This is a genomic window from Leclercia sp. 1548, from assembly GCF_050435045.1.
In the GTDB taxonomy this organism is placed as follows: Bacteria; Pseudomonadota; Gammaproteobacteria; order Enterobacterales; family Enterobacteriaceae; genus Enterobacter; species Enterobacter adecarboxylatus.
Map to the genome: position 1 here is coordinate 455,129 of NZ_JBNDJP010000001.1, position 115,343 is coordinate 570,471.

The 115,343-nt window shown below is 55.9% G+C and carries 104 protein-coding genes (1 of these 104 cut by a window edge); 29 read left to right on the plus strand and 75 right to left on the minus strand.

The genetic code is table 11. The annotated features are described in order from the left end of the window. Positions 1-270: 270 nt before the first annotated feature. The 24 genes from ABIE02_RS02280 to ABIE02_RS02395 all read right to left on the minus strand — a co-directional run bounded on the left by ABIE02_RS02280 (position 271) and on the right by ABIE02_RS02395 (position 17,380). A complete protein-coding gene (locus ABIE02_RS02280; RefSeq protein ID WP_059308187.1) occupies positions 271-582 on the minus strand; it encodes a hypothetical protein in 312 nt (103 codons plus the stop codon). 215 nt (positions 583-797) lie between these two features. Further along, positions 798-1,226, minus strand: a complete 429-nt coding sequence (locus ABIE02_RS02285; protein ID WP_336994726.1) for a DNA breaking-rejoining protein — start codon at positions 1,224-1,226, stop codon at positions 798-800. 119 nt (positions 1,227-1,345) lie between these two features. Beyond that, entirely contained in the window at positions 1,346-1,675 is a 330-nt protein-coding gene (locus ABIE02_RS02290) for an HGGxSTG domain-containing protein (RefSeq protein ID WP_336994727.1), read from the minus strand. 64 nt (positions 1,676-1,739) lie between these two features. Next, positions 1,740-4,880, minus strand: coding sequence for a phage tail tape measure protein (locus tag ABIE02_RS02295; protein ID WP_336994728.1), 3,141 nt, complete (start codon positions 4,878-4,880; stop codon positions 1,740-1,742). Between the two features lie 11 nt (positions 4,881-4,891). Further along, the gene (locus ABIE02_RS02300; protein WP_336994729.1) at positions 4,892-5,227 is read right to left on the minus strand and encodes a phage tail assembly chaperone; all 336 of its coding nucleotides are present in this window, start codon (positions 5,225-5,227) and stop codon (positions 4,892-4,894) included. Next, positions 5,215-5,493 carry a hypothetical protein gene (locus tag ABIE02_RS02305; RefSeq protein WP_059308192.1) on the minus strand — a complete coding sequence of 93 codons (279 nt, stop codon included), beginning with the start codon at positions 5,491-5,493 and terminating at the stop codon, positions 5,215-5,217. The genes ABIE02_RS02300 and ABIE02_RS02305 overlap by 13 nt, the downstream gene beginning before the upstream one ends. Then, positions 5,490-5,663: a hypothetical protein gene (locus tag ABIE02_RS02310; protein WP_336994730.1), complete on the minus strand. Its 174-nt coding sequence runs from the start codon at positions 5,661-5,663 to the stop codon at positions 5,490-5,492. Before ABIE02_RS02310 ends, ABIE02_RS02305 begins: the two co-directional genes overlap by 4 nt. Before the next feature lie 134 nt (positions 5,664-5,797). Beyond that, positions 5,798-6,166, minus strand: a complete 369-nt coding sequence (locus ABIE02_RS02315) for a hypothetical protein (RefSeq protein WP_429211239.1) — start codon at positions 6,164-6,166, stop codon at positions 5,798-5,800. 250 nt (positions 6,167-6,416) lie between these two features. Beyond that, positions 6,417-6,653 carry a hypothetical protein gene (locus ABIE02_RS02320; protein WP_082697340.1) on the minus strand — a complete coding sequence of 79 codons (237 nt, stop codon included), beginning with the start codon at positions 6,651-6,653 and terminating at the stop codon, positions 6,417-6,419. Between the two features lie 18 nt (positions 6,654-6,671). Then, on the minus strand, positions 6,672-7,175 hold the full coding sequence (locus ABIE02_RS02325; RefSeq protein ID WP_429211234.1) for a hypothetical protein: 504 nt from the start codon (positions 7,173-7,175) through the stop codon (positions 6,672-6,674). A 6-nt stretch (positions 7,176-7,181) separates the two neighbouring features. After that, the gene (locus ABIE02_RS02330; protein ID WP_336994733.1) at positions 7,182-7,406 is read right to left on the minus strand and encodes a helix-turn-helix domain-containing protein; all 225 of its coding nucleotides are present in this window, start codon (positions 7,404-7,406) and stop codon (positions 7,182-7,184) included. Then, the gene (locus tag ABIE02_RS02335; protein WP_336994734.1) at positions 7,397-7,858 is read right to left on the minus strand and encodes a ProQ/FinO family protein; all 462 of its coding nucleotides are present in this window, start codon (positions 7,856-7,858) and stop codon (positions 7,397-7,399) included. Before ABIE02_RS02335 ends, ABIE02_RS02330 begins: the two co-directional genes overlap by 10 nt. Positions 7,859-7,869: 11 nt before the next feature. Continuing rightward, complete coding sequence (locus ABIE02_RS02340) at positions 7,870-8,319, minus strand: single-stranded DNA-binding protein (protein WP_059308194.1); 450 nt, start codon at positions 8,317-8,319, stop codon at positions 7,870-7,872. A 188-nt stretch (positions 8,320-8,507) separates the two neighbouring features. Beyond that, positions 8,508-11,267, minus strand: a complete 2,760-nt coding sequence (locus ABIE02_RS02345) for a TOPRIM and DUF927 domain-containing protein (protein ID WP_059308195.1) — start codon at positions 11,265-11,267, stop codon at positions 8,508-8,510. Next, on the minus strand, positions 11,260-11,613 hold the full coding sequence (locus ABIE02_RS02350; RefSeq protein ID WP_059308196.1) for a hypothetical protein: 354 nt from the start codon (positions 11,611-11,613) through the stop codon (positions 11,260-11,262). Before ABIE02_RS02350 ends, ABIE02_RS02345 begins: the two co-directional genes overlap by 8 nt. Further along, on the minus strand, positions 11,610-11,819 hold the full coding sequence (locus ABIE02_RS02355) for a hypothetical protein (RefSeq protein WP_336994735.1): 210 nt from the start codon (positions 11,817-11,819) through the stop codon (positions 11,610-11,612). The genes ABIE02_RS02350 and ABIE02_RS02355 overlap by 4 nt, the downstream gene beginning before the upstream one ends. Beyond that, entirely contained in the window at positions 11,816-11,998 is a 183-nt protein-coding gene (locus tag ABIE02_RS02360) for a hypothetical protein (protein WP_059308198.1), read from the minus strand. Before ABIE02_RS02360 ends, ABIE02_RS02355 begins: the two co-directional genes overlap by 4 nt. Further along, positions 11,995-12,546 (minus strand): host cell division inhibitor Icd-like protein, encoded by a 552-nt coding sequence (locus ABIE02_RS02365; RefSeq protein ID WP_336994736.1) that lies wholly within the window; start codon positions 12,544-12,546, stop codon positions 11,995-11,997. The genes ABIE02_RS02360 and ABIE02_RS02365 overlap by 4 nt, the downstream gene beginning before the upstream one ends. Further along, positions 12,539-13,336, minus strand: a complete 798-nt coding sequence (locus ABIE02_RS02370; RefSeq protein ID WP_418000805.1) for an antA/AntB antirepressor family protein — start codon at positions 13,334-13,336, stop codon at positions 12,539-12,541. The genes ABIE02_RS02365 and ABIE02_RS02370 overlap by 8 nt, the downstream gene beginning before the upstream one ends. 8 nt (positions 13,337-13,344) lie before the next feature. Further along, on the minus strand, positions 13,345-13,794 hold the full coding sequence (locus tag ABIE02_RS02375; RefSeq protein ID WP_082697344.1) for a hypothetical protein: 450 nt from the start codon (positions 13,792-13,794) through the stop codon (positions 13,345-13,347). Continuing rightward, complete coding sequence (locus ABIE02_RS02380; RefSeq protein ID WP_059308200.1) at positions 13,794-14,000, minus strand: helix-turn-helix transcriptional regulator; 207 nt, start codon at positions 13,998-14,000, stop codon at positions 13,794-13,796. The genes ABIE02_RS02375 and ABIE02_RS02380 overlap by 1 nt, the downstream gene beginning before the upstream one ends. Before the next feature lie 111 nt (positions 14,001-14,111). Then, complete coding sequence (locus ABIE02_RS02385) at positions 14,112-15,068, minus strand: hypothetical protein (protein ID WP_059308201.1); 957 nt, start codon at positions 15,066-15,068, stop codon at positions 14,112-14,114. A 91-nt stretch (positions 15,069-15,159) separates the two neighbouring features. After that, complete coding sequence (locus ABIE02_RS02390) at positions 15,160-16,413, minus strand: tyrosine-type recombinase/integrase (RefSeq protein WP_336994737.1); 1,254 nt, start codon at positions 16,411-16,413, stop codon at positions 15,160-15,162. A gap of 220 nt (positions 16,414-16,633) precedes the next feature. Continuing rightward, the gene (locus ABIE02_RS02395; protein ID WP_032617683.1) at positions 16,634-17,380 is read right to left on the minus strand and encodes a MipA/OmpV family protein; all 747 of its coding nucleotides are present in this window, start codon (positions 17,378-17,380) and stop codon (positions 16,634-16,636) included. A 433-nt stretch (positions 17,381-17,813) separates the two neighbouring features. Between ABIE02_RS02395 and yeaG the strand changes: the two genes are divergently transcribed. Both yeaG and ABIE02_RS02405 read left to right on the plus strand, forming a co-directional pair. Further along, positions 17,814-19,748, plus strand: coding sequence for a protein kinase YeaG (gene yeaG / locus ABIE02_RS02400; RefSeq protein ID WP_032617681.1), 1,935 nt, complete (start codon positions 17,814-17,816; stop codon positions 19,746-19,748). A 125-nt stretch (positions 19,749-19,873) separates the two neighbouring features. Then, entirely contained in the window at positions 19,874-21,160 is a 1,287-nt protein-coding gene (locus ABIE02_RS02405; protein ID WP_032617680.1) for a YeaH/YhbH family protein, read from the plus strand. Between the two features lie 39 nt (positions 21,161-21,199). On the opposite strand, the gene ABIE02_RS02410 is transcribed toward ABIE02_RS02405, so the two are convergent. Together ABIE02_RS02410 and ABIE02_RS02415 are read right to left on the minus strand one after the other, a co-directional pair. Further along, positions 21,200-23,236 carry a TonB-dependent copper receptor gene (locus tag ABIE02_RS02410; protein ID WP_336994738.1) on the minus strand — a complete coding sequence of 679 codons (2,037 nt, stop codon included), beginning with the start codon at positions 23,234-23,236 and terminating at the stop codon, positions 21,200-21,202. A 248-nt stretch (positions 23,237-23,484) separates the two neighbouring features. Continuing rightward, a complete protein-coding gene (locus tag ABIE02_RS02415) occupies positions 23,485-24,381 on the minus strand; it encodes a diguanylate cyclase (RefSeq protein ID WP_336994739.1) in 897 nt (298 codons plus the stop codon). 347 nt (positions 24,382-24,728) lie between these two features. Between ABIE02_RS02415 and ABIE02_RS02420 the strand changes: the two genes are divergently transcribed. Beyond that, positions 24,729-25,175 carry a DUF441 domain-containing protein gene (locus ABIE02_RS02420; RefSeq protein WP_032617676.1) on the plus strand — a complete coding sequence of 149 codons (447 nt, stop codon included), beginning with the start codon at positions 24,729-24,731 and terminating at the stop codon, positions 25,173-25,175. Here the strand turns inward: ABIE02_RS02420 and ABIE02_RS02425 are convergent. Continuing rightward, a complete protein-coding gene (locus ABIE02_RS02425; RefSeq protein ID WP_059309122.1) occupies positions 25,159-25,947 on the minus strand; it encodes an AraC family transcriptional regulator in 789 nt (262 codons plus the stop codon). The two genes, ABIE02_RS02420 and ABIE02_RS02425, sit on opposite strands and share 17 nt — an antisense overlap. A gap of 99 nt (positions 25,948-26,046) precedes the next feature. Between ABIE02_RS02425 and ABIE02_RS02430 the strand changes: the two genes are divergently transcribed. Continuing rightward, a complete protein-coding gene (locus ABIE02_RS02430; protein ID WP_336994740.1) occupies positions 26,047-27,234 on the plus strand; it encodes a CynX/NimT family MFS transporter in 1,188 nt (395 codons plus the stop codon). An 8-nt stretch (positions 27,235-27,242) separates the two neighbouring features. Here ABIE02_RS02430 and ABIE02_RS02435 read toward each other — a convergent pair whose 3' ends face one another. Further along, positions 27,243-27,953 (minus strand): CTP synthase C-terminal region-related (seleno)protein, encoded by a 711-nt coding sequence (locus ABIE02_RS02435; RefSeq protein WP_032617674.1) that lies wholly within the window; start codon positions 27,951-27,953, stop codon positions 27,243-27,245. Between the two features lie 138 nt (positions 27,954-28,091). On the opposite strand from ABIE02_RS02435, the gene ABIE02_RS02440 reads away from it, so the two are divergent. Continuing rightward, positions 28,092-28,436 carry a DUF488 domain-containing protein gene (locus ABIE02_RS02440; RefSeq protein WP_150870574.1) on the plus strand — a complete coding sequence of 115 codons (345 nt, stop codon included), beginning with the start codon at positions 28,092-28,094 and terminating at the stop codon, positions 28,434-28,436. Between the two features lies 1 nt (position 28,437). Here ABIE02_RS02440 and ABIE02_RS02445 read toward each other — a convergent pair whose 3' ends face one another. Next, positions 28,438-28,743: a hypothetical protein gene (locus ABIE02_RS02445; protein WP_032617672.1), complete on the minus strand. Its 306-nt coding sequence runs from the start codon at positions 28,741-28,743 to the stop codon at positions 28,438-28,440. Positions 28,744-29,097: 354 nt separating this feature from the next. On the opposite strand from ABIE02_RS02445, the gene ABIE02_RS02450 reads away from it, so the two are divergent. Together ABIE02_RS02450 and ABIE02_RS02455 are read left to right on the plus strand one after the other, a co-directional pair. After that, positions 29,098-30,126, plus strand: a complete 1,029-nt coding sequence (locus tag ABIE02_RS02450; RefSeq protein WP_059308207.1) for a sensor domain-containing diguanylate cyclase — start codon at positions 29,098-29,100, stop codon at positions 30,124-30,126. Positions 30,127-30,170: 44 nt separating this feature from the next. After that, entirely contained in the window at positions 30,171-30,269 is a 99-nt protein-coding gene (locus ABIE02_RS02455) for a YoaK family small membrane protein (protein ID WP_032617670.1), read from the plus strand. 127 nt (positions 30,270-30,396) lie between these two features. Here ABIE02_RS02455 and ABIE02_RS02460 read toward each other — a convergent pair whose 3' ends face one another. Then, a complete protein-coding gene (locus ABIE02_RS02460) occupies positions 30,397-30,645 on the minus strand; it encodes a GlsB/YeaQ/YmgE family stress response membrane protein (protein WP_032617669.1) in 249 nt (82 codons plus the stop codon). Positions 30,646-31,006: 361 nt separating this feature from the next. On the opposite strand from ABIE02_RS02460, the gene yncL reads away from it, so the two are divergent. Next, positions 31,007-31,099, plus strand: a complete 93-nt coding sequence (gene yncL, locus ABIE02_RS02465; RefSeq protein WP_071886459.1) for a stress response membrane protein YncL — start codon at positions 31,007-31,009, stop codon at positions 31,097-31,099. Positions 31,100-31,135: 36 nt separating this feature from the next. Here yncL and ABIE02_RS02470 read toward each other — a convergent pair whose 3' ends face one another. The 6 genes from ABIE02_RS02470 to ABIE02_RS02495 form a co-directional block, all read right to left on the minus strand. Beyond that, positions 31,136-31,399, minus strand: a complete 264-nt coding sequence (locus ABIE02_RS02470; RefSeq protein WP_032617668.1) for a hypothetical protein — start codon at positions 31,397-31,399, stop codon at positions 31,136-31,138. A gap of 165 nt (positions 31,400-31,564) precedes the next feature. Then, positions 31,565-34,255: a sulfotransferase gene (locus tag ABIE02_RS02475; RefSeq protein ID WP_336994741.1), complete on the minus strand. Its 2,691-nt coding sequence runs from the start codon at positions 34,253-34,255 to the stop codon at positions 31,565-31,567. Then, positions 34,252-44,610 carry a beta strand repeat-containing protein gene (locus ABIE02_RS02480; protein ID WP_429211235.1) on the minus strand — a complete coding sequence of 3,453 codons (10,359 nt, stop codon included), beginning with the start codon at positions 44,608-44,610 and terminating at the stop codon, positions 34,252-34,254. Before ABIE02_RS02480 ends, ABIE02_RS02475 begins: the two co-directional genes overlap by 4 nt. An 80-nt stretch (positions 44,611-44,690) precedes the next feature. Beyond that, the gene (locus ABIE02_RS02485) at positions 44,691-45,941 is read right to left on the minus strand and encodes an HlyD family efflux transporter periplasmic adaptor subunit (RefSeq protein WP_081921631.1); all 1,251 of its coding nucleotides are present in this window, start codon (positions 45,939-45,941) and stop codon (positions 44,691-44,693) included. Then, positions 45,931-48,156, minus strand: a complete 2,226-nt coding sequence (locus ABIE02_RS02490; RefSeq protein WP_117386074.1) for a peptidase domain-containing ABC transporter — start codon at positions 48,154-48,156, stop codon at positions 45,931-45,933. The genes ABIE02_RS02485 and ABIE02_RS02490 overlap by 11 nt, the downstream gene beginning before the upstream one ends. Then, a complete protein-coding gene (locus ABIE02_RS02495; RefSeq protein ID WP_163603972.1) occupies positions 48,156-49,343 on the minus strand; it encodes a TolC family protein in 1,188 nt (395 codons plus the stop codon). Before ABIE02_RS02495 ends, ABIE02_RS02490 begins: the two co-directional genes overlap by 1 nt. Before the next feature lie 1,631 nt (positions 49,344-50,974). Between ABIE02_RS02495 and ABIE02_RS02500 the strand changes: the two genes are divergently transcribed. Next, positions 50,975-51,175 carry a hypothetical protein gene (locus ABIE02_RS02500; protein WP_032617657.1) on the plus strand — a complete coding sequence of 67 codons (201 nt, stop codon included), beginning with the start codon at positions 50,975-50,977 and terminating at the stop codon, positions 51,173-51,175. Between the two features lie 729 nt (positions 51,176-51,904). On the opposite strand, the gene icd is transcribed toward ABIE02_RS02500, so the two are convergent. Continuing rightward, a complete protein-coding gene (gene icd, locus ABIE02_RS02505; protein WP_077226812.1) occupies positions 51,905-53,155 on the minus strand; it encodes an NADP-dependent isocitrate dehydrogenase in 1,251 nt (416 codons plus the stop codon). A gap of 117 nt (positions 53,156-53,272) precedes the next feature. Here icd and rluE point away from each other — a divergent pair, with 117 nt between their 5' ends. The 8 genes from rluE (at position 53,273) to ABIE02_RS02545 (ending at position 61,080) form a co-directional block, all read left to right on the plus strand. Next, on the plus strand, positions 53,273-53,944 hold the full coding sequence (gene rluE / locus ABIE02_RS02510; RefSeq protein ID WP_200142724.1) for a 23S rRNA pseudouridine(2457) synthase RluE: 672 nt from the start codon (positions 53,273-53,275) through the stop codon (positions 53,942-53,944). After that, positions 53,937-54,410 carry an NUDIX hydrolase gene (locus ABIE02_RS02515; RefSeq protein WP_144837540.1) on the plus strand — a complete coding sequence of 158 codons (474 nt, stop codon included), beginning with the start codon at positions 53,937-53,939 and terminating at the stop codon, positions 54,408-54,410. The genes rluE and ABIE02_RS02515 overlap by 8 nt, the downstream gene beginning before the upstream one ends. Positions 54,411-54,451: 41 nt before the next feature. Next, complete coding sequence (gene mnmA, locus ABIE02_RS02520; RefSeq protein WP_032617591.1) at positions 54,452-55,561, plus strand: tRNA 2-thiouridine(34) synthase MnmA; 1,110 nt, start codon at positions 54,452-54,454, stop codon at positions 55,559-55,561. A 27-nt stretch (positions 55,562-55,588) separates the two neighbouring features. Beyond that, the gene (hflD, locus tag ABIE02_RS02525; protein WP_032617590.1) at positions 55,589-56,218 is read left to right on the plus strand and encodes a high frequency lysogenization protein HflD; all 630 of its coding nucleotides are present in this window, start codon (positions 55,589-55,591) and stop codon (positions 56,216-56,218) included. A 19-nt stretch (positions 56,219-56,237) separates the two neighbouring features. Continuing rightward, a complete protein-coding gene (purB, locus tag ABIE02_RS02530) occupies positions 56,238-57,608 on the plus strand; it encodes an adenylosuccinate lyase (protein ID WP_032617589.1) in 1,371 nt (456 codons plus the stop codon). 125 nt (positions 57,609-57,733) lie between these two features. Beyond that, a complete protein-coding gene (gene phoP / locus ABIE02_RS02535) occupies positions 57,734-58,405 on the plus strand; it encodes a two-component system response regulator PhoP (protein ID WP_032617646.1) in 672 nt (223 codons plus the stop codon). Next, positions 58,406-59,869, plus strand: a complete 1,464-nt coding sequence (phoQ, locus tag ABIE02_RS02540; RefSeq protein ID WP_032617588.1) for a two-component system sensor histidine kinase PhoQ — start codon at positions 58,406-58,408, stop codon at positions 59,867-59,869. It abuts the gene before it with no gap. 89 nt (positions 59,870-59,958) lie between these two features. Beyond that, positions 59,959-61,080, plus strand: coding sequence for a cupin domain-containing protein (locus ABIE02_RS02545; protein ID WP_032617587.1), 1,122 nt, complete (start codon positions 59,959-59,961; stop codon positions 61,078-61,080). Positions 61,081-61,180: 100 nt separating this feature from the next. Here ABIE02_RS02545 and pepT read toward each other — a convergent pair whose 3' ends face one another. Further along, the gene (pepT, locus tag ABIE02_RS02550) at positions 61,181-62,407 is read right to left on the minus strand and encodes a peptidase T (RefSeq protein ID WP_032617586.1); all 1,227 of its coding nucleotides are present in this window, start codon (positions 62,405-62,407) and stop codon (positions 61,181-61,183) included. A 249-nt stretch (positions 62,408-62,656) separates the two neighbouring features. Here pepT and potA point away from each other — a divergent pair, with 249 nt between their 5' ends. The 4 genes from potA to potD are packed head-to-tail and all read left to right on the plus strand — an operon-like array spanning position 62,657 to position 66,453. After that, entirely contained in the window at positions 62,657-63,793 is a 1,137-nt protein-coding gene (gene potA / locus ABIE02_RS02555) for a spermidine/putrescine ABC transporter ATP-binding protein PotA (RefSeq protein ID WP_059308257.1), read from the plus strand. Then, positions 63,777-64,634: a spermidine/putrescine ABC transporter permease PotB gene (gene potB, locus ABIE02_RS02560; RefSeq protein WP_077226815.1), complete on the plus strand. Its 858-nt coding sequence runs from the start codon at positions 63,777-63,779 to the stop codon at positions 64,632-64,634. Before potA ends, potB begins: the two co-directional genes overlap by 17 nt. Then, complete coding sequence (gene potC, locus ABIE02_RS02565; RefSeq protein WP_059308259.1) at positions 64,631-65,422, plus strand: spermidine/putrescine ABC transporter permease PotC; 792 nt, start codon at positions 64,631-64,633, stop codon at positions 65,420-65,422. Before potB ends, potC begins: the two co-directional genes overlap by 4 nt. Then, a complete protein-coding gene (gene potD, locus ABIE02_RS02570) occupies positions 65,419-66,453 on the plus strand; it encodes a spermidine/putrescine ABC transporter substrate-binding protein PotD (protein ID WP_077226816.1) in 1,035 nt (344 codons plus the stop codon). The genes potC and potD overlap by 4 nt, the downstream gene beginning before the upstream one ends. Positions 66,454-66,541: 88 nt before the next feature. Here the strand turns inward: potD and cobB are convergent, their stop codons facing one another. From cobB to lolC, 5 genes are all read right to left on the minus strand, one after another. Next, a complete protein-coding gene (gene cobB, locus ABIE02_RS02575) occupies positions 66,542-67,363 on the minus strand; it encodes a Sir2 family NAD+-dependent deacetylase (RefSeq protein ID WP_032617579.1) in 822 nt (273 codons plus the stop codon). 15 nt (positions 67,364-67,378) lie between these two features. After that, positions 67,379-68,290, minus strand: a complete 912-nt coding sequence (gene nagK, locus ABIE02_RS02580; RefSeq protein ID WP_032617578.1) for an N-acetylglucosamine kinase — start codon at positions 68,288-68,290, stop codon at positions 67,379-67,381. A gap of 177 nt (positions 68,291-68,467) precedes the next feature. Continuing rightward, positions 68,468-69,712 (minus strand): lipoprotein-releasing ABC transporter permease subunit LolE, encoded by a 1,245-nt coding sequence (gene lolE, locus ABIE02_RS02585; RefSeq protein ID WP_032617577.1) that lies wholly within the window; start codon positions 69,710-69,712, stop codon positions 68,468-68,470. Then, positions 69,712-70,413, minus strand: coding sequence for a lipoprotein-releasing ABC transporter ATP-binding protein LolD (gene lolD, locus ABIE02_RS02590; protein WP_032617576.1), 702 nt, complete (start codon positions 70,411-70,413; stop codon positions 69,712-69,714). The genes lolE and lolD overlap by 1 nt, the downstream gene beginning before the upstream one ends. Beyond that, positions 70,406-71,605 carry a lipoprotein-releasing ABC transporter permease subunit LolC gene (lolC, locus tag ABIE02_RS02595; RefSeq protein WP_032617575.1) on the minus strand — a complete coding sequence of 400 codons (1,200 nt, stop codon included), beginning with the start codon at positions 71,603-71,605 and terminating at the stop codon, positions 70,406-70,408. The genes lolD and lolC overlap by 8 nt, the downstream gene beginning before the upstream one ends. A gap of 270 nt (positions 71,606-71,875) precedes the next feature. On the opposite strand from lolC, the gene ABIE02_RS02600 reads away from it, so the two are divergent. The 3 genes from ABIE02_RS02600 (at position 71,876) to ldtC (ending at position 77,625) form a co-directional block, all read left to right on the plus strand. Continuing rightward, on the plus strand, positions 71,876-72,949 hold the full coding sequence (locus ABIE02_RS02600; protein ID WP_059308261.1) for an acyltransferase family protein: 1,074 nt from the start codon (positions 71,876-71,878) through the stop codon (positions 72,947-72,949). Positions 72,950-73,068: 119 nt separating this feature from the next. Then, positions 73,069-76,515, plus strand: coding sequence for a transcription-repair coupling factor (gene mfd, locus ABIE02_RS02605; RefSeq protein ID WP_059308262.1), 3,447 nt, complete (start codon positions 73,069-73,071; stop codon positions 76,513-76,515). Positions 76,516-76,671: 156 nt separating this feature from the next. Beyond that, positions 76,672-77,625 (plus strand): L,D-transpeptidase LdtC, encoded by a 954-nt coding sequence (gene ldtC / locus ABIE02_RS02610; protein ID WP_032617572.1) that lies wholly within the window; start codon positions 76,672-76,674, stop codon positions 77,623-77,625. A 79-nt stretch (positions 77,626-77,704) separates the two neighbouring features. Here ldtC and bhsA read toward each other — a convergent pair whose 3' ends face one another. Beyond that, complete coding sequence (gene bhsA / locus ABIE02_RS02615) at positions 77,705-77,962, minus strand: multiple stress resistance protein BhsA (RefSeq protein WP_032617571.1); 258 nt, start codon at positions 77,960-77,962, stop codon at positions 77,705-77,707. A gap of 240 nt (positions 77,963-78,202) precedes the next feature. Between bhsA and ABIE02_RS02620 the strand changes: the two genes are divergently transcribed. Continuing rightward, positions 78,203-78,838 carry a TetR/AcrR family transcriptional regulator gene (locus ABIE02_RS02620; protein ID WP_032617570.1) on the plus strand — a complete coding sequence of 212 codons (636 nt, stop codon included), beginning with the start codon at positions 78,203-78,205 and terminating at the stop codon, positions 78,836-78,838. A 483-nt stretch (positions 78,839-79,321) separates the two neighbouring features. On the opposite strand, the gene ABIE02_RS02625 is transcribed toward ABIE02_RS02620, so the two are convergent. From ABIE02_RS02625 to hinT, 8 genes are all read right to left on the minus strand, one after another. After that, the gene (locus ABIE02_RS02625; protein WP_032617569.1) at positions 79,322-79,861 is read right to left on the minus strand and encodes a glycine zipper 2TM domain-containing protein; all 540 of its coding nucleotides are present in this window, start codon (positions 79,859-79,861) and stop codon (positions 79,322-79,324) included. A 197-nt stretch (positions 79,862-80,058) separates the two neighbouring features. Next, positions 80,059-81,363 (minus strand): NAD(P)/FAD-dependent oxidoreductase, encoded by a 1,305-nt coding sequence (locus tag ABIE02_RS02630; RefSeq protein ID WP_059308263.1) that lies wholly within the window; start codon positions 81,361-81,363, stop codon positions 80,059-80,061. A 233-nt stretch (positions 81,364-81,596) separates the two neighbouring features. Continuing rightward, positions 81,597-82,139, minus strand: a complete 543-nt coding sequence (gene ycfP / locus ABIE02_RS02635) for an alpha/beta hydrolase YcfP (protein ID WP_032617568.1) — start codon at positions 82,137-82,139, stop codon at positions 81,597-81,599. A gap of 34 nt (positions 82,140-82,173) precedes the next feature. Next, positions 82,174-83,199, minus strand: coding sequence for a beta-N-acetylhexosaminidase (nagZ, locus tag ABIE02_RS02640; protein ID WP_032617566.1), 1,026 nt, complete (start codon positions 83,197-83,199; stop codon positions 82,174-82,176). An 11-nt stretch (positions 83,200-83,210) separates the two neighbouring features. Further along, positions 83,211-84,035, minus strand: a complete 825-nt coding sequence (thiK, locus tag ABIE02_RS02645; RefSeq protein WP_032617565.1) for a thiamine kinase — start codon at positions 84,033-84,035, stop codon at positions 83,211-83,213. Next, positions 84,016-84,666, minus strand: a complete 651-nt coding sequence (gene lpoB, locus ABIE02_RS02650; RefSeq protein ID WP_032617564.1) for a penicillin-binding protein activator LpoB — start codon at positions 84,664-84,666, stop codon at positions 84,016-84,018. The genes thiK and lpoB overlap by 20 nt, the downstream gene beginning before the upstream one ends. Before the next feature lie 10 nt (positions 84,667-84,676). Further along, the gene (locus ABIE02_RS02655) at positions 84,677-85,051 is read right to left on the minus strand and encodes a YcfL family protein (RefSeq protein ID WP_032617563.1); all 375 of its coding nucleotides are present in this window, start codon (positions 85,049-85,051) and stop codon (positions 84,677-84,679) included. Between the two features lies 1 nt (position 85,052). Continuing rightward, positions 85,053-85,412, minus strand: a complete 360-nt coding sequence (gene hinT, locus ABIE02_RS02660; protein ID WP_032617562.1) for a purine nucleoside phosphoramidase — start codon at positions 85,410-85,412, stop codon at positions 85,053-85,055. Between the two features lie 354 nt (positions 85,413-85,766). Here hinT and fhuE point away from each other — a divergent pair, with 354 nt between their 5' ends. After that, positions 85,767-87,953, plus strand: a complete 2,187-nt coding sequence (fhuE, locus tag ABIE02_RS02665; RefSeq protein WP_059308264.1) for a ferric-rhodotorulic acid/ferric-coprogen receptor FhuE — start codon at positions 85,767-85,769, stop codon at positions 87,951-87,953. A 187-nt stretch (positions 87,954-88,140) separates the two neighbouring features. Here fhuE and ptsG read toward each other — a convergent pair whose 3' ends face one another. The 14 genes from ptsG to yceD all read right to left on the minus strand — a co-directional run bounded on the left by ptsG (position 88,141) and on the right by yceD (position 100,489). Then, positions 88,141-89,574 carry a PTS glucose transporter subunit IIBC gene (gene ptsG, locus ABIE02_RS02670; protein WP_032617560.1) on the minus strand — a complete coding sequence of 478 codons (1,434 nt, stop codon included), beginning with the start codon at positions 89,572-89,574 and terminating at the stop codon, positions 88,141-88,143. A 297-nt stretch (positions 89,575-89,871) separates the two neighbouring features. Beyond that, positions 89,872-90,666 (minus strand): metal-dependent hydrolase, encoded by a 795-nt coding sequence (locus tag ABIE02_RS02675; protein WP_032617559.1) that lies wholly within the window; start codon positions 90,664-90,666, stop codon positions 89,872-89,874. A 10-nt stretch (positions 90,667-90,676) separates the two neighbouring features. After that, positions 90,677-91,681: a DNA polymerase III subunit delta' gene (gene holB, locus ABIE02_RS02680; protein ID WP_336994752.1), complete on the minus strand. Its 1,005-nt coding sequence runs from the start codon at positions 91,679-91,681 to the stop codon at positions 90,677-90,679. Then, entirely contained in the window at positions 91,678-92,319 is a 642-nt protein-coding gene (tmk, locus tag ABIE02_RS02685) for a dTMP kinase (protein ID WP_032617556.1), read from the minus strand. Before tmk ends, holB begins: the two co-directional genes overlap by 4 nt. Then, on the minus strand, positions 92,309-93,331 hold the full coding sequence (gene yceG, locus ABIE02_RS02690; RefSeq protein ID WP_130589023.1) for a cell division protein YceG: 1,023 nt from the start codon (positions 93,329-93,331) through the stop codon (positions 92,309-92,311). The genes tmk and yceG overlap by 11 nt, the downstream gene beginning before the upstream one ends. A gap of 2 nt (positions 93,332-93,333) precedes the next feature. Then, positions 93,334-94,143, minus strand: coding sequence for an aminodeoxychorismate lyase (pabC, locus tag ABIE02_RS02695; protein ID WP_336994753.1), 810 nt, complete (start codon positions 94,141-94,143; stop codon positions 93,334-93,336). Positions 94,144-94,285: 142 nt separating this feature from the next. Next, a complete protein-coding gene (fabF, locus tag ABIE02_RS02700) occupies positions 94,286-95,527 on the minus strand; it encodes a beta-ketoacyl-ACP synthase II (RefSeq protein WP_130589025.1) in 1,242 nt (413 codons plus the stop codon). A gap of 92 nt (positions 95,528-95,619) precedes the next feature. Further along, a complete protein-coding gene (acpP, locus tag ABIE02_RS02705) occupies positions 95,620-95,856 on the minus strand; it encodes an acyl carrier protein (RefSeq protein WP_003857954.1) in 237 nt (78 codons plus the stop codon). 154 nt (positions 95,857-96,010) lie between these two features. Continuing rightward, positions 96,011-96,745, minus strand: coding sequence for a 3-oxoacyl-ACP reductase FabG (gene fabG / locus ABIE02_RS02710; protein WP_032617552.1), 735 nt, complete (start codon positions 96,743-96,745; stop codon positions 96,011-96,013). 13 nt (positions 96,746-96,758) lie between these two features. Next, entirely contained in the window at positions 96,759-97,688 is a 930-nt protein-coding gene (gene fabD, locus ABIE02_RS02715) for an ACP S-malonyltransferase (protein WP_032617551.1), read from the minus strand. Between the two features lie 15 nt (positions 97,689-97,703). Then, the gene (locus ABIE02_RS02720; RefSeq protein ID WP_032617550.1) at positions 97,704-98,657 is read right to left on the minus strand and encodes a beta-ketoacyl-ACP synthase III; all 954 of its coding nucleotides are present in this window, start codon (positions 98,655-98,657) and stop codon (positions 97,704-97,706) included. A 6-nt stretch (positions 98,658-98,663) separates the two neighbouring features. Continuing rightward, positions 98,664-99,698 carry a phosphate acyltransferase PlsX gene (gene plsX, locus ABIE02_RS02725; protein WP_071886466.1) on the minus strand — a complete coding sequence of 345 codons (1,035 nt, stop codon included), beginning with the start codon at positions 99,696-99,698 and terminating at the stop codon, positions 98,664-98,666. Between the two features lie 79 nt (positions 99,699-99,777). Further along, the gene (gene rpmF / locus ABIE02_RS02730; protein WP_003857964.1) at positions 99,778-99,951 is read right to left on the minus strand and encodes a 50S ribosomal protein L32; all 174 of its coding nucleotides are present in this window, start codon (positions 99,949-99,951) and stop codon (positions 99,778-99,780) included. Between the two features lie 16 nt (positions 99,952-99,967). Then, a complete protein-coding gene (yceD, locus tag ABIE02_RS02735; RefSeq protein ID WP_032617547.1) occupies positions 99,968-100,489 on the minus strand; it encodes a 23S rRNA accumulation protein YceD in 522 nt (173 codons plus the stop codon). 141 nt (positions 100,490-100,630) lie between these two features. On the opposite strand from yceD, the gene ABIE02_RS02740 reads away from it, so the two are divergent. Beyond that, positions 100,631-101,215, plus strand: coding sequence for a Maf family protein (locus ABIE02_RS02740; RefSeq protein ID WP_032617546.1), 585 nt, complete (start codon positions 100,631-100,633; stop codon positions 101,213-101,215). A 77-nt stretch (positions 101,216-101,292) separates the two neighbouring features. Here ABIE02_RS02740 and rluC read toward each other — a convergent pair whose 3' ends face one another. Next, entirely contained in the window at positions 101,293-102,240 is a 948-nt protein-coding gene (rluC, locus tag ABIE02_RS02745; RefSeq protein WP_059308268.1) for a 23S rRNA pseudouridine(955/2504/2580) synthase RluC, read from the minus strand. 571 nt (positions 102,241-102,811) lie between these two features. Between rluC and rne the strand changes: the two genes are divergently transcribed. Next, positions 102,812-105,988: a ribonuclease E gene (rne, locus tag ABIE02_RS02750; RefSeq protein WP_059308269.1), complete on the plus strand. Its 3,177-nt coding sequence runs from the start codon at positions 102,812-102,814 to the stop codon at positions 105,986-105,988. 40 nt (positions 105,989-106,028) lie between these two features. Here the strand turns inward: rne and ABIE02_RS02755 are convergent, their stop codons facing one another. Beyond that, positions 106,029-106,967: a LysR family transcriptional regulator gene (locus ABIE02_RS02755; protein WP_059308270.1), complete on the minus strand. Its 939-nt coding sequence runs from the start codon at positions 106,965-106,967 to the stop codon at positions 106,029-106,031. A gap of 109 nt (positions 106,968-107,076) precedes the next feature. Between ABIE02_RS02755 and ABIE02_RS02760 the strand changes: the two genes are divergently transcribed. Beyond that, positions 107,077-108,291, plus strand: coding sequence for an MFS transporter (locus ABIE02_RS02760; protein WP_032617542.1), 1,215 nt, complete (start codon positions 107,077-107,079; stop codon positions 108,289-108,291). Positions 108,292-108,369: 78 nt separating this feature from the next. On the opposite strand, the gene flgL is transcribed toward ABIE02_RS02760, so the two are convergent. The 7 genes from flgL to ABIE02_RS02795 all read right to left on the minus strand — a co-directional run. Further along, a complete protein-coding gene (gene flgL, locus ABIE02_RS02765; RefSeq protein ID WP_059308271.1) occupies positions 108,370-109,323 on the minus strand; it encodes a flagellar hook-associated protein FlgL in 954 nt (317 codons plus the stop codon). 14 nt (positions 109,324-109,337) lie between these two features. Next, entirely contained in the window at positions 109,338-110,984 is a 1,647-nt protein-coding gene (gene flgK / locus ABIE02_RS02770; RefSeq protein ID WP_059308272.1) for a flagellar hook-associated protein FlgK, read from the minus strand. 75 nt (positions 110,985-111,059) lie between these two features. Then, positions 111,060-112,013, minus strand: coding sequence for a flagellar assembly peptidoglycan hydrolase FlgJ (gene flgJ, locus ABIE02_RS02775; protein ID WP_032617539.1), 954 nt, complete (start codon positions 112,011-112,013; stop codon positions 111,060-111,062). Continuing rightward, entirely contained in the window at positions 112,013-113,110 is a 1,098-nt protein-coding gene (locus ABIE02_RS02780; RefSeq protein WP_032617538.1) for a flagellar basal body P-ring protein FlgI, read from the minus strand. The genes flgJ and ABIE02_RS02780 overlap by 1 nt, the downstream gene beginning before the upstream one ends. Before the next feature lie 12 nt (positions 113,111-113,122). Beyond that, positions 113,123-113,821, minus strand: coding sequence for a flagellar basal body L-ring protein FlgH (gene flgH / locus ABIE02_RS02785; protein WP_032617537.1), 699 nt, complete (start codon positions 113,819-113,821; stop codon positions 113,123-113,125). Between the two features lie 57 nt (positions 113,822-113,878). Continuing rightward, the gene (gene flgG, locus ABIE02_RS02790; protein ID WP_032617536.1) at positions 113,879-114,661 is read right to left on the minus strand and encodes a flagellar basal-body rod protein FlgG; all 783 of its coding nucleotides are present in this window, start codon (positions 114,659-114,661) and stop codon (positions 113,879-113,881) included. 11 nt (positions 114,662-114,672) lie between these two features. Further along, positions 114,673-115,343: the 3' portion of a flagellar basal body rod protein FlgF gene (locus ABIE02_RS02795; RefSeq protein WP_032617535.1), read on the minus strand. The gene runs 85 nt beyond the window's last position; 671 of the gene's 756 nt are visible here — the last part of the coding sequence; its start codon lies beyond the right edge, outside the window — the gene reads right to left on this strand; its stop codon occupies positions 114,673-114,675.

The following is a 115,343-nucleotide window of genomic DNA, read 5'->3' on the forward strand; positions in this document are numbered from 1 at the left end:
GGGTTACTGCGCAGTGCGCAACTTTGCGCAGATCTGTGCGCAACTTTGCGCAGATCTGTGCGCAGTTTGAGGGGGATCTCTTAGGTGTGGATTCAGGCCACCAGCTCTTACCTGACTTGCGTTTGTAGGCGGTTCTGCACGGAGGCAACAGCATCACGTTGTGCAGTTTGAGCGTGAGGATTCGTTAAGTATTTGCGCAGCTTTAGCATCAAACAAACGGCAGATAGTGTGCAGCTTCCCTCTAAACATGGAGATGGCGATTTTAAGTTATCAATCTGTATCACAATCAATTGTGACATCAATGTTTTCGTCACTTTGAGCAACGATACCAAGATCCATTTCATTAAAGGCATTAAAGCTATCTATAAAACTACTACCATCATTTATGCACTCAACATCAATTAACTCATCCAGAACAAAGGCTACTCCAAGAGGATTTACGGGATTGCTTAACGATGAAACGATTGACTCATTCCGTTCACCTAAATTATCGGAGTTGATATCAGGATGTGAAAAATATGGTCTAATGCGTTGGGTGTTTTCTTTTTTCTTCACACTTTTTTTTCTAAAAATCTTAAACATTTAACATACTCCAGATTGGTTCATGCCTGATTAAACCCTTAAGTTATTTGATAATCAATTATCCTTCAAAGGAAATGTTCGTGTTACATATACCCTTCGCTTAGGGCGGGAGACTTTAGAGAACACAACCTTTTAATTTATTGATTTTATATGATTTCTGTGCAATGGAATAACCTTTGCGATGACAATAAAAAACCGCCCGTAGGCGGTATAGACTATACAGATGCTTTGTTTGTTATGGTGATTGTTAATTTAAAAGAGTGCGTTTCTCCCGCATCCTTTGCATTCCCTTTCTGGTAAATGCGCACAATGTATTTCCCTGACAATGGCAGTCGGCCTGAGAATGAATCGCCATCACTCATACCATCGAAGGTTACAGCTCCGGCAGGGTCGAATACTGTAAAGAACGGATGTGGCCATGCGCTATCCATCTTCACAGCCATTAACTGCCCCTTTCTGGCAGTCAGTGTATAATCAACATTTTTATTCCCGGTGACTCTCCCATTTACTGACGTACCGCTCTTTCCTTTTTGGAAATGAACAGCATGAGTTTCGTCCGCCTTGTAAACAGTATTCGCTAATGAGGGCATGGAAACAGCCATAATTAAAAACATCCCAGAAACAAATTTTTTATTTAAATTCATAATATTAACATCCATAAAGAATATGCATATCTTTATATCATAGGGGATGCCATTAACAAGTCATTCAGGAATTGGTTTTAAATAGTGCGCAGCCATAATGCGCGATTTCGCTGCGTACCTTACTGCGTACCAGTATCAGCCCGGTGCTTTTTCTCCAGCCAGCGGCGATACCCTTCCCGTTGCAGCTCCTTCCCTTCCTCCGTTCTGGCTCCGGTGCTCATACCGCCGTGATACTTACACCGGCCGTTGGCATGGATATCGGTCCGTTTGCAGGGCGTTCCGGCTCTCGTCCTGGCTCCGCACTGGATAGCGTGCAGATCGTCAGGAAACTGCCGTGCCGGCGGTTTGGCGGCATGATTGAAACCAGCAGCCTCCCATGCTTTATGTTCGGTCATACACTGTTCATTGTGCGCATTGAGCTGGGCTAATTTGCGGGTGCGTTCATCCATAGCGGATCCTCAGTTGATAGAGCCACCAGCGCGGCGCTGTGCGTTGCTGGTGGAATACATATAATCAAGTTCTGGGTTTGTCGTTATAAATCTGACCACCGTTTCTCAGCGCCTTGCGGATCCCTTCGCTGACCTCATACTTGATACGATCCCCCAGAGCTTTATCTACGGCAGCAGCGTTCGAGGATGCGGAAGTCTGAGACATCGCATTGCCTTTGTTATCGATATAGATATCCACGTTTATCTGTGGAGAATTTCCGCCGCCGCCCAGGGCACGCACACCCAACCGACCGGCAGAATCGCGGGTAAGCGGCATAATCGCTTCCGGCCCGGCCTCGGCAAATACGCCACCTTTTGCGAATTTGGATGCGCCCTGGAAGGTGAAATACTGAGGGGAGTCGTAGACGCCATTCACATACTTGCTGAGGCCTGAAGATTCGTACACCCCGCCTTTGGCATTGGCGACGGTGCTGCCGAACGCAGAGCCAATAGACGCAATCCAGCCAGTAGAGGAACCTGCCATACCGCTGAAAGCAGCTTTGGCAGCATTCGCGATCAGCAGCTGCATGGTAACCTTCTCGATTATCTTGATAATCGACATGCCCCAGCTTTTCCACGAACTGGCCGAGCCATTCAGCGTATCAACCAGACTGTCTACCGCCCCGCCCATAGTGACGTTAATCACCTCGCCTGCCGCTTTGGACATGTTGGTGGCTTCATCCATCCAGTCTTTCATTGAGCTGGACGCGCCGGACAACCAGTCGCCCTGGCTCTCCTTCAGCTTGTCGTATTTCTCGTCAATCAGATCGAGGGTTTTAAGGTATTCCTGCGTGGATCTCGCGTTTGTATCGCTAAGGTTGCCGCCGCCCCTCTCAAAGTCGATACGCGCCTGCTGGAGTTCGGCAAACTTCTGGCGCTGCATGGACGACATGCCCGCAGTGTCGGTAATATTGCGGATCTGCGCCTGATACTTAAGCTGCTCATCCTGCATGGATTTAGCCAAGCCGTTTGTCTTCTTCTGGGCTTCCAGTTCTTCGTTCTTTTTGTCCACAGCTTTGGCCGCCAGCACAATGGCGGTCTGGTTGGCGAGCTGGGATTTTTCCTGCGCACTGAGAAGGTTGTCCTGGGCATAGGTCGCCAGTTCGATAAAACGTGCGTGAACCTTGCTGTATTCGGTATTGCGCACCTGGACTTCGCCGGATTCCTTCAGCTTGTCGATGGTGTCGCTGAGGATCAGAGACTGGGCTTTGTAATTCAGCAGAGTACGATCGCCAGCAGGCATGGTGATTGCCGGGGTTTTGGTTTTGGCATCCTTGTACATCTCGTCAATGCCTTTGCGCGCCCGGGCTATGTCGGCAGCTGACCAGAGGGTGACCCGCTGGTCTTTCGGTAGGAACTGGGTGGCTTTGGCGGCTTTGGCATTTTCGGCAATGAGTTTGTTGAGGCGAGCCACTGCCTGCGAGCGTTTCTCTGTGGTGGTAGTACCGGCATCAAGGTACTTATTCAGCTCCTGCTGGCCAGCTATCGCAGCCGCATTGATGCTGGTGGCTTTTGCCTGCACAGCGGCATAGCCTTCCTGAGATTTAATAACAAACTCAAGAGCGCTTTGCTGTTGCTTTAACTCTGCTATTTGGCGTGCGTTAGCTCCTCCATCACCAATACTCCCCAGCCCAAAGACGCCTGGCCGAGAGGTATCGCTTAGTGTTTTAATCTGCTGTTTTACCTGCTCAAGGCGATCAGCATCGCTAGTTGTCCGGCCAATACCCATTGCCGCGTCCCAGTATTTACCCCACGCATCAGCAGCCCCACGAAGAATCCGATCAATCAGTCCCATATTGTCCAGGGTAGACTGGGCGCGCTGCTGTTCGGCCTGGCTGTAGGCTTTTGCTGCTGCCTCAGCTGCGCCCTCTTTATCGCCGCGCCGCTCGAGCGAGGAAATATATTCGTACTGGCTGGCCGTCAGGTAGTGCATAGTGGAGTTCAGCTCTTCTGAGGCCTTGGTCGGGCTGGTGTAAAGCTTCTGGAAGTTCTTCACCGTGGCATCAACAGACTGGCCGGTTCCCCGCTCCATTGCCATTGCTGCGCGGGTGACAGATTCGAGCTGCTCCGGTTTGAACGTGCCAGCCCCAGCCACCTGCGCCAGAGCACGCGCCGCCGCTGATACCTTTCCACTGGCCCCGCCAATCTTCATCGCCAAATCTGAAAGCTGTACGGCAGATTGCGCAGAGTACTGCCCGGTAAGGATCAGTTGCTTATTGAACTCTGTCGCATCCTGAGCGCCTTTATACCAGGCGGTAGCCAGCGCCCCGGCACCAACAGCCAGTGAACCAATGCCCAGCACTGCAGGAGTCAGCGCCCCGGCCAGAGTGCGAAGATAACTCCCGACGCCGGATACCGCTCCTTTGACTGAACCGAACTGGTCCTTAATCTGCCCGCCCTGCTGGAGCAGGATTAGGAACGGAGACTGCCCACCAGCCAGCTGGGTAGCAATATCGGTGAACTGTGCCGGGAGAGTACGCAGAGCAGCATTGTATTGCCCGATGGAAATACCGGCCCGCTGGGCCGCCAGCTCCTGCCGGGATAGCGCCTGCGGCATGGAATCTGCGAGGCCGGTCAGTTTACGGCGCGTATCCTCCAGTTGCTGATTGAAGTGCTCGAACTGCGTGCCGTTGATGCGCCCGGCTTCGAAATGGGTCACCAACTGCGCGTACTGCTCATCCAGCGTGTTGAACGCGCGGATCGTCGGATCGATGCTGCCCAGCAGGTTCTTCAGCGCAGCGGATTGCTTGTCTGCCGCCTGGGTGGCCGCCAGTTCAATCTGGGCGCGCGCTGCCGCTTCGCCGGTATCGGTTAATTTCAGGCGGGTTTGATCGAGGAGTTTTTGATAATGCTCGTACTCTTCACTGTCCAGCCAGCCTTTGCTGAATACGGCTTTAAGGTGATCCTGCTTATCTTCCAGCCTTCCAAGCGCGGCCACGGTCGGATCGATGCTCTCCAGCAGCCCTTTGATTTCCTGGTGCTGAGCGCGAAGGGCTTCTGAACCTTCTTTTGCCGCGGGTTTAACCCGTTTATTCGCATCTGCCAGGGCGTCAGCGCCAGCGACGGCACCCGCCGCCGCCTGGCCGAGTTTATCCAGTTCGTTGCTGGCCGTTTGCAGATCGGATACATCGGCCCGGAGAGTGATTGAAGCTATTTGGTCTGTCATCAGACCTCCTGTTAATGATATCGGTCACGAACGCCTGACCAGGCTGCCGGTGATGTTGCTCCGATTCTCTGTCCATGCGCCTGGCTGACCGCCTGCCCCCACGCCTGCAGCACATCATTGAGTGCGCCAGGGTAGTTATTCGCAAACAACCGGGCCGTATCTGCGTTAAATGGCATATCGGCTTCCCAGTCTGCAATCATGAATAGCAGCGCTTCGGCGGTAGTGGGGGTGGGTTGATTCGGGGCAGCCTGGAGTTCGGCCAGGGAGGGGATCTTAAAAGTTAGATTAAGCGGGGCGGGTTCGCCGCCCGGTTTAGTGACGTAGACGGTTTTTTTCACCGTCTCCATGACTGTTGCCCCAGCGTTGTTTTGATCAGGTCGTTCACAGCCTGATTTACAACATCAACATTGGCTGTACTGCTTTTCCCCTGGATATAACTGCGATCCCCCACTGACACGTTGAGGTTTTCCAGTTTCTTGCACAAGACATCCGGTAACTCGCCACCGAAACGGTGATTAATAACCGCCACCAGCTCGGTGCGGAATGCTTCGTTTTTATTAACGCCAAGCCCCTGCCAGAGATGGCGCTGATCCACCTGAATATCTAATTTCATACGTAGCCTTCCTGTTTGAGAATTTTTTCCATCAGCCCGCGCGCAATAGAGTTAAGAGTCGGGGCCACGTTGAGGGGGGATTTACTGCGCTCACCGTCCTGTATGCGCTTGATTACTTCCATCTGCTCTTTGGTAAGCAGGATGGGTTTGAAGTTCGGGTTGTACGCCATAACTGACCTCACTATATATTTATCAGGGTCAATAATATTTCATAAAACGCAACGAAAACACACTATATTGCAGAATTCGGCATGATAAGCACAAAAAAAAGCCACCTACTGGTGGCCTTGTAGAATATAAATGCTTAAAACTTAGACTTTACGGTCTGCCGGAATGAGTCTCTAATCTGCGGGGGTAATTCGTTCGAGAGATTTCGTATCTGGGTTTTGTATTGTTCGTAAATATCCTTGGGGAGTTGGCCCGGGTGTAAGTCAATCAGGGAAATATAAAGCGTATCGATAGCCCCTCGCTCAAGTACCACATCACAGTTATTCAGCTTGAAATAGTTATCAGCTGACCATAAGACTGGATCGGGTTCTTGGCTTTTCGCCCCCGGCTGGATATCACTCCCGCAGTGCTTACACTTGATAGCTTCGCCCTGTATCAATTCGGCGCAGAACGGACACTTCACCAGCCCGGCGGCAGAAGGTGTCCCCTTGCCAAAAATCAGCATCAGAACCCCCACCAGCACGATCAACCCACCAATGATGGTGTGATTTTGCTGTGAAGCAATGAGGCCGATGTTGTTAATCCTGCCATAGCCCGTATCGACGCTGACATCCATATTCAGTGCCACCACAACCCAGAGAACGCCGATCACCAGCGCGAAAAAACCCAGCTTTTTCATTTTGTTTGCCCTGCTGCGAAAGAATACACGCATCATATCAGGGGTGTTTTGCACCCCCTATGCAATTTTTTTCCCGTCAGCTATCCACATCCGCGGTGCCACCCACCAGGTTAAGCAGGATGTCGTCGAGTTCTTCCCTGGCTTCGTGCCGTTCGCTAGCCCGCAGCCATTTCAGCACATCCACGGCCTCGCGCTGGTGGCGGGGCCGGATAATTATCAGCTTTTTATCCAGCCAGTCCTCCCGGTCACTGACCTCCTGCCGGTGCTCCGCACCGTACTGCCAGCCCAGCTCCTTGCTGGCTGTGTGACGCATCTCATACAGCCAGTTCCATTATTCGAACTCGCACACCACGTCAGAAAGGGTGTGCGGATCGGGCAGAACGTCGCAGAATCTGTTGTGCGCTTCGCTGCGGGCATCATCAACCTCCATACCCCGAAACCCGCACAGCTTCCCAGACTCTACCTCTTCCGGTGTCATGCCGAAGTGATCACCCACCAGCAGGGCCGACTGGTCAATCAGCAGTTCGGCGGCCACCGGCTCCAGTGCGGCATCATAGCTACCGTAGTGCGCCCTCACCTGGCGGGCGCTGTCGATATTGCTTCTGGCCCGGTTGAGGAAGTGCTGCAGGTTATCCATGAACATCGTGCAGAATGCCACGTTGAGCAGGTCTGCGCCATTGAGCACCAGCCAGTCACGGTACCGCTTCTCTGCGTCTTTCGGTTTGATGGTCAGCTTACTGAGCGCATCCTCGGCGGCGGCCAGGTGCGCCGGTTCATTCAGCTTGATCACCTCCAGCACCCATAAATAAGCGTCCGTCGGCTTATGCCCGGTCACCGTTTTTTACGGCGGCAGTGGTTTCACCGTCGCCAGCTCGCTGCTGTGTACCGGGGCCGGAATGGTGAACAGCACCGCCTGGGCCGGGTTGTCATCGAACAGGCCGCTGCGTTTGCAGACGGCGCGCACGGTGGTGACCTTGATACCCGTTTCACCGGCAATGCGGCCATAACCCAGGCCCCGGCGTTTAAGGCGGATAATCTTCGCCTTTTGCTCTGTAGTCAGGCGCATCCTGAACCCTCCTTTTTTTTCATGTCTGCCAGGGTATCAAGTGCCCGTTGTTGTTGCTCCGCCGTCACTTCCCTGGCGGGATCCCCGGCAAGGTTAAAGCGCGGCCCACCGGCGGCCAGCGCTTTCAGGTAGGACGTGCGCCGGGTGTACATGGCGATGGCGACCCGCACCCTGCCAGCGCCAGTTATGCCCCGGGAGCGCATGTCTGCGGTTATCAGTTCAGCAACACCCACCACCAGCGGCCGCGGCGCGTCCAGATTGAACAGTGCAGGCCAGTGAGTGATCAGCAGCTCCAGCTTTTTGCGGTTGTACCGGCTGCGCTTTGTGCCTGCTGCTGCGCCAGCGCCTGTATGAGCCGCTTTCTCTGCTGAGTCCATGTTAGGGGGTAGTTTTGCCGCTGCGCCTATTGCGGCGCGTTTCAGGCTCAATACCGGGCGTTTTTGTTCTTCCATTTTCGGCATCCTCAGAAGGGGATCTGATCGTCGTAAGGCTGGCTCTGGTCGTAATCGTCATAGCCCTGCGCTGGTGGCCGCGTCTCCTGCGCGCGGCGCAGCGCGTCGGTTGCCTGCCCCTGCTGGCCCTTCTTCCCGCCCGGGCGCGCCGTTCTGGCGCTGATCACACTGTCGGTGATCACTTGGTACCCGGTCTGTGTGCCGCCGTCGTTACTCGTCCACTGATTCACCTGCATATTGCCCGCCACGCTTACCATGTCGCCCTTCTGGTGCTTCGCCAGTGCTTCGGCCTGTTTGCCGAACGCGGTCACCGCCAGCCAGAAGGTAGCCTCTCCGTTCTCTGCTTTCTGGCATGGCAGCGTCACCGCCATGCGGGTAAATGCCATCGGTTTATCGTTGCTGGTCGTGCGGCTCTGCACATCAGCCACCAGCCGACCATATGCTGAAATTTGTGCTGTCATCGTCTTTTACCTGTCTGTGATGCTGAAATCCGGGGTTTGTGTTGGTTCAAAAAGGGCATTTGTTGGTTCAGTGTTGGTTCAATTTTTGAACGTGAAACCTTAGATAACAGACACATAAAAACATTGAACTAACTGAACCAACTGAACCAACACCTAAACTACACACATGAGAGAGTTACTTACTCTGGCTAGCACCCCTCCGGTTGATACTGGATCACGTAAACATTGATTTGCCGTCCATCAATGCGCGGAGACTTGCGCTGATACCCTCGGCCTGTATTTGGCGGGGTCAGCATCCCGGCATTTTTCAGCACTTCAGCAAACATCTTCGCGTTGAACCCCTGTGCAATCTCTTTTTCAAAAGCTGCGGGGAAGGTGTAAAACACCACCGGGTCAGCTTCATGCCCTCCCTTCTGGCGATACCCTGCCAGGTTGGCAATTGGCAGGCTGCCCGGGTCATACGGGAATGGCGCAAACCGGCTGAGTCCGTGAGCATTGAGGAATGCTTCTGTCTGCTCAATGATCTGCTGATGCTCTTTGTTCCCGGTGCCGAACTCCCGGATCCACGCGTTGAAGCTGTACTGAATAGCATCCCGGCATGTCTGTTCATCCCAGCCGGTGATCACCCTTCCGGCCATGAGCGCAGCCTCAAGAATGGCGAAACGCGCCCCCACTCGATGTACCTGCTCCCCGTAGTCAGCCGGAATGATCCCGCGCCAGCGCGCCTCCGCCTCACGTACCGCTTTAACAGTCTCCTGCTGATGGTCAGCCAGCCACTGAACCCATGCGCGGCCAGCAGCGCCGTGATGGCTCTGATACGCATCTTTCAGCGCATCGGCATGGTGCTTACCGCTTTCATGGCCGTGGAAGCGAATAGCCTTACTGAGCGGAATATTGAGCAGGCGCACCAGTTGCCCGGCCTTTGCCTTACGCCCGGCACCAGCAATGAAAGTCTCCAGATCCACCTCTCCGGTGCTGATGGCTACAGTGCGCCAACGTTTCAGTTCGCGGTTACCGCCCTCTTTGGCTCCCTGGAGTTTCCCGGTACCGTTGAACAATGCATAAGCCGACTTATATACCTCCACCGGATCAGCGCCTTGGCCGATTTCATCCAGGGGCATCAGCGCGTCATTGTGCGCTGCTGCTTCGTTTGCCAGCCCCAGCGCAGTGCCGTACCACGTCAGGCGCAGCACATCAGGATTGCCGTACAGACTGGCCGCCACATTGGCAGTGGTGGTTTTACCGGCGCTCGACTGCTCATAGAAATGGATCCCGAACCCGTCAGCGCCAGCCAGTCCAATCAGCGGGGCCGCCAGCGCCGCCGCAACACCGGTCATCATGGAGTAATTGCCATTAGCCAGATTTGCCACGCTATCACGCCAGCTCTCTGCTGTGCCGCTGGTGGTGTAACCTGATGCGGCAGAACTGCGGCCATTAAACAGCACCGGTATTTCAGGGGTGCCAATAATGTCACCGTCAGGCATCAGGTACGCGCCGCACTGCCAGCCTGTAGCCTGAGCGATGCGCCAGATCTCTCCTTTGTGCGCCTGGCTCTGTAACCAATCAGCCAGCGTCGCGCGCAGGCCGCTTTTAGTGGTGACATACAGGCCGCCAGCTTTGAGTGTGCGCCACCCCTCCCTTTCGCCAATATCAGCCAGGGGGATCGCCTGCGTCGTTTCCTCCTTCGCTCCCATCGCCTGCCAGCGCAACACCAGGTAGCGCGTCTTGTTGTCATCAATACCCACGCCAACTACTTTCAGCGCAGAACAGAGCAGGCTCTCTACTTCGGCGATCTCCCCGCCCTTTTCTTTAGGCTCAACCCAATAAAGACCATTTCGACGGCTATCCACGTAGGGCTTCTGTGCGTTGCGTTTCTGGCTGGCGCTATCTGTCACGGTCACTTCAGGTGACACAAATACATCCTCTCCCTGTGGTTGATACAGTGATTTAGTGAACGCGGCGCGTGTTTGGGCAATGCCGTCATGCTGGCGCAGATCGTCCCAGTCGGCTTTAAATTCGCCTGCAGGCAACGCCACCCACCCGGCAACAGCCTGAGCGGCTTTCTCTGCGCTGATGTGGCCGGTGTTCACCTTAAGTTTCCCCCGGTCATCCGTCTCGCCCGGTACGTGCCAGTCGTTATCTGCGGCAATAACGATCTGTGCATGCGGGTAGTGCTGGCGCATCACCTGCGCTACGGGCAGCAGATTCCCGGCGTCAATCGCCACCACCGCCAGCGCATCAGGGCGCATCAGGTGAACAGACAGAACAGTTGCCAGTCCTTCACCAATAATCACCGTCTGCGGCGATTTAACGGGATTAATGACGTGATATGCCCCCTTTTTCGCCGAACCGGTAAGCAGACGTTTTTCACCATCAGCCGTAATGGTCTGCGCGGCAGCTGTTGCGCCGGATTCATTCACCAGGGTCAGCACCAGGGCCCCATCAGGCAGGATCGGATAGGTAAACCCGGGCAGCCCCTTGCCAGCTAGATAAGCGGATTCACCAGGTTGTGCCTGCGCTGTCAGCGCCGCCAGCCTAGAAGAAAAGCGGGCCGCGCGCGCCGCCTGCTCCTGGGCTTGCTGCTGCGCCAGCGCCGCCCGGCGTTCTGCCTGGTCCTTTTGCTGCCGGGCACCACCCTGGCTGGTGGAATTGCGTATGTCCTGCACGTTCATCCCCAGAGCGTCAGCCACCAGCTGAGCGGCCCGGGTGGCGTCGCAGCTGTTCACTTTTTTCACCAGCTCCAGCCCGTCCCCGGCACCGCAGTTATTGCAGAAGTGCGCACCACGCCCGTCATCATCGAATCGGAAACGGTCTTTACCACCACAGGCAGGGCATGCAACCTGCGCACGGGGCAAGGCGGGAACGTCGATTCCCATGAGCGAAAGAACATCTGGCCAGCGCCCGGCAGCGGCATCGGATACCTGCCGGATCATGTCGATATTACGCATGGAAAATGCCTCCTTTCGACAGGCTGTCGCTCATATCCCGCAGCATATCCAGCCAAATTTCATGACCCCATTGGGTAAGCACACCATTAGCCAGGCAGCTGGTCAGCAGCTCCGAGGCCACAGCCTCCCAGTGAGTGTATTCCTGTTCAATCGGAGAGAGCATCCAGCTATCCACCAGCAGCAGAATCCCGCTTTCACCGTCAGTTACCGCCACGTGGACGATCTGCCCGTTAACCGGCAGGGGAAACCACTCACCGCCATTGTCCTGGCGCAACCGCAGAAGAACAGCAGCAGCAAACTCGTTAACCAGCATGGTCAGGCGCGCATTATGGGCTGTACGCTTCACTTGGTTTGCTCCGGCGGGGTGACGGTATAGCCGCAGCGTCTCAGGAATTGGACCATACCTGCAGGGGTGATCAACACTTCCTCATCAGAAAGTGGACGAGCGGACGCTATGCCGTTATTGGTATAGAGCTGCCAGCGGCCACCAGCCGGGAAGCTGGCGACGGTCGCCGTATCAGCGCGGCGCACGAGATCGTAAATTTCGTTCATTCACCGAACCCCGCATCGTTCAGGTTATCCCAGACGGTATGGGCCAACCGGCGGCTGAGAGAAAGCAACGTTTTGAGGTCGGTTTCATCCACCTTGTCGCTGACCATTTCAGTGGCGATCAGCAGCGCGCACAGCTCCGTGGTAGTTTCGATTGTGTTCTGTCGCTCGGTTCTTTTCACGCTGCCACCTCCTGGCGGATGCGCCCGGCGAAGAAACAGACGTGATCGCGCGCCAGCATGCAGCGTGCTTCGCGTTCAGATACGGCAGGAATATGGTGAAGAACAGGTTTGTTTGTGGGGCAATCGCGCCGAACAGCGGCGATAATCCAGATAAATTGTGGGCGAGTTTGGGTAGGGGTCGTCATCATGATGATGATCTCCTTTGACTTATGTAAGGAGTCACCACCAGAGTTTCCACGCTCGAGGGTGGTGACACTGACAGGGGTGGAAATACCGGCGTCAAAGGGTACCGGCCAGCCTTTCGGCTGCCCTATCAGCGCCACCATAGAAGAATATCGGCACTGCTGGCCAATATAGAAATATGCTGGATCTGCGACAATAAAAAAGACGCTTTCGGCGTCTGTTATCGCCTTTGACTTATTTTCCAGGTTTCCACGCCCGGCACCAGATTTTGCTGGTGCGGGATAACCATACACTTGTCGTATTGACACAGGCAAGCCCTTTTTGTGCATAGGGTGCATATTGTGATTCATGGCGCTTTTACGCATGGTTCACCCCCAGGCGTTTTGCCAACCAGCGCTGAGAGAGGCGCATCAGTTCAACTTTGCGCTGCTGGTAGTCCTGCCCCAGTTCGATCAGCGTGATATTGGTCTGCTCCAGATATGAGAGATGTTCGAGCTGCTCAGTACTCATGGAGTCGCGCGGTTCGCCAGTGATGCTGCCGTTCTCCGCCCACTGCTTAGCAGTCAGGCCACCCAGAACAATGCGCGCCAGCATGTTGGACTCGTTGGCATAATGGCGTTGCTGAGTCTGCTTACCCAGCTCTGCGCGGGCAGCATCCAGCGCCTCACACATAGGCTTAAAGTAATTTGCAGCATTCAGACGAGCCTTAAGCTGACGACGAAAACGGGCGGCCACTTCCGGCGCGCTACGATGGAGCTCCTCTTCACACTGGATGAAATACTGACGAACATCACGGCCCTGCTGGTTGCGCTCAACCATAGCCAGTTCTTTTGCCATGCCGATGGTGATCGCGTAATCCACCTCCGGGCGTCCGGCCCCGTTAATTCCCACCCGTTCCGGTGTTAATTGGTCAAAGTCTGTACCTTTGATAAACCCGTACTGGGATACGCGGCCATTGAACCAGCTGCCAAAAACACGCCTCACACCCAATGTCTGGTGTAATGATTTGGCGCTGACGATATTCGCTTCACGTCCGCCGATCCGCCCGCTAATAACAGGAATGAAGGATGCGAAATCTTTATTGGTAATTCGCTCCTGGCTGGCTTCAGGGTGAGCGAGGCCCTGACCGGCTAAGGTCATATTATTTTTCATCAGGATTTTTCTTATTCAGCGGCGTTGTCCGTGTACAGATTCAGAATGGCTTCAATGTCCAACTGGTTAAGCGGCTGGTGGCCGTTATTAACTGCGCTGGCATTAACCAGGGCGATCACCTTCTGCACCTCGGCGCGCTTAATGAAGCGGTAACGGTAATGGCTGCCAATACCATCAGGGTTAGCTTCGTCGATACGCTCGAACTGCATATCGAGGCGGCGCTCCAGATCCGTGACGTAGTTCCGGCCGGAGGGAAGGCGACATTGCAGCAGGATCTCATTTTCAGTGATACCGGCAGCGCCGGAACGCAGAATTAGCAAACGGGCTTTATGCTTCTTTGGCACTGGCTTTGAATAAAGCGAATGGCTATCATGGCTACCAGCAATATTAATTTGCGCATCAGGATCAGGTTTGTTTTGTTCACTATGACGCTCGGTAGCACGGGCGTTTTTTATTTGCATCAGGCCACCTTCCCGCGGCGTTCTGCAAGCCAGTTATTAATTTCCACAGCGTCGAATGCTGTAACGCTATCGCTGAGCTTAATGGGGCGAGGCAATTTGCCGTTCTTCACCCAGCGGTCGATGGTAGGCATGGATACGCCCAGCAGTTCCGGCATGCGGAATCGACGAATGTAGCCTGTGGTAGGAATTGATGATTGTTCATTCATGTCTCCGTAACTCCTGTTGATAGCGGATGACGTTACGTGAACAAAGTTAGCAATTTGATTTCTGATAGATAAGGCACAGTAACTCTACTGTGCCTGTATAGTTATGACACTCTACTGCTTGCCGTTAGCTGCCGCTCTTAAGTGCTTCAGGATTACTTCTTTGTTGTTAATGGCTAGCGGAGGTATCTCATCCTTTCGATTCAGTACGCAGTCTCGCCATTTCTCAGGGCTTATCTCCAGTTGCTTGCCGCGACATTCATCTGGATATTTAGAAAGCAAAAAGATTGCAGATTTAAACAGTTTCTCTCTATTCGTCGCGTGGTGTTCAGCCAAGTGATTAACATTTTTTACAGCACGAGTTAAATCAAAATTAGCATGAACTCCACACTGGGCATGATTTGGCAATTCACTGTAGTCACCAGCGTGATTGAGTAACTCCCTGATCTGCTCGGAGGTAATCCACAAATCATTTTCCGTTATTTCAATGTCGGGATAAATTTCATCGAGGTATTCATCGTCATCTTCGCTATTACAAAGTTCATCATGATTAAGAGCTATAGGAACTAAGCAAAGAGATGGCGTAGTTTCGTTAGTTCGATAAAGACCTAATGATCCCCACAGAAGGGGAGATTTGCCAAAATTCAAAACCGAATTTATTACCGGTAGCTGGGGTATCCATAACCCAAAAGCTCTACCTTGGTGACTCTCCACTCTCTTACCGGAAGGAGTCTCGTCTACAGCCTGAGTCTGATAAAAAAACGGATTGAAAATAGGTTCATCGTTCCTTTCATCATAAGAAATCCGATCAATTGAGAAAGATGAATGCTTCGATATATCGCGTGCTGTTGCCATGTTGCTGTAGTCATGATCTAAAGATAAATACCATTCAGTAAGTTCATCAGCATCACCTGCAACCCAGAGGACTGATTTTAAACCGTCCAGCCTGACACATAGGGTTATCTTCTCCGACACGGCAAGGCTAAGTAGATCAGCAGTTGTAACACCTAAAAATTCAGCAGCCCTATTTAGGCGGCAGAATGAAAAAGGTATTTTTGTAGTGTCTGACATATGCCACCTTATAGTGTATTAACTTTAAATTAATGAGCCCAACGATAACTCTTCCAGTTAATCACTGCAGGGCTATCCTCTATCTGTTCGGTTAGTTCGCCATTTTTATTTGAATGACGTTGTAATCTTCACCGCTCTCCAGCGCTACCAGAAGGTCGGCCCACATAGAAAGCGCAGCCTTCCGTTCGTTAAAATACTGGTGCCGGTTATAGACACCTTCGACGCCTGGTATTTTGTGGTTAAGGCATCTCTCAGCGATTATCGGATCTACACCAAGGGTTGCCAGATGCGTTCTGGCTGTGCGTCGGAAGTCATGCACACTAAATGATTCAACATCTGGCATGGCGGCCAGTATGTGTGGAAAGGCAGTGTTAAGCACTGAACTGCTGACGTGAGATGTAAGGCGTAGTTTTCTGGCGGGCAATATCCACTTACTACCGCATGATAAGGCTTTCAACTCCTTCAGCCAGCCAATTACCGGCTCGGCCAATGGGATATCTATTTCCTCCCCTGTCTTGGTTCTCTCGCCAGGAAGATGCCAGACTGCGTTATCGAGATCGAACTCATTCGCCAGTGCCGCGCAGAGCTCCATTTTCCTTACACAGAGAGCAAGCAGTAGCTTAACGGTCAATTCATTCTCTCTGGTAAATGCTTTAATGCGGTGCATGGCATCAAACAGGCGCGCCAGTTCAGTGCGAGTCAGGAATCGTTTTCTGCTCTCTTCTTTTCCACCTGCATCCTTTGCCGTGAACGGCATGGCCGGGTTCACTTCAATCAGGCCGCGAACAACTGCGAAGTCAAAAATCTTCTTCATCATGCGCAGCACGTCGTTCGCCACAGTCAAAGCGCCACGGTCACGCACCGATCGTAAAACTTCATCAACATGCCGAGGTTTTACGTCCTCAACTTTCATGCTGCCAATCAGGGTACCAATGTTGAAGTCAGCGACTTTTTTATAAATCTGGGGGTTCTTGAATGAGGGGAGGATATGACGAGCATAGAAGTCATTAATTAGATCCTGCACACGGACAGCGCTCTTATCTGCCTCGATCTTTGCGGCGGCATCAGCCTTGCGCTGCTGCTTTTCTCCGGCGACGTCAAAACCCAAAGCTACACGAGCCGAAAGCTCCTTAGCTGCCTCTCGCGCTTTAGCAAGAGTCAAATCAGCATATGAACCGATAACCATCGCTCGAGCTTTGCCAGCAATCTTGTACCTGAACCGCCATACAGGAACGCGGTCAACTTCGCGGTATCGCAAATAAAGGCCATTGCCATCAGAACGACCCTCGAAACGCTCGCCAGCCCTTACCCAGGCTTTGATCTGCATATCAGTTAACTTTGCCACTTTCACCCCGCCAGCGTGTACCCAATTTTGAAATTTGACCCACAGGCTTATTTGGTTACACCTTTGGGTACACAATAATTATGCGCTTTCTTGATGCTTGTTGATAGCTCGTGAAAAGAAAAAACCCGCACATGGCGGGCTTTAATTGATTCTCTGGGTCCTGATGATTTTTAGTGATCCTTAACTCTATATGCATAAAATGCACAGTAAAAATGCACAATCAGAAACTGTAGGTGACACCCATCGACATTAGTCCGGTCCAGGACTTATCGACCATTGGGCTGTCTTTCACTTCATCGCTAAGACGGTGGTAACGACCTGTGGCATAGACGTTCCAGTCAGCGGCAAACTTATAGCTGGCGGTAAGCTCCAGATACGGGCTCCAGCCATCGTCTGCATCATAGCTGTTCAGGCCGCTGCGTCTTGCTTCCTTACGGGACACGCCGTAATAGTAGTCGTTGTAGTTTTCGCTGCTGTACTCCATACCGATACCCGGGGTGAGCGTCAGCCCGCCGTTGGTGTAACGGTACAACCACGCCAGATCCCAGATATAGCCGTTACTGTTATCCAGCGTATCGCCTGCCAGGGCGGTGCGCAGGAAACCGTATTCGGTGTTATGGACCCAGGAAATCCCTGCCATCATGGTGCTCTTACGTTTATCGAGCTGACGAAGCTGGTAGCTATCGCTGTCGCCTGGCTTGAAGTGCGTCGGGTCGTAATACGCCATGATAGAGAGTTTATCGGTCTGGTCGTTCCACAGATAGTAGCCACCGCCCAGGCCGCGGAACCAGAAATTATCCCCTTCATAGGTAATCACCGGAACCGGATAGATATCACGGTCATATTGCTTATAAGGGCTATTGATTACGCCTACACCAGCACCAACTGACCACTGATTCTCCGCGTATGCTGTACTCACTGAGGTGGCAACAATAATCCCCAGTGCCAGAAGTTTGAGTTTGGTCACAATCCATTCTTTCCTGTAGTCAAATAATCAGCGAATGAAGTGTAACCGTCATTCCCCCCATTTCTCAAAATTTTTTGTTAACTAATCAATTTGATTAACCCGTCATGGTATGTGCCTTACATGACGGAACGCAGTCAGCCAGATTACCGTTCAGTGAAGGAAGTCTCTTTGTCTTGCAAGCGCTGGCTAAATTTCTGGATGAGTTATTGATATGTCATTGAAATTAGATTTTGCGTGCATGCAAGTTTTGCAAATGCCATCTACGCTTAATTTTAAGAAGCTGAATACCGAATCACCCCGCGGTTTTAGCGCCCGACCTGGCACACGGGTTGCTGCTCTTGCAGTGAGGTGCAACGGATCCCGCTTCCGGGAGCCTCTACTATTCATATGAACGGCTCTTTTCCTGTGCTAAAAAACGAAAGGACGGCATGCCATGAATATATTCGATCACTATCGCCAGCGCTATGAAGCTGCCAAGGACGAAGAGTTCACACTGCAGGAGTTTCTTACCATTTGTCGGCAAGATCGCAGTGCCTATGCCAATGCGGCAGAACGACTATTGATGGCTATCGGTGAGCCGAATATGGTTGATACTGCCCAGGAGCCACGGCTTTCCCGTCTGTTTTCGAATCGGGTCGTCGCCCGATATCCTGCGTTTGAAGAATTTTACGGCATGGAAGATGCCATCGAGCAGATTGTTTCTTACCTGAAGCACGCTGCTCAGGGTCTGGAAGAGAAGAAACAGATCCTGTATCTGCTGGGTCCTGTCGGCGGTGGTAAATCCTCGCTGGCCGAGCGGCTGAAAGCCTTGATGCAGCGCGTGCCCATTTACGTGCTCAGCGCCAACGGCGAACGCAGCCCGGTCAACGACCATCCGCTGTGTCTGTTTAACCCGCAGGAAGATGCGCAAATCCTGGATAAAGAGTACGGCATTCCCCGTCGCTATCTCGGCACGATTATGTCGCCGTGGGCGGCGAAACGCCTGCATGAATTTGGCGGTGACATTACCAAATTCCGCGTGGTGAAAGTCTGGCCGTCGATTCTGGAACAGATTGCGATTGCTAAAACCGAACCGGGTGATGAGAACAACCAGGATATCTCTGCGCTGGTCGGTAAAGTCGATATTCGTAAACTGGAAAACCACGCGCAGAACGATCCCGATGCTTACGGTTATTCCGGTGCGCTGTGCCGCGCCAACCAGGGGATTATGGAGTTCGTTGAGATGTTTAAAGCGCCGATCAAGGTGCTGCATCCTCTGCTGACTGCAACCCAGGAAGGTAACTACAACGGTACGGAGGGGATCTCCGCCCTGCCGTTCAACGGTATTATTCTGGCGCACTCCAACGAATCGGAGTGGGTCACTTTCCGTAACAACAAGAACAACGAGGCCTTCCTTGATCGTGTTTACATCGTCAAAGTGCCTTATTGCCTGCGGATCTCCGAAGAGATCAAGATTTACGAAAAACTGCTGAACCACAGTGAGTTGGTTCATGCGCCTTGCGCCCCGGGAACCCTGGAAACGCTGTCGCGCTTCTCGATCCTGTCGCGCCTGAAAGAGCCAGAAAACTCCAGCATCTACTCAAAAATGCGCGTCTATGATGGTGAAAGCCTGAAAGATACCGACCCGAAAGCGAAATCCTACCAGGAGTATCGTGACTACGCCGGTGTTGATGAAGGGATGAACGGTCTTTCCACGCGCTTTGCGTTTAAAATCCTCTCCCGCGTGTTCAACTTTGATCACACCGAAGTGGCGGCTAACCCGGTACACCTGTTCTACGTTCTGGAACAGCAGATTGAGCGTGAGCAGTTCCCGCAGGAGCAGGCTGAACGTTATCTGGAGTTCCTCAAAGGCTATCTGATCCCGAAATACGCCGAGTTTATTGGCAAAGAGATCCAGACCGCCTATCTGGAGTCTTACTCCGAGTACGGGCAGAACATCTTTGACCGTTACGTCACCTATGCCGATTTCTGGATCCAGGATCAGGAGTATCGTGACCCGGATACCGGCCAGCTGTTTGACCGTGAGTCACTGAATGCGGAGCTGGAAAAAATCGAGAAGCCTGCCGGGATCAGTAATCCGAAAGACTTCCGAAATGAGATCGTCAACTTCGTGCTGCGCGCCAGAGCGAACTTCAGCGGACGCAATCCGAACTGGACCAGCTACGAAAAACTGCGCACCGTGATTGAGAAGAAAATGTTCTCCAATACCGAGGAGCTGTTGCCGGTCATTTCGTTTAATGCCAAAACCTCAACTGACGAGCAGAAAAAGCACGACGATTTTGTCGACCGCATGATGGAGAAAGGTTACACCCGCAAACAGGTTCGCCTGCTCTGCGAGTGGTACCTGCGCGTGCGTAAATCGTCCTGATAGCCCGGTGCCCGGCGGCGCGTTGCTGCCGGGCCTACATAAGATGCGAACCGTAGGCCGGATAAGCAGCGCGCATCCGGCCCTGCGCCGCAGCATAAAGTTGGCAAATGCAGTACGGGGGGCATATGACCTGGTTTATTGACCGGCGTCTTAACGGCAAAAACAAGAGCACGGTGAACCGCCAGCGCTTCTTGCGCCGTTATAAAGCGCAAATCAAACAGTCGATCTCCGAGGCCATTAACAAGCGTTCGGTAACCGACGTAGACAGTGGGGAGTCCGTTTCCATTCCAACGGACGACATTAGCGAACCGATGTTTCATCAGGGACGCGGCGGTTTGCGCCATCGCGTTCATCCCGGCAACGACCATTTCATTCAGAACGATCGTATCGAACGCCCGCAGGGTGGTGGCGGTGGCGGCGGCGGCAGTGGTCAGGGCCAGGCCAGCCCGGACGGGGAAGGTCAGGACGAGTTTGTGTTTCAGATCTCCAAGGATGAGTACCTGGACCTGCTGTTTGAAGATTTGGCCCTGCCGAATCTGAAGAAGAATCAGCACCGTCAGTTGAATGAATATAAAACGCACCGGGCTGGCTATACCGCCAACGGCGTACCGGCCAACATCAGTGTGGTGCGTTCATTGCAGAACTCCCTGGCGCGCCGTACCGCCATGACGGCGGGCAAACGACGTCAGCTTCGCGAGCTGGAAGCCGATCTGGATAGCGTGGAGAACAGCGAGCCGGCGCAGCTGCTCGAAGAAGAGCGTTTGCGTAAAGAGATAGCCGAACTGCGCGCCAAAATTGAGCGCGTGCCATTCATCGACACCTTCGACCTGCGTTACAAGAATTACGAAAAACGTGCCGAACCCTCAAGCCAGGCGGTGATGTTCTGCCTGATGGACGTTTCCGGCTCGATGGATCAGGCCACCAAGGATATGGCCAAACGCTTTTATATTCTGCTCTATCTGTTCCTGAGCCGAACCTATAAGAACGTGGAAGTGGTCTATATTCGCCACCACACTCAGGCGAAAGAGGTGGATGAACATGAGTTCTTCTATTCGCAGGAGACGGGGGGGACTATCGTGTCCAGTGCCCTCAAGCTGATGGATGAGGTAGTGAAGGAGCGTTACGACCCTGCGCAGTGGAACATCTATGCAGCCCAGGCCTCAGATGGTGACAACTGGGCAGATGATTCGCCGCTGTGCCATGAAATTCTGGCGAAAAAACTGCTGCCGGTGGTGCGCTACTACAGTTATATCGAGATCACCCGCCGCGCCCACCAGACGCTGTGGCGTGAGTACGAGCATCTGCAAGCGATGTTCGATAACTTCGCGATGCAACACATTCGCGATCAGGACGACATCTACCCGGTCTTCCGGGAGCTGTTCCATAAGCAATCGGCCACCAGCAACAGTTAACTCCACCGCCGGTCACTGACCGGCGGTGTTACGTTAGCCTCAGAAGGTGACGTTCATTTTCGCCCAGACGGTGCGGCCAGGCTCATTCACCGGGGTATCAGAGGAGTAACCAAAGCTGCTGTTCCCCGCCAGGTTTAGATGTTCGCTGTAGTCCTTATCCAGCAGGTTATCCACCCCGCTGCTCAACTTCAGGTACTGATTCACCTTCCAGGATGCGTTGGCAGAGAAGATCGCAAACCCGGCGCTCTGATCGAAATCTTTCCCGACCACGTTACCTTCGTTCATCGCCACCCGATGTTGTGGGCTGACCATACGCAGCAGCCCGGTAGAACTCCAGTCGCCCTTCTCCCATGTCAGGCCAAGACGCGCTTCCAGCGGCGGCATTTGCGGCAGCGGCTGGTGATCGTCGGTGTTCTGGCCCCAGGAGTAGTTAAGGGTCGCGTCGGTTTTCCACCGGTCGCTCAGCTTATACGTAGCCCCCATCTCGCCGCCCATGATGGTAGCATCGACGTTGTCAGCCTGGCTGACGTGGCTGTCGTCCGGGTCGTAGATAAACAGGATATAGTCGTTGATGCGCCCGACGTAGGCCGAGATCCAGCCGGTGGTGCGCTCGCCTTTGTACTGGGCACCGATATCGAGCTGGGTGGTTTTCTCCGGTTTCAGATGATCAAACACGTCCGACGTACCATCTGGCCCGTAGGTGGGTGAAAACAGTTCCCAGTAATCCGGGAAACGATCGGTATAGCCCAGCCCGGCGTAGACCATGCCCGGCATGGTGCCCAGATTATGCTCCACGCGCAAAAAGCCCGCCGGGAGGATATCTTGCCGGCTGTCGCTGCCGATGCCGGTGTAGTTATCCACCTCGACCTTATCGAGACGCGCCCCCCCGATCACTTTGCTTAACTCGGTCGCATTCCACGTCAGCTCGCCAAATGTACCGTAATCGTGGAAGCGGGCATCTTCCTGCCAGCCTTTATCCTCGTCATCGTCGTTACTGCGGTGGGTGTTGGTTTGCATGTCCACCCCGCTCTGCAGCTGGAAATCTGACCACAGCCAGGTGCCCATTATCCTGCCGCCGACGGTACGGCGATCGACCTGTTTCTCCATCGGCATCGACATGTCCATCGACCCCATCGACATCCCGTTCATGGCGTCAGGATCCGGGGTGCCAGGAGAGCGCATGGAGTAGTTATCCATGATGTGGTTGGCGTAGTTGTAGTAGATGCTCGCATCCAGCGAGTCGAAGACTTTACCGATATTCTCTTTCTTAAAGCGCAGGCCCAGACTTTCCCGCTTGAACTGGGAGCCGTCCATACCACGCCCGGCGTAGCTGGCGTCGCCATTGCCCTGCCCGGCGGACAGCTCCAGCAGCGTGTCGGCATCCGGCGTCCAGCCGATGGCGAGATCGGTGTTCCACTTGTCCCACTTCGAGGCCACGCGATCGCCGTTGCCGTCTTTGTAATCACCTGACTTCGATTTATTCCCATTCAGACGCACATAGCCCTGATCGTTACCAAAGCTGACGTCGGCATTCTCATCGAAGCGATCGTTTGAGGCAGCAAGGAAGCTGGCATCGCCCTTAACGCCCGCGCTGTCAAAGCGCGGCGGTTCACGCTCGAAGCGCACCGTCCCGGCAGAGTTGCCCGGCCCCCAGAGTACGGTTTCCGGCCCTTTAGTCACCGTCAGGAGATCGTAGCTTTCCGGCGAGATGTACGAGCTTGGCGCATCCATCCGCGACGGACAGGCACCGAGCATCTCGCTGTCGTTGGTCAGCAGGCGCAAACGCGAGCCGAACATGCCACGAAACACCGGATCGCCGTTGCTGCCGCCGTTACGGATCTGACTGAAGCCGGGAATGGTTTTCAGGTAATCGGAGCCATCGCTGGCCGGTACGGGCTGCCGCGGGGTTTTCGGTGAGGTCACCACGTTAAGCGGAGAGAGCACGGGCGCCGTCACGGTGATCACATCCTGATCGTCTACGGGCGCGCTGGTAGGTTCTGTCGCCATCGCGGAGCCGGAGATCGTCATCAGCAATGACAGGGCCAGCGGATGGGGAGCAAAGCGTACTTTTTTCATTTCTGAGCCTGAGCAAGGGGTTTCGTGGAGTACCGCCGTAAAGTGAATCCTTTCGCTAACGAAAGCAGGTGACGAGCAGGCACGTAAATCAGGGTCAAAATATTGCCGGGCGAAGCGGGAGGGAACAACGCTGGATGAAGAGAATAAGAGGAGCAGAAACAGTTGAAATTTTAAGAATGATGATATGGGCGCAACTCACGCCCTGACGCCATAATTAAGCCAGTTAACCGCTCACTGGCTTATTCTCTCTAATCGCAAAACTTTTGCGTTTGCAATTGCCGGTTAATCAGTTGGGAACAATTTCGGCCGCTTTTCTTGCCGGTATATAACGCAATATCTGCCCGCTCCAGCACTTCCCGGAGCGACTCTCCTTCATGAATGCGCGTTAATCCGCCGGTGAAGGTAACACGAATGAGATGTTCCCCGGCGATAGTTTCAAGCCGGGCAATGTCACGGCGCAGGCGTTCGGCAATGGCCACCGCATCCTGATCGTTGCTGGCATGCAGAACAACAATAAACTCTTCACCTCCATAGCGATACATCGATTCAGAGCGCCGAATATTATTGCTGATATTCAGGGCCAGCGAACGCAGAACAATATCCCCGTTAAGATGGCCGTAATTATCATTCACTTTCTTAAAGTGATCGATATCCAGTAATAATAAATAGAGGCCATCCGCGCCCAAATCTTTATTCATGCTGGCGAAGGACTCATCGAGAATGCGTCGCAGCGGCAGGCCGGTTAGCGCGTCATAACTGGTACGCAGCTGCAGCAGGTGAACTTTATAGTGGGTAAGGGCTTCGGTAAACGCCAGCAAGGATTCTTCGAAAAGGTTAAAAACGTCATTGGTCTGACGATGCTGTTCAATGGCGGAAATAAGATTACGGCACGCCTGATGAACGCGAATATGTTTTTTGTTAATATCCAGTAAAAAATTAGTGTCTTCCCGCTCTTCCAGTAAACAGGTATTCAACCAGTGGCCAAACTCGCAATGCAGGTGGGCTTCGTCACTGCTTATCTCAGGTAAATCGACATTACGACTGTCGATAAATCGTAATATTTTTACTAACCATCTAAAGTGCGCATCTGTGGATTGATTCAAACTGCGAACAGTATCATCAATTTCTTTAAACTTTCTGTTCACAGAACCCTCCATGACAATAAATTAATAACAACCAAAATCATAATTGATTAAAACTCAAAAAATGTCAGCGAATGAAAACATTATATAGCAGCCTACTAATAAAGATATGGAATGATTGTTTCCAATTATCTGTCAACGGGCTTTCACGGTTTAAACGGTTTAAGAGATAAACGAGGTTTAAGGGAGCTAGAGGATTAAGGGCAGCGTAGGCCGGGAAAGGCCATATCGCTCAGCGTCTTCAGGCAATCGCCCAAATCAGACATTTTTTTGTAGAAAAGCCTTTTTACCGGCGTGCCAGGGCGTAAAGTAAGCAGGCTTACTTTTTTTATTTTGGCAAGGAATACAATATGTTTGACCCTACCCTGCTCATTCTTCTGGGCCTGGCGGCGCTGGGATTTGTCAGCCACAACACCACGGTGGCCATCTCTATCCTGGTGCTGATCATCGTCCGCGTAACGCCGCTCAGCAGTTTTTTCCCGTGGATCGAAAAGCAAGGCCTGACCGTCGGGATTATTATCCTCACCATCGGCGTGATGGCACCGATTGCCAGCGGCACCCTGCCGGCCTCCACGCTGATCCACGCCTTTATGAACTGGAAATCGTTAATTGCCATCGCCGTGGGTGTGTTTGTGTCATGGCTGGGCGGGCGCGGCGTCACGCTGATGAGTTCCCAGCCTACACTGGTGGCCGGCCTGCTGGTGGGCACGGTGTTGGGGGTGGCACTGTTCCGCGGTGTGCCGGTCGGCCCGCTGATTGCCGCCGGGCTGGTATCGCTGTTTATCGGGAAGTCGTAGCCAGACTGGCAATATAGCGCGCGGGAGTCTGACCCAGCCCCTTTTTAAACATTGTGATAAACGCGGTGGTGGAGTCATAACCCAGCTCCTGGGCCACCTGCTGCACCGACTGACCGCGGATCAACCCCTGCAGGGCCACGATCAGCTGGAGCTGATGCCGCCAGCGGCGAAAGCTAAGCCCGGTTTCACTCACCACCAGCCGGGCAAGATTGCGCTCACTCATCGCGAAATGGTGCGCCCACTGGTGCAGCGTCTGCCGTTCCGCCGGGGATGCGGCCATGGTATCACTCATCAGGCGAATTTTAGGGTGCGAGGAGACCGGCAGCTGCAGCTGCTCCTCCGGCTGACGGGGCAGTTCATCAAACAGCACCTCCACCAGCCGCCGGGTAGCGGGCTCATGGTGTCCCGGGCTGCGTTCCGCCAGGGTCAGAATCAGCTCCCGCACCAGCGGTGAAATTTTTAGCGTGCAGCAGCGATCCGGCAAGGTGACGGCTCCGGGCTCGATAAATAAAAAACAGAGCCGGGCGCTGGGTGTGGCCTTATTGCTGTGCGGCAATTGCCCGGGGATCCAGACCGCAAACTGCGGCGGCACCATCCACATCGCATTTTCCACCTCGCAGGTGATCGCCCCATGCAGGGCAAGGATCAGCTGCCCTTTCCGGTGTTGATGCAGGGGGATGCGCTGCTCGTCTGCCACCACGCGCACGTGAAACGCCACTGCGGCGTCATGCTGGCTGTCGGGATCGTAGCCTTCAAGGCCCAGGCCTATCATCATGTTGTCCGATATTAGCGATAATCTGTCATTTTAGCTTGATTTCAACCGGCCTGAAAATGCGTATCCTGTGGATTCATTTCGATGTAAGAGAAAACAATGACTATTGCCCTTTCACCTGCCGGTAAACAGCGTGCGCTGCTGATTGCCGGGATCCTGCTGATTGCCACCTCGCTGCGGGTGACTTTTACCGGTGCTGCACCGCTGCTGGATGCCATCCGCACTGATTATGCCCTGACCACTGCCCAGACGGGGCTGCTTACTACGCTCCCGTTGCTGGCCTTTGCGTTGATCTCGCCGCTGGCGGCCGGTCTTGCCCGCCGCATCGGCATGGAGCGCAGCCTGATGATCGCCCTGCTGCTGATCATCGCCGGGATCGCCCTGCGTTCCCTCCCCTCTGCCGCGCTGCTGTTTGGCGGCACCGCGGTGATTGGCTGCGGGATTGCTCTTGGTAACGTGCTGTTGCCGGGGCTGATCAAGCGTGATTTCCCCGGCCAGGTGGCGAAACTGACCGGGGCGTACTCCCTGACGATGGGGGCAGCCGCGGCGCTTGGTTCGGCGCTGGTGGTGCCGTTTGCCCTGAGCGGCGCAGGCTGGCACGGTGCGCTGTTGATGCTGATGGTATTCCCTCTGCTGGCGTTGCTCCTGTGGCTACCGCAGTGGCGCCAGCGCCCTGCCGGATCGCTGAGCGGCTCGCGTGCGCTGCAAAGCCGGGGCATCTGGCGCTCGACGCTGGCCTGGCAGGTGACGCTGTTTCTGGGGATCAACTCGCTGATTTACTACGTGATTATTGGCTGGCTGCCGGCGATCCTGCAAAGCCATGGTTACAGCGAAACCGAAGCCGGTTCCCTGCACGGGCTGCTGCAGCTGGCAACCGCCGCGCCGGGCATTGTGGTGCCGCTGATCCTGCTTCGGCTGAAGGATCAACGTGGCGTAGCCGGACTGTCGGCGATGATGTGTGCGGTGAGCAGTGCGGGGCTGTGGTTTATGCCGGATCTGGCGGTGATGTGGACGCTGATTTTTGGCTTCGGATCCGGGGCCACGATGATCCTCGGCCTGACGTTTATTGGCCTGCGCGCCAGCTCGGCACATCAGGCCGCGGCCCTTTCCGGGATGGCGCAATCGGTGGGCTACCTGCTGGCCGCCTGTGGGCCGCCGCTGATGGGCAAAATCCACGATGCCAACGGTGACTGGCGCATCCCGCTGCTGGCCTGTGGACTGGTATCAGTGGTAATGGCCATCTGTGGGATCCTTGCCGGACGCGATCGGGAGATCACCTCCGGCTAAGCCAGCTTTTAGTACTTCTGTGCGGCGCGAAGCAGAGCCTGCACCAGCGGGGCTGGTCGGCCCGCCAGCGCAGCACGTTCATGCTGGAACAGTGTGGCGACAAAGAACGGGTGCGTCACCAGCTCTACGGCGCGGATCTCACCCTGCGCGTCCCAGCCGGTGACGCGCATATCGCCCTTCTCCAGCGCCTGCGCGAACTCAGGCGAGACGCCGTAATTGCAGTGATAACCCTCTTCGATCTCTTCCTGACCATAGGCTCTGGCAATCAGGGTGTTGGCGCGCAGTTCAATAGCGTCGCTGACTTCGACCAGCGAGCAGGTCAGCGGGGCAATCACCATGCGGCCTTCGGTATCGGTCTCCGCGTGCGCCGCATCCTGCCAGCCCAGGGCGTTACGGGCATACTCAATTAACGCATGCTGGAAGCCACCGCAGGTGCCGAGAAACGGCACGCTGTTTTCGCGGGCATAGCGTGCCGCAATAAACGCGCCTGCAGCATTTTTATAGGGGCTTGCCGGAACCAGCCAGATAGCGTCGTAGCCCACCAGATCTTCCGGGCTGGTTAATTCGGTGGTCGCCAGCCAGTCGTAGTCGGCTGTGATCTCCAGCACCGCTGCGGCATCATCAATGGCCAGCGGGATCGCCTGGTGAGCCAGCACGTCAGGATTGTAGTCACCAACCAGCGCAATTCGGAGGGTATTTTTTACCGCGGAGAGTTCCATAGAGAGATCCTTATGCCAGACAAATATCAAGTAACATAAGGCGCCTCAGACTACCGATCTTCCATTGATATCACAACACCTTAAAATAAGTGGGCGAAAACAGCTTAGCGTTACAGCGACAGGAAAAGGAGCGGGAAAATGATTACATGTAAACGACTGTATGACGAGGCCACTCAAGCGGATGGCTACCGGATCCTGGTGGACCGGCTCTGGCCGCGGGGGGTAAAAAAGGAGGCGTTATCCTGCGACGAGTGGTGTAAGACTCTGGCCCCCTCCAGCGATTTGCGCAAAGCGTTTCACAGCGAGACGATAGACTTTGCCAGCTTCAGCGAGGCCTATCGTCAGGAGCTTGTTCTGCATCAGGATGAAGGACGGCGCATTGCCCGCCTTGCAGACGAACAGACCGTGACGCTGCTATATGGGGCGAAAGACCGGCAGCAGAATCACGCGCAGGTGTTAGCCGACTGGCTGCGTCAGCTTTGAATCAATCCAGCATCAAGGCGTCGAGGGTTTCTGGCGCCTCTTCAGGCGTGAGCGGCATCAGATGTTCAGGGCGTACAAACGCAAAGCCCAGCTGGTTATCAAACGAAAACACATCCCCGGTTACCAGCCACAAGGCCCGCTCTGCGCCTGGCGGCAGTTCTGTCACGATCCCGTTGACGGGGTTCAGAAAACGCTGCCCCGGCTGGCAGAGGCTGAATAACTCAACGGATTTTCCGATATTGCGACGCCCAGCTGGCGTGCGGGCACCGATAATCATCGCCAGGCTGCCCGGGTTTAACTGAAACATATGTCCTCGTAATTGGCTGCTGAATACATAGGAATAATCTTAGTGCGAAGTGTATCTCAGCCAAAACGCCGTGTCACCAGGGTGAAGGGGTGATCCTTTCTCCATTATTTCTTCATCATGAGGCCATGTTTCAATGCCAGAATGGCGCTGTTCTCACCTTGACCAGAGAACATCATTCCTTAATCAAGATGTATTTCCCCGGCCCGTGCCGGGGCTTTTTTTTACCCGCCAGAATTTGCTGTTCCGCGCCTGAATATATGAAATGTTGTTAAATCGTGTTCTACTACCCGCAGTCGAATCTTTCAGCAATACAGACAGGTACAGAGGTCTTCTGTAGGGGAGTTGTGCAGCGTCATGTCGGATATTATTCTTGCCCGTGTTTCAGAAACGCTCAGCACTGAGCAATCGCTTGAGAGCCTGGTGCGTCAGTTGCTCGAAATGCTTGAAGTGGTCACCGACATGGAGTCGACCTACCTTACCAAAATCGATATCAATGCCCGCCTGCAGCATATTCTGTATGCCCGAAACAGCAAAAAGATGGAGATCCCGGAGGGGCTGAGCGTTCCCTGGGGCGAGACCCTGTGTAAGCGGGCGATCGATTCCAACTGTTTCTTCAGCAATAACGTGGCCGAACACTGGGACGACTGTGATGCAGCACACGCGCTGGGCATCACCACCTACATGAGCATACCCATTCATCTGACGGATGGTACCCTGTACGGCACCCTGTGCGCCGCCAGTTCCAGCAAGCATCAACTGAGCGAACGCGGCGAGCACGTCTTAAAGCTTTTCGCCGGACTTATCGCGCAGTACATCGAGAAGGAGTCGCTGGTCAGGCAGCTGCGCGAAGCCAACGCCGCGCTGATCGCTTACTCCTATACCGATGCCCTGACCGGCCTGCCGAACCGCCGCGCCATCTTCGAGAACCTCACTACCCTCTTCTCGCTGGCGCGCCATCTGAACCGCAACGCCATCATCGCCTACATCGATCTGGATGATTTTAAGTTGATTAACGATCGCTTTGGGCATGAGGCGGGCGATCGGTTTCTGGTTGAGGTGGGCAAGCGCCTGAATGATGGACGCGGCGACGATGATATCGTGGGCAGACTCGGCGGCGACGAGTTTCTGGTGGCCTGCCTGAGTCAGGATCGGGAGAGCGCCGAGCAGACCTCATTAACCCTGGTGAGAACGCAGCTGAGCGCGCAAATTGCCGGTGAGTACTGGCTGGGAGATCTGCATCTTGTCTATCCGGGCGCCAGCCTGGGGGTAATTGAGGTGGATCCTGCCGAAATAGATGCCGACAGCGCGCTGCGGGCAGCCGATGCCGCCATGTACAGTGATAAGAAAGGCAAACTCAAAACGCCCTTTCTCAATATTGATTAACCCCGTACACTTGACGGGTTTTGCATTTCAGGACAGGTGGTAGCATGCGGCTTGGTATTCTGTTCCCGATCGTGATTTTTATCACGGCGGTCATCTTTTTAACGTGGTTTTTTGTCGGCGGTTACGCTGCGCCTGGGGGATAAGTGAGAAAAACAACCATTATAATGTTGATTGTCGCCATCGCAGCCGTCGCCGGTAGCCAACTGGGCTGGTGGTAAACGATGCAAAAAGACCGCCACTTTAGGCGGTCTTTTTGTCTGAAGCGTCGGTTTAGCTTCTGACTTTACGGTAGATAAACAGCACAACCAGTGCACCAATCACCGCGACCATGAAGCTGCCGAAGTTGAAACCATCAACTCTGCCGAAACCGAAGAGGGTACTGATCCAGCCGCCCACGACGGCACCGATGATACCCAGTATGACCGTAACGATGAATCCACCGCCATCTTTGCCCGGCATGATCCACTTAGCCAGAATACCCGCGATAAGCCCAAAGATAATCCAGGATATGATTCCCATAGCTGCTTTCCTCTCTGTATGGTTTTTGTCGTCAAATCAAATACACACAAAGCTTAGCACAGGATTCAGAATTGCAAGTTTGTGATACCCATCACGAGAGAAATTTAAGAAAAAAGTGAGAAACCGGCCTTCCGCACAAAAATTGGGGTTGTAATCGTTAATGAGAAACATTATCTTTCTCAACACTGAATAGTTGAGCAAATCACTCAGGTATTCAGTACGACATTGCTCACATTGCTTCCAGTATTTCTTGCCCACTTTATGTGGGCTTTTTTTGCCCTGCCCGCGTGATTTGATCGTTCCGCTATTTGCTATTACGCTTATCAGCACATTTCATTCATAGCCAGAATGGTGTTGAGACATGAACGTTTCCAGTAGATTCGTGATCTGCATTAATCTTGTTTGTGCCAGTTCGTTATTGTTGATTCTTTCTGACAAATTTAACTGGTTTTAACGTGAGCAGGCCCGGCATTCCGCCGGGTACTTCCTTCTAGTCGTCCCCTTCGATCAAAAACCCGGCCCGGCGTATCGCCTCTTTGCAGTCCGTGACGCCTGCGGCGTAGCCCGCTTCGATATCGCACACCGGGCTGGCGCTGGTATAGGGGAGTTTCACTTCCGTCGCTAACCGCTGTTTCAGCCGGGCGTTCTCCTGGCGCAAGGAGAGCAGCTCGGCGGCAAGTTCCGCCAGCGTCGCTGGTGTCAGCGTGGAGACGTCCCCTGCACGCAATCGTTGAAGCCATGCTTCGTCAATCATGGTCTCTCCTCCATGGTCTTGCATCATAGTGCCTATAAAAAAACGGAAGCCTGTTGGCTCCCGTTTTAGTCTAACCCGGAAACCGGATTACCTGTTCGCAGTGATCGCCCCTGCCCTACTTTTAGGGGCGTGGCGGGCACCCGTGACTGCGAATCCCGATGCTCATTAATACGGTGCCGTCGCGGAGGTGCGAATGGAAAAGCCCAGAGGAAGGGCATCCTCCTGGTCAATATCCATTGCGCTCGCCACGCTGTCATCCGTACCAACGCGGCCCGCTCTTAACGCCTGTGCTTTTTCCGGCTGCTCCGCTAATTCGTATGCCTGCGCCAGATCGCGTCGCCAGTTGAGATTCCACGGGCATGCCTCGTATCCCTTTTCCATGTGCACAATACCCTCAGCCAGATGCCCTTTACGCACGTATATCAGGCCCACCATAAACTGCGCGGTAGCGTGTTCGGGCACGTGGTGCAGCAGGCGTTTAAAGAGCATCTCGGCTTCATCAAGCTTCCCCTGACGATAGCGCGCTATACCCTCGCTTTGCATACCCGGCACTGGCAGGCTCACCATCTCAACAGGCTCATGCACGATCTTCGCATTCGTTCCTGCAATCAGCGGCGCCAGAAAGTCCGCGTAACGCCGCCAGCGTTCACGCGCCGTCTGATAGATAGGCTGACGCACTTGCCAGACACTGGCTGTCTTGACCGGCCTGTCCAGTTCAGAGGTATCGAGCACCTGCGGTTCCCATTGCACCCCCACATAATCCAGCATACGACGCGCCTCTCGCTCCGGCTCAGAGACCACGTCCTCATAGCGCACCTCGAGAATGTCACCCGGGAACAGCTGGTTCCAGTGGTGCATCATCAGGTTGTGGTCAGCCAACTGTTCACCGATCCACTGCAGGTCATAGGCGAAGCCCATCCCACCGTGTCTGGCCGCGTAGTCGGTAAAGTAGTTGGAGATAGCGATATCGCGCGGATCACGTCGCACTGAGATTATCCTCGCGTTCGGGAACAGCAGTTTGATAAGACCAATGTTCTCGAAATTGTGCGGTAGCTTATCCACCACATGCCGGATCTCGGCCGCGTTTTCTGGCAAGGTTTCCCGCAGTTCCTTGAGCAGGCTGGCGGTGATACCTGCGACGTCATCCGCAGTCAGATCGTCCACACAGTCCGGGTAATGGCGTCCTGACCCCGTATGACGCTCCCAGCGTTCCAGGCGGGCGATCGTACTGGGGATCACCCCCAGTTCGCCCGCGCCGTGGATTTGGCTGTGTCCCGCCAGAATCTGTTCGACCAGGGTAGTACCGGAACGCGGCATACCCAGTACAAACACGGGCAGCGTTGAATCATTGCCGATGCTGCGTCGGTGCTCGTAGAGCGAACGGCTGAAAGCATGACGGATACGCGCGCTGCCTTGCCGGTGTGCAACCGGGTCGTAGCGTAGCAATGCGCGGCTGGCGGCATTGGCTTCGTTTGCCAGGGTGAAGGCTTTGGTGTAGTCCTTGCGCTTTTCCCAGGCTGCCGCAAGTTGCAGCAGCAATCCAGGCTGCACCGGGCCGAACAGGCCAGGTTGTCGCGCCAGGGTTTCCAGGCGAATCAACGTCTCTTCGTCTTGCGGAAAACGTCGGGCATTGATCAATGCTGCATGACCACGTGCCGGATCGACAGCCAAAACCTGCCCGAACAGCGCGACAGCCTCGTCGATGCGCCCCAGTTGCATATATAACTGCCCCAGCCCCTGTAGCGCGGGCACCAGGTGCGGATGGGCTTGCAGGATGTCGACGTATCGCGCCTCCGCGTCGGTGTAGTGTTGCTCCTGTGCATCCACCCCGGCGAGTGCCACTTGCGCCTGCGCCAGCCACTGGCCGATCTGCGCCGCGTCCATCTCAGGTGATGGCGTCAGCGCCCCGGCCTCCTCGATAGCCTGTTGGGCCATCTTACGTGCCAGCGCCGGATAACCCTGAGTAGCGAGGCTGGCCAGCTTCAGGCGCAACGGAAGCGTCATTTTTTGCTGTTGTCCGGCCAGATGAAGGGCACGGTTCAGTAGCGCCAAGGCCTGAGGCAGGCGCCCCTGTAACTCCGCCAGCTCAGCATGCTGTTGGTACAAATCCGTATGGTCCGGGTAATGCCACAGACCACGGCGCAGCGCATCCTCGGCCTGGGCATGGCGTCCGCGCTCGGCCAGACGCTGAGCATAACCGGTCAGCAGGCCGCAATAATCGTCCTCCGCCAGCTCAGCATGCCGTGCGTCCAGCCAGGCGTCAGCGCTGACGAAGTCATCACGGGCCAGCCACAGTTCCAGACGCAGGCCGCGCAGCTGCTGGTCGTGCAAAGCCGCCTGCGATGCGGGCCAGTGCTCCCTTTCGCCTGCCCAGAAGAGGTCAGCGGCAGCCAGCGTCTCCTCGGCCTGCGGCAACGCCTCACTTTGCAGGTAGAGGCGCAGCAGTGGCTGATAGACGGCGATACGGGGTTGCAGGCGCAGGCTGCATTCATACAGGGGGATGGCCTCCTCCCCCCGTTGATGCTGCACATAACAGGCCGCCAGACGCGCCAGCAGAAGCGCGTGGTCGGGTGCCTCTGGGCGGGTGGCTTCCAGCAACGCCTGTGCCGCGTCACATTCCCCAAGCCGCAGGTGTACGGCGGCCAGGTCGACGCGGGCGTCGACCTCCAGTGTAGCCGGGTCCAGCGCCATCAACGCCTGGCGGGCCGTCTCTGGCTGGCCCAGATGGGCCTGGGCCAGGGCCAGCAGCACCTGTTCTGCCGGTGAAATCACCGGCAGGCTATAACAGGCTTCATGCAGCGCGTCGAACTGCTGCATTTCCACCAGACGGCGTAGCAACGTCAGAGAACCTGTCATGGCATCGCCAGCCCTTGCGAGGTGAGGACGCCAGCAGGCATCGCCTGTAGATACGCCTGAGCAAACCCGTTGTCCTGATTCGGGTTCGCGGCCCAGGAGCCGTTCCAGAGATCCACGTTATTACCATCCCGATAGAATTTGCCGCTTGCGTCAACGCCTGCGACGTTATAAGAGGAAAACGAAATAGAGGATCCCGCCAGCCAATTAATGGAATTCCCACCGCGCATCCCCGACACTGCGTTGCCAAAGTCACCCTTAACTTCGCTGCCCGTGCCCACCAGCACAATCTTGTCGTCTATGCCCAGATTCTGCGCGCCCGACCACATCTCATTGCTATCCAGCCCAACCAGCGAGTGGGAATCGCTGTTGACCCGGATATAGATGGTGTACGCGGTATTGGCATCAAAGACACGCCCGTTGTGATCTGAGCTTTGGCCCGTCGTCAGGTCGAACACCACGATGGACGGATCCGCGGTCGAGGCGGAAACGGTCGTGAAATTCAGCCCCGTAGACGAACTGATACCGGCATAGTCATTGCCCGCCGTGTCGTGCAGCGCAGTGCTGTCGATCTGGACGTGGTAGTTTGCACCTGCCGCCAGGTCCGTTGTCGGGTCGATGGTCACCGTGTTGCCGCTGATGCTGACCTGCGAGCTGTCGGTGATGTCGATGACTTTGTTCTGACTGCTGTCGCTCTCATTAACGAGGGTGATATGGCCGCTGCCGGCCAGCACATCTTCGCTGAAGGTCAGCGTCAGGTTAGCGCCCGTGGCAATGCTGCCGCCATTGTCCTGCGGCGTACTGCTGGTGAGTACAGGTGCAGTGCTGTCGACCGTCAGGCCGGTGCTGTCCGCCGTCGTGGTAGACGTGTGATTCGCCGCAGTGACCGTGACGGCGACGTTGCGACCGGCTACATGGTCAAGGGCACCGGCGGTGACAGTGTATTGAGCGGTAAATTTACCGTCACCTGCGATGGCATCGCCGTGGGTGCCGTCGTCGTAAGCCGTCGCCGAGGTGCTGCCGCCAAACTGGCTGAAATCCATGGTAACGCTGGTCACGGCGCTGGTATTGGCGTCGCCGCTGGCCGAGTTGTCCCACACGGCGGTGACGGTGTCGCCGACCTTGTAGGTCATGCCATCTGCACCACCTGGCGTAGAGGTGATGGCGATGTGGGCATCGGTCACTGTCGGTAACACCGGAGCAGGACCGGCATTCAGGCCGATCTGGTAGATACCGCCCACTGCGTAGCCGCTCTTGCTGCCATCGCTGGTGTCGGCATCAAACAGCACAGAATAGGTGATGTCATAGCCGCCTGCGCCATCGGAAACGATCCGCGGGTTATACAACTGCCCGCCCTGAGGCACCGTGATACCGGTGTCGGTCACGTCACTGGTCAGCTCGCCGGTGGTTTTGGAGATAGTGACCTGGCTCAAGCCGCCGTTACCGTCAGGGAACACAAACACCAGATCGGTGCCGTTGTCGTAGGCCGTGGCCGATGCCGCCACAGAGCCATTGCCGATCCACGCCAGCTCGTCATGGAGCGTTTTGTCCATCGCGCCAACGTCCACGGCGTGATAGCTCTGGGTCCCCATGTTATGGACAGTGTTGCTCTGTATGTTGGTGGTGATCAGCGTGCCGTTGTTGTTGTAAAGCGTGACCTCCCAGGCCGCGGTGCGGTATTCCTGGCTAAAGACGGCAAAACCGCCGTCGAAAGCAATGACGTTAGTCGGCGAGCCCTGCTCGTCATTCCAGTTAACGCGCTGCCAGGTGGTGCCGCTGTCGAAACTGGTCAGCGTGCCGCTGGCGTCGAGCTTGAAGATGAAGGCACCGATAGGCGTGGTTGTCGCCGACTGACCCGGCGTGCCAATCCAGTCGTAGACCTCGGAGGCCAGCACATAGCTGCCATCGCTCAGCGCCGTCAACACACCTGGCGTCAGCTGGAATTTCATCAACTGGACGGCCGGGCTGGCAACGCCGCCGAAGTTTTGACTCGCGTCATTGCCGCCAATCAGGGTCTGCGTTCCCGGTGTAAAGCTGGATCCGCTGCCGTTGTAGTGGAAGACCGAGATGGCCTCCTGCTGGTCGGTCCCGTTGCCCATCGTCTGGTAGGCGATCGCGAAATCACCGCCATTCGCGCTGCTTTGCGCCGCAATGGTAACGCCGGAGCCTGGCGACGCCAGCGTGTCGCTGGATTGCAGGTTACCGCTGTTGTCGTAGATCGCGTAGTGGACGCTAAAGTCAGTCCAGCTAAGGGCATCCACCTGCGACCAGGCCACGACGAAGCCGCCGTTGGCCAGCGCCTTGATCTGCGTATCCAGCATGGTGTAGCCAGCGGGAATGCTGATGTCCAGGGTCTTGACGACGTTGTTGCTTGCGTCCAGCACCCTGACGACGCCGTCGTACAGCGCGCCGGTCGGATCCCAGGTGATATAGTCACCGCCGGTCTGCCGCATGTACTCGACGACCGTGTAACCGTTACTCAGCTTCTCCAGGCCGACGTTGACAATCATCTCGGTGGAGGTGTCAGTGGTGCTGCCCGAGACCATCGGAATGCCATCAAGGTTGTTGCCTGGCGCGACCTCAACGGTGACGGTCTGGCTGTTGTGGTTGCCCGCCGCATCGGTGGCGGTCACGACCAGGTTATAGCTACCGGCGACGGCGGCGCTGTTCAGCGTGACGACACCGGTGGCGGCATTAATGTCGAACCAGGCGAGGCTGTCCTGGTCCAGGCTGTAGGTGATGGCGTGGGCGTCGCTGGCATTGGCGTCGTACACCTGGGTGCCTGCCGCTGCGCCGCTGGTGAGGCTGGTGCCGTTAGCCGTTGCGCCACCGGAGATGACGGGCGCAGTGTTATCCACTGTCACGCTACTGCCGGAGATAGCGGAGACATTGCCGGACGCATCCACGGCATACGCGTGGTAAGTCCCTTCGGCCAGGCCGTTCAGGGCCAGCACGGTGCCGACGTTAGCCGCGACGGCAACGCTGTTCACCAGGTTGTCGGCAGCATTGGTGAGGCTGTTCAGATCCGTCACCGTCACGCTGTCGCTGACCAGGTATACCGTGCCCGCCTCGGAGCTCTGCACGATGACCATCTCACCACTGTTCTCCACGCCGTCCGCGTCGCTGACGAGCATGACGCCCGGCGGCGTGGTATCGACGACGTTGTAGGTGACGGTCTGCGTGGTCTGATTGCCGGCGGCATCGGTGGCGGTGACAATGAATTGCGCACCGCTGGCCTGGCCCGGGCTGGAAATCAGTGTCACCACGCCGGTGCTGGCGTTGATGCGGAAGTGCTGGGTGTCGTTCAGGCTGTAGGTGACGCCGTGCGCGTCGGTGGCGGCAGCGGTATACACGGTATCGCCAGCGACGGTGCTGTCGGTAATGTCGGCGGCTGTGGTCGCGCTGGTAAAGACAGGCACGGTGTTATCCACCACCACGCTGCGGCCGGAAATGACAGAAAGATTACCTGCCGCATCAACAGCCCAGGCGTGATAGGTGCCGTCAGCAAGGTTGGCAGCGGAGATCGATGCACTGGTATTTGCGATCACGGCCGTGCTGGCCCACTGGTCGCTGGCGGCGCCAGTAATGTCGCTGAGCTGACTGACCACGACATTGTCGTTGACCAGATAGACGGTGCCGGTTTCGGTGCTTTGCACGGTGGCCAGGCCGTCATGGTTCAGTACGACCAGGTTGTCGTAAGTGCTGCCGTCGGCATTAAATTTCTGCACGTAGAGGTGGTAACCAGAAACGCCGCTGCCAGGGCTGTAACCGTACCATGTCACCATGTATTCACCGTCTGCACCGACGGCAGTGACCTGTGGATAGAGGTCACTCGCACCGCCGGAAGCTTCCAGTCGCACCATATCGCCTACCGCGACACCGCTGGCATTGAATTTCTGCACATAGATGTCCCAATTCGAGCTGCCAATACTCATCCAGGTGACGGCGTAGCCACCATCCCCCAGCGCCGTGATGCGCGGGAATTGATCACGGTCGTTACTCGTACTGTTGTGCGGAGCGTCCAGTTGCACGGTAGCGCCCACTTTGCTGCCGTCAGCAGAGAACTGTTGTACATAAACCTTGTAATTGTAGTAGCCGTTGGTGTTGTCGTATTCCATCCAGGTGATGGCGTAGCCGCCGTCGGCCAGGGCTGCGACATACGGATAGGTATAGCTGCCACCGTTATTGGCGTTGCTTGAGCCGTCCAGTACGACAATGCCGCCGACCCTGGAGCCTGTGGCATCGAACTGCTGCACATAGGTGCTGTTGTTGTAGTTCGAACCGCTGTAGTTATAGCCGGACCAGGTGACGACATAGCCGCCGTTAGCCAGCGCCGTGATTTGTGGCAGGTTTTCGTAGCTATTACTGGTTCCCGTCGTAGCGTCCAGCATCACAGGCGTGGTGCCGTTGCCTGTGGCGTCGAACTGCTGCACGTAGATGTGATAGTCGCCGGTGGTATAGCCCTGCCAGGTTACCACATAGCTGCCGTTGTCCAGCACGGTGACCTGCGGGCTGGCGTTGCCAGAAGAGCCGGACACAGCCAGTGGCACGGTGTTGCCTACTGCAACGCCAGTGTCGTCAAAGCGCTGCACGTAAATGCCACCGCTGTTGATGGACCAGCTCACGATATAGCCGCCATCGGCAAGCGTCGCGATTTGCGGGGCGAGGTCATGTGCAGAAGCAACCCCATCAAGTTGCGCGACTGCGGATAGTGGAGTGCCGTCAGCGTTGAACGATTGCGCAAAGATGCTGCTGTAACTGCTGGTGCCGTCCTTGCCGATCCAGGCCACGGCGTAAGCCCCTGCATCATTAAGGGCGGTGACGCTGAGGATACTGTCTGAAGAACTCATGACCGTATAGGTTGCGCCTGATGCGAGCTGTACCGGATCGCCCATCGCCACACCCTGCGCGCTAAGGCGCTGGGCATAGATCCCGAGGTTGCCATTGTTGTTGCTTGCCCATGTCACCAGGAAGGTGCCGTCACCCAGCGCGGTAGTGTCATAACCGTTGAGATACGTGTTGAGGGGCGCTGTATTCAACATCACAGGCCCCGTAGAGCTTCCATCGAGTGTGACTGTGGGGGCAATTTCGTCCACATCGGTGACATTGACAGTGACGGTCTGGCGGGTTGTGTGACCGGCTGCGTCAGTGGCGACGACTGCAAAGGTGTATGCAGGCGCGTGGGCACCTTCATAGTCGGGGCTGGACTTAAAGGTGACCGCCCCCGTTACAGCGTCAATGCTGAAATACTGGGCGTCTGCGGCACCATTTTCGTCAGCCAGGCTGTAAGTGACGTGCTCGCCACCGTCGGCGGCGTCATTATCATTCGCCTGCGCAGTATAGATGGCGGTGCTGGCGGCGGTATTCTCGGCCACGTTCACCGTGGCACTGGCATAGCTATCGCTGCTGTTGCCGGTAGTGAAGCTGGGGGCCACTTCATCGAAGTTGTTAATTCCCAGCGTGACCGCCTGGCTGCTGTGGTTACCCGCCGCATCGGTGGCGACCACGGTGAAGCTGTAGCTGGCTTTGTTCTCAAAGTCCGGGTTGCCGGTCAGGGTGACCGCGCCGGTGACCGGATCGATGGTCAGCCCCGCGTCGCTGCCTGCCTGGAGCGAGAAGGTCACCCCGCCGCTGATGTCGGCGTTGTCGGTGGCCGTGGCGGTGTAGATCACCTGGCCCGCCCCGCTGTTCTCGTCGATCGCCGCAGCCGTGGTGCCGCTGGTGATGGTCGGGGCCACTTCGTCGAGGTTGTTAATTTCCAGCGTGACCGCCTGGCTGCTGTGGTTACCCGCCGCGTCGGTGGCGACCACGGTGAAGCTGTAGCTGGCTTTGTTTTCAAAGTCCGGGTTGCCGGTCAGGGTGACCGCGCCGGTGACCGGATCGATGGTCAGCCCGGCATCGCTGCCCGCTTTCAGCGAGAAAGTCACCCCGCCGCTGATGTCTGCGGTGTCGGTGGCCGTGGCGGTGTAGATCACCTGACCCGCCCCGCTGTTCTCGTTAATCGCCGTGGCCGTGGTGCCGCTGGTGATGGCTGGAGCGACTTCATCGAGGTTGTTGACAGCCAGCGTGACCGCCTGGCTGCTGTGGTTGCCCGCTGCATCTGTAGCCACCACGGTGAAGCTGTAGCTGGCTTTGTTTTCAAAGTCCGGGTTGCCGGTCAGGGTGACCGCGCCGGTAACCGGATCGATGGTCAGGCCCGCATCGCGGCCCGGCAGGAGCGAGAAGGTCACCCCGCCGCTGATGTCGGCGTTGTCGGTGGCCGTCGCGGTGTAAACGATCTGGCCTGCGCCGCTGTTCTCGTCGATCGCCGTGGCGATGGTGCCGCTGGTGATGGTCGGAGCCACCTCGTCGAGGTTATTAACAGCCAGCGTGACCGCCTGGCTGCTGTGGTTCCCTGCCGCATCGGCGGCCACCACGGTGAAGCTGTAGCTGGCTTTGCTTTCAAAGTCCGGGTTGCCGGTCAGGGTGACCGCACCGGTAACCGGGTTGATGGTCAGGCCCGCATCGCTGCCCGCTTTCAGCGAGAAGGTGACGCCGCCGCTGATATCCGCCGTGTCGGTGGCCGTGGCGGTATAAATCACCTGGCCTGCGCCGCTGTTCTCGTCGATCGCCGCAGCCGTGGTGCTGCTGGTGATGGTCGGGGCGACTTCATCGAGGTTATTGACAGCCAGCGTGACCGCCTGGCTGCTGTGGTTCCCGGCCGCATCGGTGGCCACCACGGTGAAGCTATAGCTGGCTTTGTTCTCAAAGTCCGGGTTGCCGGTCAGGGTGACCGCGCCAGTGACCGGATCGATGCTCAGCCCGGCATCGCTGCCCACTTTAAGGGAGAAAGTCACCCCGCCGCTGATGTCGGCGGTGTCGGTGGCCGTGGCGGTGTAGATCACCTGGCCCGCCCCGCTGTTCTCGTCGATCGCGGTGGCGATGGTGCCGCTGGTGATGGTCGGAGCCACTTCATCGAGGTTGTTAATTCCCAGCGTGACCGCCTGACTGCTGTGGTTGCCCGCTGCATCGGTGGCCACCACGGTGAAGCTGTAGCTGGCTTTGTTCTCAAAGTCCGGGTTGCCGGTCAGGGTGACCGCGCCGGTGATCGGATCGATGGTCAGGCCCGCATCGCTGCCCGCTTTCAACGAGAAGGTGACGCCGCCGCTGATATCCGCCGTGTCGGTGGCCGTGGCGGTATAAATCACCTGGCCCGCACCGCTGTTCTCGTCGATCGCCGTGGCGATGGTGCCGCTGGTGATGGTTGGCGCCACCTCGTCGAGGTTATTGACAGCCAGCGTGACCGCCTGGCTGCTGTGGTTACCCGCCGCATCGGTAGCCACCACGGTGAAGCTGTAGCTGGCTTTACTTTCAAAGTCCGGGTTGCCGGTCAGGGTGACCGCGCCGGTAACCGGATCGATGGTCAGGCCGGCATCGCTGCCCGGCTGGAGCGAGAAGGTGACGCCGCCGCTGATGTCCGCCGTGTCGGTGGCCGTGGCGGTGTAGATCACCTGGCCCGCGCCGCTGTTCTCGTTAATCGCTGTGGCGGTGGTGCCGCTGGTGATGGTTGGCGCGACTTCATCGAGGTTATTGATCCCCAGCGTAACCGCCTGGCTGCTGTGGTTACCCGCTGCATCGGTAGCCACCACGGTGAAGCTGTAGCTGGCTTTGCTTTCAAAGTCCGGGTTGCCGGTCAGGGTGACCGCGCCAGTGACCGGATCGATGGTCAGGCCCGTGTCGCTGCCCGCTTTCAGCGAGAAAGTCACCCCGCCGCTGATGTCCGCCGTGTCGGTGGCCGTGGCGGTGTAGATCACCTGGCCCGCGCCGCTGTTCTCGTTAATCGCTGTGGCGGTGGTGCCGCTGGTGATGGTTGGCGCGACTTCATCGAGGTTATTGATCCCCAGCGTAACCGCCTGGCTGCTGTGGTTACCCGCTGCATCGGTAGCCACCACGGTGAAGCTGTAGCTGGCTTTGTTCTCAAAGTCCGGGTTGCCGGTCAGGGTGACCGCGCCAGTGACCGGATCGATGGTCAGGCCCGTGTCGCTGCCCGCTTTCAGCGAGAAAGTCACCCCGCCGCTGATGTCCGCCGTGTCGGTGGCCGTGGCGGTGTAGACGATCTGGCCCGCGCCGCTGTTCTCGTCGATCGCCGCAGCCGTGGTGCCGCTGGTGATGGTCGGGGCGACTTCATCGAGGTTGTTGATCCCCAGCGTGACCGCCTGGCTGCTGTGGTTGCCCGCTGCATCGGTAGCCACCACGGTGAAGCTGTAGCTGGCTTTGCTTTCAAAGTCCGGGTTGCCGGTCAGGATGACCGCGCCGGTGACCGGATCGATGGTCAGGCCCGCATCGCTGCCCGCTTTCAGCGAGAAGGTCACCCCGCCGCTGATGTCCGCCGTGTCGGTGGCCGTCGCGGTATAAATCACCTGGCCCGCGCCACTGTTCTCGTTAATCGCTGTGGCGGTGGTGCCGCTGGTGATGGTCGGGGCAACCTCGTCGAGGTTGTTGATCCCCAGCGTGACCGCCTGGCTGCTGTGGTTCCCGGCCGCATCGGTGGCGACCACGGTGAAGCTGTAGCTGGCTTTACTTTCAAAGTCCGGGTTGCCGCTCAGGGTGACCGCGCCGGTAACCGGATCGATGGTCAGGCCCGCGTCGCTGCCCGGCTGGAGCGAGAAGGTGACACCGCCGCTGATGTCCGCCGTGTCGGTGGCCGTGGCGGTATAGATCACCTGGCCCGCGCCGCTGTTCTCGTCGATCGCCGTGGCGGTGGTGCCGCTGGTGATGGTCGGAGCCACCTCGTCGAGGTTATTGACAGCCAGCGTGACCGCCTGGCTGCTGGCATTCCCGGCCGCATCGGTGGCGACCACTGTGAAGCTGTAGCTGGCTTTGTTTTCGAAGTCCGGGTTGCCGATCAGGGTGACCGCGCCGGTGGAGGCATTGATGCTGAACAGCGCGCTATCGCCGGTGGTGCTCAGGCTGTAGGTAAATGGGCTGGGGTCAGTCGCGACAGCAGTCCACACCACCTGGCCTGCCCCGATGTTTTCATCCACACTGGCTGTACTGGAACTGCTGAAAACAGGAGCATGGGTGTCAATAATAAGGCTGAGACCGCTGGACGTGTCAGTAGCGGCCGCTGCGCCTTTAATCAGCAACGACTGCACCCCATCGGACAGACTGCTACTGCTGCCGAGTGTAATTCCGGCAATGACGGTGTCAAGGATGGTCTGGGTGGACGCTCCGGCATTGGCTTCCGCGCCGGAGAATGCCGCCAGCAGGAGGCCATATTTTTCACCGGCACTCAGGCCATCGGTCGCGTCATAACTGCCGCCGTTGGTTGCGATAACCGTGGTGTTCAGAATGTCATCCACACCTAACAGGTTGCTGATGGCAGCGGACGTGTCGACCACCTGCGTCGCGTTCAGGGTCGCAGGGCTGTCAGGCGTGCCGCCCATGGCTTCCTGGGCCTTGGTGTAGGCGAGGGTTGTCAACACGTTAATATTGAGAACGAGGGTGCTGTTGTCTCCGGAGATAACGCCCATGCTCCAGAGCTGAGCAGAGAGATCTTTACCCGCGCCTGTCGCTTCGTCCAGGTAGTCAGCCGCGCCGCCGCTATTGACGAGCTTAACGATAACGACGCCGCTGTAACTGCCAGCAGACACGGTTACTGAGCCGTTTGGCCCCAGCGTTCCCGTGCCAATCAACGTTTTGCCATCGGCCTGATAAATCTCGACATTCAAATCGTTACTGCTGAGCGCCGGGCCGCCGACAAAATTAAGCTGGACGGCGTTCTCTACAGCGGGTTCACCCCCACCGTTGTCGTGCTTGCCGCCATTGTCACCCCCACTGTGACCACTTGCCACGGCAACCCCGACCACGCCACCCAGTCCGAGTGCGCCGGCGAGGTAACCCGCGTAAGAATGCGACTGAGGAAGGTAGGTAATCGGATGGCCCGACCCTGCCGTGCCATTTTGCAGGCCGGATAAGATATGATCCAGCCCCGGGTGGCCTGAGGTCATGCTGGCCAGCGCATCGGGAGAACCGTGCGCATAGAACACATGACTGCCGTCGGCCAAAGCCGCCCCCTCGGTGCTGGCTGGCGTCATCACCTGGGTAGATGTGCCATCAGCAGGCAGGGTTACGCTGGTATCGCTTTGCGTAAACCAGTCCTGCAGGGTCAACGAGGTCCCATCGGCATAGTCCAGTTGCAGATCTTGTCCGTGACGCGAAGCGACTACGTCATCGGCCAGCTTTTCCTGATCATTTTCGCCCTGGCGCTTGAGCACCCGGTAAGTTTCACCCGGCGCAGCCTTGTGAATGTTGGTCTGCCCGGCCTGCAGAGTGATACGGGTTTTACCGGTATTAAGCGTATATTGGCGTGGCTTCATCTGGGTCTCGGAGTTCATTGTGTGTGTTATGTCCAATTGGGGCGAACAGGAAAATCGGGTTGCAACGACCACCTGCGGTGTCATCGCTCCTGGAATGATTCACTGAGTGTTTTACGCAAAGGTTTAAGTAAAAAGTCCATCAACGTGCGATCACCGGTACGGATATCGAGCTGAGAGGTCATGCCCGGCAGGATGTCGAGCTGACGCCCTGTCGTACTGCGCACAAACTGCCCTTCTTCCTGACGGTCTGACTGACCTTCAGCATGGCTTTTCAAACGAACATGGACGCGGTAGTAGATCTCCTCGCCACGTGGTGTGTTTTCCTTAAGGGTGTCGGCCGACACATAAATCACCTCCCCCTGCAAGGCGCCATAAATGGTGTAATCGAAGGGGTCAAGGCGTACGGTGGCCGGGAGTCCAACCTGAACACGGGCAATATCAGCAGGCAGAACCTTAGCTTCAATGATGAGGGCATCATCGGACGGGACGATCTGCATGATCTCATCACCCGCACGTAATACCCCGCCCAGCGTGGTGACGCGGACGTTTTTGACTATCCCAGGCCCCATGGCCGTAAAGACCGTATCGTGCACCTGCTGGCGACGGCCTGCCATCTGTTGCAATGTCTGGCCCAGGTCATCTTCAGCCTTGGTGAGATCGGCTCGTGCGTCGTCCAAAAACTTATTGCGGCGACCCAGCAGGCGGGCACGGGCTTCATTGAGATCGCGCTGCGCGTTAAGCCGCTCACTGGTGCTCACATCGCCAGAGCGTTCCAGTTCGTTCACCAGGTTGAGCTTCTGACTGGCTAAATTCACGGCTGTTTGCAGCGCGGTGATATCTTCCTGCAGGCTCTGACGGCGTTGCAGAAAAAGTGCACGCTCAATGTCTGCCTGCTCGCGCAAGGCCGGGTCAGGATCGGAGGGGAACCTTGGCGCTGACTGCCCCGTTGATTCTGCGCGAAGTCGGGCAATACGCGCCCTGAGACCGATGATACGCGCGTCCACTTCACCCGCCGCTGCTTCAACGCGGGTTGGATCGAGGCGAGCCAGAATCTGCCCCGCCTTAACGTGGTCACCCTCTTTGACATGCAGCTCGGAGAGTACGCCCCCGTCCACGGTCTGGATTATCTGCACCCGACTGCTGGCGATCACTTCGCCGTGTGCCCGTGCGACTTCATCAATGCGAAAATAGCTCGCCCATATGACGAAACCCAGGACCAGTGCGACGCTGCTCCAGATCAGCCCGGCGGAGATGCGGCTGCGGTGGTAGTTTTCCAGCCGATGCACGCGAGCAGCATCAGCGACTTCGTCGTCAAACAGTTCAACGGCCATTAAGAACTCCTGCTGAATTTGATGCTTCTGGCATACGTGTTTTTACGTTCATGACCTCAACGGTGGGCCGCGAGCCGGTGGCGCGCGCCATCAGTCCTGGCAACAACTTGTCTGGAGTACCATCTCGTACGATGGTGCCTTCCTGCACGACCAACACACGGGTTGCAAAATTAATGGCCGCCATCGGACGGTGAGTGGCGACGATGAGGATATCTTCTGGCTGGAGCCTGGCTTGTAATGCTTTCCACACACGGGCCTCCGCTTCGCCATCAAGCGAGGCTGTCGGTTCATCCAGAAGCCAGATACGTGGACGTGCCATCAGCACACGTGCCAGGCCTACCAGCTGGCGTTGACCGCCAGACAGACCCGAGCCACCTTCACTGATAGCCATATCCATACCCAGCGGATTACTGGCAGCCACCTGATCCAGCGCCAGATCGCGGGTAACGTCCGTCAGCGTGGTGTCGCTGACTGCACCTGCGAGCATAAGATTGCTGCGCAGCGTACCTTTGAAGAGCTGCACCGCTTGTGGCAGATAGCCGACCTGAGCACTGACCAACTGGGGATCGATCTCCCACAAATCGACATCGCCCAGACGGACGCGGCCTTCACCGGGGCGATACAGCCCGGCCAGGACCTTCAGCAACGTCGATTTACCGCCGCCAACGGGTCCTAACAGCAGAACGCGTTCACCGGCATGAAAGTGGAGTGCGGGAATATTGAGTTGTTGTACCGGAGACTGCGGAAAGGCGAAGCGCAGCTTTTCCACACTGATATGTTCTGGCAGGCGATCGGGTAACAACAGGGTCTGCCCGGGACGGCGCTCCGTAGGTTTACGCAAGAGGTTGTTCACCATATCCAGCGCCTCTCTGACCTGCTGCCACTGCATCAGGTACTGAACACCCTGACTCACCGGCCCGATGACACGGCCACCCAGAATACTGCACGCTACCATGCCGCCGGTGGTCAAATATCCGGCTTCGACGCCCCAGACCCCGACAACAATCCCCATGACATACGCCAGTGTTGCCAGACTGCCGGTGGTAATAGTGCAGAACTGGCTGAGCGATTTTTGCTGAATGCTGTAGCCAGAGATGGAATGACTGAGCGTCTGCCAGTCTTGTGCAAAACGCCAGCCAGCATGACTGGCGCGCAGCGTCTCGGCCCCGCGAATACTGTCCACTAACAGGCCCAGACGTTCGTTGCTGCGAAGCATCTGTTGGCGCGTGAGACGGCGTAAGCGCAGACGGGTGAACAGGCCAATCGCCAGGGCGACAGGTAACATCCCGAGGTAAACCCAGCCTACAGGCCCACCGATCAAACCAATAAGCCCGATAAACAGCAGTGCAAACGGCAGATCCACGATACCGAAGACCAGACCGGCAGAGACAACCTGCCGTACCGAATCCAGCGCTCCCACCTGAGCGGCCAGCGTGCCCAGACTGCCGGGCTGCTGGTCGAGTTGCAGGTGCAGCAGGTGTTCATAGACATGCTGGGAAAGCCGTTTATCCACACTGCTGGCAACGCTGTCCATGACGCGGGCACGCAGTGTTTTGAGCAGCCAGTCCAGCCCCACCACCAGCACCATCCCCACAACCAGCGTGGTCAGTGTTGCCCAGGCCAGCGTGGGAACCACGCGATCGTAAACCTGCATGGCGAAGAGCGAGGTGGGAATGGCCAGAATGTTTACCAGCAACGTGGCGGCGACGACCCGGGACACCCAGCGGCGGTCGCGCAGCAGCTCTCGCCAGACCAGGCGCATAGCCGGGTTTTCGCTATCAGAGAGATTTTCTGACTGGACGTGCGAAGCCAGGCTGAACCAGAGCACCGCCGTTTCGTCATCCGCAGCCGTACCCGGCGCACCGGTCACAAGGTCGTCTACCGTCAGCGTTCGGGGTTCGACACCTTCCCGGGTTAGCGTGAGGGTATCGGTTTTCCCTTCCTCGCTATAGCGTTCGGCCAGCCACCATGTCTGTTCGTGCCACATCAGTGCCGGTAGATGGCGTGGATCAAAACGCCGCCAGGGAAGTAATGCCAGCCGGACATCTTTCATTCCCGCGTCTGACAATATCTTGCGCACATGATCCTGTGGACGATCTGTCAACGGAGTCACGGTCTGCGCTCGCGCATACGCCTGCGTTAATGCCGCTTTATTCACCGGGGCGCGTAGCTTGTCCAGCAAGGCCAGTAATTCAGAGAGAGGAACAGGTATCATCAGGGATGGCTCGCAGAGGTGTTAGCTAGTGGTGTGCCCGTGGGCAGGGCGCCCGAGGTATCGTCCATACGTCCCGTGCGCGCGGCCAGTCGTAAGCTGTCGACCCGCCATGCCGATCGTACCGATACCAGCGCTTGTTGTTGTTCGGTTAATTCGCGCACAGCGTTGAGAACGTCCAGCCAGCTTTTGTAGCCCGACTCGTACTGACGACGGAACGATGCCAGCGTGTCGCTGAGTTCGACAACAGACTGCTCATAACCCACCAGCAACGTCTGGTTAGCATCACGCTGATCAAGCAACTGGCGCGTCTGAATGTCTTCGCTGTGGCGTTGTTGGGCCAGATCCTGTCGTGCGGACTCCACGCGTTCCAGCGCCGCGTTCTGAAGACCACGGTTCACCAGCCCCAGCCCTTCCATAGTGCCGGTCACCACAATATTGATCGTATTGTTATTTCTCTGGTTGGGGATGCCTGAGTAGTCGTTGCGGGAGGCCTGCAGGGAGACGGTCGGCAGCGATGAGGTGCGCTGACGTTCTACATCAGTTTCGGCAAGCGTAACCCCCGCTTCGCGGGCACGCACGGTCGCACTCTGCGCGAGAACTTGTTCCTGTATCGCCTGATCGGCAGGTAGCTGGAGGATGTTGCCAGGCACCGGCAGATCGCTTGCGATCGGCTCCTGAGTCAGGGATAACAGCGTGGATTCGGCGGTAAGCAGGTCCGATTTGGCCTGTTCGAGCGAGGAACGCGCCTGTAACAACCGGGCCTTCGCCAGGCTGACATCAGCCGAAGAGGCCAGTCCACCCTGCGCGCGGCGCTGGATCTGCTCCTGCAATGCCTGATGGTTATTTACGTTCGATTCAGCAACCGCAAGACGCTCGCGAACCCCCTGCACATTTGCGTAGGCCACTGCGGTCTCTTCCAGCAATTCACGACGTGTAGCCCAGGCCGTGGCTTGTTGAGCAAGGGTGTCATCATCGGCGTAGTCAATCGCGCTGTCGATACGCCCAAAAGCCCATAACGGTTGCGATACGCTTAAGGTGGTCGAAGTGGAATCATTGTAACCCGAAATTTGCCCCGTCCCTGCGCTGGCCCCAAGCGTGGGCAAACGCGCCGCGCGGGCACTGTCGGCATTGGCCTCTTTGGAACGCACAAGCGCCTGCTGACTGGCAAGACCGGGGTGATGGAGCATCGTGCTCCGCAGCGCGGCAAACAAACCGCCCGGCGAGGTGTTGTCAGAAATAGAGTGCGAGGGAGACGAAGACGCCCTCGCCTGAGCCATGGTCACAGAAATGACAAAGGGCAAAGAAAGTATGATTGCAGGAAGAATGCGACAACCGTGTCGACCAGGAAGAATCCTCATCGTCAGAAGAGCCCTTTATGTAAGAAAGATTAAAAGGCCCACCGATCATGATTTTTCTCAGGTTATCCCGACATAACAATGATTTGATAAATGGCATGGCCGGAATAACGAGCAATAAATAAGAATAACCTTATTGCTTTACGTAATAATTACCGATCGGCAACATTCGTGTCAATATGTGTAATCGCGTAATAAAAGCTGTAAATCAGGGGTAATTAAGAAGATAACTTCCTTTAATACAAATACCCGCAGGACAAGGAAAACTTTGTGTGCAGAATATCCGTTAAAGCAGGGGATTATATTTCGCTACCTGAAAGTGGCAGAGGGAGGTGTCGTTCATCCAGTCAGGCGAGAGAGTGCCGTTGCTTCTGAGAAGTGAGGATTTATAGCAAAGCCACAATGTATGCCTACGACATTTGGCGTTGCGCTGCTAAAGATGTTAGCCAGGGCGATATAAAAGCCGACAGCATTCAGGGCGGGATGGATTGTCCTGTTACCCCTACATGTTGGATTTTTGTTCTGGCACCGTTGTCCCGTGGTCAGCGCGATAACAGCGACTAGCGCAGCAGTGCTGTTTGCTATGGCAAAACGTGGTCATACCATCAATCAATACCGGGGGCGTCCTGCGCGTTGCGCCATAGCAGATCATTATTTTTCGCTGGGCCTATACCTTGCGGTTTATGGCTCGCGTGATGCTGATTTTTAGCCTTTCCAGCGCATCTTTAAACGTTATCCGCAAAAACCATCACGATGCGTTTACCTATGCTAAGACTCTTGCTTTTATGCTAACTCAAGAAGATATTATCCATACAATTAATAAGTTAAGGATGATGGAATGAGAAACCTTATATTGGGCTGGTTTATCTTCATTAACATTTATGGCAGCGTCGCGCTTGTAAAGGAAATTAGTACAAATTATATGAATGGTTCACACCTTCCATGGCTTCTTGCTATTCCCATTCTGGTTGTTACTAATTTTATGGCAGGCAGAGTGATGACAAAACCAGCCAGGAAGCAATAAAAAAACCGTCTGAAGGCGGTGAGTTTATGCGAATCACGCTAACGCTGTCTTTTCTTTAACACTATTCGCGCCTTGCTCCCATTAAACGTTATCTCTTCGTAATCTATAAAAAGGGCAGCGTTCAGGTTCACTGCTGCAAAGCATGATGTCGTATCCTGTTAAAGCCGCCACTACAGCCCCCCCCGATAATCCGCGAGTATCAGATGCGGCAGCACCACGATATGCCCAAATACAGACTTCCTGCCTTTTAAGCGGACGCGATAACAAGGCAGCGGATAGCTCTCCTGCCACGATTGACTATGCATTTCCAGGCCGGCCAGCTATCTGGTGTTGATTTTGAGCATTTTTCTGAATGCGGAATGATAGCGCCGACCTTTTTTTGAGCCATACTTGTAACAGTCACATTTTTCTTTTTGTTTCATTAACAGAGGAGGAATGTATGCAGTTAGGCAGTGAGAAGGGTGTCGTGTCTTCCCGGGATTTAGATTTTCTAGCCAGTAGCTTTGCCCGGATGCATTTGCACGGCCGACATCTGTGCACGGATGCAATAACCGGCAACATGGATGAGGATTGCCGGCTGTGGTTCCTTGACCGTTATGACTTTTACGTTGAACACCTAAAAGATAAGGAATTGCAGTAGTAACCCAAGCCGGGTGGTGACAGCTGCCCGGCATTCATTTAAACATCATTGCTTATGAAAGCAGGCATTCACTACGAATTTCATCATTTCGGCATCCCGCTACAGGATGGAATCCCTGAAGGTTCATTCAGTGAAAAAGCAGAATGTATACCGCTGACAACCCGGGTAAATTCAGGGTTCAGTGGCATCGCTTCACGCATGACTCTCCCCTTCACCCTCTTTTGAAAACCGTACCGCACGTCGCTTTTAAGGTAAACAGCCTGTCTGCGGCCATTGAAGGGGAAGAGATTATTCTGGCCCTTACGAGCCAATTGATAGTTACCGGGTCGCGGTGATCAATGACGCGGGAGTGCCCATTGAACTCATCGAAACGACATTGTCAGATGACGAAATCTGGCCCCGTGCCCGCTCCGGTCACGGTGGCCTGTATCGTTCTCATGAAAATAGCGGGTTGGATTAAATCATGGTGCCGGGTGCCTCCCGGTGACTCTGCGCCAGACCACAGAGCCGCGTCATTCACCTGCTCTGACTAGTCGCCCCACCGCTTAGGGGGATTCACCACAGGGGAAGCCTAATCCCCTTCCTTCAATAAAGCGAATGTTATCTTTTATTTTTCACGGCTAACAATAAAGACCTGCGTTGGTCAGCGGGTCAGCGGGTCAGCGGGTCAGTTAATAATAAAAAACGGGAGCCTACAGGCTCCCGTTCTTAGATAACCCGAACAGCGGATTACATGTTCGCGATGATAGCGTCACCAAACTCTGAACATTTCAGCAATTTAGCGCCTTCCATCAGACGTTCAAAATCGTAAGTTACGGTTTTGGCGTTAATCGCGCCTTCCATACCTTTAACGATCAGGTCTGCGGCTTCGAACCATTCCATGTGACGCAGCATCATTTCTGCGGACAGGATGATAGAGCCCGGGTTCACTTTGTCCTGACCTGCGTACTTAGGTGCAGTACCGTGGGTCGCTTCGAACAGAGCGCACTCGTCACCGATGTTCGCGCCTGGTGCGATACCGATACCGCCAACCTGCGCCGCCAGGGCGTCGGAGATGTAGTCACCGTTCAGGTTCATACAGGCGATAACGTCGTACTCAGCTGGACGCAGCAGGATCTGCTGCAGGAACGCATCGGCGATCACATCTTTAATGATGATCTCTTTACCGGTGTTCGGGTTCTTGATCTTCTGCCATGGGCCGCCGTCGATCAGTTCACCACCGAACTCTTCCGTCGCCAACTGGTAGCCCCAGTCTTTGAAGGAACCTTCGGTGAACTTCATGATATTGCCTTTGTGAACGATGGTCACAGAGTCACGGTCGTTGGTGATGGCATAGTCAATCGCTGCACGAACCAGGCGTTTAGTCCCTTCTTCGGAGCACGGTTTGATACCGATACCGCAATGCTCAGGGAAGCGGATTTTCTTCACGCCCATCTCTTCGCGCAGGAATTTGATCACTTTTTCCGCATCGGCAGAGTCGGCTTTCCACTCAATACCCGCGTAGATATCTTCGGAGTTCTCACGGAAGATAACCATGTCGGTCAGTTCTGGGTGTTTAACCGGGCTTGGGGTGCCCTGGTAGTAACGCACCGGACGCAGGCACACGTACAGGTCGAGTTCCTGACGCAGCGCAACGTTCAGAGAGCGAATACCGCCACCGACTGGGGTAGTCAGCGGGCCTTTGATGGCAACGCGGTAGTCACGAATCAGATCCAGCGTCTCAGCTGGCAGCCAGACGTCCTGGCCATAAACGTGGGTAGATTTTTCACCGGTGTAAATTTCCATCCAGGAAATTTTACGCTCGCCTTTGTAGGCTTTCTCAACAGCGGCATCCACCACTTTCAGCATCGCTGGGGTTACGTCAACGCCGATACCGTCACCTTCGATGAACGGGATAATCGGATTGTGTGGAACGTTCAGCTTACCGTCTTGCAGGGTGATCTTTTTACCTTCCGCCGGAACAACTACTTTGCTTTCCATTAACCTCTCCTTCGAGCGCTTCTGGTTGTTACTGATCTTATGTTAATAATTTGTAATGAGCCTATCGATAGTACCTGAATGTCTGGCGCCATGAAAGGCATTCGTTATTAGGCTATAATGCGGCAATTGATAACGTCTGAAAATACCATGCAGAAAACTTCTTTTAGAAATCACCGGGTTGAACGATTCAGCACACGACAAGCCGCCAGGCCGCGCAAGCAACGCGAGCCGACACGCGTCATATTGTTCAATAAACCTTATGATGTGCTGCCGCAATTCACCGACGAAGCCGGGCGCAGCACGTTGAAAGATTATATCCCCGTTCAGGGTGTCTATGCCGCGGGCCGACTCGATCGCGACAGCGAAGGGCTAATGGTGCTCACCAATAATGGCGACCTGCAAGCGAAGCTCACGCAGCCCGGGAAACGCACCGGCAAAATCTACTATGTTCAGGTTGAAGGCATCCCGGACGACGAAGCGCTGGCGGCATTGCGTAACGGCGTCACGCTGAACGACGGCCCTACCCTGCCCGCAGGCATTGAGCTGGTCAGCGAACCTGAATGGCTCTGGTCGCGCAATCCCCCCATCCGCGAGCGCAAATCGATTCCCGTTTCGTGGATCAAAGTCACCCTTTATGAAGGCCGCAACCGCCAGGTGCGTCGTATGACGGCCCATGTCGGGCATCCGACCTTACGCCTGATACGCTACGCGATGGGCAGTTACACGCTGGATTCTCTCGCCAACGGTGAGTGGCGGGACGTTACCGAACAAGGAGAGCATCATGTTTAAGCCGCATGTCACGGTGGCCACCATTGTCCACGCCCAGGGTAAATTTTTAGTGGTGGAAGAGACCATCAACGGTAAAGCGCTGTGGAATCAGCCTGCGGGTCATCTGGAAGCCGACGAAACGCTGGTCCAGGCAGCGCGGCGCGAGCTGTGGGAAGAGACCGGTATTCATGCCGAACCGCAACACTTCATCCGGTTACATCAGTGGATCGCGCCGGATAAAACGCCGTTTTTGCGCTTCCTGTTTGCCGTTGAGCTTAGCGAAACGTGCGCCACTGAGCCGCACGACAGCGATATCGATCGCTGCCTGTGGGTGGATGCCGACACCATTCTGAGCGCGACCAACCTGCGTTCACCACTGGTGGCGGAGAGCATTCGCAGTTATCTCACCGGCAATCGTCTGCCGCTGGAGACCATTGGGGAATTTAACTGGCCGTTTACAGAGGGTGTCAATGCCGGGGGCGCGTGATAGAATACGCCGCCTTGAAGTTCAATGTCGTGAGTATTCCAATGTCTGAAAGCCAAAAAAAAGTGATCGTCGGCATGTCCGGCGGCGTCGATTCTTCCGTATCAGCCTGGCTCCTGCTGCAACAGGGCTATAAGGTTGAAGGCCTGTTCATGAAGAACTGGGAAGAGGACGATGGCGAGGAATACTGTACCGCGGCGGAAGATCTGGCCGATGCGCAGGCGGTCTGCGACAAGCTCGGCATTGAACTGCACACCGTCAACTTTGCCGCAGAGTACTGGGATAACGTGTTCGAGCATTTCCTGGCTGAATACAAGGCTGGCCGCACGCCAAACCCGGATATTCTGTGCAACAAAGAGATCAAATTTAAAGCCTTCCTCGAATTCGCTGCTGAAGATCTGGGCGCTGACTACATCGCTACCGGCCACTACGTGCGCCGCGCCGATGTCAACGGCAAAAGCCAGCTGCTGCGCGGCCTCGACGGCAACAAAGATCAGAGTTACTTCCTTTATACCCTCGGCCACGAACAGATTGCCCAAAGCCTGTTCCCGGTTGGCGAGCTGGAAAAACCGGAAGTGCGTAAAATCGCTGAAGAGCTGGATCTGATCACCGCGAAGAAAAAAGACTCTACCGGTATCTGCTTTATCGGTGAGCGCAAATTCCGTGAGTTCCTTGGCCGCTATCTGCCTGCCCAGCCGGGCAACATCGTTACCGTGGATGGCGATGTCATTGGCGAGCACCAGGGACTGATGTATCACACCTTAGGCCAGCGTAAAGGGCTGGGGATCGGCGGCACCAAAGAGGGTAGCGAAGATCCGTGGTACGTTGTTGATAAAGACGTTGAAAACAACATTCTGATTGTGGCCCAGGGCCATGACCATCCGCGTCTGATGTCCATCGGCCTGATCGCGCAACAGCTGCACTGGGTCGATCGCGAGCCGCTGAAAGGCACGCTGCGCTGCACGGTGAAAACCCGTTACCGTCAGACCGATATCCCCTGCACCATTACCGCGCTGGACGACGAACGCATTGACGTGCGCTTTGACGAGCCGGTTTCTGCCGTAACGCCGGGCCAGTCTGCCGTCTTCTACAGCGGTGAGATCTGCCTTGGCGGCGGTATTATTGAACAACGCCTGCCGCTGACTGCGGTTTAATACGATTACACACAGAAAGGAGCCAGTGTGGCGAAGAACTTTTATGACATCACCCTGGCACTGGCGGGAATTTGCCAGTCTGCCCGTCTGGTGCAACAGCTGGCACATCAGGGTCACTGTGATGCTGATGCCCTGCACGTTTCGCTCAACAGCGTCGTGGATTTGAACCCCAGTTCAACCCTCGGCGTCTTTGGTGGTAGCGAAGCGAATCTTCGCCTCGGTCTGGAAACCTTACTCGGTGTGTTAAATGCCAGTAGCCGTCAGGGGCTGAACGCGGAACTGACGCGCTATACCCTCAGCATGATGGTGCTGGAGCGCAAACTGAACGCCGCCAAAGGGGCCATGGACACCCTGGGCGATCGCATTTCAGGCCTTCAGCGTCAGCTTGATCATTTCGATTTGCAGTCAGAGACGTTACTCAGCGCCATGGCCGGTATTTATGTGGATGTTATCAGTCCACTGGGGCCGCGGATCCAGGTCACCGGATCCCCTGCCGTCCTGCAAAGCCCGCAGGTACAGGCCAAAGTGCGCGCCTCACTGCTGGCCGGTATTCGTGCCGCGGTACTGTGGCAACAGGTTGGCGGTGGCCGCCTGCAGTTAATGTTTTATCGTAATCGCCTGACGACTCAGGCAAAACAAATTCTTGCTCATTGTTAACCTCCCGGAGTTGCGAATTATGGAATTATCCTCACTGACCGCCGTTTCCCCTGTCGATGGACGCTACGGCGATAAAGTCAGCGCGCTGCGCGGGATCTTCAGCGAATATGGTCTGCTGAAATTCCGTGTACAAGTTGAAGTACGCTGGCTGCAAAAGCTGGCTGCACAGGCAGCGATCGCGGAAGTTCCTGCTTTTGACAGCCAGGCAAACGATTACCTCGATAAAATCGTGGCAGAATTCAATGAAGAAGACGCCGCGCGTATCAAAACCATCGAGCGCACCACTAACCACGACGTGAAAGCGGTTGAGTATTTCCTGAAAGAGAAAGTGGCAAACGTCCCGGCGCTGCACGCGGTATCTGAATTTATTCACTTCGCCTGTACTTCAGAAGATATCAACAACCTCTCCCATGCGCTGATGCTCTCTACCGCACGTCAGGAAGTGGTCCTGCCGTACTGGCGCAAAATCATCGACGCGGTAAAAGCCCTGGCGGTGGAATATCGCGATATCCCGCTGCTCTCCCGTACTCACGGTCAGCCAGCCACCCCGTCCACCATCGGTAAAGAGATGGCTAACGTCGCCTACCGTATGGAGCGTCAGTACCGCCAGCTGGAGCAGGTGGAGATCCTCGGCAAAATCAACGGTGCCGTCGGTAACTACAACGCGCACATGGTTGCCTACCCGGAAGTGGACTGGCATCAGTTCAGCGAAGAATTTGTCACCTCTCTGGGCATCCAGTGGAACCCGTACACCACCCAGATCGAACCGCACGACTATATCGCCGAGCTGTTTGACTGCATCGCGCGTTTCAACACCATCCTGATCGACTTCGACCGTGATGTGTGGGGCTACATCGCCCTGAACCACTTCAAGCAGAAGACCATCGCGGGTGAAATCGGCTCGTCCACCATGCCGCATAAGGTTAACCCAATCGACTTCGAAAACTCCGAAGGCAACCTGGGTCTGGCGAACGCCATGCTGCAACACATGGCCAGCAAACTGCCGGTTTCCCGCTGGCAGCGCGACCTGACGGACTCCACCGTGCTGCGTAACCTCGGCGTCGGCATTGGCTACGCGCTGATTGCGTATCAGTCCACCCTGAAGGGCGTAAGCAAGCTGGAAGTGAACCGCGAGCGCCTGCTCGACGAGCTGGATCACAACTGGGAAGTGCTGGCAGAGCCGATCCAGACCGTGATGCGTCGCTATGGCATCGAAAAACCGTACGAGAAACTGAAAGAGCTGACCCGCGGTAAGCGCGTGGACGCCGAAGGCATGAAACAGTTTATCGACGGTCTGGAACTGCCAGAAGACGAGAAAACCCGCCTGAAAGCGATGACCCCGGCCAACTACATCGGTCGCGCCATTGCGATGGTTGATGAGCTGAAATAATGCTTTTTGCCCTCTTTCCGCCCGGAAAGAGGGTTGCTTCCCCTCCGGTTTACGAAATGTTTATCCCCGCCCCAACATAATCAGCGTTAAACTATTCTGACCATTCATATTAGGGAGAAGCGATGATGCGCGTACTGGTTGTTGAGGATAATGCGTTGCTACGTCATCACCTGAAGGTTCAGCTTCAGGAAATGGGGCATCAGGTGGACGATGCCGAAGATGCGAAAGAAGCCGATTACTATCTCAATGAACATTTGCCCGATATCGCCATCGTTGACCTGGGTCTGCCCGATGAAGATGGCCTGTCGCTGATCCGCCGCTGGCGCAGTCACGATGTGTCACTACCGGTGCTGGTCCTGACCGCCCGTGAAGGCTGGCAGGATAAGGTTGAAGTCCTGAGTGCCGGGGCGGATGACTACGTCACCAAACCCTTTCATATCGAAGAAGTTGCCGCCCGTATGCAGGCATTGATGCGCCGCAACAGCGGGCTGGCCTCGCAGGTGATCTCCATTCCGCCGTTTCAGGTCGATCTCTCCCGCCGGGAACTCGCTATCCATGACGAGGTGATTAAGCTTACCGCCTTTGAATACACCATCATGGAGACGTTGATCCGCAACAGCGGCAAAGTGGTGAGCAAAGATTCGTTGATGCTCCAGCTCTATCCCGACGCGGAGCTGCGTGAAAGCCACACCATTGATGTTCTGATGGGTCGCCTGCGCAAGAAAATACAGGCGCAGTACCCGGAGGATGTCATCACCACCGTGCGCGGTCAGGGCTACCTGTTCGAATTACGCTAAATGAAAAAACTCTTTCGTCACTTTCTGCCTCTGTCGCTGCGCTTTCGTTTCCTGCTGGCGACAGCGGTAGTGGTGCTGGTGCTCTCGCTGGCCTACGGGATGGTCGCGCTGGTGGGCTACAGTGTCAGTTTCGACAAAACTACCTTCCGCCTGCTGCGCGGGGAGAGCAATCTGTTCTATACCCTCGCGAAATGGGAAGACAACAAAATCAGCATCGATATGCCGGAGCATCTGGATCACCAGAGTCCAACCATGTCGCTGATTTACAATGAAAAAGGCAAGCTTCTGTGGGCGCAGCGCGATGTGCCCTGGCTGATTAACAGCATCCGCCCGGAGTGGTTAAAGGCCAATGGTTTTCATGAGCTGGAGGCGGATGTGGATGCCACCAGCGCGCTGGTGGGTAACGATCGGAACATGCAGAAAGAGCTGGCTGAGATCCGCGAGGATGACGACAACAGTGAGCTGACCCACTCGGTGGCAGTCAATATTTATCCCGCCACCATCACCATGCCGCAGCTGACGATTGTGGTTATCGACACCATTCCGGTCGAGCTGAAACGCTCTTATATGGTATGGAACTGGTTTGTGTATGTGCTGGCCGCCAACCTGCTACTGGTGATCCCTCTTCTGTGGCTGGCCGCCTGGTGGAGCCTGCGACCCATTGAGTCACTGGCAAAAGAGGTGCGCGAGCTGGAAGAGCATCATCGCGAGAATCTCGACCCGAACACCACGCGGGAGCTGACCAGCCTGGTGAGCAACCTGAACCGGCTGCTGAAAAGCGAGCGTGAGCGTTACGACAAATACCGCACTACCCTGACCGATCTGACGCACAGCCTGAAAACCCCGCTGGCGGTGATGCAAAGTACGATGCGATCCCTGCGCAGCGCGAAGCTCAGCGCCGATGAGGCAGAACCGGTGATGCTTGAGCAGATCAGCCGTATCTCACAGCAGATCGGTTACTACCTGCACCGCGCCAGTATGCGTACTGGCAGTACCCTGCTGAGCCGGGAGCTGCACCCCGTCGCCCCACTGCTGGACAGCCTAACCTCGGCTCTGAATAAGGTCTATCAGCGTAAGGGGGTGAACATTACTCTCGATATCTCGCCTGAGATCAGCTTCGTGGGCGAAAAGAATGACTTTATGGAAGTGATGGGCAATCTGCTCGATAACGCCTGTAAATACTGCCTGGAGTTCGTCGAAGTCTCTGCCCGTCAGGGTGAAGATCAGCTGCACATTATTGTGGAGGACGACGGCCCTGGGATCCCGCAGGGCAAACGCGACCAGGTCTTCGATCGTGGGCAGCGTGCCGACACCTTACGCCCCGGGCAGGGGGTTGGTCTGTCGGTTGCTCGCGATATTGTTGAGCAGTACGGCGGCCGGATCGATACGGGCGACAGTCTGCTGGGCGGCGCGCGGATGGAAGCCATTTTTGCCCGCCAGCACCTGATAAGCGACGAGAGTTAAGCCTTCGGGTGAAAAAAGCGTGATTCTCCCACGCAGCCCGCCAAGCTTCCGTTATAATCCGTGTCAGTAAAAGCCTGCGGAATATAAATATGGATTATCAATTAGCCCTTAACTGGCCCGACTTTATCGAACGTTACTGGCAAAAACGCCCGGTGGTTCTGAAACGCGGCATCACCAATTTCGTCGATCCCATCTCTCCCGATGAACTGGCCGGCCTGGCCATGGAGAGCGAAGTCGACAGCCGCCTCGTCAGCCATAACGAAGGGAAATGGCAGGTCAGCCACGGTCCGTTTGAAAGCTTCGATCATCTGGGCGAGAACAACTGGTCCCTGCTTGTGCAGGCGGTCAACCACTGGCACCAGCCTGCCGCAGCCCTGATGCAGCCGTTCCGCGCCCTGCCCGACTGGCGGATGGACGATCTGATGATCTCCTTCTCCGTGCCAGGAGGCGGCGTTGGTCCGCATCTGGATCAGTACGACGTATTTATCATCCAGGGCACCGGCCGTCGCCGCTGGCGCGTGGGTGAAAAGGTGCCGATGAAACAACACTGCCCGCACCCGGACCTGCTGCAGGTCGATCCTTTTGTCGGCATCATCGACGAAGAGCTGGAGCCGGGCGATATTCTCTATATCCCGCCAGGCTTCCCTCACGAGGGTTACTCCCTCGAGAACTCGATGAACTATTCGGTGGGCTTCCGCGCTCCAAGTGGCCGCGAGATGATCAGCGGGTTTGCCGATTACGTTCTGCAGCGCGAGCTGGGCAGCCATCGCTTCAGCGACCCGGACGTACCATCGCGTGAGCACCCGGCAGATATCCTGCCCGAAGAGCTGGATAAACTGCGCGGCATGATGTTGGATCTGATCAACCAGCCGCAGCATTTCAATCAGTGGTTCGGGGAATTTATCAGTCAGTCCCGTCACGAGCTGGACGTCTCTCTGCCGGAGCCGCCGTATCAGCCAGATGAGATTTACGATGCGCTGCAGCAGGGCGACAAGCTGGTACGTCTGGGTGGCTTGCGCGTGTTACGCATTGGCGAAGAGGTGTACGTCAACGGCGAACAACTCGATTCCCCGCACCGTCCTGCGCTGGAAGCGCTGGCGAGCCACACGGTGCTGACGGCCAACACGTTCGGTGAAGCACTGGAAGATCCTTCGTTCCTCGCTATGCTGGCGGCGCTGGTCAACAGCGGATACTGGTTCTTCGAAGACTGAGTCGAGTTGCCCGGTGGCGCTGCGCTAACCGGGCCTGCAAAACCGTAAGCCGGGTATGGCATCGCTGCCACCCGGCTTTTTTTATCGGTGCGCCCCAGGGTTACTGCTGTTTCGCCGTTAGCTCGGCGATCCGCACAATCACCTGCACCGCTTTTTCCATTCCCTCGAGGGTCACGAATTCATGCTTGCCATGATAGTTGTAGCCACCGGTGAACAGATTCGGGCACGGCAATCCCATAAAGGAGAGCTGTGCGCCGTCAGTGCCGCCACGGATGGGTTTTAGCTGCGGTTCGACGCCACAGTCGCGCATCGCCTGCTGCGCTACCTCAAGAATGTACGGATGCTCGATCACCTTTTCATGCATATTGTAATAGCTGTCCTCAATGATCAGCTCAATGTAGCAATCCGGGTGTAGCCCTTTGCCCACCTTTTTGGCGATGTCCATCATCCTGCGTTTGCGCGCTTCAAAGCCGTCGCGGTTAAAATCACGGATGATGTAGTGCATGTCCGCGCGATCGACCGTTCCTTTGATGCTGGTGAGGTGATAGAACCCCTCATAGCCTTCGGTTTGTTCCGGGCTTTCATCTGCCGGGACTTCGGCATGAATACGGGCTGCCAGCGACAGCGCATTCACCATCACCCCTTTCGCCGTGCCCGGATGGACGTTGTTGCCAACGATGCGGATATTGACCGACGCCGCATTGAAGTTTTCAAACTCCAGTTCGCCCACGCCGCCACCGTCAACGGTATAGGCCCAGCGAGCATCGAACGCTTCAACGTCGAAATGCTTCGCCCCTTTGCCGACCTCTTCATCCGGGGTAAAGGCCACGCGAATATCACCGTGCGGTACATTGTTGTGCTTCAGCACCGCCAGCGCGGTCATGATCTCGGCCACGCCGGCTTTATCATCGGCACCGAGCAGCGTTTTGCCGTCGGTGGTGATGAGCGTCTGCCCGAGCAGCTGGTGTAGCACCGGGAACATAACCGGGGAGAGCACTTCGTCGCCAACCCCCAGCGCAATATCGCCGCCGCGATAGTTCTCAACAATCTGCGGATTCACGTTTTTACCGCTAAAATCCGGTGAGGTATCAACATGGGAAATAAAACCAATCGCCGGAATATCACCGCTGACACTGGCGGGGAGCGTCCCCATCACCGTCCCTTTTTCACTTAACGTGACGTTGACCAGACCTAATTCTTCCAGTTGCGCCTTTAACAGGTGTAACAGTTTCCATTGTCCTTCGGTGCTCGGCACCTGGCGGACACCCGGTTTAGATTGGGTATCCAGCGATACGTACTGTAAAAAACGCTCAAGCAATTTATCCATGCAGTCACCCTCACTTTTTGTGACAACATTATCAGTAAGCATCAAAACCCAAATATTGCGTCAGGTCACTTTTATCCCGTTAACGAGAGTTTTTCCGTTTTGTCGCAGCTATCGCTAATAAATGTAGCTTATCAATGGGTAACAAGGATTGGCGATTACGGAGTATTCCCGTAGAATGTCCGCCCTCATTACGTTTCACCAAGGTGGCTAACCACAAACCCCGCTGCGATAAGTATCTGCAGCGTCGATATGGGACTGAATCAAAAATTGAATACACAACCAGCTTCACTGTCACCGTTGGTGCAATTGGCCGGAATTGGTAAAAGCTTTGACGGAAAAACCGTCATTTCCGACCTCGATTTAACGATCAACAACGGCGAGTTTCTTACGCTGCTTGGCCCGTCGGGCTGCGGTAAAACGACAGTGCTTCGCCTTATCGCCGGGCTGGACAACGTCGATCATGGTTACATCCATCTTGAAGATCAGGACATCACTCAGGTTCCTGCTGAACATCGTCACGTCAATACCGTCTTTCAAAGTTACGCCCTTTTCCCGCATATGACGGTTTTCGAAAACGTCGCCTTTGGCCTGCGGATGCAAAAAACCCCTGCCAGCGAAATCACGCCCCGCGTCACCGAGGCTCTGCGCATGGTGCAGCTGGAGACCTTCGCACAGCGTAAGCCACACCAGCTGTCGGGTGGACAGCAACAGCGCGTCGCCATCGCCCGTGCGGTGGTCAATAAGCCGCGCCTGCTGCTGCTGGATGAGTCGCTCTCCGCGCTGGATTACAAGCTGCGTAAGCAGATGCAGAACGAGTTAAAGGCGCTGCAGCGTAAGCTCGGGATCACCTTTGTCTTTGTCACCCACGATCAGGAAGAGGCCCTGACCATGTCGGATCGCATCGTGGTGATGCGCGACGGCAAAATCGAACAAGACGGCACGCCACGCGAGATATACGAAGAGCCGAAAAACCTGTTTGTCGCCAGCTTTATTGGCGAAATCAATATCTTCAGTGCTACGGTTATTGAACGCCTCGATGACCAGCGGGTGCTGGCCAATGTCGAAGGCCGTGCCTGCAACATCTTCGTCAACTTTGCCGTAGAGCCAGGACAGCAGCTTAACGTTCTGTTGCGCCCGGAAGATCTGCGCGTCGATGAGATCCACGACGAGACCGAAGCCGAGGGCTTGATCGGCTATATCCGCGAGCGCAACTACAAAGGGATGACGCTGGAGTCGGTGGTCGAACTGGAAAACGGCAAGATGGTGATCGTCAGTGAGTTCTTTAACGAGGACGATCCTGATTTCGACCATTCGCTCAATCAGAAAATGGTCATTAACTGGGTAGAAAGCTGGGAGGTTGTGCTGGCTGATGAAGAACACAAGTAAGTTCCAGAATGTGGTGATCGCCACTATCGTCGGTTGGCTTGTGTTGTTTGTCTTTTTACCCAACCTGATGATCATTGCCACCAGCTTTTTGACCCGCGATGACGCCCATTTCGTCTCGCTGGTCTTTACGCTGGAAAACTACGCGCGCCTGCTCGATCCGCTCTATTTCCAGGTGCTGCTCCATTCACTCAATATGGCGCTCATCGCCACCCTGGCCTGCCTGGTGCTGGGCTATCCCTTCGCCTGGTTTCTGGCGAAGCTGCCGCAAAAGGTGCGCCCGCTGCTGCTGTTTCTGCTGATTGTGCCCTTCTGGACCAACTCGCTGATCCGCATTTATGGCCTGAAGATCTTCCTCAGCACCAAAGGTTACCTGAACGCCTTTCTGCTCTGGCTGGGGGTGATCGACACCCCGATCCGCATTATGTTTACCCCCGGAGCGGTGATTATTGGGCTGGTCTATATCCTGCTGCCATTTATGGTGATGCCGCTCTACTCCAGCATCGAGAAGCTGGATAAACCCTTACTGGAAGCGGCGAGAGATCTGGGTGCCAGCAAACTGCAAACCTTTATCCGCATCATCATTCCGCTGACCATGCCGGGGATCATCGCCGGCTGCCTGCTGGTAATGCTGCCGGCGATGGGGCTGTTCTACGTCTCCGACCTGATGGGCGGGGCAAAGAACCTGCTGATTGGCAACGTAATCAAGAGCCAGTTCCTGAACATTCGCGACTGGCCGTTCGGCTCGGCCACCAGCATTACCCTGACGGTGGTCATGGGGCTGATGCTGCTGGTCTACTGGCGTGCTTCGCGCTTGCTTAACAATAAGGGTGAACTCGGATGATCGGTCGACTGCTCCGCGGCGGTTTTATGACCGCCATTTATGCGTATCTCTACATTCCGATCATTATTCTGATCGTCAACTCGTTTAACAGCTCGCGCTTTGGCATTAACTGGCAGGGGTTTACTACCCAGTGGTACAGCCTGCTGATGAATAACGATAGCCTGCTTCAGGCGGCGCAACATTCGCTGACCATGGCCATTATCTCGGCCACCTTCGCCACCCTGATTGGCTCCCTGACCGCGGTGGCGCTTTACCGCTACCGTTTTCGCGGTAAGCCCTTCGTCAGCGGGATGCTGTTTGTGGTGATGATGTCCCCGGACATCGTGATGGCCATTTCCCTGCTGGTGCTGTTTATGCTGCTGGGGGTGCAACTCGGCTTCTGGTCGCTGCTCTTCTCGCACATCACCTTCTGCCTGCCGTTTGTGGTAGTGACGGTCTACTCCCGTCTGAAAGGCTTTGATGTCAGGATGCTGGAAGCGGCAAAAGATTTGGGTGCCAGCGAAATGACCATTCTGCGCAAAATTATTCTGCCGCTGGCGATGCCCGCCGTGGCCGCGGGATGGCTGCTCAGCTTTACCCTGTCGATGGATGACGTGGTGGTTTCGTCGTTCGTCACCGGACCGAGCTATGAAATTCTGCCGTTGAAGATCTATTCAATGGTAAAAGTCGGCGTATCACCGGAGGTGAACGCGCTGGCAACCATTCTGTTGATGTTATCGCTGGTTCTGGTGATTGCCAGCCAGCTTGTTGCTCGTGATACAACAAAATCTCAGGGGACAGTGAAATGAAAAAAATGCTTGCCGCCGCGGCACTGGTGCTCGGAATGGGCGCTGCGCACGCAGACGACAGTAAAACGCTCTACTTCTACAACTGGACCGAGTATGTGCCGCCAGGCCTGCTGGAGCAGTTCACCAAAGAGACGGGCATCAAGGTTATCTATTCCACCTACGAGTCGAATGAAACCATGTATGCCAAGCTCAAAACCTATAAAGACGGCGCTTACGATCTGGTGGTTCCCTCGACCTATTTCGTCGACAAGATGCGCAAAGAGGGCATGATCCAGAAGATCGACAAAACGAAGCTAACCAATTTTTCAAACCTCGATCCTGAGATGCTCAACAAGCCGTTTGACCCGAATAATGACTACTCTATCCCCTACATCTGGGGCGCGACAGCAATCGGCATCAACAGCGAGGAAATGGATCCTAAAACGGTAACCCGCTGGGCAGACCTGTGGAAACCGGAATACAAAGGCGGTTTACTGCTGACCGACGACGCGCGCGAAGTCTTCCAGGTGGCGCTGCGTAAGCTGGGTTACTCCGGCAATACCACCGATCCGAAAGAGATCGAAGCGGCGTATCACGAGTTGCAAAAACTGATGCCAAACGTCGCGGCCTTCAACTCCGATAACCCGGCTAACCCGTATATGGAAGGGGAAGTTAACGTGGGGATGGTGTGGAACGGTTCGGCGTACGTGGCGCGTCAGGCGGGTACACCGCTTGAGGTGGTGTGGCCTGAAGAAGGTGGCATCTTCTGGATGGACAGCCTCTCCATTCCGGCCAATGCCAAAAACGTGGACGGGGCGCTGAAGCTGATTAACTTCCTGCTGCGCCCGGATGTGGCGAAACAGGTGGCAGAAACTATCGGTTACCCGACGCCAAACCTGGCCGCCCGCAAGCTGCTCAGCCCGGCCGTGGCGAACGACAAATCGCTCTACCCGGATGCCGCAACCATCAGTAAAGGCGAGTGGCAGAATGATGTGGGCGATGCCAGCCGTCTGTATGAAGAGTATTACCAGAAGTTGAAGGCGGGTCGTTAAGCCCTGCGCCCTGATGCCCTCTCCCGCAGGGAGAGGGTGATAGCGTTGCAGGCCGGGTAAACGAAGCGTTACCCGGCAAATGTCCGTGTTATAACCCTTTCAGCAGTTTGTCCACAAAGGTCGGCACCACTTCGCTCGCCAGTCCGTAGGTTTTTTCTTCAAATTCGCTGCCGACCTGGCTCGGCTCCAGGTTCAGCTCCACCGTATGCGCCCCGTGCAGCTTCGCCTCGTGGACGAATCCTGCCGCGGGATAGACATGCCCGGAGGTGCCAATGGCGATAAACACATCCGCCATCGCCAGCGCGCTATAGATCTCGTCCATGCCCAGCGGCATTTCGCCAAACCAGACCACGTGCGGGCGCAGCGGGGACGGGAACTGGCAGCAGTGGCATTTGTCATCAAGGGTGACATCGCCGGTCCAGTTAAATACCTGGCCGCTGCCGGAACACCGCACCTTCAGCAGTTCACCGTGCATATGGATCACGTTGCGGTTGCCCGCGCGCTCATGCAGGTTATCGATATTCTGTGTCACCAGCAGAAAACGGTCTCCCAGCGCCTCTTCCAGCTTTGCCAGCGCCAGATGCGCCGCGTTAGGGGCAATTTCCGGCGACTGCAGCTGGCGACGGCGGGCATTGTAGAATTCTTGCACCAGTTGCGGGTTACGGGCGAAGCCTTCAGGCGTCGCCACATCCTCAACGCGATGCTCTTCCCACAGCCCGTCGGTGGCGCGGAAGGTTCGAATGCCCGACTCGGCGGAGATCCCCGCCCCGGTCAGGACCAACACTCTTGGCTTTTCCATCAATTCTGGCAGTACCCTGTCTCTGAAGAAAATCCGCTGACGTAAGCGTTCACGCAAGCGACGTTTGTTTCGACGAAAACGGCTGAGTCGATGTGACCGACGCGACAACATAATAACCTCGTATGGCTAACGGGTGAGATGGAGGAACGCGGCACCGCGCATCCCTCCGGCATCGCCATGGCGCGCGCGCTCAATGCGCGGCACGCGGGCGACCGGCAACAGATGACGCGGCAGCCGACCGGATAACCGCTCGGCGATGGCCGTAAAGTTCGATAATCCCCCGCCGATCACCAGCAGGTCAGGATCGACAATGGTCAGGATGTTACCCAGACACACGGCAAGCAGATCGAGATAGCGTTCCACGTGCTCAATGGCCTGTTCATCACCCTGCTCCCACAGCGTAATGATTTCTGGCGCCTGTCGTTTTTGATGATAGAAGTGTTCATAAAGCCACGCAAATCCCCCGCCTGAGAGATAGTTTTCGATGCAGCCATGCTGGCCGCAGCCGCAGCGGAGCAGCGGGAAATCGCGCCCGACGACCTCCAGCGCATCCACCGGCAGGCGAATATGACCAAATTCGCCGGTGATATAGCTGCGCCCGGTGACCGGTTTACCCTCAACAATGATCCCGCCACCGACGCCGGTACCGAGGATCAACCCCATCACCAGCGGGTACTGCCGGAACTCGTCATCCCAGGCTTCAGAAAGGGCAAAACAGTTGGCGTCGTTGTCGAGGCGCACGTCGCGATCAAGCAGTCGGGTCAGGTCGGCGCGCAGCGGCTTACCGCTGGCAGCAGGGACATTGGCAGCATACAGCTTGCCGTCGTCGGTCTCCGGCATCCCCGGAATGCCAATCCCCACCGACCCCTTCACGCCGAAGCGTTCATCGGCCTGGGCCACCAGTGCGGCAATAGCGGTTAAGAATTCATCGTAACTTTCGCGCGGGGTGGGAACACGGGTTTCCCACTGCAATTTGAGCTGGGTATCGAATACCCCCAGGGCAATTTTGGTGCCGCCAATATCAAATCCATAATACATAGTGCATTCCTCTTTCTGATCTGGCGGCTATACACCTTATCCTTCAGGCTGCTTCTGCGTTGGCGGCGTCTGTTTACCCCAGCCACTTACCGGTGTAAGCGTCCGGGGCTTCACAGACTTGCCATCCTGATGCACCCCGAATGATGCGTGTCTAAGACGACCAGTCATGACGTAAAATTACTGGCCACTTAATACCCTCGCCGGATCGATCTTGCTTGCGCGACGCGCCGGATACCAGCTCGCCAACAGACTCAGCAACAGGGCCGTGACCAGTACATAAACGACGTCCAGCCAGTGTAATTCTGATGGCAGGAAGTCAATAAAATAGATGTCGCCAGACAGGAACTGATGGCCGATAAGGGCCTCAATGCCGTTGATGATTGGCGTCAGCTGGAGCGAAACCACCACGCCGATCACCACGCCGCACAGGCTGCCGAACAGCCCCGCCAGCAGACCATACCAGACGAAAATGGCACGAATAAGACCGTCTTTCGCCCCGAGGGTACGCAGCACCGCGATGTCGCCGCTTTTGTCTTTTACCGCCATCACCAGGGTAGAGACGATGTTGAAGCAGGCCACGCCGATTACCAGCACCATCGCCAGGTACATGATGGCGCGGATCATCTGGATATCACGATACATATAACCGTAAGTGCCGATCCAGCTCTTGATGTAGACATAGCTATTGGTCACTTCCCCGGCGTCGCGCACCAGCTTGTTGGCGTTAAAGACGTCGTTAACCTTCAGCGCGATACCGGTGACGCTGCTGCCCATGTCCAGATACTGGCGCGCGTCTTCCAGCGGCACCATGGCAAAGCTGTGATCCAGCTGGCCGCTCAGTTGCAGAATACCGGTGACGTGCAGGCGTACGCGTTTCGGCTGCTGAAGCTTATGATCGGCGCTGGCGTTGGGGATCATGATCGATACCCAGTCGCCCTGCTTCACTTTCAGCGCATCGGCCACGCCTTTGCCGATAATGATCTGCTGTTCGCCCGCTTTAAAGTTCGCCCAGGCCTCTTTCTGAATAAACTGCGGCAGCGCGCTGAGTTTCTCTTCCTGACGCGGGTTGACCCCTTTAACCTGAATGGCGCGCAGGTTCGCCCCGCTCTCCACCAGCCCGGTAAAATTGATGTACGGTGCGGCAGCAGCAATACCCGGCACCTTTTCTACTTTGTTTAGCGCCTCTTCCCAGTTATTCCAGGGCTGATTCACCGGCTCAATTTCACCGTGTGGAACGACCGCCAGAATACGGTTATTCAGCTCGCGCTCGAAGCCGTTCATGGCGCTGAGACCGACGATCAGCACCGCCACCCCCAGTGCAATGCCGATGGTGGAGATAACGGAGATCAGCGACACCATGCCGCCGCGACGACGGCCCCGGCTAAAACGCAGGCCGATGAGTAACGATAACGGGGAAGCCATCAATCCGCTCCCATCAGGGTCAGCTCAGTATTCAGGTGACCGTCACGCATCTCCAGCTGGCGGGACATCCGTTTTGCCAGTTGCAGGTCGTGGGTCACCACCAGAAATGCGGTGCCCTGCGAGGCGTTCAGCTCCCCGAGCAGCTGGAAAATGCTGTCGGCGTTGCGGGCGTCGAGGTTACCGGTCGGTTCATCCGCCAGCACCAGGCGCGGGTTGTTGACCAGCGCACGGGCAATCGCCACACGCTGACGCTCGCCGCCGGAGAGTTCTGACGGGCGATGATTGCCGCGATGGCCGAGACCTACTGCCTTCAGCATATCGCTGGCGCGGGCGTTGATTTCAGCAGGTTTCTTTTTACCGATCAGCAGCGGCATCGCCACGTTTTCCAGCGCCGTAAAGTCCGGCAGCAGGTGGTGGAACTGATAGATAAAGCCCAGCTCGCGGTTACGCAGATCGGCTTTGGCGCTCGACGACATTGAACTCAGGGGCGTACCGGAAAACACCACATCCCCGGAGGTTGGGGTATCCAGCCCGCCGAGCAGGTGCAGTAAGGTACTTTTCCCGGAGCCGGAGGTGCCGACAATCGCCATCATCTCCCCTTCCCCGACGCTGAAGCTGACATTGTGCAGGACATCCGTCTGCACCGTGCCTTCCTGATAGCGTTTGCACAGGTTGTCGCATTGCAACAGGATCTTATTCATAACGTAAAGCCTCAGCGGGTTGGGTGGCGGCAGCGCGCCATGAAGGATAAAGCGTGGAAAGTAAGGCAATGACCATCGCCACCAGGGCGATACCAACGACTTGCAGCGGCTCAATGGCCACCGGCAGTGCCGCACCATCAAGAAACGCGCCGATGATCGGCATCAGATTGTTCAGCTGGCTGGCGAGCAGCGTACCGAGTACCGCCCCCAGTAACGCGCCAACAATCCCGGCGCTGGCACCCTGCACCATAAACACGGCCATGATCTGTCGCGGCGTCAGCCCCTGGGTTTGTAAAATCGCCACTTCGCCCTGCTTCTCCATCACCATCAGGCCAAGCGAGGTAATAATGTTAAACGCAGCGACCGCCACAATCAGGCTCAGCAGCAGGCCCATCATGTTCTTTTCCATCCGCACAGCCTGGAACAGCTCGCCCTTACGTTCGCGCCAGTCCTGCCATTTGGTGCCTTCCGGCAGGGTTTGCTGGCTCAGGACATCGACTTTCAGCGGCTCGTTAAGCCACAGACGCCAGCCGGTAATATTGCCGAGCGGGTAGCGCATCAGGCGCGAGGCGTCCTGAATATTGACCAGCATCTGATAGCCGTCCACTTCGCTATTAGCAGCAAACGTGCCGATGACGTTAAACAGGCGCTGGCTTGGCAGACGCCCCATCGGGGTGAACTGGCTGGCGGAAGGGACCATCACCCGCAGCTGATCGCCGCGGTTGACGCCAAGCTGGCCGGCCAGCTGTTCGCCAAGGATCACATTGTACTGGCCGGGAGCGAGATCGCTTTGTTTAACATTAACCAGAAACGGCGTCAGGGGGTCCTTTTGCGCCGGGTCGATACCGAGCATCACCCCGACCGCCACGCTGCGCGCGCTCTGCAGCACCACATCACCGGAGGTGATCGGCGCCACCCGGCTCACGCCCTGCAGTTTTACGGCGCTTTCTGGCAGCTTTTGTGGGTCCACCGAACCGCTGCTGGATGAGAGAATGGCCTGCGGCATCAGCCCCAGAATATTATTTTGCAGCTCGCGCTCGAAGCCGTTCATGACGGACATTACCGTCACCAGCGCCATCACGCCAAGCGTAATGCCGATGGTTGAAAGCCAGGAGACAAAGCGACCGAAACGGTCCGCGGCGCGCCCACGCATATAACGTAAGCCTATGAAAAGTGCGACAGGTTGGTACATGAAATCCGTCTGTTTGCTGGTAGCAGACCCACGAGTATATAAGCGAATCCGCTAAGGGTAAATGACTGATACCCGAAGCTTTGATAATCAATTATCCGAAAAATCTGGCTAAATCAAGGCAGTAACCGCTACCTGCCCCTCCGCTTCCTCACCCTTACTTTGCAGTTTTTCTGAAAATCGTCCGCTTACAGACTCTTACCCGTTACATCCCGCCAGCGTCTGAACACACTTACCCGTTCGATGACGATGAAAAACAGGACCCGGTAAGCGATGAAACAAAAAGCACTATGGATTAACCAGATAAAGGGGTTATGCATCTGCCTGGTGGTTATTTACCACTCGGTGATCACCTTTTATCCCCACCTTGAGGCCCTGCACGCTCCGCTTTCGGTGCTGCTCGCCAAATGTTGGGTGACGTTTAATCTTTATCTCGCCCCCTTCCGTATGCCGGTGTTCTTCTTTATCTCAGGGTATCTGGTGCGGCGCTACATTGACGAGGTGGACTGGAAAACCTGCGTGGATAAACGGCTCTGGAGCATTATCTGGGTTCTGGCACTGTGGGGTGTGTTGCAGTGGCAGGCATTGACCCATCTGAATGCGTGGCTGGCACCGGATCGGGATCTCAATACCGCGTCGAACGCTGCCTATGCCGACTCGCTGAGTGGCTTTATCACCGGAATGCTCACCGCCAGCACTAGCCTGTGGTACCTCTATGCGCTGGTGGTCTATTTCACCCTCTGCAAGCTGCTGAGCCGCTGGAAGCTGCCGCTCATTGGACTGTTGGCGCTGGTCAGCATCGCGATTAATTTTCTGCCACTGCCGTGGTGGGGCATGAACAGCGTGGTGCGCAATATGATCTACTACAGCCTCGGGGCCTGGTATGGGGTGCAGCTGATGGCGTGGATGCAGGCCCGGGTATGGCGGCGTGACGCGCTGGCGGTAGCGGCGTTTGGCGTGGTCTCCGTGGTGCTGTGGTTCGTCGGGGTTCCCCTGCCGCTGTCGCTGCTGTCGATTCTGCTGATCATGGCCCTTTTCTACCGCTTTGAGCAGCGTTTTTCCGTCAGCCCTGACAACCTGCTGAACGTGGTTGGCTCGAACACCATTGCGATCTACACCACCCACCGCATTCTGATCGAAGGGGTCAGCCTGTTTATGATCCACCAGCTGAACAGCGGAACCTGGCCGGTGTGGGCGGAGTTGACGGTGGTGCTGTTGTATCCCTTTGCCAGCCTTCTGGTCTGCACCCTCGTGGGACTGGGAGCGCGTAAACTCTCCACTGCGCTAACCGGAGATTTCTTCTTTAGCCCGCCTACCCGTCTGACGCCGGTTGAGGCCACGCGCTAGCGCCCTTGCGGGGGCGTCTTCACGCTGCGTGCGGTTACGATTTGCTAATGTAAAACGATCAAGGATAATAAAGACATTGTGTATCAGTGATATGCCCACTAAGAGATCCTGACAAAGCCATGCCTGAACAATATCGTTTTTCCCTGCCCGGCAAAGCGGGCGACCAACGCCAGTTGGGTGAACTGACCGGCGCAGCCTGCGCCACGCTGGTTGCGGAAATTGCAGAGCGTCATCAGGGGCCAGTGGTGCTGGTCGCGCCGGATATGCAAAACGCCCTGCGCCTGCATGATGAGATCCGCCAGTTTACCGATCAGCTGGTTACCAGTCTTGCCGACTGGGAGACCCTGCCCTACGACAGCTTCTCGCCGCATCAGGAGATTATCTCCTCGCGCCTGTCCACGCTCTATCAGCTGCCCACGATGCAGCGCGGCGTGCTGATTGTGCCGGTCAATACCCTGATGCAGCGCGTCTGCCCGCACAGCTACTTGCACGGCCATGCGCTGGTGATGAAAAAGGGCCAGCGTCTGTCGCGGGATGCACTGCGCGTCCAGCTCGACAGCGCAGGCTATCGTCATGTGGATCAGGTGATGGAGCACGGGGAGTACGCCACCCGCGGCGCCCTGCTCGATCTCTTCCCGATGGGTAGCGCGCTGCCGTATCGCCTGGATTTCTTCGATGATGAGATCGACAGCCTGCGCCTGTTTGACGCTGACACCCAGCGTACGCTGGAGGAAGTGGAGGCCATCAACCTGCTGCCAGCGCACGAGTTCCCGACCGACAAAGCCGCCATCGAACTGTTCCGCAGCCAGTGGCGCGATAAGTTTGAGGTCAAGCGCGATGCCGAGCATATCTATCAACAGGTGAGCAAAGGCACCCTGCCGACGGGGATCGAGTACTGGCAGCCGCTGTTCTTCAGCGAGCCGCTGCCCGCCCTGTTCAGCTATTTCCCGGCCAATACGCTGGTGCTCAACACCGGCGATCTGGAAGCCAGCGCCAACCGTTTTGAGAGTGAAACCCGTGCCCGCTTTGAAAACCGCGGCGTGGACCCGATGCGCCCGCTGCTCGAGCCGGAGCTGCTGTGGCTGCGCACTGACGAACTCTTCAGCGAGCTGAAGCGCTGGCCGCGCGTGCAGCTTAAAACGGACAGCCTGCCGGACAAAGCCGCCAACACCAATCTGGCCTATCAACCACTGCCGGACCTCGCGGTGCAGGCGCAGAATAAATCCCCGCTGGATAACCTGCGCAAGTTCCTCGAAGCCTTTACCGGCCCGGTGATCTTCTCGGTTGAAAGCGAAGGGCGTCGTGAAGCGCTGGGCGAACTGCTCAGCCGCATCAAAGTGGCGCCGAAGCGCATCCTGCGTCTGGACGAAGCCAGCGGTACCGGGCGCTATCTGATGATCGGTGCTGCTGAACACGGGTTTATTGATACGCTCAATAACCTGGCGCTGATCTGCGAAAGCGATCTGCTGGGTGAGCGTGTGGCCCGCCGTCGCCAGGACAGCCGCCGCACCATCAACCCCGACACGCTGATCCGTAACCTGGCAGAGCTGCATCCTGGCCAGCCGATTGTCCATCTCGAACATGGCGTGGGCCGTTATGCGGGGATGACGACGCTGGAAGCCGGTGGCATCAAGGGCGAATACCTGATGCTGATGTACGCCAACGACGCCAAACTCTATGTCCCGGTGTCATCCCTGCACCTGATCAGCCGCTACGCAGGCGGCGCAGAAGAGAATGCCCCCCTGCATAAACTCGGCGGTGACGCCTGGGCGCGGGCGCGGCAGAAAGCGGCGGAAAAAGTTCGCGACGTGGCGGCAGAGTTGCTGGATATCTACGCCCAGCGTGCGGCGAAGTCTGGCTACGCCTTTAAACACGATAAAGAGCAGTACCAGCTGTTCTGCGACAGCTTCCCGTTTGAAACTACCCCGGATCAGGCCCAGGCAATCAATGCCGTGCTGAGCGACATGTGTCAGCCGCTGGCGATGGACCGGCTGGTGTGCGGCGACGTGGGCTTCGGGAAAACCGAAGTGGCCATGCGTGCCACCTTCCTCGCGGTAGAGAATAACAAGCAGGTGGCGGTCCTGGTGCCGACCACGCTGCTGGCGCAGCAGCACTACGATAACTTCCGCGACCGCTTTGCCAACTGGCCGGTGCGCATTGAGATGATGTCGCGTTTCCGCAGCGCTAAAGAGCAGGCACAGATCCTGGAGCAGGCCAGCGAAGGCAAAATCGATATTCTGATCGGTACCCATAAGCTGCTGCAGAGCGATGTGAAGTGGAAAGATCTGGGGCTATTGATTGTCGATGAAGAGCACCGCTTTGGTGTGCGCCATAAAGAGCGCATTAAAGCGATGCGCGCCGATGTCGATATCCTCACCCTGACGGCCACGCCGATCCCGCGCACGTTGAACATGGCGATGAGCGGGATGCGCGATCTGTCGATTATCGCCACCCCACCGGCCCGTCGTCTTGCCGTAAAAACCTTTGTGCGTGAATACGATAATCTGGTGGTACGCGAGGCGATCCTGCGTGAAGTCCTGCGCGGCGGCCAGGTCTACTATCTCTATAACGACGTGGAAAATATCCAGAAAGCGGCCGACCGGCTGGCGGAACTGGTACCGGAGGCGCGGATCGCCATCGGCCACGGGCAGATGCGCGAGCGCGAGCTGGAACGGGTGATGAACGACTTCCACCACCAGCGGTTCAACGTGCTGGTGTGTACCACCATCATTGAAACCGGGATCGACATTCCTACCGCCAATACCATCATCATTGAGCGGGCGGATCACTTTGGTCTGGCGCAGCTTCACCAGCTGCGTGGTCGTGTCGGGCGTTCGCACCATCAGGCCTATGCCTGGCTGATGACCCCGCATCCGAAGGCAATGACCACCGATGCGCAAAAACGTCTTGAAGCTATCGCCTCGCTGGAAGATCTGGGGGCTGGCTTTGCGCTGGCGACGCACGACCTCGAGATCCGCGGCGCGGGTGAACTGCTTGGTGAAGATCAGAGCGGATCGATGGAGACCATCGGGTTCCAGCTGTATATGGAGCTGCTGGAGAACGCCGTCGATGCCCTCAAGGCAGGCCGTGAGCCATCACTGGAAGATCTCACCAGCCAGCAAACAGAAGTTGAACTGCGGATGCCCGCCCTGCTGCCGGATGACTTTATCCCGGACGTTAATACCCGTCTGTCATTCTATAAACGCATTGCCAGCGCCAAAGACGAAGCGAGCCTCGACGAGATCAAGGTGGAGCTGATCGACCGCTTTGGTCTGCTGCCGGATGCGGCGCGTAACCTGTTGGATATCGCCCGGTTACGTCAGCAGGCGCAAAAACTTGGGATCCGCAAACTGGAAGGGAACGATAAAGGCGGCATGATTGAGTTTGCCGAGAAGAACCATGTCGATCCTATGTGGCTGATTAGCCTGCTGCAAAAGCAGCCTCAGCACTATCGCCTGGACGGCCCAACGCGTCTGAAATTCACCCAGGATCTGGCGGAACGGAAAACCCGCATGGAATGGGTGCGTAACTTTATGCGTCAGCTCGAAGAGAACGCCGTCGCCTGACCCACTGCCGGGCGACCCTAAGATCGCCCGGCCTGATATTTCCCCGCGCAATTTACAACTCTTTGCAATACGCCTGGATTTCCCGACACGTCCATTCGCCATAATTATCAATTAACTTTCAGATAACAATAATCTTTATTGCTATGGATTCTGGTGATGATGACAACTCCGCGTTTTACCCGTTGGATATCGTTGGTTGCGCTGCTCTCGACCCTGGCCTTTGCTCTGCCGGCCCGGGCCAATACCTGGCCCTTGCCCCCGTCAGGCAGCCGTCTCGTGGGCGAGAACCGCTTTCATGTGGTGGAAAATGACGGCGGCTCGCTGGAAGCGATTGCCAAAAAATATAATGTCGGCTTTCTGGCCCTGCTCCAGGCTAACCCTGGGGTGGACCCCTATGTTCCCCGCGCGGGCAGCGTGCTGACCATCCCATTACAGACCCTGCTCCCCGACGCGCCCCGGGAAGGGATAGTGATCAACCTGGCCGAACTGCGTCTCTATTATTACCCGCCGGGTAAAAATGAGGTCACGGTCTATCCCATTGGCATTGGCCAGCTGGGAGGCGATACCCTGACGCCAACCATGGTGACCACGGTATCGGACAAACGCGCCAACCCTACCTGGACCCCGACCGCCAATATCCGCGCCCGTTATAAAGCCCAGGGCATCGATCTGCCTGCGGTCGTGCCTGCCGGGCCGGAAAACCCGATGGGACATCATGCGATTCGCCTCGCCGCCTACGGTGGTGTCTACCTGTTGCACGGCACTAACGCCGATTTCGGGATTGGCATGCGCGTCAGCTCCGGCTGTATCCGCCTGCGTGATAATGACATCGAGACGCTGTTCCGCGTCATTCAGCCCGGCACCAAAGTGAATATCATGAATACGCCGGTTAAGGTGTCAGAAGAGCCAGGCGGCGTGCGGCTGGTGGAAGTGCATCAACCGCTCTCGAAGCAGCTGAATGACGATCCCCAGACCCTGCCGATTGTGTTGAATAGTGCCCAGCAGAGCTTCAAAGCCAGTGCAGATGAAACAGTGATGGAGCGTGCAATGGAGGCCCGCTCGGGAATGCCGGTGGATGTTACCCGCCATGCTGAGGTTCAGGCCCTGTAGCCAGATAGCCAAATAAAAAACGCTCTGCAATTGCAGAGCGTTTTTTTTCGCAGTGGCATTAATGAGGGTTAAGCCATGCTTATTTGTAGATCACCGCAGTACCGTGCAGGTTATTTGGACCGGTAACAGAGGTGATACGGAAAGATTTTGCACCCATCTCATCGGCTTTTTGCGCCAACTGGCTTTCCAGTGAACCCAGGTTAGGCCCGCCATTTGCGGCAATCGTGCCCACTTTTTGTTGATCCGCAGGGGTAGACTGAACCTGCACAGCAGCGAAGCTGGCAAAAGAGAGTGAGCTTAGTACGGCTGCGGCGATCAGTGTTTTTACGTTTTTCATAATGAGAACCTTATGCAAGTGATGGGATGTCGTAAGCATTAACTTAACGATCGATAACTAAATGATAAATGTGATCCCCATCACGGTCAAACTATTTTTATAACGATCGTTAAAATAAAATTAAAAGCGTTTAAATTCATGTTGATATGAAGATATTTATTTTATGAATTCAGCGCTGGCTGCCAGAAGGGATTATTTTTATAATGGTCATTCAACAAACCAATTGAGGTACAACGGCTCATGACAACCGATGACACGCGTTGCGCTAAGAAAAGCCGTGGCCGACCAAAAGTGTTCGACAGGGAAGCGGCGCTGGACAAGGCCATGACATTGTTCTGGCAGCATGGGTATGAAGCCACATCGCTGGCTGACCTGGTCGCAGCGACCGGGGCCAAAGCGCCTACGCTGTACGCAGAATTTACCAATAAAGAAGGACTGTTCCGCGCGGTGCTGGATCGCTATATCAGCCGATTCGCTGCCCGCCATGAAGCGCAGCTGTTTTGCGAAGAGAAGCGCGTTGAAGACGCGCTGGAAGACTACTTCACCGCAGTGGCGACCTGCTTTACCAGCAAAGACACGCCCGCAGGCTGTTTTATGATTAACACGTCAGCGACGCTGGCGGCGTCGTCAGAAGAGATTGCCCATACGGTTAAATCTCGCCATGCGATGCAGGAAGAGACGCTGTGCCGGTTTTTACAGCAACGTCAGCAGCGCGGTGAGATCCCCGCCCAGTGCGATCCGCAAAAACTGGCGCAGTATCTGAGCTGCATTCTGCAGGGAATGTCAATCAGCGCCCGGGAGGGTGCCAGCCTGGAAAAACTGCAGACTATCACGCAAACCACCTTGCGCCTGTGGCCTGAACTCCTGAAATCCTGATCAAAAAAGGGCGGTTTACCGCCCTGCTTCTGCCCCACTTTCAGACAAATCTGTTTAAAGATAGGTAAAAACTATCACCACATGTCTGCCGCTTGCTATCCTTAACGGGTGATTATTGACGTGCTAATGATTAGACGCGTGGTCATAAGGGAGATGTTCTGGCTATTCACATTCAGAAGGAGAATAAAAATGATTTTGCTATTACCATTTTTCAAGGTGTTAATGGTCATTACATTGTTATTCGGTCTCTGGGTTTTATGTGGTGGGTCAGTTTTATTTGCATTCCTTTCCGTACTGATAACAGGATTTATGTTACTGCGCCAGGATAACGAATTTGACCTGTAACCACGGTTAACCCTGCTTTATCCTTAAGAAAGACCTTATTCCTTACGCATCGCTGCGGGGGTTGAGGTCTTTTTTATGAATAAAAAAAAGCTCCCCAGCCTGAGCGAATGAGGAGCTAAACGCAGAGAACAGATTTTTTTATGCTTTGTTATTCAGTACCAGCTGCCCATCACCGTTGAGAGGGATTTGCGTGCCGGGATCTTTATCCATGCGAATTTTGCCCTGCTGATCGCCAATTTTGTACGTCACATCATAGCCGAGCATTTTTTCCGATTTGTCGTAAACGGTTTTACAACGCTGCTGCGTCGTGGTGTAAGTATCCCGCTCCTGGAGTGCTCCCTGAGCCTGGTTACCGGCATAACCGCCGCCCAGCGCACCCACAACAGTCGCGACATCTTTACCGCGCCCGCCACCAAACTGATGACCAATCACGCCGCCCGCCACTGCACCCAGTACAGATCCGGCAATCCGGTTTTCATCCTGCACCGGACGACGATGCGTTACGGTTACATTACGGCACTCCTGACGCGGTGTTTTCACCGTCTCTTTAATGGGTGTCGCCGAAACAACCTGCGCGTATTGTGGGCCACGTTCAAAGACATTAAGACTGGCAACTGCCGCCACGCCTAACGCGGCAACCACGCCAATCCCTATACCTGCCACCATGGATTTATTCATGGGACGTTCTCCTTTTCGTTGCTATTGGTAACAATTCTGCAACTAAAGAGGTGTGTCCGCAAATCAGAGAAAGGATTAAAAATGTGGGGATAAACACAAAAAAGGTCTGTTTAGGAGGACTCTTAGACCCCAGGGGCGAGATACACAGAATAATATGCTGAAAAAGCCCCTCCAGCGAGTGCGGAGGGGCATGGGTCTTAGTGCAGTTTCAGTCGCGGTCGGATCACGCGGTTGATGCTGCCAACCAGCATCATCAGTCCGGTTTTGAAGTAACCGTGCAGCGCCACCTGGTGCATACGGTACAGCGAGATATAGACGAAGCGCGCAATGCGCCCTTCTACCATCATCGAGCCGCGCATCAGGTTACCCATCAGACTACCCACTGTAGAGAAGTTTGAGAGCGACACCAGAGAACCGTGGTCTTTGTAGACGTAATTCTTCAGGGTTTTGCCTTTCGCCTGCGCCAGGATGTTATGCAGCGCCAGACTAGCCATCTGGTGAGCGGCCTGGGCGCGAGGAGGAACAAACCCGCCTTCCGGGCGTGCGCAGGAGGCGCAGTCACCAATGGCGTAAATGTCAGGGTCGCGGGTGGTTTGCAGCGTTGGCTCTACCACCAGTTGGTTGATGCGGTTTGTTTCCAGGCCGCCAATCTCTTTCATGAAATCAGGCGCCTTGATACCTGCCGCCCAGACCATCAGATCGGCTTTGATGTATTCGCCATCTTTGGTGTGCAGGCCATGCTCATCGGCACTGGTGACCATAGTCTGAGTCAGGACACGCACGCCCATCTTGGTCAGCTCGTTGTGAGCAGCGCCAGAGATACGTGGCGGCAGCGCAGGCAGAATACGCTCGCCCGCTTCCACCAGAGTCACGTTCAGGGCGTCGTTGGTTAACCCTTTGTAGCCGTAGCTGTGCAGCTGTTTCACCGCGTTATGCAGCTCCGCAGAAAGCTCAACGCCGGTAGCACCGCCGCCCACGATGGCGATATTAACCTTGCCATTTGCGCCGAGGTTATTGGAGTATTTCAGGAACAGGTTCAGCATCTCCTGATGGAAACGACGCGCCTGGTGCGGGTTGTCGAGGAAGATGCAATGCTCTTTAACGCCCGGGGTGTTGAAGTCGTTAGAGGTGCTGCCCAGCGCCATAACCAGCGTGTCATACGCCAGCTTGCGCTCCGGTACCAGCAACTCGCCCTTCTCATCACGCAGCTCTGCCAGGGTAATGGTTTTGCTTTCGCGGTTGATATCCATCACCGAACCCAGCTGGAACTGGAAACCGTGGTTGCGCGCATGTGCCAGATAGCTCAGCGCGTCAACGCCCTCATCCAGAGAACCGGTAGCAACTTCGTGCAATAGCGGTTTCCACAGGTGGCTGTGGTTACGATCGACGAGTGTTACTTTGGCCTTTTTACCGCGACCAAGCTTCTTTCCTAACTGCGTAGCCAGTTCCAGACCGCCAGCACCACCACCCACAATCACTATCTTTTTCAATGGTGTAGTCAACGTGACCCCCTAAATTATTAACCAATTGTTAACTAAAAGTTATGAAAATAACCTTTAATTAACAACAGGTTACAGCACTGAAACCATTCAACTGTCATGAGAATAACATGTTCGGTGCATTGGTCATACCAAAATTGATATGCATCAAGTTTTGCCGCTTAAAATTTACACAAGCTTAGCAAAAAGAAAACCCGGCTCACGTTACGTGGCCGGGCTTAGGCTGTAATCAGGAATTAACCTAATGTCTTGAACGCTTTGATACGTTGCAGATGGGGGGCAATATTCTTGAACTTATGCGTCTGCTCTTCATCCCAGACAATTTCGTAGTAGTGGTGCAGCAGCTCCGCGGCACGTGGGCTGTTCAGTGCCTCATCGTTGCGGGAGAGGATCACCAGACAGCGATCGCGGTTCTTTTCGCGAAAGTTGCTTACGCACTTGGTGGCAATATCGACATACTCTTCCGGCCTGTCGATCTTGCCTTCCATGTTCTCGTTCGGGAACAGGTTTGGATTGAACACCACCTGGCGAATATCGCACAAGAACCCGATGCGCTCCGCCCAGTATCCCCCGAGGCCGACGCCACAGATCAACGGGCGATCGTCAACGTTCAACTGCAACATTTTGTCCACTTCTTTCAGCAGATGCTGCATATCATGCTTCGGATGGCGTGTGCTATAGCTAATCAGCCGTACATCCGGGTCGATAAACTGCAACTGCAGGACTTTCTCGTGATTACCGGGACTGTTCGAATCAAAACCGTGCAAATAGATGATCATCGTATCCTCGCCACACTACGCTTGCCAGGAGGGGTTATTGCCCCGCTTTATGCGCTTCCCAGCGCTCATGAAGCGCCTCAAGCTGCGCATTCACCGTTTTCCAGCGTGCTGTATCCCGCAGATCCTGACGGCTAAAAGAACCTTTATGATACAATTGTGTAACACGTTCAGCCTTGATCGGCGACAGGTTATCTAACACGCTGACTGCGCCTTTACGATTATTGCAGACCAGGATCATATCGCAACCCGCGTCCAGCGATGCCTGGCCGCGTTCGGCGTAGCTGCCCATGATCGCCGCCCCTTCCATCGACAGATCGTCAGAGAAAATCACACCGTTGAAGCCCAGCTCCTGGCGCAGGACCGTTTTCAGCCAGTGCGGCGAGCCGCTGGCCGGACGCGGATCGACATCGGGGTAGATCACATGCGCGGGCATGATGGCATCGAGCTTGTTGTCGCTGATCAGCGATTTGAAAATCGACATATCCCGGGCGCGGATCTCCGCCTGCGGGCGTGGGTCACGCGGGGTCTCTTTATGGGAATCCGCCGTCACGGCGCCGTGCCCAGGGAAATGTTTGCCGGTGGTTTTCATTCCGGCCTCGTGCATCCCGTCGATAACGCGGGTGGCGATCTGTAGCGCCTTCTGCGGATCCTCGTGATACGCGCGCTCCCCGATGGCGGCACTGATATGGCCTACGTCCAGCACCGGTGCAAAGCTGATATCAATGTCCATGGCGATCATTTCGCTGGCCATCAGCCAGCCGGCCTCCTGCGCCAGTTTGCCGCCCTCTTCAAGCCCGAGTAACGCCGCAAATGACTGGGCCGCAGGCAGACGGGTAAAGCCCTCGCGAAAACGCTGCACGCGGCCGCCTTCCTGATCGACTGCCACCACCAGACGGTGATGGGAGGCCTCACGGATCTGACGCACCAACTCCCGCAGCTGCGCCGGATCGTGATAATTGCGCATAAACAGGATCAGACCACCCACCAGCGGATGCGCCAGAATCTCGCGCTCCTCCGCATCCAGTTCATAACCTTCCACATCCAACATGACCGGACCCACACGAACCTCTCTTATTCTGTTGTTTCTAACTGGCGCCAGATCTCATCGGCCAGCGTAATAAAATGTTTGTCTTGTGATTGTTGCCAGCGCAGCTCAAACCAGCCTGCCATCAGCATCAGCACCCACGGGCGCCAGCGATTCACCTGGCGTTGCAGCAGGAAGCGGTCAAGCTGCGCGATCTCACTGTACGCGGCGAGCAGCAGCTGACGCTGGGCGTCGCTCTCAGACCAGACGCTGGCCAGCTCGAGGGCAATGTCGCCGTCTCCGGCGTATTCCCAGTCCAGCAGCCGACAGCCGGTCTCTGTATGCACGATATTACCCGCATGAACATCCATATGCAGCGGCGCCAGGCGGAGCGGACGCGGCTCGCCCCGTTTTTGCAGCCGCTTATGCCATCGTAGCCATAACGGCGTGCGCCGGGACGGCGAGGCCTGCAACCAGTACTGCTCCAGCAGTGGGGCCAGGGTGATACGCCAGCCAAACCTGGGCTGTTGATGCAGATGATACAGCATTGCGGCAAGCGCAGGTGCGGCAGGTAACCCGGTTTTGATCTCGCCGGACAGATAATCGACGGCTATCCAGTCGGGGCTGTAAAACCGCGGCTGAGGAGCAATGTCGGCGGAAAGATGGCGGAGCGCATGATACTGGCGACGAAAATGAGCTGGCGTAGCCAGTGCAGCGTGATACTGGCGCAACACCAGCCGCTGTCCGGCATGCTCAATAATGCAACTCGCGCCGCTCAACCCGGTATGGGTCTGCGGCGCGATAAGACGATATTGCGGGAAAAAGCGCGACAGCAGTGTGTCGCGCGTCAGATTACTGTTGCTGAACTGCACCTTTGCCCGACCAGATAATTTCACCTGTCTGAACCAGCATCAGCTGCATTTGCAGCGCTGGTGAGTTGACGTTGCCGGTCGCGCTGGAGTAGAGCACATACTGCGCGCCTACGTTGCGGGCAATGCCGATGGCTTTACTGCGTGAGCCAAGGCTGTCCTGTGGAGAGAGGCCTAACTGCTGCTTGGCCACGGCCAGCTGCTGCGCCGACACGAGGGTAAATTTGCCGTTGTTGGCCAGGGCATTGCGCAGCGTTTCGGTGGCTTCCCCGGCATTCAGGCTTCCGTTGGTCCGGTTGTTGACGCTGTCCACCAGCAGTACGCTGCCTGCGTTGACGCCCTGCGCCTGCAACATTTTGCCGACCATTGGCTGCATCGCGCCGTTCCAGTCGTAATGACGCTCACGCGGCGCAGGCTGCGCGGGCTCTTCCTGATGTTCTATCGGGCCTGGTTGCTCAGGTACGGACGGCACAGTAGGCACGGTTGGCACAGGCTGGGTCGGTTGAACCGGCTGCTCAACACCCGGTTTCACCTCTTCCACCGGTGCGGGTGGTTGCTCAGTGCGGCTAATACAGCCTGACAGGAACAGTGCAAAAGCCGTGACAAGCGTGTAACGACTGATGTTTTTAATCAAAATTCACCCCTTAGAGATATAGATAAAGTCTGACCTTATGCGCGCCCAGGTAATTTGCGCCGCCGTAAAGTTTAACCGACGAATTCGCCGGGATCGTTACGCTACGCGGTGCTTCAAGTGGATGCATTTCCAGGCCACGGGCGTCATACCAGAAAAATCGGTAATGGACGGTAACCGCCTCATCTCTTTCATTAAATAGCACAGAGGAAGCGGATGGTTGAATTTCGCTGATCGTTAGAGAAGGCTTGTCGGCGGTGATACCTGCCGCCAGCACTGATGATTCCATTACCAGCGATTGTTCATCATTGACGGGTATCGCTGGCTGAGATTTACATCCCGCCAGCACCATCATGATGAACAGTATCGCAATCCGTCCTGCAGGCATCTTAGAGACCTTTATGCGCCAGCATCGGTCCCAGCGGGCGACCGCCGAGCAGATGCATATGAATATGATAAACTTCCTGACCACCGTGGCGGTTGCAGTTCATGATCAAACGGTATCCGTCTTCGGCCACGCCTTCCTGTTCAGCAATTTTCGCGGCTACTGTCAGCATACGGCCTAATGCCAGTTCATGCTCAGTTTTCACGTCATTTACCGTCGGAATCAGAATATTAGGAATAATGAGGATGTGCGTAGGAGCCTGCGGAGAAATATCGCGAAAAGCGGTAACCAGATCGTCCTGATAGACGATATCCGCCGGGATCTCGCGACGGATAATTTTACTGAAAATAGTTTCTTCAGCCATGAGATTTTCCTTGTTCATTTAATCTGCCGACGTGCCCGGAGATAACCCCCCGTCGCAGGCGCACTATTATGTGACACGACTCAAGAGTATGAGCGACTTTCTCCAATCCTTTCAACCTTATCCCTCGAATTCTTTCCTTATAGCGCAATTTATACGCTGTCGCCCACTGCACCCTCCCCTTAAATCTTAAAACAGAATTTCAGATACGGCTGAAACGTCTGTTTACAGGGTTAATCACAATGCGTATATTTCGCATTTGCATTTACATGCGCATTTCAAAAACCGATAACGATCTCAGTCTGTACTTACGGAACTGAGGCATAACATTCACACTTCACTCAGAAAGGTTTATTGATGTCTTTCATGAATTATACCAGGGACGGGCAGCGCCAGCCTGTCGCTAAACCTTCGCTGCTCGCAGCCTGTATTGCCTTCGCGTTGACCCCAGTGGCCACCTTCGCCGCTCCGGCCGAAGAGACCGTTATTGTTGATGGTTCAACGGCGTCGGACACCGCGGATGAAAGCCAGGACTACAGCGTAAAAACCACGACCGTAGGCACCAAAATGCAGATGGTGCAGCGTGACATTCCGCAGTCGGTCACCATCGTCAGCGAACAACGCATGGAAGATCAGCAGCTGCAAACCCTGGGCGACGTGATGGATAACACGATGGGGATCAGCAAAAGCACCACTGACTCCGATCGCAGCAACTTTTATTCCCGTGGTTTTGAAATCGACAACTATATGGTCGATGGCATCCCAACCTATTTCGAGTCACGCTGGAATCTGGGCGATTCGCAGTCAGACACGGCTCTGTTTGAGCGGGTCGAAGTGGTTCGCGGCGCTAACGGTCTGATGACCGGTACAGGCAACCCGTCTGCGGCGATCAATATGGTGCGTAAACATGCCACCAGCCGCGAATTTAAGGCCAATCTGTCGGCTGAATACGGCAGCTGGAACAAACAGCGTTACGTGATGGATATGCAAAGCCCGCTGACGGAAGACGGCAATCTGCGCAGCCGCATCGTAGCGGGTTATCAGGACAGTGATTCCTGGCTCGACAATTACAATCAGAAGCGAACCTTCTTCTCCGGGATTCTGGACGCCGACCTGGGCACCAGCACCTCGCTGTCCGCCGGCTACGAATACCAGCGTATCGACATCAATAACCAGACCTGGGGCGGTTTGCCGCGCTGGAACACCGACGGCAGCACCAAACATTACGACCGCGCGCACAGCACGTCGCCAGACTGGGCCTACAACGACAAAGAGTTCAATAAGGTCTTCTTCACCCTGAAGCAGCGCTTTGCCGATGACTGGCAGGCCACGCTGAATGCGACCCATACCGAAGCGAAGTTCGACAGTAAAGCGATGTACATCGATGCCTTTGTGAATAAGAGCACTGGCATGCTGGAAGGCCCCTATTCGAACTATGGCCCAGGCTACGATTACATTGGCGGCACCGGCTGGAACAGCGGTAAGCGTAAAGTGGATGCGGTGGATCTGTTCGCTGACGGTGGCTATGAACTGTTAGGCCGCCAGCACACCATGATGATTGGCGGCAGCTTCAGCCGTCAGACGAACCGTTACACTAACTCGTGGGCTAACGTCTACCCGGATGAGTTCGGCAGTTTCTACGACTATAACGGTTACTTCCCGGAAACCAATTGGGGATCGCAGTCGCTGGCTCAGGATGACACCACCAATATGAAATCGCTGTACGCCGCGACGCGCATTTCACTGGCCGATCCTCTGCATTTAATTCTTGGTGCCCGGTATACCAACTGGAGTGTAGACACCCTGACCTACGGCATGGAGAAAAACCACACCACGCCTTATGCGGGTCTGGTTTACGACATCAATGACAACTGGTCTGCCTACGCCAGCTATACCTCTATCTTCCAGCCGCAGAACTACCGCGACAGCTCCGGCAAATATCTTGACCCGATCACCGGTAATAACTACGAAGCGGGCCTGAAATCTGACTGGATGAACAGCCGACTGACCACCACGCTGTCCGTGTTCCGTATTGAGCAGGATAACCTGGGCCAAAGCACCGGCCGGACCATTCAGGGCTCCACCGATGTGGCTTACGAGAGCGTTGACGGTACGGTAAGTAAAGGCGTTGAGTTTGAAATCAACGGTGCGCTGACCGATAACTGGCAGATGACCTTTGGTGCAACGCGTTACGTTGCGGAAGATAATCAGGGCAAGGCGGTGAACCCGCAGCTGCCGCGCACGACCGTAAAACTGTTTACCAGCTACCGTCTGCCGGCGATGCCTGAGCTGACCGTTGGCGGCGGCGTTAACTGGCAAAACAGCGTGTATACCTATCAGGACACGCCTTATGGCACCTGGCGTGCATCTCAGGGCAGCTACGCGCTGGTGGACCTCTTCACGCGTTACCAGGTGACGAAGAACTTCTCCCTGCAGGGTAACCTGAATAACCTCTTCGATAAGACCTACGACACCAACGTTGAAGGCGAAATTGTGTATGGCGAACCGCGCAACGTGAGCCTGACCGCAAGCTATCAGTTCTGATAATATTCTGTCGTCAAAGGGAGCCTGAAGGCTCCCTTTTTTTATGCGCGCTGTTGGCCGGATGACGGCTGTGCCTTACCCACCTCAGAGCCCTGAATGTTGTGTGCTCAGGAAAGCGCAGCGCCACCAGGCAACAGGCAATAAAAAAGGCAGCCATTCGGCTGCCTTAGTCTCCCCAGGTCACAACTTAGTTGCTGCGGATGTACTCATCCATTTCGGTTTTCAGGTTATCGGATTTAGTACCGAAGATAGCCTGTACACCGGAACCTGCAACAACTACGCCTGCTGCGCCCAGTTTTTTCAGACCCGGCTGGTCAACTTTCGCGATATCAGCAACGCTCACACGCAGACGAGTGATACACGCGTCCAGGTTAGTGATGTTCTCTTTACCGCCGAACGCTGCAACCAGTGCCGGAGCCATTTCGCTGGTCGCGCCAGCTTTAACGTCGTCTGTCGCATCTTCACGACCTGGTGTTTTCAGGTCCAGTGCTTTGATCAGCACGCGGAAGATGGTGTAGTACGCCACCGCGTAGCACGCACCAACGATTGGGAACAGCCACAGTTTGCTGCTGTTACCGGACAGAACGATAAAGTCGATCAGACCGTGCGAGAAGGACGTACCGTCACGCATACCCAGCAGAATACAGATTGGGAACGCCAGGCCAGCCAGAACCGCGTGGATGATGTACAGGATCGGCGCAACGAACATGAAGGAGAACTCGATCGGCTCGGTGATACCGGTCAGGAACGAGGTCAGCGCTGCGGAGATCATGATACCGCCCACTTTTGCACGGTTCTCTGGTTTAGCAGAGTGCCAGATTGCAATCGCAGCAGCCGGCAGGCCGTACATTTTGAACAGGAAGCCGCCAGACAGTTTGCCTGCAGTTGGGTCGCCTGCCATGTAACGAGGGATGTCGCCATGGAAGACCTGACCTGCTGCGTTGGTGTATTCGCCGATCTGCATCTGGAAAGGAACGTTCCAGATGTGGTGCAGACCAAACGGTACCAGGCAACGCTCAATGAAGCCGTAGATACCGAACGCCACTACCGGGTTCTGGTATGCAGCCCACTGGGAGAAGGTCTGGATCGCGGAACCAATCGGTGGCCAGATGAAGGAGAGGATCACACCGGTGAAGATCGCCGCCAGACCAGAGATGATTGGTACGAAACGCTTGCCTGCAAAGAAGCCCAGATACTCAGGCAGCTTGATGCGATAGAAGCGGTTAAACATATATGCCGCAATCGCACCCGAAATGATACCGCCCAGAACACCCGTATCAGCCAGGTGTTTTGCCGCGATTTCTTCAGCAGGTAAATGCAGCACCAGAGGGGCTACCACAGCCATGGTCTTAACCATGATGCCGTATGCAACTACAGCAGCCAGAGCTGATACGCCGTCGTTATTGGTGAAGCCAAGCGCAACGCCGATGGCGAAGATCAGTGGCATGTTAGCAAAAACAGAACCGCCTGCTTCGGCCATCACATGAGAAACTACGGCTGGCAGCCAGCTGAAGTTTGCAGAACCGACGCCCAGCAGGATACCTGCGATAGGCAGTACGGATACTGGCAGCATCAGCGATTTACCGACCTTCTGCAGGTTAGCAAATGCATTCTTAAACATAATTGAGAGTGCTCCTGAGTATTTGTGCTTTTTTTACGTTTTCACGCATTGGCCCGGGGGGAGAACCGTGCCGTGGACAGGACATCTAAGCGCCCTTTATTTATTACACAGAGTAAAATAAATCCGCGTAGCGTTGTTTGACGGCTATCACGTTTCAGCGTAAGGCAGCTGAAAAACTTTCAGATATTTACAAAATTAATTGCCAAATGTTTCAAGAAAGCGCTTCACCGCCCCCACATGGGCGGTGAACTTTACTCGTTTTGGCTATTAATTACGAGCCATAAAAAAATAGATTAATCATGCAGATTGCAGGCGGGAGGGATCGATGTGAAACAGGCTGGCAAAGTTATCGGTGGTAATGCGTGCCAGTTCTGCAACGTCGACGCCTTTCAAAACGGCCATGTACTCGGCCACATCCCGTACCATCGCGGGTTGATTCTCTTTGCCGCGGTGCGGTACCGGTGCCAGATAAGGAGAGTCTGTTTCCACCAGCAGGCGATCGAGCGGAACGTAACGCGCAGCATCACGAAGCTGCTCAGCATTACGGAACGTCACGATCCCGGAAAACGAGATATAAAAACCCAAATCCAGCAGCTTACCCGCTGTTTCTCTGTCTTCTGTGAAACAGTGTAGTACGCCGCCGCAATCCGTCACCTTTTCTTCTTGCAGGATCGCCAGCGTATCAGCGCGCGCATCACGGGTGTGGACAATCACCGGTTTATTCAACTCCCGGCCAATGCGAATATGGTCGCGGAACGATTCCTGCTGGCGGGCTTTGGTTTCCGGGGTGTAGAAATAATCCAGGCCGGTTTCACCCATCGCCACTACGCCCTCTTCCGCCGCCAGACGGCGCAAATCTTCAACGTCGTACGCTTCATCCTGGTTCAGGGGATGCACGCCGCAGGAGAACACCACGTTGTCGCGTACGCCCACCAGTTCACGCATGGTTTTGTAACCCGGTAACGTCGTGGCGACCGCCAGACAAAATTTCACATCGCGGGCGGCGGCTTTTGCCAGCACGTCATCGACGTTTTTATGCAGGGATTGATAATCCAGGCCATCGAGATGGCAGTGTGAGTCGACTAAAAACATAATGTCTCTCTCAGAGATAGGATGCAGGCAGCGTTGTGCCCGGTTGCAGGTAATGCTCGATTGTGAGTAACAGGTCGGTCAGGACAAGCTCCCGATTCAGCCCCGTTACGCTTAGTAGTTGTTCCCGACACTGGCAGACATCATGAAGGATAGCCCGTAACGCCACACCTGGCAGGCGCTGCGCCAGACTATTAACGAGCGACCAGGCATCGACATTGCTGACAAGGGTTGCTCCCTGCTGAATTTTAAGGGCATCCAACAGCAGAGCCGCCAGCCAGTGCAGGCGATCGGGTGCCTGATCATGGTTGAGAGCCGGGAGCAGGCTCAGCCAGTCGCCGCTGTCTGCCACTCCGCCGAGCGCGTGACAGAATTGTTCCCGTTGCGTCTGGACGTTGGGCTGCAGCAATGCCAGCGCCGCGGCAGGTGCCCCGCCGCTCAGGCGCAGCGCGCTTAACGCCGCTTCCTGTGACGTTGTCACTTCTCGTGCAAGCCAGCTGATAGCCCAGGCCTCCTGCGGCACGCTAAGATGATGCAGACGACAGCGGCTGCGAAGGGTCGCCAGGAGTCTTCCAGGCTCACGGCAGGCCATCAGGAACCAGGTATTTTCCGGCGGCTCTTCAAGAGTCTTTAACAGCGCGTTGGCTGCTGCCTCGGTAAGCTGGGCGGCATCCTTCAGCCACACGACTTTCGCCCCGCCGAGCCGCGCGCGCTCGTACAGCTTTTCACTGATGGCGCGCACCGCATCAATACCCAAGGTAGTCTTGCCCTTCTCCGGCTCCAGCGCGTAATAATCCGGGTGCGTTTCTGCCTGCATCAGCTGACAGCTACGGCACTGACCGCAGCTTTTGTATCCCTGCGGCTGTTGGCACATCAAAAAACGGGTGATGGCGTAGATCAACGCCTCATCGCCCATGCCCGGCAGCGACTGGATCAGTAACGCATGATGCCCCCGACCGGACTGATAGCTGTTCACCAGCTGTTCAAAGTGCGGGCGCAACCATGGATACCATTTCATGCCTGTTGTTCCTTCAGCCAGTCAGTGACTGTTTTGCGAATGTCGTTCATTACGTCTTCAAGCGGCTGGGTCGCATCGATGGTGCGGATCGAAGGGTCCTCGGCGGCCAGCTCACGGTAACGGGCGCGGGTGCGATTAAAGAAGTCCAGCGACTCCTGCTCAATACGATCAAGCTCGCCGCGGGCGCGGGCGCGTTTCAGACCCACTTCGGGCGTCACATCGAGATAGAGCGTCAGGTTCGGACGGAAATCCCCGAGCACCGCATCGCGCAGTGTGCCGAGCATATGCTGATCAATGCCGCGTCCACCGCCCTGATAGGCCTGGGTGGAGAGATCGTGACGATCGCCAATCACCCAGCATCCCCGCGCCAGCGCGGGTTTGATCACGGTTTCAACCAGTTGGACACGCGCGGCGTAGAACATCATGACTTCGGCTTTATCGGTAATGACCTCATCCCCGACCGATTTGATGTCCAGTACCAGGCTACGCAATTTTTCAGCCAGCTGAGTGCCGCCCGGTTCGCGGGTGAAGATCATCTCTTCAATGCCACACTGTTTGAGCGTCTCGACCACCACGTCACGTGCGGTGGTTTTCCCGGCGCCTTCCAGCCCCTCAATGACGATGTAATTACTGCGCATTTTTTTCCTTACGTGCCTTCAGATAGTCCTGAACTGAACGATTATGACTGGCAAGATTGGTGTTAAAAGTGTGTCCACCCTTTCCGTCCGCGACGAAATAGAGATACGGCGTTTTTGCAGGATGCGCGGCGGCATTCAGCGATGCCTGCCCCGGTGTGGCGATTGGCCCCGGCGGTAAGCCGCTAATGACATAGGTATTATAATCGGTCGGGGTTTCCAGGTCTTTACGGGAAATATTGCCCTTGTAATTTTCCCCCATACCGTAAATCACCGTCGGATCGGTTTGCAGACGCATGCCGATACGCAGGCGATTGATAAATACCGAGGCAACCTGATCCCGCTCACTAGCGACCGCCGTCTCTTTCTCGACGATCGAGGCCATGGTGACGAACTGGTTTTGATCTTTATACGGCAGATTTTTCATCCGCCCTTCCCAGGCTTTATCCACCGCAGCGACCATTTTTTTATGCGCACGTTGCAGCAACGCCACATCGGTAGTGCCTGCGGTATACATCCAGGTGTCCGGCCAGAACCACCCTTCCACCCACTCAGGATGCTCAAACTTCAGAACCTGAGCAACGGTGGCGTAGCTATCATCCTGCAGGGTGTGCTTGATGTAAGGAGCTTCCCGCAGCTGCTTCAGGTAATCGCTCAGGCGCATCCCTTCCACAAAACGCAGCGGGAACTGCGCCTCTTTACCGCTCTCCAGCAGCTGCAGCAGTTCCTTGACGGTCATCCCCGGCGTAAAGCGATACGTGCCCGCCTTGAAATGCGACAGCTCCGGCTGCACACGTAATAACCACTGGAACACCCGTGGGCGATTAATGATCTTCTCGTTATACAGCTGCTCACCCAGCGCCAACCGTCCGGTGCCCGGTTTCAGGGTAAAAATGGTCTCCGTCTCGATCAGGATTTGGCTGCCCGCCAGCTGGCGAACTTTCCACATCCCCACCCCAGCGGCAATGCCCAGCACGACAAGGATGAGGAGAATAAAGCGCAACATTTTCTTCATGACTATCTGATTTGCTCACACTGAGAGGCTAAAAAAGCGTACAACTCACGCGATGAAAAACGTTGAGAACCATACTGGCGAACCGGCACGACGGGCATCAACGCATTGCAGACCACCATTTCGTCGGCCTCAGCCAGTACAGCCTCCCGGGCGTGTATTTCGACAACGCGATAACCGGAGTGTGCCAGCTGTTGCAGACAAAACTGGCGCATCAGGCCGTTAACGCCTGCCTGGTCCAGCCGGGGGGTAAAAACATCTTTCCCGTTACGCCAGAATAAATTTGCCGCACAGCATTCCGTAACGACCCCTTCACTGTCAAGAACCAAGGCCTCATCCGCATCGGTCTGTTCAAGATGGGTGCGGATCAGCACCTGTTCAAGCCGGTTCAGGTGCTTAACACCGGCAAGATGTGGGTTACGTCCCAGCCGCACCGGGCTTAACTCAAGCGTTATGCCCTCGCGACGCCAGCCATCATAATGGGCGGGATACCCCGACACCGAGAGGATTCGGACGGGATGCAGGCAGTTCGCCGCGCTGTAGCCTCTGCCGCCGCTTCCCCGGCTGATAATGACCTTCAGCACGCCACGCTCGTTTCCCCGCGCAAGCTCTACCATCTCACGCTGTAATTCTGCCCACGCAACGAAAGGGATAAGCAGTTTTTCACAGGCCATTTGCAAGCGCTGCAGATGGGCATCCAGCAGACAGACCTGGCCCGCAGCAATGCGTGCCGTCGTGAAGCAGCCGTCACCAAACTGTATAGCCCTGTCGCTCGCGGGCAATGTTTCCTGTGGTATGCCATTGATCAAGAACATGATGGCTCCTTTTGAATGGGCGAATAGTCTGGCAGGAAGGAGGGCCGTGGACAAGGGAATAAAACCGAATAAAAAAGGCCCGACAAGCGGACCTTTTTTATCAATTTGCCGGGAAGGCGATCGGCCGCCCCGGCTGTCAGCCTCAGACCTTCTTAAAGATCAGAGAACCGTTGGTGCCGCCAAAGCCGAAGGAGTTACACAGGGTGTACTCCAGACCGCTGACCTGACGCGCTTCGTGCGGAACGAAGTCCAGATCGCAACCGTCATCCGGGTTATCCAGGTTGATGGTTGGCGGAACAGCCTGATCGCGCAGCGCAAGGATGGAGTAGATTGATTCTACTGCACCCGCCGCACCCAACAGGTGGCCGGTCATGGACTTGGTTGAGCTGACCATCACGCGGCGGGACGCATCGCCAAACACAGACTTAACGGCCTGCGCTTCAGCTTTGTCGCCTGCTGGCGTGGAGGTACCGTGCGCATTCACATAGCCAATCTGGCCCGGTTCGATACCCGCATCGCGGATCGCGTTAACCATTGCCAGCGCAGCACCTGCCCCGTCTTCCGGCGGAGAGGTCATGTGATAAGCGTCGCTGCTCATGCCGAAACCAACGACTTCTGCATAGATTTTTGCGCCGCGTTTTTTGGCGTGTTCGTACTCTTCCAGCACGACCATACCCGCACCGTCACCCAGCACAAAACCATCACGGTCTTTATCCCACGGACGGCTTGCCGCCTGCGGGTTATCGTTGCGGGTAGACAGGGCACGTGCAGCGCCAAAACCGCCCACACCCAGCGGGGTACTGGCTTTTTCTGCGCCGCCTGCAACCATCGCATCGGCATCGCCATAAGCGATGATACGCGCCGCCTGGCCGATGTTATGCACACCGGACGTACAGGCAGTGGCAATCGAGATGCTAGGACCACGCAGGCCAAACATGATGGTCAGATGACCTGCCACCATGTTAACAATCGTTGACGGAACGAAGAACGGGCTGATTTTACGTGGACCACCATTTACCAGAGAGGTATGGTTTTCCTCAATCAGGCCAAGACCGCCAATCCCGGAGCCGATAGCGGCACCGATACGGGTTGCGTTCTCTTCCGTAATTTCAAGGCCAGAATCCTGCATGGCCTGAACGCCAGCGACAATTCCATATTGAATGAAGGCGTCCATCTTGCGCTGTTCTTTGCGCGAGATGATCTCTTCACAGTTAAAATCCTTTACTAAGCCAGCAAATTTCGTTGCATAGGCGCTAGTATCGAAATGGTCGATTAGGCTAATGCCACTCTGACCGGCAAGGAGAGCGTTCCAGGTAGACTCTACGGTATTGCCGACAGGAGATAACATGCCAAGTCCGGTCACAACTACACGACGCTTAGACACGCTTGTCCTCCAGGGAGGGATAAAAAAAAGAAAAACGAGGGACTACAAAAGAAAAAACACAGGCGGTCGAATGACCGCCTGGAGATGCTCACTTACGCCTGGTGACCGTTGATGTAATCAATGGCAGCCTGAACGGTGGTGATTTTCTCAGCTTCTTCGTCCGGAATCTCAGTATCAAACTCTTCTTCCAGAGCCATTACCAGCTCAACGGTGTCAAGAGAATCTGCGCCCAGGTCTTCAACGAAGGAAGCGGAGTTCACAACTTCTTCCTGCTTAACGCCCAGCTGTTCGCCGATAATTTTCTTAACGCGTTCTTCGATAGTGCTCATACTCTTAAATTTCCTATCAAAACTCGCTTTCGCGATGGTTTTCGTAGTGTATAAAATGTTGAAAAATTTGCAACTAAATCCCGGCAGGTCTTACCACGATTTTACGTTATTTTGAGGCCATTGACCCTAATAACGCAAATATTTTCTATCGTGATTAAACCATATACATCCCGCCATTGACGTGGAGAGTTTCACCAGTGATGTAACTCGCTTCGTCAGAGGCTAAAAATGCAACCGCGCTGGCGATTTCTTTAGGGTCGCCTAAACGACCCGCTGGAACTGCCGCCAGCGTACCCGCACGCTGCTCATCGGTCAGCGCACGCGTCATGTCCGTTTCAATAAAGCCCGGAGCAACAACGTTTACAGTAATTCCGCGGGACGCAACTTCGCGTGCCAGAGACTTACTGAAACCGATCAGACCTGCTTTCGCCGCAGCGTAATTAGCCTGACCAGCATTTCCCATGGTACCAACCACAGAACCGATAGTGATAATACGCCCATGACGCTTCTTCATCATAGCTCGCATTACCGCTTTTGACAGACGGAACACAGATGACAGGTTGGTTTCGAGAATATCGCTCCACTCATCATCTTTCATTCGCATCAATAAGTTGTCGCGAGTGATTCCGGCATTATTGACCAGAATATCCACTTCGCCAAATTCTGCGCGAATATTTCCCAGAACAGATTCGATAGATGCAGGATCGGTCACATTCAACATCAAACCTTTACCGTTCGCACCCAGGTACTCACTGATCGCCTGCGCGCCGCTTTCGCTGGTCGCGGTGCCGATAACTTTCGCGCCGCGCGCGACGAGGGTTTCAGCGATAGCACGGCCAATACCGCGGCTTGCACCAGTGACCAGTGCGATTTTTCCTTCAAAACTCATGGTATTCCTCTTCTTACTGCGTGAGTGCCGCTGACAGGGCTTCCGGCTCATTAATAGCCGAGGCAGTCAGGGTATCAACAATACGCTTGGTCAGACCGGTGAGAACTTTACCCGGACCGACTTCATACAGGTGCTCAACGCCCTGGGACGCCATAAACTCAACGGTTTTGGTCCACTGAACCGGGCTGTACAGCTGGCGAACCAGCGCATGGCGAATGGCCTCTGGCGCGGTTTCGCACTGCACATCAACGTTGTTTACCACCGCAATGGTTGGCGCGTTAAAGGTGATTTTTTCCAGCTCTACCGCCAGCTTCTCAGCAGCAGGCTTCATCAGCGCGCAGTGTGACGGTACGCTCACCGGCAGCGGCAGCGCACGTTTGGCGCCCGCAGCTTTACAGGCTGCGCCTGCACGTTCAACCGCTTCTTTATGACCGGCGATAACCACCTGGCCCGGCGAGTTGAAGTTTACCGGAGAAACCACCTGACCTTCTGCAGATTCTTCACAGGCTTTTGCAATGGAAGCATCATCCAGACCAATAATGGCTGACATGCCGCCCGTACCTTCCGGCACCGCTTCCTGCATGAATTTACCGCGCAGCTCAACCAGACGCACGGCATCAGCAAACGCAATCACCCCGGCGCAAACCAGCGCAGAGTATTCACCCAGGCTGTGACCGGCCAGCAGTGCTGGCGTTTTGCCGCCCTGCTGTTGCCATACGCGCCACAGTGCGACCGATGCGGTCAGCAGTGCAGGCTGGGTCTGCCAGGTTTTATTCAGCTCTTCGGCTGGCCCTTGCTGGGTCAGCGCCCAAAGATCATAGCCCAGTGCATCCGACGCTTCACGGAAGGTCGCTTCGATGACTGGATACTGCTCCGCTAAGCCGGACAACATTCCAACGGCCTGAGAACCCTGGCCGGGGAACACAAAAGCAAATTGCGTCATTTTTTTATCCTTATACTAGAAACGAACCAGCGCAGAACCCCAGGTGAAACCGCCACCGAAGGCTTCGAGCAAGACCAGTTGGCCTCGTTGAATGCGTCCATCGCGCACCGCTTCGTCAAACGCGCAGGGCACGGATGCTGCAGACGTATTGCCATGACGATCCAGCGTCACCACAACGTTATCCATAGACATGCCGAGTTTCTTCGCCGTGGCGCTAATAATGCGCAGGTTCGCCTGATGCGGCACCAACCAGTCAAGGGCGGAACGCTCCAGATTGTTCGCTGCCAGCGTCTCGTCAACGATGTGCGCCAGCTCTGTGACCGCCACTTTGAACACTTCGTTACCGGCCATGGTCAGATAGATGGCGTTGTCCGGGTTAACACGATCGGCGTTTGGCAACGTTAACAGTTCGCCGTAGCTACCGTCAGCATGCAGATGCGTGGAGATGATGCCGGGTTCTTCAGATTGTCCTAACAGGACAGCCCCTGCGCCATCACCAAAAATAATGATCGTCCCGCGATCGGTTGGATCGCAGGTGCGCGCCAGCACGTCAGCACCGATCACCAGCGCATTTTTCACCGCGCCAGATTTTACATATTGATCGGCAATGCTCAGCGCATAGGTAAAGCCTGCGCACGCAGCGGCAACGTCGAACGCCGGGCAACCTTTGATCTCCAGCATGCTCTGAATCTGGCACGCTGCGCTCGGGAAGGCATGCGTTGCAGAAGTTGTCGCAACGATAATCAGGCCGATGTCGTCTTTATCGACACCCGCCATTTCCAGCGCACGCTGTGCGGCTTCATAGCCCATGGTGGAAACTGTTTCATCTGGCGCGGCAATACGACGTTCGCGGATACCTGTACGCGTGACGATCCACTCGTCAGACGTATCTACCATTTTTTCCAGATCGGCGTTGGTTCGCACTTGTTTTGGCAGATAGCTGCCGGTACCTAAAATCTTCGTATACATGTACGCTCAGTCACTTTTTGCTAATACAGATCCCAGGCGAGCGGCAATCCGCTGTGGGACTTGTCGCTGCACCGCCTGCACTGCCTGTTCAATCGCGACGGCAAACGCTCGCTGATTGGCCGCACCGTGACTCTTAATCACAATGCCGCGCAATCCTAACAGACAGGCGCCATTATACTGGTCGGGGTTGAGGTGACTGAATCGCCGCGCCAGGCTCTTTTGTAACCAACGCTTCAATAAAATCAGCCACCATGACCGTTTTTTCCCCTCTCCCTGCGATTTAAGCAGAGAAAGAAACATCCTCACCACCCCTTCCATGGTTTTTAATGTAACGTTTCCTGTAAACCCGTCACACACCAGTACATCCGTTTTTCCGGTCAATAATTCGTTGGCTTCGAGATATCCAATATAGTTGATGGACGGCTCATTTTTTAGCCGCTCGGCCGCCTCACGGATGCTGTCGAGACCTTTCGTCTCTTCTTCACCAATATTCAGCAGAGCAACGCGGGGATGAGAAATCCCTACCACTTCCTCTGCCAACACCGAGCCCATTACGGCAAACTGCGCCAGCATCACGCTGTCGCAGTCAACGTTAGCGCCTAAATCCAGCACCACCGTTTTGCCCTTTTGCTGGTGCGGCAATACCGTCACCAGCGCCGGGCGCTCAATCCCCTCAAGAGGTTTGAGCAGTAATTTTGCCAGCCCCATCAGCGCGCCGGTATTACCGGCACTAACGCACGCCTCGGCACGGCCCTCTTTCACCAGCTCCAGCGCAATGCGCATGGAGCTTCCGCGACTGCTGCGGATCGCCTGTGAGGCTCGAACATCACTGGCAATAACTGACTGGGCAGGAATAATCTGCAGACGTGAACGTTGTTCAAAGTCAGCTTTTGCAAGTAATGGCGTGATAGCGTCGGGATTGCCGACTAAAAGGAGAGTGAGTTGCGAATTAGAGTTCAGTGCCTGCAATGCTGCAGGCACTGTCACGGAAGGGCCAAAATCTCCCCCCATGACATCTAACGCCAGGGTTAGACGTGTCAAGGTATCGTCGCAGCCTGGTTCGGTATATCCCCGTTTTCACGGGGAAACCCTCACTAAGCCTAATCACGCAAACGCGTGATTACTTAGTGATAACCTTGCGGCCGCGGTAGAAACCGTCAGCGGTGATGTGGTGACGCAGGTGTTTTTCACCAGAAGTCTTATCTACAGACAGGCTGGTAACTGCAGTCAGCGCGTCATGGGAACGACGCATGCCACGTTTGGAACGGGTTGGTTTATTCTGTTGTACGGCCATGGACCTTACTCCTTAATTACTTACGCTTTAAACTGGCTAATACGGCAAATGGGTTTGGTTTTTGCGCTTCATCAGGCAGTTCCCCAAAGACCATGTCCGCCTCGGACACTTCACAGTGTTCAGAATCATGCACCGGAACTACAGGCAAGGTGAGGATGATTTCATCTTCAACCAGCGCCAGCAGATCGATTTCACCGAATTCGTTAACCTCAATCGGCTCATACGCTTCCGGGAGTGCTTCAGCCTGTTCGTCTGAACGAACCGGACTAAAACAATATGTTGTGTGAACATGAAGTGGGAACGGTTTCCCGCAACGCTGACATTCGAGCGTGACCGACACCTTTGCATCACCGGTAATAACGGCAAGGCGCTGGGGATCGATCTCAAACGACATGGAGCATTCCACATCACTGTCCACACTGACTACGGATTCGGCGATACGCTCAGCCTGGTCACGAGTATAAATACCTTCGTAATCGAGGCGTTTTTGAGCCGTACGAACCGGATCAAGAGTCAGGGGTAATTTTACCTTTTGCATAGGGCGCGCATATTAACTTTGTAACGTCATAGAGTCAAAGAAAAAGGCAACCTCAGGCTGCCTTTTGCCATTTATTCGCACACATTGCGGCCTGTAGTTTAAAATGGCTGGCATCGATACGCTATATCTGGTGAAAAAAATATGCCAAATCTCATTCTTGCCTCCACATCACCTTACCGCCGCGTGTTGCTGGAAAAGCTCGGAGTTACCTTCGAATGCGCCGCGCCGAACGTGGATGAAAGCCCACAACCCGGTGAATCGCCACGCCATCTGGTGGTCCGTCTGGCTCAGGAAAAAGCGAAAAGTCTGGCAGCGCGATTCCCCGATCATTTAATTATAGGTTCCGATCAGGTTTGCGTCCTGGATGGAATAATTACCGGCAAACCACACACCGAAGAGAATGCCCGCCAGCAACTGCTGAAAGCGCGCGGCAGTATTGTCACCTTCTACACCGGCCTGGCACTTTATAATTCGTCTACGGGCCATTTACAGACGGAATGCGAGCCGTTTGACGTTCACTTCCGCCATCTCAGCGAACAAGAAATTGACGACTACGTCCGAAAAGAGCGGCCATTAAATTGCGCGGGCAGTTTTAAAAGTGAGGGACTGGGTATTGCTTTGTTTGAGAGACTGGACGGGCGAGACCCGAACGCGCTGGTGGGATTACCGCTGATTGCGCTGTGCCAGATGCTGCGTCGGGAGAATTACAACCCGTTGATGGCGTAGCCATCGGCCTCGCCCTGCGGCGCTACGCTTGCACGGACCTACGCTTTGTAGGCCAGCTAAGCGCAGCGCCCCGGCAATTAACCGCGCAGAATGCTCAGGCAGCGCTTCAGCTGATCATCCAGCGGCGCTTCGACTCGCATCACCTCGCCAGTACCCGGATGGGTAAACTTTAACGCGGCGGCATGCAGGAACAGACGCGATAAACCCGTCCCGGCCAGCTGTTTATCAAATTCACGGTCGCCATAGCGATCGTCAAAGGCGATAGGATGGCCCGCATGCTGCGTATGAACGCGGATCTGGTGGGTACGCCCGGTCACCGGGCTGCAGCGCACGAGGGTGGCAAATTCATAACGCTCTTCCACCTTGAACCGGGTTTCCGACGGTTTGCCTTCCTGACTCACACGAACGATACGCTCACCGCTTTGCAGAATGTTTTTCAACAGCGGCGCCTGCACCACTTTGACATGGGACTGCCACTGTCCGCGCACCAGCGCGAGGTAATCCTTCTGCATTCCTTTCTCACGCAGCTGCTCGTGCAGCGAACGCAGCGCCGACCGTTTTTTCGCGACCAGCAGCACGCCGGAGGTGTCGCGATCAAGACGATGAACCAGTTCAAGGAAGCGGGCTTCTGGGCGCAGCGCACGGAGACCTTCAATCACGCCAAAGCTCAACCCACTGCCGCCGTGGACGGCCGTGCCAGAGGGCTTATTGAGCACCAGAATATGATCGTCTTCATACAGAATCACATTCGTCAGCGCGGCGACTTTGTTCAGATGCGGCGACACCGCCTCCTCTTCCCGCTCGGCTACGCGCACAGGCGGGATGCGAACTTCATCACCCGCTTCAAGTTTATATTCCGGTTTGATGCGCTTTTTATTCACGCGCACCTCACCCTTACGCAGGATGCGATAAATCATGCTCTTTGGCACACCCTTCAGTTGGGTGCGCAAAAAGTTGTCAATGCGTTGCCCCGCTTCATCTTCGGTAATGGCAACCATTTTTACGGCTGGAGTCTCTGTTTTCATGGGGGGCGATTCTAATTATCGTCAGCCATTAGCGCCACTCATTTTTCTATGCTTATATTTAGCTCTACCCGGTCAGTGTTTCGTTCACGCAATCGATTTGGTGGTTATTAAACCAATCCTGCGAAGGAAGTGAAAAAACTGTGAGTAACCGGGTGATAATTGGCAAAAGTCATCTTGCTATAACCCGGTTAGCAATGGAATAATGCTGCTGTTTTCCGTGTTAAATCCTGGTTAAGTAAGGATGTCGACGGAATGACCAATTTTGTCTGACCGATCATCCACGCAGCAATGGCGTAAGACGTATTGATCTTTCAGACAGTTAGCGGGCTGCGGGTTGCAGTACTTACCGGTAAATGGAATCTTCTCTGGAGAGTTTTACCCAGGCTATTCCCCTGATAATCGCGCTGTATTTCCGTATGAAATATAGGCAACCGACACTTTGCGCCTCTTAAGCGAGCGACAACCGTGAGGTTGGCGACGTGAATAGACACGAGGCCATCGGTTCATACCCCGGAAAGCGTCACCTTGCCCGCAGCTTAGTCGTCAATGTAAGAATAATGAGTAAGTTACGATGAAAAGAATGTTAATCAACGCAACTCAGCAAGAAGAGTTGCGTGTCGCCCTTGTGGATGGGCAGCGTCTGTACGATCTGGATATCGAAAGTCCTGGACACGAACAGAAAAAAGCGAACATTTACAAAGGCAAAATCACCCGCATCGAACCCAGCCTTGAAGCCGCATTTGTAGACTACGGTGCCGAGCGTCATGGTTTCCTCCCCCTAAAAGAGATTGCTCGCGAATACTTCCCTTCTAACTATAACGCCCATGGCCGTCCGAACATCAAAGATGTCCTGCGTGAAGGCCAGGAAGTTATCGTTCAGATCGATAAAGAAGAGCGTGGCAACAAAGGCGCCGCGCTGACCACCTTTATCAGTCTGGCAGGCAGCTATCTGGTACTGATGCCAAACAACCCGCGCGCGGGTGGCATCTCTCGCCGCATTGAAGGCGACGACCGTACCGAACTGAAAGAAGCGCTGGCCAGTCTTGAACTGCCAGACGGCATGGGCCTGATTGTTCGTACCGCAGGCGTAGGCAAATCTGCCGAAGCGCTGCAGTGGGACCTCGGCTTCCGCCTGAAGCATTGGGAAGCGATTCAGAAAGCCGCTGAAAGCCGCCCTGCCCCGTTCCTGATCCACCAGGAAAGCAACGTTATCGTACGTGCCTTCCGTGACTATCTGCGTCAGGACATCGGTGAAATTCTGATTGATAACCCGAAAGTGCTTGAGCTGGCTCGCCAGCACATTGCCGCGCTGGGTCGTCCTGATTTCACCAGCAAAATCAAACTGTACACCGGTGAAATCCCGCTGTTCAGCCACTACCAGATCGAATCGCAGATTGAATCCGCCTTCCAGCGTGAAGTCCGTCTGCCATCCGGCGGTTCTATCGTTATCGACAGCACCGAGGCGCTGACCGCCATCGACATCAACTCCGCACGTGCAACCCGCGGCGGCGATATCGAAGAGACGGCGTTCAACACCAACCTCGAAGCGGCAGATGAGATTGCGCGTCAGCTGCGTCTGCGCGACCTGGGCGGTCTGATCGTTATCGACTTCATCGACATGACGCCAGTACGTCACCAGCGCGCGGTGGAAAACCGTCTGCGTGAAGCGGTGCGTCAGGATCGTGCGCGTATTCAGATCAGCCATATCTCCCGTTTCGGTCTGCTGGAGATGTCCCGTCAGCGCCTGAGTCCGTCGCTGGGTGAATCCAGCCACCACGTCTGCCCACGCTGTAGCGGCACCGGCACCGTGCGTGACAACGAATCTCTGTCACTCTCTATCCTGCGTCTGATTGAAGAAGAAGCGCTGAAAGAGAACACCAAAGAAGTCCACGCCATTGTGCCTGTGCCGGTCGCCTCCTACCTGCTGAACGAAAAACGTGCCGCGGTAAGTGCTATCGAAGCCCGTCTGAGCGGCGTACGCTGCGTGATCGTGCCTAACGACCAGATGCAAACCCCGCACTACTCCGTGCTGCGCGTGCGCAAAGGCGAAGAGACTTCAACCCTGAGCTACATGCTGCCTAAGCTGCATGAAGAGGCGATGGCTCTGCCGTCCGAAGAAGAGTACGCCGAGCGTAAACTTCCAGAACAGCCTGCTCTGGCGGCCTTTGTGATGCCAGAAGCCCCACCTGCGCCTGCGCAGGAGAGCACCGTTGCCAAACCAGCAGCAGCTAAACCTGCGGCAGACGTCAGCCAACCGGCAGCGCAGCCTGGCCTGCTGAGCCGTTTCTTCAGTGCCCTGAAGAAAATGTTTGCTGGCGAAGAGCCACAACCTGCCCCGGCGCCGGTTGAGAAGAAAGAAGAGAAACAGGAGCGTTCACCGGATCGTCGTAAACGTCAGAACAACCGCCGTGACCGCAACGAGCGTCGCGATAACCGTTCAGACAACAACGAAGGCCGTGAAGGCAATGAAAGCCGTGACAATCGCGATAACCGTGAAGGCCGTGAGGGTCGTGAACGCCGCGAAGGACGTGACGATAACCGTCGCAACCGCCGTGAGAAGCCGCAGCAGAACGCGGAAGATCGTGAAATTCGCCAGCCGGCCGGCGAGGAGTCTGAAAAGAGCAGATCGCGTGATGAGCAGCAGCCACGCCGCGAGCGCAACCGCCGTCGTAATGATGACAAGCGCCAGGCGCAGCAGGAAGTTAAAGCGCTGAATCGCGAAGAAGAGACCGTGCAGGATGCGGATCAGGAAGAGCGTGTTCAGGTCATGCCACGCCGTAAGCAGCGTCAGCTGAGCCAGAAAGTCCGTTTCGAGTCTCAGACCGACGAAGCAGCTGTTGAAGCGGTAGCGCCACAGGTTGAACCCGTTCAGAGCACCGAACTGGCAAAAGTCGACCTGCCTGCGGTCATCGAAAATGCCCCTGAACAGGAAGAGACCACCGAAGGCCGTGACAATGCGGGTATGCCGCGTCGCTCACGTCGCTCCCCGCGTCATCTGCGCGTGAGCGGTCAGCGTCGTCGCCGTTATCGTGACGAGCGTTATCCGCTGCAGTCGCCAATGCCGCTGGCAATCGCCTGTGCGTCACCAGAAATGGCCTCCGGCAAAGCCTGGATCCGTTATCCGGTTGCACGTCCTCAGGAGCAGCAGTTTGACGAGCAGAACGTGACGGCCGAAGCGGTTGCCCCAGTCGCGCCAGTGGTTGATGAGGTTATCACCGAGGCTGCGGCAGTTGTTATCCCTGAGCCACAGCCACAGACTGCTGAAGTGGAAACGTCACACCCGGAAGTGATTGCCGCGCCTGTTACTGAACAGCCGCAGATCATCGCCCCTGAAGATGTGGTTGTCGCAGAGCAGGTAGTGGAAGACGTTAAGGCTGCCGAGCCGGTTGAAATTACCGCGGAAGCCGTGGAGCCACAGCCAGTTGTAGAAGTGGAAGTGGAAACGCAAGTTCAACCTGAAGTTGAGATTGCTGTTGAACCTGTTGCTGAAGAGAAACCTGAAGTCGCTGAAGTGAAAGCGCCGGAAGTGAAACCAGCACCAGCGCCCGTTGCTCAGGTTAACGAGGGTGTTCACCACGCCACTGCGCCAATGACCCGCGCGCCAGCCCCGGAATATGTGCCTGAAGCCCCGCGTCACAGCGACTGGGTACGCCCGGCGTTTGATTTCGAGGGTAAAGGTTCAGCAGGTGGTCACAGCGCAACGCACCAGGCGACCGCGCCTGCCACGCGTCCACAGCCGGCTGAATAAGCCCGCTTAAGCGCAAAAGCCGACCTTCGGGTCGGCTTTTTTATTGCTTCTGTTCTGGCCTGCGCATACCGGCGATTTCAGGCATCACCTCTCGCATCATCTCCAGAAAGCGACGAAGGCGTGCCGGATAATAGCGTGACCACGGATAAACCAGATGAACCGGCAACGCGGCTGGCTGCCAGTCGGGCACCAGGTGCACCAGCCTGCCCTCACGAATGTCAGCTTCTACCGTCCAGCTTGATACCACCGCCACCCCCAACCCGGTTAATGCGCTTTTACGCGCCACGTACAGGCTGTCCGTACTCAACCGTGGAGAGATAGCCACCCGCAGCGATTGCGGGGTGCCCGCGCGGAACAGCTCCACGTGCTCACGATAAAACGTATTGAGTGCCACCCAGGGCAGCGCAGAGAGATCTTCTGGCTTCTCAACAGGCGCATGGCCAGCGAGCAACCCGGGCGAGGCAACGACACTGCGCGGAACCTCGGCAAGCAACACCGATACCGTGGCGGGGTCGATCTCCGCTCCCACACGGATGGCGCAGTCAATATTGTCACTCAGGAAATCGGCCGAGCGGTCGTTGAGCATCCACTCCACATTCAACCGCGGATAGCGCAGCAGAAACGCCGTTAACGGTTCCAGCAATTGCTCTTGCCCGAAGGCATGAGGGGCACGGACGCGAAGCACGCCCACGGGTTCATCTTCCGTCTGCCCGACGTCGTCCTCAAGCGCATGCCAGCTGTCGATTACCCGCCGGGCGTGCTGGTAGCAGCGTTCCCCATCATCGGTCAGCTTCATGGCATGCGTGGTGCGCAGGATCAGGCGCACCCCAAGCAGCGTCTCCAGCGATTGCAGGCGACGGCTCACGGTGGCCTGGGTGGTGGCCATCTGTACGGCAGCAGCGGAAAGGGAGCCTGTTTCGATGATGCGCACGAAGGTTCGCATCAGTTCGACCCTGTCTATACGCTCTGAGCGTTTCATGATTTATCCGGTTATACGTTACACGTATAAGTGTTTTAACACTGCGCCTGCTACCACCGCAAGCCGGGCTGGTAAAGAATAGCGACACACCCGAAATGAGGAACTGCATATGAACACCAGCACCTTAACCCCAGCCGTCAGCCGTTGGGTCATTTTTATCCTTGCCATCGGCGCAGGATTCAGCGTCGCGTCCATCTATTATGCCCAACCGCTGCTGCCGCTGATGGGCACCGATCTGCATCTCAGCATTGAAGGGATGGGGATGGTGCCAACACTGACCCAGGCAGGCTATGCGCTGGGTATCCTTTTCCTTCTGCCACTGGGCGATCGCTATGACCGTCGCACCCTGATAGTGGTAAAAAGCATTGCGCTGGCGGGATTGCTGCTGGCCTGTAGCCTGACAGGGCAGATTCACTCGCTGCTGTTGGTCAGCCTGCTGATTGGGATGGCGGCCACCATGGCGCAGGATATCGTTCCGGCGGCGGCGATTCTGGCCCCGGAAGGCAAACAGGGGAAAACCGTCGGAACGGTCATGACTGGCCTGTTGCTGGGGATCCTGCTCTCCCGTACGGTGAGCGGCGTCGTGGGTGAAGCCTTTGGCTGGCGCGTGATGTATCAACTGGCGGCGGGCAGCATTGCCATTCTTGCCGCCGTGATGTGGCTGATTCTGCCCCGTTTCGCGGTGCATTCAAACCTGCGTTATCCAGATTTGATGCGCTCAGTGGTGCACCTGTGGCGTCGTTATCCGGCGCTGCGTCGGGCCGCTCTGGCGCAGGGCTTCCTCTCTATTGCCTTCAGCGCCTTCTGGTCTACGCTGGCAGTGATGCTGATGGAACACTATCAGTTGGGCAGTGCGGTTGCGGGGGGATACGGGATTGCCGGTGCCGCAGGTGCCCTGGCAGCGCCGCTCGCAGGTGGCCTGGCTGATAAACTGGGCGCCGGTAAAGTCACCCAACTGGGTGCCGCGCTGGTGACCGTCTCCTTCGCCCTGATGTTCCTGATGCCCGCTCTTGGCGTACACGGCCAGCTGATCCTGATCGCGGTCTCTGCCGTCGGATTTGATCTCGGCCTGCAGTCAAGCCTGGTTGCCCACCAGAATCTGGTTTATGGCCTCGAGCCGAAGGCACGTGGTCGTCTGAACGCCCTGCTCTTTACCGGCGTGTTTATCGGGATGGCGCTGGGGTCGGCGCTGGGTAGTCAGCTGTATACGATGGCTGGCTGGCCGGGTGTGGTTGCCCTGGCAACGGTGACCGCAGCCATCGCCCTGGCCATTCGTCTGGCAGAGAGCGCCCGCACCAGCGCCTCAGTGATGCAGAATTCCTGAAAAAAAAAGCCCAATCCGCGCAAACGGATTGGGCACAGAACATAACCAGTTTCAAGTCATGTCCAAAGGTCAAGACGGTTATCTGTTGAGCTGGAACAGAGACATACCCTGCATATCGCTGAACGCTTTGTAGGAAGCCTGAAGCGCAGCCTGCTGCATGGTGTAAGACGAAATCGCTGCGTTCCAGTCAACGTCAATGAGATCGCTCATCTGCTGGGTCTGACTTAACGTACGGTCTTCGCCCAGTGAATCTAAATTATCCAGCTCTTTTAACTTGGTACCCACATCAGCAACTACGGTCAAAATGTTGTTCTGTGTGTTTTTGATGCTGACACCTGCAGTCGTCAGGGCGTCAGTCAGGGCTTGCGCTGCGGTGGCGTCATCATCCACCGGTGTTTTCAGTGCAGCGATAGCCGTATCGAGCGTTTTGAAAAGATTGGTTTGCCCAAAGCCGCCACCCGGAACTTCGTCGGCATTACTGGTAATGCTTTCAAATACCTGCTTACCGGTATGGCTGATCATCATGGTTCTGGCGGAATCCACCTGCTGATAAATCGGCTCATCTCCGCCAAGATATTCACCTGTCTCCGCGTCAAAAGCGGGAGCTTCAGTTTTATACCCGGCGAAAATAGAACGGCCATTGCCATCGGTCGAGTTAGCCAGGTTCATAAGCTGATCGCGGATGCCTTTCAGGTCAGCGGCAAGGGACATACGGTCATCGTCACTCAGCGTAGCGTTACCCGCATAAACCATTTTTTCCTGTACGGAAGCGATGGCCGTCGTCACCTGACTCAATACGCTATCTTCAAGTGAGGCTTTCTGGGTGGCAAAAGAGCGGGCCAGCTTGAACTGGCTGTTCTCCGACTGCGCTTGGGACAACACCACGGCCTGCGAGGCCGCGATCGGATCGTCCGAAGGACGGTTAACACGTTTACCGGTGGACATCTGCTCACCGTAACTCAGCCACTTGCTCTGGGAATCGGTGATCCCACGCATGTTCTGCTGATACATCATCTGGGTGCTAATACGCATCGTTGACCTCGGCCTTAGCGAATATTAATTAACGCGTCAAAGAGCGTACTGGCGGTTTGCAGCACCTGGGCATTGGCCAGGTAGTACTGCTGGAAACGCTGCAGGTTGCCGTACTCTTCGTCGAGATTAACCCCGGAGATCGACTGCTGCTGGTTGCTCAGCTGCGTCGCCACGTTTGCCTGGGTAGCGCTACTGGTTTTCAGCGTCGCGGTTTTGCTGCCGACGGTACTGACCAGTGAGGCATAGGCATCGTTAAAGGTTTTGTTGCCGCCCACCACTTTGGTTTTCTGCAGATCCAGCAGCGCCTGACCATTGCGGTTATCACTTTCACCGCCGGCTGCATCAGAGGCGAGAGCCAGCTTCGACTCATCTTTGATCGCCAGATCCATATTCACGATGGCATTGGCGACAGGCTTAACGATAAAGCTGTCTTTTTTATTCGCCGCGCCCGATACGTTGACCGTCAGCCCATCGAAGGACAAGTTACCGTTGCCGTCGTTGGTAGCGGTGACCGTGGTTTTATCGGAGAGACGGGTGATCTGCCAGTTGGAGCCATCAAACTCCATCTTGTAGTCGGTGGCCTGTACCTTAGCGCTGTCTGCAACGTTGATCGTCGCGTTGACGGAAGCCGAACCGCTATTTTTGCTGTTAGCCAGCACCGCCGGAGCACCGATATCAAATAATTTCTCGCCGGCCTCGCCTTCTGCGTCAAAGCCCTTTGCATGCTGACTGTTCATCGAGTTTGCAAAGGAGAGCGCCAGCTGGTTAAGAGTGTTGCGCGCAGTGTCCAGCTCTTCGGTACGGAAGGTTAACATCCCGCCCAGTGAGCCGCTGGTCAGCAGCTTTTCCGGGATCTCGACCGGGCCAGAGGTGCCATCCACAAACGCCACTGTGGTACGGGACGGGTCGGCGCTGGACTTCACGGCTGCCAGCTGGTTAGAGGTGCTGCCCTGGACCAGGTTGTAGCCGTTACCGAAGGAGACGTTATAGGTGCCGCCATCCTGGACCGAGACGTCAACGCCCACGATCTGGTTCAGCTCGCTCACCAGCTGGTCACGCTGATCGAGCAGGTTGTTCGGGGAAGCCCCTGCACCCACGCCGGTCAAACGGGAGATCTGGTCGTTGAGGTTCGCAATCTGCTTCGCGTAGTTATTGATCTGATCCACGCTGGTGCCGATAGCAATGTTGATCTGCTTATCCTGATCGCGCAGATACTGATCGTTCACCTTGAACTGGTTCACCAGGCCCGCGGCCTTACCCAGTACGGTCTGACGCGCCGCCGGATCTTCGGCGTTGCTCACCAGGGTCTGCAGGCTGCTGAAGAAGTCCTGCAGCGTCGACGCCAGGCTGTTTGTGCTGCCGGACAGAACGTCGTCAATTTTGGACATCTGCTGGTAGCGGGTGGTCAGGGCGCTGCTTTGGTTCTGCGCGGCGCGCAGCTGGTTGGTAATGAATGAATCATATTCGCGCTGTACCCCGGAGACATACACGCCGTTGCCAACCCAACCGCCGCCTGTCAGGGTGCTGTTTGAGGCGCTCAGCACCGTGGTCTGACGGGTGTATCCCGCCACGTTGTAGCTTGAAATGTTATTACTGGCGGTATTCAACGCAGCCTGTGCCGCGCTGAGGCCACTCATGGCGCTGTTGATCAAACTGGACATGGGGGTTCCTTTTATACTTTCAGACACGAGTCCTGTTGGAGATTATCGGCAGGCCCCAGCCGGACTTGAGAACTTTCAGAACAGATTTTCGATATCGTTGCTGTATGCTTTGCTCACTTTTTCACCCATCGCTTTAAGCTGCTGGATCATGCTGGTCAGCTTACGGGCATACTGCGGATCGGTGGCGTAGCCCGCTTGCTGCAACGCTTGTGCACCCTGCTCTGCCGTGGCGGCCTGAGTCACTGCCGCATAGCGTGGGTTACGGCTCAGCACCCCGACATAGTCCGAAAGCGCTTCCAGATATGAGCTGTAGACGCGGAACTTCGCTTTAATTTTCTTCGCTTCACCGTTTTCATATTCGGTGGTGGTGATCTCGGTGGTTGGCCCTTTCCAGCTTCCTGTGGCCTTCACACCAAAGATGTTGAAGCTTGGCTCGCCGTTCTCACGACGGATCTGCCGTTGCCCCCAGCCAGATTCCAGCGCCGCCTGGGCCAGAATCAGGTGATGCGGTACCCCGCTCTGCTGGCTGGCAAGACGCGCCGGCAGCGAGAGCTGGGCCAGGAAGTCTTTGCTGTCGCCGGTGAGCGGCTCATCGTTACTTTCTGGCACTTTCGGCACTGCTTTACGCACCATTTGCGTCAGGGACTGGTTTTGATAGCTGGTCACCCTTTCCAGGTCGAACTTCATCGGGACCTGTTGAGGGGTCTCTTCCGGCGGCACGCCCTGAGCGGCCGCCATCTGCTTAACAATCACATCCGCCAGCCCCAGCCCTTTACCGGAAGTCATCTGCTGCGCAATCTGCTGGTCATACATGCTGGTATACAGACGCGTTGAATCGCTGCTGAAGATGCCATCTTTCGGTAGCGCCTCACGCATGCTTTTCAGCATCATCTGGACAAACATCCCTTCCACCTGGCGGGCAACCGGGCGGATATTACCCGCCGGATCTTTGCCTGCTTTGGATTTCAGTTCGTTGAGCGACTGGGTATCCCAGGCCGCGCTGCTCAGCAGTTTGCTATCGGTCAGCATCAGATAATTTCCACTTTGGCGCGCAGGCAGCCTGCGCTCTGCATGGATTGCAGAATCGACATCAGATCGATCGGGGTCGCGCCGAGCGCATTCAGCGCACGCACCACGTTGTTCAGGTTGGCGCTGGAGCGCACGCTCTGCAGCGAGCCGCCGCTCTGACGCATATCAATCTGGGTCTGTGGCGTCACTACGGTTTCACCGCCGCCAAACGGCGTATCCGGCTGGCTGACGTTAGCCGAGCGGTTGACGGTGACCGAGAGGTTGCCCTGCGCCACGGCACAGTTGTCCAGAGTCACTTCACGGTTCATTACCACCGAACCGGTACGGGAGTTGATGATCACTTTGGCATCCTGCGGCGTGACGTTCACTTCCATGTTCTGGATATCCGCCAGCAGGCGAACCTGGTTGCTGTTGCCGCTGGAGACACGGATCTGCACGGTGCGGGCGTCCAGCGCCGTGGCACTGCCATAGCCGCGACCACGGTTGATGGTGTCAGCGATCTGCTGCGCCATGGTGAAGTCGTCGTCGTTCAGCTGCAGGTTGATGGTGTTCCCGGTGCCGAACTGGGTCGGCAGTTCACGCTCAATGATCGCCCCGTTGGTAATACGGCCGCCATTAAGCTGGTTAACCTGCACGCTGCTGCCGCCTGCGGATGCACCTGCCCCGCCGACAAGAATGTTACCCTGCGCGAGGGCATACACCTGGCTGTCCACCCCTTTCAGCGGCGTCATCAGCAGCGTACCGCCACGCAGGCTTTTCGCGTTACCCATGGAGGAGACCACCACGTCGATGGTCTGCCCCTGGCGGGAAAAGGCCGGGTAGGAGGCGGTGACCATCACGGCCGCCACGTTTTTCAGCTGCATGTTGGTCCCGGCGGGCACCGTAATGCCGAGCTGGGAGAGCATGTTATTCAGGCTCTGCGTAGTAAACGGGGTCTGGGTCGTCTGGTCACCCGTGCCGTCCAGTCCCACCACCAGGCCGTAACCGATCAGTGAGTTTTCCCGCACACCCTGAACGCTTGTGAGATCGCGGATACGGTCGGCCTGGGCAACAGTTGCCACCAGCACCAACAGGATCCCGAAGAGGGATTTAAACATAGGTCACCTCGCTTACATCGGCGATAAATTAAGGAAGAAACGCTGCAACCAGCCCATATTCTGCGCTTCATTGATGTAGCCGTTGCCGACGTACTCAATGCGCGCATCGGCCACCTGGGTGGACGGTACGGTGTTGGAGCCGCTGATGGTGCGAGGGTTAACCACACCGGAGAAGCGAATGAACTCAGTGCCCTGATTAATGGCGATCTGTTTTTCACCCACAACATGTAAATTGCCGTTCGCCAGCACCTGGTCAACGGTCACCGTCAACGTGCCGCTAAAGGTGTTGCTGGCATTGGCGCCGCCTTTACCGTTAAAGGAGTTGCCGCCAGACGTCTCAACATCGGCGCGGGCATTACCGAAGAGTCCTTCGAGGTAACGCGGCACAGTGTCGAAACCAAAATTGGTTTTCCCGTCGCGGCTGGCATTGGCTGAGGAGCTTTTGCTGGCGCTGACGTTTTCCTGAAGCTGGATGGTCAGCGTGTCGCCGATATTACGTGGGCGACGGTCTTCAAACATCGGCTGATAACCGTAGTTAATCGGCTGCGCTGTCTGGAAAATAGAGCCATTCGCGACTGGCATCGGGCCAGGAACGGGTTGGGCGGAAGTCGCACCCTGCACCAGAGGTTGAGACGGGATCCAGGCGCAACCGGTCAGGGTAACGGCCAGGAGGGTCACTATCGGATAACGAATCGCCGCGAGTTTTTGCATTGCCTTCATCTTCGAAAACAGGGAGCCGGTGCGGCGTGAACCGCACCGGGCTACACCTTAGAGTTGCGTCAGTTTCTGCAGCATCTGGTCGGTCGTCGACACTGCTTTACTGTTAATTTCGTACGCGCGCTGAACCTGGATCATATTCACCAGCTCTTCCGCGACGTTGACGTTTGAGGTTTCCACATACCCCTGGTACAGCAGACCTGAACCGTTCAGACCTGGCGTGCTCTCGTTCGGCGCACCGGAGGACTGAGTTTCGATGTACAGGTTCTCACCGATGCTTTCCAGACCGGTGTCGTTCATGAAGGTGGTCAGGTTAAGCTGGCCTACCTGCACCGGCGCGGCCTGGCCCTGCTGGGTCACGCTCACAATCCCGTCACGGCCGATAGTAATGCTCAGGGCATTAGCCGGAATGGTGATGGCAGGTTGCACCTGGAAACCGCCCGCCGTCACCAGCTGGCCGTTCTGATCCACCTGGAACGAGCCGTCACGGGTGTAGGCCGAGGTACCGTCCGGCAACTGCACCTGGAAGAAGCCCTGGCCTTTGATTGCCACGTCTTTGCTGTTGTTGGTCTGAGACAGGTTACCCTGGCTGTGCAGACGCTCGGTCGCCACCGGACGAACACCGGTACCGATCTGCAGACCGGATGGCAGCGTGGTCTGTTCAGACGACTGCGCACCCGGCTGACGGATGGTCTGGTAAAGCAAATCTTCGAAAACCGCACGCTGACGCTTAAAACCGTTGGTGCTGACGTTCGCCAGGTTGTTGGCGATGACGTCCATATTGGTTTGCTGTGCGTCGAGGCCGGTTTTCGCGATCCATAAAGAACTGATCATAAGGTGTCCTGTTAACTCATTGACAGCAGCTGGTTGGCGCGCCCGGCGTTTTCATCAACGCTGGAGATGACCTTCATCTGCATTTCAAAACGGCGCGCGCTGGCGATCATGTCGGTCATCGCCGCGACCGGCTTAACGTTACTGCCTTCCAGCACGCCAGACATGACGCGAATGCTCGGGTCGGCCTGTAAGGTCGCGCCACGGGTCGCCTGCGCCGCCTGGGTCAGACGGAACATGCCGTCGTCGCCACGCTGCACTTCAAAACCTTCGGCTTTTACCAGCTTCAGGCGGCCAACCGGCGCTACGGTGTTTGGCGGATCGCCGGGGTTCAGGGCCGAGATGGTCCCGTCTGCCGCGATGGTGATCTCCGAGCCTTCCGGCACGGTGATCGGGCCGCCTTCACCGATAACCGGATGTCCCTGGATGGTCAGTTGCCCGACCGAATCCACCTGGATGTTACCGTTACGGGTGTAGCCTTCGCTGCCGTCGGCCGTTTGAACCGCCAGCCAGCCGTCCTGCTGCAGCGCCACGTCGAGCGGGCGCGAGGTATAGTCCATCTGCCCCGGTGTCATATCGGCACCTGGGGTGGAGGCGGTGACCAACGTACGCGTCGGCAGGGAAAGCCCTTCCACCGGCACGGCGCGCATTGCATTGAGCTGCGCACGGAAGCCTGGCGTCGAGG

What these genes read in the sequence shown, in the direction of transcription:
- ABIE02_RS02620 (WP_032617570.1), top strand. Translation starts at nt 78,203, where the DNA reads ATGACAACCGATGACACGCGTTGCGCTAAGAAAAGCCGTGGCCGACCA.
- purB (WP_032617589.1), top strand. Translation starts at nt 56,238, where the DNA reads ATGGAATTATCCTCACTGACCGCCGTTTCCCCTGTCGATGGACGCTAC.
- ABIE02_RS02365 (WP_336994736.1), bottom strand. Translation starts at nt 12,546, where the DNA reads ATGCGTAAAAGCGCCATGAATCACAATATGCACCCTATGCACAAAAAG.
- ABIE02_RS02300 (WP_336994729.1), bottom strand. Translation starts at nt 5,227, where the DNA reads ATGGAGACGGTGAAAAAAACCGTCTACGTCACTAAACCGGGCGGCGAA.
- ABIE02_RS02305 (WP_059308192.1), bottom strand. Translation starts at nt 5,493, where the DNA reads ATGAAATTAGATATTCAGGTGGATCAGCGCCATCTCTGGCAGGGGCTT.
- ABIE02_RS02445 (WP_032617672.1), bottom strand. Translation starts at nt 28,743, where the DNA reads ATGTTTCAGTTAAACCCGGGCAGCCTGGCGATGATTATCGGTGCCCGC.
- rluE (WP_200142724.1), top strand. Translation starts at nt 53,273, where the DNA reads ATGCGGCAATTGATAACGTCTGAAAATACCATGCAGAAAACTTCTTTT.
- yceG (WP_130589023.1), bottom strand. Translation starts at nt 93,331, where the DNA reads ATGAAGAAAATGTTGCGCTTTATTCTCCTCATCCTTGTCGTGCTGGGC.
- ABIE02_RS02440 (WP_150870574.1), top strand. Translation starts at nt 28,092, where the DNA reads ATGATTACATGTAAACGACTGTATGACGAGGCCACTCAAGCGGATGGC.
- mnmA (WP_032617591.1), top strand. Translation starts at nt 54,452, where the DNA reads ATGTCTGAAAGCCAAAAAAAAGTGATCGTCGGCATGTCCGGCGGCGTC.
- potD (WP_077226816.1), top strand. Translation starts at nt 65,419, where the DNA reads ATGAAAAAAATGCTTGCCGCCGCGGCACTGGTGCTCGGAATGGGCGCT.
- ABIE02_RS02625 (WP_032617569.1), bottom strand. Translation starts at nt 79,861, where the DNA reads ATGAATAAATCCATGGTGGCAGGTATAGGGATTGGCGTGGTTGCCGCG.
- ABIE02_RS02470 (WP_032617668.1), bottom strand. Translation starts at nt 31,399, where the DNA reads ATGATTGACGAAGCATGGCTTCAACGATTGCGTGCAGGGGACGTCTCC.
- potC (WP_059308259.1), top strand. Translation starts at nt 64,631, where the DNA reads ATGATCGGTCGACTGCTCCGCGGCGGTTTTATGACCGCCATTTATGCG.
- fabG (WP_032617552.1), bottom strand. Translation starts at nt 96,745, where the DNA reads ATGAGTTTTGAAGGAAAAATCGCACTGGTCACTGGTGCAAGCCGCGGT.
- lolE (WP_032617577.1), bottom strand. Translation starts at nt 69,712, where the DNA reads ATGGCTTCCCCGTTATCGTTACTCATCGGCCTGCGTTTTAGCCGGGGC.
- ABIE02_RS02295 (WP_336994728.1), bottom strand. Translation starts at nt 4,880, where the DNA reads ATGACAGACCAAATAGCTTCAATCACTCTCCGGGCCGATGTATCCGAT.
- rne (WP_059308269.1), top strand. Translation starts at nt 102,812, where the DNA reads ATGAAAAGAATGTTAATCAACGCAACTCAGCAAGAAGAGTTGCGTGTC.
- flgH (WP_032617537.1), bottom strand. Translation starts at nt 113,821, where the DNA reads ATGCAAAAACTCGCGGCGATTCGTTATCCGATAGTGACCCTCCTGGCC.
- cobB (WP_032617579.1), bottom strand. Translation starts at nt 67,363, where the DNA reads ATGTTGTCGCGTCGGTCACATCGACTCAGCCGTTTTCGTCGAAACAAA.
- ABIE02_RS02450 (WP_059308207.1), top strand. Translation starts at nt 29,098, where the DNA reads ATGTCGGATATTATTCTTGCCCGTGTTTCAGAAACGCTCAGCACTGAG.
- ABIE02_RS02600 (WP_059308261.1), top strand. Translation starts at nt 71,876, where the DNA reads ATGAAACAAAAAGCACTATGGATTAACCAGATAAAGGGGTTATGCATC.
- ABIE02_RS02485 (WP_081921631.1), bottom strand. Translation starts at nt 45,941, where the DNA reads ATGGCCGTTGAACTGTTTGACGACGAAGTCGCTGATGCTGCTCGCGTG.
- ABIE02_RS02755 (WP_059308270.1), bottom strand. Translation starts at nt 106,967, where the DNA reads ATGAAACGCTCAGAGCGTATAGACAGGGTCGAACTGATGCGAACCTTC.
- ABIE02_RS02385 (WP_059308201.1), bottom strand. Translation starts at nt 15,068, where the DNA reads ATGTCAGACACTACAAAAATACCTTTTTCATTCTGCCGCCTAAATAGG.
- bhsA (WP_032617571.1), bottom strand. Translation starts at nt 77,962, where the DNA reads ATGAAAAACGTAAAAACACTGATCGCCGCAGCCGTACTAAGCTCACTC.
- icd (WP_077226812.1), bottom strand. Translation starts at nt 53,155, where the DNA reads ATGGAAAGCAAAGTAGTTGTTCCGGCGGAAGGTAAAAAGATCACCCTG.
- phoQ (WP_032617588.1), top strand. Translation starts at nt 58,406, where the DNA reads ATGAAAAAACTCTTTCGTCACTTTCTGCCTCTGTCGCTGCGCTTTCGT.
- ptsG (WP_032617560.1), bottom strand. Translation starts at nt 89,574, where the DNA reads ATGTTTAAGAATGCATTTGCTAACCTGCAGAAGGTCGGTAAATCGCTG.
- ABIE02_RS02430 (WP_336994740.1), top strand. Translation starts at nt 26,047, where the DNA reads ATGACTATTGCCCTTTCACCTGCCGGTAAACAGCGTGCGCTGCTGATT.
- yeaG (WP_032617681.1), top strand. Translation starts at nt 17,814, where the DNA reads ATGAATATATTCGATCACTATCGCCAGCGCTATGAAGCTGCCAAGGAC.
- ABIE02_RS02290 (WP_336994727.1), bottom strand. Translation starts at nt 1,675, where the DNA reads ATGGATGAACGCACCCGCAAATTAGCCCAGCTCAATGCGCACAATGAA.
- ABIE02_RS02355 (WP_336994735.1), bottom strand. Translation starts at nt 11,819, where the DNA reads ATGAACGAAATTTACGATCTCGTGCGCCGCGCTGATACGGCGACCGTC.
- ABIE02_RS02740 (WP_032617546.1), top strand. Translation starts at nt 100,631, where the DNA reads ATGCCAAATCTCATTCTTGCCTCCACATCACCTTACCGCCGCGTGTTG.
- ABIE02_RS02475 (WP_336994741.1), bottom strand. Translation starts at nt 34,255, where the DNA reads ATGACAGGTTCTCTGACGTTGCTACGCCGTCTGGTGGAAATGCAGCAG.
- ABIE02_RS02490 (WP_117386074.1), bottom strand. Translation starts at nt 48,156, where the DNA reads ATGATACCTGTTCCTCTCTCTGAATTACTGGCCTTGCTGGACAAGCTA.
- yceD (WP_032617547.1), bottom strand. Translation starts at nt 100,489, where the DNA reads ATGCAAAAGGTAAAATTACCCCTGACTCTTGATCCGGTTCGTACGGCT.
- ABIE02_RS02285 (WP_336994726.1), bottom strand. Translation starts at nt 1,226, where the DNA reads ATGAATTTAAATAAAAAATTTGTTTCTGGGATGTTTTTAATTATGGCT.
- ABIE02_RS02780 (WP_032617538.1), bottom strand. Translation starts at nt 113,110, where the DNA reads ATGTTTAAATCCCTCTTCGGGATCCTGTTGGTGCTGGTGGCAACTGTT.
- ABIE02_RS02315 (WP_429211239.1), bottom strand. Translation starts at nt 6,166, where the DNA reads ATGCTGATTTTTGGCAAGGGGACACCTTCTGCCGCCGGGCTGGTGAAG.
- hinT (WP_032617562.1), bottom strand. Translation starts at nt 85,412, where the DNA reads ATGGCTGAAGAAACTATTTTCAGTAAAATTATCCGTCGCGAGATCCCG.
- rluC (WP_059308268.1), bottom strand. Translation starts at nt 102,240, where the DNA reads ATGAAAACAGAGACTCCAGCCGTAAAAATGGTTGCCATTACCGAAGAT.
- pabC (WP_336994753.1), bottom strand. Translation starts at nt 94,143, where the DNA reads ATGTTCTTGATCAATGGCATACCACAGGAAACATTGCCCGCGAGCGAC.
- tmk (WP_032617556.1), bottom strand. Translation starts at nt 92,319, where the DNA reads ATGCGCAGTAATTACATCGTCATTGAGGGGCTGGAAGGCGCCGGGAAA.
- flgK (WP_059308272.1), bottom strand. Translation starts at nt 110,984, where the DNA reads ATGTCCAGTTTGATCAACAGCGCCATGAGTGGCCTCAGCGCGGCACAG.
- ldtC (WP_032617572.1), top strand. Translation starts at nt 76,672, where the DNA reads ATGATGACAACTCCGCGTTTTACCCGTTGGATATCGTTGGTTGCGCTG.
- holB (WP_336994752.1), bottom strand. Translation starts at nt 91,681, where the DNA reads ATGAAATGGTATCCATGGTTGCGCCCGCACTTTGAACAGCTGGTGAAC.
- ABIE02_RS02280 (WP_059308187.1), bottom strand. Translation starts at nt 582, where the DNA reads ATGTTTAAGATTTTTAGAAAAAAAAGTGTGAAGAAAAAAGAAAACACC.
- ABIE02_RS02545 (WP_032617587.1), top strand. Translation starts at nt 59,959, where the DNA reads ATGGATTATCAATTAGCCCTTAACTGGCCCGACTTTATCGAACGTTAC.
- ABIE02_RS02495 (WP_163603972.1), bottom strand. Translation starts at nt 49,343, where the DNA reads ATGCTCCATCACCCCGGTCTTGCCAGTCAGCAGGCGCTTGTGCGTTCC.
- ABIE02_RS02420 (WP_032617676.1), top strand. Translation starts at nt 24,729, where the DNA reads ATGTTTGACCCTACCCTGCTCATTCTTCTGGGCCTGGCGGCGCTGGGA.
- ABIE02_RS02380 (WP_059308200.1), bottom strand. Translation starts at nt 14,000, where the DNA reads ATGAATGAACAATCATCAATTCCTACCACAGGCTACATTCGTCGATTC.
- ABIE02_RS02340 (WP_059308194.1), bottom strand. Translation starts at nt 8,319, where the DNA reads ATGACAGCACAAATTTCAGCATATGGTCGGCTGGTGGCTGATGTGCAG.
- ABIE02_RS02435 (WP_032617674.1), bottom strand. Translation starts at nt 27,953, where the DNA reads ATGGAACTCTCCGCGGTAAAAAATACCCTCCGAATTGCGCTGGTTGGT.
- ABIE02_RS02515 (WP_144837540.1), top strand. Translation starts at nt 53,937, where the DNA reads ATGTTTAAGCCGCATGTCACGGTGGCCACCATTGTCCACGCCCAGGGT.
- ABIE02_RS02760 (WP_032617542.1), top strand. Translation starts at nt 107,077, where the DNA reads ATGAACACCAGCACCTTAACCCCAGCCGTCAGCCGTTGGGTCATTTTT.
- ABIE02_RS02345 (WP_059308195.1), bottom strand. Translation starts at nt 11,267, where the DNA reads ATGCGTAATATCGACATGATCCGGCAGGTATCCGATGCCGCTGCCGGG.
- ycfP (WP_032617568.1), bottom strand. Translation starts at nt 82,139, where the DNA reads ATGATCATCTATTTGCACGGTTTTGATTCGAACAGTCCCGGTAATCAC.
- ABIE02_RS02425 (WP_059309122.1), bottom strand. Translation starts at nt 25,947, where the DNA reads ATGATAGGCCTGGGCCTTGAAGGCTACGATCCCGACAGCCAGCATGAC.
- ABIE02_RS02675 (WP_032617559.1), bottom strand. Translation starts at nt 90,666, where the DNA reads ATGTTTTTAGTCGACTCACACTGCCATCTCGATGGCCTGGATTATCAA.
- lolC (WP_032617575.1), bottom strand. Translation starts at nt 71,605, where the DNA reads ATGTACCAACCTGTCGCACTTTTCATAGGCTTACGTTATATGCGTGGG.
- pepT (WP_032617586.1), bottom strand. Translation starts at nt 62,407, where the DNA reads ATGGATAAATTGCTTGAGCGTTTTTTACAGTACGTATCGCTGGATACC.
- flgG (WP_032617536.1), bottom strand. Translation starts at nt 114,661, where the DNA reads ATGATCAGTTCTTTATGGATCGCGAAAACCGGCCTCGACGCACAGCAA.
- nagK (WP_032617578.1), bottom strand. Translation starts at nt 68,290, where the DNA reads ATGTATTATGGATTTGATATTGGCGGCACCAAAATTGCCCTGGGGGTA.
- fhuE (WP_059308264.1), top strand. Translation starts at nt 85,767, where the DNA reads ATGTCTTTCATGAATTATACCAGGGACGGGCAGCGCCAGCCTGTCGCT.
- potB (WP_077226815.1), top strand. Translation starts at nt 63,777, where the DNA reads ATGAAGAACACAAGTAAGTTCCAGAATGTGGTGATCGCCACTATCGTC.
- ABIE02_RS02455 (WP_032617670.1), top strand. Translation starts at nt 30,171, where the DNA reads ATGCGGCTTGGTATTCTGTTCCCGATCGTGATTTTTATCACGGCGGTC.
- ABIE02_RS02460 (WP_032617669.1), bottom strand. Translation starts at nt 30,645, where the DNA reads ATGGGAATCATATCCTGGATTATCTTTGGGCTTATCGCGGGTATTCTG.
- potA (WP_059308257.1), top strand. Translation starts at nt 62,657, where the DNA reads ATGGGACTGAATCAAAAATTGAATACACAACCAGCTTCACTGTCACCG.
- ABIE02_RS02375 (WP_082697344.1), bottom strand. Translation starts at nt 13,794, where the DNA reads ATGCAAATAAAAAACGCCCGTGCTACCGAGCGTCATAGTGAACAAAAC.
- fabD (WP_032617551.1), bottom strand. Translation starts at nt 97,688, where the DNA reads ATGACGCAATTTGCTTTTGTGTTCCCCGGCCAGGGTTCTCAGGCCGTT.
- flgJ (WP_032617539.1), bottom strand. Translation starts at nt 112,013, where the DNA reads ATGCTGACCGATAGCAAACTGCTGAGCAGCGCGGCCTGGGATACCCAG.
- ABIE02_RS02480 (WP_429211235.1), bottom strand. Translation starts at nt 44,610, where the DNA reads ATGAAGCCACGCCAATATACGCTTAATACCGGTAAAACCCGTATCACT.
- ABIE02_RS02405 (WP_032617680.1), top strand. Translation starts at nt 19,874, where the DNA reads ATGACCTGGTTTATTGACCGGCGTCTTAACGGCAAAAACAAGAGCACG.
- ABIE02_RS02410 (WP_336994738.1), bottom strand. Translation starts at nt 23,236, where the DNA reads ATGAAAAAAGTACGCTTTGCTCCCCATCCGCTGGCCCTGTCATTGCTG.
- ABIE02_RS02335 (WP_336994734.1), bottom strand. Translation starts at nt 7,858, where the DNA reads ATGGAAGAACAAAAACGCCCGGTATTGAGCCTGAAACGCGCCGCAATA.
- yncL (WP_071886459.1), top strand. Translation starts at nt 31,007, where the DNA reads ATGAACGTTTCCAGTAGATTCGTGATCTGCATTAATCTTGTTTGTGCC.
- ABIE02_RS02720 (WP_032617550.1), bottom strand. Translation starts at nt 98,657, where the DNA reads ATGTATACGAAGATTTTAGGTACCGGCAGCTATCTGCCAAAACAAGTG.
- acpP (WP_003857954.1), bottom strand. Translation starts at nt 95,856, where the DNA reads ATGAGCACTATCGAAGAACGCGTTAAGAAAATTATCGGCGAACAGCTG.
- ABIE02_RS02310 (WP_336994730.1), bottom strand. Translation starts at nt 5,663, where the DNA reads ATGGCGTACAACCCGAACTTCAAACCCATCCTGCTTACCAAAGAGCAG.
- ABIE02_RS02655 (WP_032617563.1), bottom strand. Translation starts at nt 85,051, where the DNA reads ATGCCTGCAGGACGGATTGCGATACTGTTCATCATGATGGTGCTGGCG.
- flgL (WP_059308271.1), bottom strand. Translation starts at nt 109,323, where the DNA reads ATGCGTATTAGCACCCAGATGATGTATCAGCAGAACATGCGTGGGATC.
- ABIE02_RS02330 (WP_336994733.1), bottom strand. Translation starts at nt 7,406, where the DNA reads ATGCGCCTGACTACAGAGCAAAAGGCGAAGATTATCCGCCTTAAACGC.
- ABIE02_RS02500 (WP_032617657.1), top strand. Translation starts at nt 50,975, where the DNA reads ATGCAGTTAGGCAGTGAGAAGGGTGTCGTGTCTTCCCGGGATTTAGAT.
- rpmF (WP_003857964.1), bottom strand. Translation starts at nt 99,951, where the DNA reads ATGGCCGTACAACAGAATAAACCAACCCGTTCCAAACGTGGCATGCGT.
- phoP (WP_032617646.1), top strand. Translation starts at nt 57,734, where the DNA reads ATGCGCGTACTGGTTGTTGAGGATAATGCGTTGCTACGTCATCACCTG.
- lolD (WP_032617576.1), bottom strand. Translation starts at nt 70,413, where the DNA reads ATGAATAAGATCCTGTTGCAATGCGACAACCTGTGCAAACGCTATCAG.
- ABIE02_RS02320 (WP_082697340.1), bottom strand. Translation starts at nt 6,653, where the DNA reads ATGCGTCACACAGCCAGCAAGGAGCTGGGCTGGCAGTACGGTGCGGAG.
- mfd (WP_059308262.1), top strand. Translation starts at nt 73,069, where the DNA reads ATGCCTGAACAATATCGTTTTTCCCTGCCCGGCAAAGCGGGCGACCAA.